Annotated in this window: 97 protein-coding genes, 1 tRNA gene and 14 pseudogenes (1 of these 112 running past the window's edge); 37 read left to right on the forward strand and 75 right to left on the reverse strand. The window is 51.7% G+C overall.

The genetic code is table 11. The features are described 5' to 3' along the window. On the reverse strand, positions 1-232 hold a 232-nt coding region (locus EAH77_RS20070; protein ID WP_140474588.1), incomplete at its 3' end, for a transposase. A gap of 26 nt (positions 233-258) precedes the next feature. Here EAH77_RS20070 and EAH77_RS20075 point away from each other — a divergent pair. The 3 genes from EAH77_RS20075 (at position 259) to EAH77_RS20085 (ending at position 4,052) form a co-directional block, all read left to right on the forward strand. Then, positions 259-1,065 (forward strand): ATP-dependent endonuclease, encoded by an 807-nt coding sequence (locus EAH77_RS20075; protein WP_206664897.1) that lies wholly within the window; start codon positions 259-261, stop codon positions 1,063-1,065. Further along, positions 1,062-2,726, forward strand: a complete 1,665-nt coding sequence (locus tag EAH77_RS20080; protein WP_050088130.1) for a UvrD-helicase domain-containing protein — start codon at positions 1,062-1,064, stop codon at positions 2,724-2,726. The genes EAH77_RS20075 and EAH77_RS20080 overlap by 4 nt, the downstream gene beginning before the upstream one ends. 588 nt (positions 2,727-3,314) lie before the next feature. Continuing rightward, positions 3,315-4,052, forward strand: coding sequence for a metallophosphoesterase (locus EAH77_RS20085; protein ID WP_140474589.1), 738 nt, complete (start codon positions 3,315-3,317; stop codon positions 4,050-4,052). 122 nt (positions 4,053-4,174) lie between these two features. Here EAH77_RS20085 and EAH77_RS20090 read toward each other — a convergent pair whose 3' ends face one another. Then, the gene (locus EAH77_RS20090; RefSeq protein ID WP_140474590.1) at positions 4,175-4,813 is read right to left on the reverse strand and encodes a glutathione S-transferase family protein; all 639 of its coding nucleotides are present in this window, start codon (positions 4,811-4,813) and stop codon (positions 4,175-4,177) included. 301 nt (positions 4,814-5,114) lie between these two features. Here EAH77_RS20090 and EAH77_RS20095 point away from each other — a divergent pair, with 301 nt between their 5' ends. Further along, on the forward strand, positions 5,115-6,677 hold the full coding sequence (locus EAH77_RS20095) for a sensor domain-containing diguanylate cyclase (protein ID WP_140474591.1): 1,563 nt from the start codon (positions 5,115-5,117) through the stop codon (positions 6,675-6,677). Positions 6,678-7,015: 338 nt separating this feature from the next. Here the strand turns inward: EAH77_RS20095 and EAH77_RS25595 are convergent, their stop codons facing one another. Continuing rightward, positions 7,016-7,360 (reverse strand): GNAT family N-acetyltransferase, encoded by a 345-nt coding sequence (locus tag EAH77_RS25595; protein WP_241673501.1) that lies wholly within the window; start codon positions 7,358-7,360, stop codon positions 7,016-7,018. Positions 7,361-7,950: 590 nt separating this feature from the next. On the opposite strand from EAH77_RS25595, the gene EAH77_RS20105 reads away from it, so the two are divergent. After that, the gene (locus EAH77_RS20105) at positions 7,951-9,624 is read left to right on the forward strand and encodes a sensor domain-containing protein (RefSeq protein ID WP_140474592.1); all 1,674 of its coding nucleotides are present in this window, start codon (positions 7,951-7,953) and stop codon (positions 9,622-9,624) included. 118 nt (positions 9,625-9,742) lie between these two features. Here EAH77_RS20105 and EAH77_RS20110 read toward each other — a convergent pair whose 3' ends face one another. The 21 genes from EAH77_RS20110 to EAH77_RS20210 all read right to left on the reverse strand — a co-directional run bounded on the left by EAH77_RS20110 (position 9,743) and on the right by EAH77_RS20210 (position 27,748). Then, positions 9,743-10,030: a hypothetical protein gene (locus tag EAH77_RS20110; RefSeq protein ID WP_140474593.1), complete on the reverse strand. Its 288-nt coding sequence runs from the start codon at positions 10,028-10,030 to the stop codon at positions 9,743-9,745. Positions 10,031-10,136: 106 nt separating this feature from the next. Further along, entirely contained in the window at positions 10,137-10,883 is a 747-nt protein-coding gene (gene mobC, locus EAH77_RS20115) for a MobC family replication-relaxation protein (RefSeq protein WP_140474696.1), read from the reverse strand. An 11-nt stretch (positions 10,884-10,894) separates the two neighbouring features. Beyond that, a complete protein-coding gene (locus EAH77_RS20120; protein ID WP_140474594.1) occupies positions 10,895-12,766 on the reverse strand; it encodes a type IV secretory system conjugative DNA transfer family protein in 1,872 nt (623 codons plus the stop codon). 747 nt (positions 12,767-13,513) lie between these two features. Then, entirely contained in the window at positions 13,514-13,819 is a 306-nt protein-coding gene (locus EAH77_RS20130; RefSeq protein ID WP_140474596.1) for a hypothetical protein, read from the reverse strand. An 18-nt stretch (positions 13,820-13,837) separates the two neighbouring features. Beyond that, positions 13,838-14,140 carry a TrbM/KikA/MpfK family conjugal transfer protein gene (locus EAH77_RS20135; RefSeq protein ID WP_140474597.1) on the reverse strand — a complete coding sequence of 101 codons (303 nt, stop codon included), beginning with the start codon at positions 14,138-14,140 and terminating at the stop codon, positions 13,838-13,840. A gap of 49 nt (positions 14,141-14,189) precedes the next feature. Beyond that, positions 14,190-15,218, reverse strand: a complete 1,029-nt coding sequence (gene virB11, locus EAH77_RS20140) for a P-type DNA transfer ATPase VirB11 (RefSeq protein ID WP_140474598.1) — start codon at positions 15,216-15,218, stop codon at positions 14,190-14,192. After that, on the reverse strand, positions 15,208-16,512 hold the full coding sequence (gene virB10, locus EAH77_RS20145; RefSeq protein WP_140474599.1) for a VirB10/TraB/TrbI family type IV secretion system protein: 1,305 nt from the start codon (positions 16,510-16,512) through the stop codon (positions 15,208-15,210). Before virB10 ends, virB11 begins: the two co-directional genes overlap by 11 nt. Further along, positions 16,509-17,396 (reverse strand): P-type conjugative transfer protein VirB9, encoded by an 888-nt coding sequence (gene virB9 / locus EAH77_RS20150; protein WP_140474697.1) that lies wholly within the window; start codon positions 17,394-17,396, stop codon positions 16,509-16,511. The genes virB10 and virB9 overlap by 4 nt, the downstream gene beginning before the upstream one ends. Continuing rightward, the gene (locus EAH77_RS20155) at positions 17,396-18,079 is read right to left on the reverse strand and encodes a virB8 family protein (RefSeq protein ID WP_140474600.1); all 684 of its coding nucleotides are present in this window, start codon (positions 18,077-18,079) and stop codon (positions 17,396-17,398) included. Before EAH77_RS20155 ends, virB9 begins: the two co-directional genes overlap by 1 nt. Continuing rightward, complete coding sequence (locus tag EAH77_RS25295; RefSeq protein WP_170215684.1) at positions 18,072-18,212, reverse strand: hypothetical protein; 141 nt, start codon at positions 18,210-18,212, stop codon at positions 18,072-18,074. The genes EAH77_RS20155 and EAH77_RS25295 overlap by 8 nt, the downstream gene beginning before the upstream one ends. A gap of 88 nt (positions 18,213-18,300) precedes the next feature. Beyond that, positions 18,301-19,332 carry a type IV secretion system protein gene (locus EAH77_RS20160; RefSeq protein ID WP_140474601.1) on the reverse strand — a complete coding sequence of 344 codons (1,032 nt, stop codon included), beginning with the start codon at positions 19,330-19,332 and terminating at the stop codon, positions 18,301-18,303. A 73-nt stretch (positions 19,333-19,405) separates the two neighbouring features. After that, positions 19,406-19,681, reverse strand: coding sequence for an EexN family lipoprotein (locus tag EAH77_RS20165; RefSeq protein ID WP_140474602.1), 276 nt, complete (start codon positions 19,679-19,681; stop codon positions 19,406-19,408). A 10-nt stretch (positions 19,682-19,691) separates the two neighbouring features. Beyond that, on the reverse strand, positions 19,692-20,411 hold the full coding sequence (locus EAH77_RS20170; RefSeq protein WP_140474603.1) for a type IV secretion system protein: 720 nt from the start codon (positions 20,409-20,411) through the stop codon (positions 19,692-19,694). Between the two features lie 23 nt (positions 20,412-20,434). Further along, entirely contained in the window at positions 20,435-23,182 is a 2,748-nt protein-coding gene (locus EAH77_RS20175; protein WP_140474604.1) for a VirB3 family type IV secretion system protein, read from the reverse strand. Positions 23,183-23,193: 11 nt separating this feature from the next. Beyond that, the gene (locus EAH77_RS20180) at positions 23,194-23,472 is read right to left on the reverse strand and encodes a TrbC/VirB2 family protein (RefSeq protein ID WP_140474698.1); all 279 of its coding nucleotides are present in this window, start codon (positions 23,470-23,472) and stop codon (positions 23,194-23,196) included. After that, positions 23,472-24,119 (reverse strand): lytic transglycosylase domain-containing protein, encoded by a 648-nt coding sequence (locus EAH77_RS20185; RefSeq protein WP_140474605.1) that lies wholly within the window; start codon positions 24,117-24,119, stop codon positions 23,472-23,474. The genes EAH77_RS20180 and EAH77_RS20185 overlap by 1 nt, the downstream gene beginning before the upstream one ends. 77 nt (positions 24,120-24,196) lie before the next feature. Next, positions 24,197-24,418: a hypothetical protein gene (locus EAH77_RS20190; RefSeq protein WP_140474606.1), complete on the reverse strand. Its 222-nt coding sequence runs from the start codon at positions 24,416-24,418 to the stop codon at positions 24,197-24,199. Positions 24,419-24,823: 405 nt separating this feature from the next. After that, entirely contained in the window at positions 24,824-25,033 is a 210-nt protein-coding gene (locus EAH77_RS20195; protein WP_140474607.1) for a TraR/DksA family transcriptional regulator, read from the reverse strand. Further along, positions 25,023-25,607: a DUF2857 domain-containing protein gene (locus tag EAH77_RS20200; RefSeq protein ID WP_140474608.1), complete on the reverse strand. Its 585-nt coding sequence runs from the start codon at positions 25,605-25,607 to the stop codon at positions 25,023-25,025. The genes EAH77_RS20195 and EAH77_RS20200 overlap by 11 nt, the downstream gene beginning before the upstream one ends. 63 nt (positions 25,608-25,670) lie before the next feature. After that, positions 25,671-25,865 (reverse strand): AlpA family transcriptional regulator, encoded by a 195-nt coding sequence (locus EAH77_RS20205; protein WP_050089999.1) that lies wholly within the window; start codon positions 25,863-25,865, stop codon positions 25,671-25,673. Positions 25,866-26,953: 1,088 nt separating this feature from the next. Further along, the gene (locus EAH77_RS20210) at positions 26,954-27,748 is read right to left on the reverse strand and encodes an AraC family transcriptional regulator (protein ID WP_140474609.1); all 795 of its coding nucleotides are present in this window, start codon (positions 27,746-27,748) and stop codon (positions 26,954-26,956) included. 77 nt (positions 27,749-27,825) lie between these two features. On the opposite strand from EAH77_RS20210, the gene EAH77_RS20215 reads away from it, so the two are divergent. The 4 genes and pseudogenes from EAH77_RS20215 to EAH77_RS20230 all read left to right on the forward strand — a co-directional run bounded on the left by EAH77_RS20215 (position 27,826) and on the right by EAH77_RS20230 (position 31,400). Then, complete coding sequence (locus EAH77_RS20215) at positions 27,826-29,865, forward strand: FUSC family protein (protein ID WP_140474610.1); 2,040 nt, start codon at positions 27,826-27,828, stop codon at positions 29,863-29,865. After that, positions 29,855-30,070 carry a DUF1656 domain-containing protein gene (locus EAH77_RS20220; RefSeq protein WP_140474611.1) on the forward strand — a complete coding sequence of 72 codons (216 nt, stop codon included), beginning with the start codon at positions 29,855-29,857 and terminating at the stop codon, positions 30,068-30,070. Before EAH77_RS20215 ends, EAH77_RS20220 begins: the two co-directional genes overlap by 11 nt. Next, positions 30,067-30,930, forward strand: coding sequence for a biotin/lipoyl-binding protein (locus EAH77_RS20225; RefSeq protein ID WP_140474612.1), 864 nt, complete (start codon positions 30,067-30,069; stop codon positions 30,928-30,930). Before EAH77_RS20220 ends, EAH77_RS20225 begins: the two co-directional genes overlap by 4 nt. A 114-nt stretch (positions 30,931-31,044) precedes the next feature. Next, positions 31,045-31,400: pseudogene (locus tag EAH77_RS20230) on the forward strand (helix-turn-helix domain-containing protein). Positions 31,401-31,994: 594 nt separating this feature from the next. Here the strand turns inward: EAH77_RS20230 and EAH77_RS20240 are convergent. Together EAH77_RS20240 and EAH77_RS20245 are read right to left on the reverse strand one after the other, a co-directional pair. Further along, positions 31,995-32,913: pseudogene (locus tag EAH77_RS20240) on the reverse strand (hypothetical protein). A gap of 296 nt (positions 32,914-33,209) precedes the next feature. After that, on the reverse strand, positions 33,210-34,046 hold the full coding sequence (locus EAH77_RS20245) for a MipA/OmpV family protein (RefSeq protein ID WP_140474614.1): 837 nt from the start codon (positions 34,044-34,046) through the stop codon (positions 33,210-33,212). 205 nt (positions 34,047-34,251) lie between these two features. Between EAH77_RS20245 and EAH77_RS20250 the strand changes: the two genes are divergently transcribed. Genes EAH77_RS20250 through EAH77_RS25755 form a run of 3 tightly spaced genes read left to right on the forward strand, consistent with a single transcriptional unit; the run spans position 34,252 to position 36,805 of the window. Next, complete coding sequence (locus EAH77_RS20250; protein ID WP_140474615.1) at positions 34,252-34,929, forward strand: response regulator; 678 nt, start codon at positions 34,252-34,254, stop codon at positions 34,927-34,929. Further along, positions 34,929-36,317: a sensor histidine kinase gene (locus EAH77_RS20255; protein WP_140474616.1), complete on the forward strand. Its 1,389-nt coding sequence runs from the start codon at positions 34,929-34,931 to the stop codon at positions 36,315-36,317. Before EAH77_RS20250 ends, EAH77_RS20255 begins: the two co-directional genes overlap by 1 nt. 50 nt (positions 36,318-36,367) lie before the next feature. Beyond that, on the forward strand, positions 36,368-36,805 hold the full coding sequence (locus EAH77_RS25755) for a hypothetical protein (RefSeq protein WP_140474617.1): 438 nt from the start codon (positions 36,368-36,370) through the stop codon (positions 36,803-36,805). Between the two features lie 293 nt (positions 36,806-37,098). On the opposite strand, the gene EAH77_RS25760 is transcribed toward EAH77_RS25755, so the two are convergent. Beyond that, positions 37,099-37,326, reverse strand: coding sequence for a hypothetical protein (locus EAH77_RS25760; protein ID WP_347237674.1), 228 nt, complete (start codon positions 37,324-37,326; stop codon positions 37,099-37,101). A 223-nt stretch (positions 37,327-37,549) separates the two neighbouring features. On the opposite strand from EAH77_RS25760, the gene EAH77_RS25605 reads away from it, so the two are divergent. The 3 genes and pseudogenes from EAH77_RS25605 to EAH77_RS20275 all read left to right on the forward strand — a co-directional run. Next, positions 37,550-37,879: a hypothetical protein gene (locus tag EAH77_RS25605; protein WP_162541442.1), complete on the forward strand. Its 330-nt coding sequence runs from the start codon at positions 37,550-37,552 to the stop codon at positions 37,877-37,879. Then, positions 37,807-38,650: pseudogene (locus EAH77_RS20270) on the forward strand (IS5 family transposase). The gene EAH77_RS25605 and the pseudogene EAH77_RS20270 overlap by 73 nt, the downstream one beginning before the upstream one ends. Positions 38,651-38,759: 109 nt before the next feature. Continuing rightward, a pseudogene (locus tag EAH77_RS20275) lies at positions 38,760-38,909 on the forward strand (replicative DNA helicase); the annotation flags it as partial. Here EAH77_RS20275 and EAH77_RS20280 read toward each other — a convergent pair. From EAH77_RS20280 to EAH77_RS20285, 3 genes and pseudogenes are all read right to left on the reverse strand, one after another. After that, positions 38,899-39,141, reverse strand: a pseudogene (locus tag EAH77_RS20280) (IS30 family transposase); the annotation flags it as partial. The pseudogenes EAH77_RS20275 and EAH77_RS20280 overlap by 11 nt on opposite strands. 16 nt (positions 39,142-39,157) lie before the next feature. Beyond that, positions 39,158-39,286 (reverse strand): annotated as a pseudogene (locus EAH77_RS25610) (transposase); the annotation flags it as partial. A 117-nt stretch (positions 39,287-39,403) separates the two neighbouring features. Beyond that, positions 39,404-39,760 (reverse strand): winged helix-turn-helix transcriptional regulator, encoded by a 357-nt coding sequence (locus EAH77_RS20285; RefSeq protein ID WP_140474619.1) that lies wholly within the window; start codon positions 39,758-39,760, stop codon positions 39,404-39,406. Between the two features lie 86 nt (positions 39,761-39,846). On the opposite strand from EAH77_RS20285, the gene EAH77_RS20290 reads away from it, so the two are divergent. Continuing rightward, positions 39,847-40,704: an NmrA family NAD(P)-binding protein gene (locus tag EAH77_RS20290; protein ID WP_140474620.1), complete on the forward strand. Its 858-nt coding sequence runs from the start codon at positions 39,847-39,849 to the stop codon at positions 40,702-40,704. 612 nt (positions 40,705-41,316) lie between these two features. Here the strand turns inward: EAH77_RS20290 and EAH77_RS20295 are convergent. After that, positions 41,317-42,285: a GlxA family transcriptional regulator gene (locus EAH77_RS20295; RefSeq protein WP_140474621.1), complete on the reverse strand. Its 969-nt coding sequence runs from the start codon at positions 42,283-42,285 to the stop codon at positions 41,317-41,319. A gap of 120 nt (positions 42,286-42,405) precedes the next feature. Here EAH77_RS20295 and EAH77_RS20300 point away from each other — a divergent pair, with 120 nt between their 5' ends. Further along, a complete protein-coding gene (locus tag EAH77_RS20300) occupies positions 42,406-43,296 on the forward strand; it encodes an MBL fold metallo-hydrolase (protein ID WP_140474622.1) in 891 nt (296 codons plus the stop codon). A 488-nt stretch (positions 43,297-43,784) separates the two neighbouring features. Here EAH77_RS20300 and lepA read toward each other — a convergent pair whose 3' ends face one another. Both lepA and EAH77_RS20310 read right to left on the reverse strand, forming a co-directional pair. Then, the gene (gene lepA, locus EAH77_RS20305; protein ID WP_140474623.1) at positions 43,785-45,584 is read right to left on the reverse strand and encodes a translation elongation factor 4; all 1,800 of its coding nucleotides are present in this window, start codon (positions 45,582-45,584) and stop codon (positions 43,785-43,787) included. Positions 45,585-45,947: 363 nt separating this feature from the next. Continuing rightward, positions 45,948-46,997: pseudogene (locus tag EAH77_RS20310) on the reverse strand (6-phospho-beta-glucosidase); the annotation flags it as partial. Positions 46,998-47,072: 75 nt separating this feature from the next. Here EAH77_RS20310 and EAH77_RS25615 point away from each other — a divergent pair. Continuing rightward, positions 47,073-47,887, forward strand: a pseudogene (locus tag EAH77_RS25615) (IS3 family transposase); the annotation flags it as partial. A 229-nt stretch (positions 47,888-48,116) separates the two neighbouring features. On the opposite strand, the gene EAH77_RS20325 reads toward EAH77_RS25615, so the two are convergent. Then, entirely contained in the window at positions 48,117-49,361 is a 1,245-nt protein-coding gene (locus EAH77_RS20325) for an IS110 family transposase (protein ID WP_140474624.1), read from the reverse strand. An 88-nt stretch (positions 49,362-49,449) separates the two neighbouring features. Here EAH77_RS20325 and EAH77_RS20330 point away from each other — a divergent pair. After that, positions 49,450-49,749: pseudogene (locus tag EAH77_RS20330) on the forward strand (integrase core domain-containing protein); the annotation flags it as partial. A 324-nt stretch (positions 49,750-50,073) separates the two neighbouring features. On the opposite strand, the gene EAH77_RS20335 reads toward EAH77_RS20330, so the two are convergent. From EAH77_RS20335 to EAH77_RS20370, 8 genes are all read right to left on the reverse strand, one after another. Continuing rightward, positions 50,074-50,529: an OsmC family protein gene (locus EAH77_RS20335; protein WP_140474625.1), complete on the reverse strand. Its 456-nt coding sequence runs from the start codon at positions 50,527-50,529 to the stop codon at positions 50,074-50,076. 341 nt (positions 50,530-50,870) lie between these two features. Then, entirely contained in the window at positions 50,871-51,845 is a 975-nt protein-coding gene (locus tag EAH77_RS20340; protein WP_140474626.1) for a GlxA family transcriptional regulator, read from the reverse strand. Between the two features lie 117 nt (positions 51,846-51,962). Beyond that, entirely contained in the window at positions 51,963-52,742 is a 780-nt protein-coding gene (locus tag EAH77_RS20345; protein ID WP_140474627.1) for an MBL fold metallo-hydrolase, read from the reverse strand. Positions 52,743-52,942: 200 nt separating this feature from the next. Continuing rightward, a complete protein-coding gene (locus tag EAH77_RS20350; RefSeq protein WP_161985834.1) occupies positions 52,943-53,644 on the reverse strand; it encodes a lysine exporter LysO family protein in 702 nt (233 codons plus the stop codon). 384 nt (positions 53,645-54,028) lie between these two features. Further along, positions 54,029-54,517, reverse strand: coding sequence for an isochorismatase family protein (locus EAH77_RS20355; protein ID WP_140474629.1), 489 nt, complete (start codon positions 54,515-54,517; stop codon positions 54,029-54,031). Positions 54,518-54,698: 181 nt separating this feature from the next. After that, on the reverse strand, positions 54,699-55,871 hold the full coding sequence (locus EAH77_RS20360) for an MFS transporter (RefSeq protein ID WP_140474630.1): 1,173 nt from the start codon (positions 55,869-55,871) through the stop codon (positions 54,699-54,701). 558 nt (positions 55,872-56,429) lie between these two features. Continuing rightward, positions 56,430-57,344, reverse strand: coding sequence for a GGDEF domain-containing protein (locus EAH77_RS20365; protein WP_140474631.1), 915 nt, complete (start codon positions 57,342-57,344; stop codon positions 56,430-56,432). Positions 57,345-57,779: 435 nt separating this feature from the next. Beyond that, a complete protein-coding gene (locus EAH77_RS20370; protein ID WP_140474632.1) occupies positions 57,780-58,685 on the reverse strand; it encodes a LysR family transcriptional regulator in 906 nt (301 codons plus the stop codon). A gap of 136 nt (positions 58,686-58,821) precedes the next feature. On the opposite strand from EAH77_RS20370, the gene EAH77_RS20375 reads away from it, so the two are divergent. The 5 genes and pseudogenes from EAH77_RS20375 to EAH77_RS20395 all read left to right on the forward strand — a co-directional run bounded on the left by EAH77_RS20375 (position 58,822) and on the right by EAH77_RS20395 (position 63,735). After that, the gene (locus EAH77_RS20375) at positions 58,822-59,385 is read left to right on the forward strand and encodes a flavodoxin family protein (protein WP_206664899.1); all 564 of its coding nucleotides are present in this window, start codon (positions 58,822-58,824) and stop codon (positions 59,383-59,385) included. A 74-nt stretch (positions 59,386-59,459) separates the two neighbouring features. After that, entirely contained in the window at positions 59,460-60,530 is a 1,071-nt protein-coding gene (locus EAH77_RS20380) for an aldo/keto reductase (RefSeq protein ID WP_140474634.1), read from the forward strand. Between the two features lie 84 nt (positions 60,531-60,614). Next, positions 60,615-60,905, forward strand: a complete 291-nt coding sequence (locus EAH77_RS20385) for a DUF1330 domain-containing protein (protein WP_140474635.1) — start codon at positions 60,615-60,617, stop codon at positions 60,903-60,905. Positions 60,906-61,498: 593 nt separating this feature from the next. After that, positions 61,499-62,444: pseudogene (locus EAH77_RS20390) on the forward strand (ArdC family protein). A gap of 448 nt (positions 62,445-62,892) precedes the next feature. Then, a complete protein-coding gene (locus EAH77_RS20395) occupies positions 62,893-63,735 on the forward strand; it encodes a hypothetical protein (protein WP_241673502.1) in 843 nt (280 codons plus the stop codon). Positions 63,736-63,971: 236 nt separating this feature from the next. Here the strand turns inward: EAH77_RS20395 and EAH77_RS20400 are convergent, their stop codons facing one another. The 11 genes and pseudogenes from EAH77_RS20400 to EAH77_RS20445 form a co-directional block, all read right to left on the reverse strand. Further along, positions 63,972-65,930 (reverse strand): tetratricopeptide repeat protein, encoded by a 1,959-nt coding sequence (locus EAH77_RS20400; RefSeq protein ID WP_140474637.1) that lies wholly within the window; start codon positions 65,928-65,930, stop codon positions 63,972-63,974. Positions 65,931-66,010: 80 nt separating this feature from the next. Continuing rightward, the gene (locus EAH77_RS25700; protein WP_277752573.1) at positions 66,011-66,136 is read right to left on the reverse strand and encodes a hypothetical protein; all 126 of its coding nucleotides are present in this window, start codon (positions 66,134-66,136) and stop codon (positions 66,011-66,013) included. A 92-nt stretch (positions 66,137-66,228) separates the two neighbouring features. Next, positions 66,229-66,985, reverse strand: a pseudogene (locus EAH77_RS20405) (IS3 family transposase); the annotation flags it as partial. Between the two features lies 1 nt (position 66,986). Further along, positions 66,987-67,132: pseudogene (locus EAH77_RS25620) on the reverse strand (helix-turn-helix domain-containing protein); the annotation flags it as partial. Positions 67,133-67,763: 631 nt separating this feature from the next. Further along, positions 67,764-69,032: a tyrosine-type recombinase/integrase gene (locus EAH77_RS20415; RefSeq protein WP_140474638.1), complete on the reverse strand. Its 1,269-nt coding sequence runs from the start codon at positions 69,030-69,032 to the stop codon at positions 67,764-67,766. 160 nt (positions 69,033-69,192) lie between these two features. Further along, positions 69,193-69,268 (reverse strand) — tRNA-Asn (locus EAH77_RS20420). A 133-nt stretch (positions 69,269-69,401) separates the two neighbouring features. Beyond that, positions 69,402-70,175 (reverse strand): FadR/GntR family transcriptional regulator, encoded by a 774-nt coding sequence (locus EAH77_RS20425; protein WP_140474639.1) that lies wholly within the window; start codon positions 70,173-70,175, stop codon positions 69,402-69,404. A 20-nt stretch (positions 70,176-70,195) separates the two neighbouring features. Then, positions 70,196-70,990, reverse strand: a complete 795-nt coding sequence (locus EAH77_RS20430; protein WP_140474640.1) for an ATP-binding cassette domain-containing protein — start codon at positions 70,988-70,990, stop codon at positions 70,196-70,198. Then, positions 70,987-72,783 carry a dipeptide/oligopeptide/nickel ABC transporter permease/ATP-binding protein gene (locus tag EAH77_RS20435; protein WP_140474641.1) on the reverse strand — a complete coding sequence of 599 codons (1,797 nt, stop codon included), beginning with the start codon at positions 72,781-72,783 and terminating at the stop codon, positions 70,987-70,989. The genes EAH77_RS20430 and EAH77_RS20435 overlap by 4 nt, the downstream gene beginning before the upstream one ends. Next, entirely contained in the window at positions 72,780-73,727 is a 948-nt protein-coding gene (locus EAH77_RS20440) for an ABC transporter permease (protein ID WP_140474642.1), read from the reverse strand. Before EAH77_RS20440 ends, EAH77_RS20435 begins: the two co-directional genes overlap by 4 nt. A gap of 14 nt (positions 73,728-73,741) precedes the next feature. Then, positions 73,742-75,316, reverse strand: a complete 1,575-nt coding sequence (locus tag EAH77_RS20445) for an ABC transporter substrate-binding protein (RefSeq protein ID WP_140474643.1) — start codon at positions 75,314-75,316, stop codon at positions 73,742-73,744. 143 nt (positions 75,317-75,459) lie between these two features. On the opposite strand from EAH77_RS20445, the gene EAH77_RS20450 reads away from it, so the two are divergent. Both EAH77_RS20450 and EAH77_RS20455 read left to right on the forward strand, forming a co-directional pair. After that, positions 75,460-76,110: a DUF1028 domain-containing protein gene (locus EAH77_RS20450; protein ID WP_140474644.1), complete on the forward strand. Its 651-nt coding sequence runs from the start codon at positions 75,460-75,462 to the stop codon at positions 76,108-76,110. A gap of 238 nt (positions 76,111-76,348) precedes the next feature. Beyond that, positions 76,349-76,825 (forward strand): annotated as a pseudogene (locus EAH77_RS20455) (LysR family transcriptional regulator); the annotation flags it as partial. 850 nt (positions 76,826-77,675) lie between these two features. Here the strand turns inward: EAH77_RS20455 and lsrK are convergent. Beyond that, entirely contained in the window at positions 77,676-79,262 is a 1,587-nt protein-coding gene (lsrK, locus tag EAH77_RS20460; RefSeq protein ID WP_140474646.1) for an autoinducer-2 kinase, read from the reverse strand. A 372-nt stretch (positions 79,263-79,634) separates the two neighbouring features. Between lsrK and lsrF the strand changes: the two genes are divergently transcribed. Continuing rightward, positions 79,635-80,510: a 3-hydroxy-5-phosphonooxypentane-2,4-dione thiolase gene (gene lsrF / locus EAH77_RS20465; RefSeq protein WP_140474647.1), complete on the forward strand. Its 876-nt coding sequence runs from the start codon at positions 79,635-79,637 to the stop codon at positions 80,508-80,510. Between the two features lie 3 nt (positions 80,511-80,513). Then, positions 80,514-80,807 carry a (4S)-4-hydroxy-5-phosphonooxypentane-2,3-dione isomerase gene (lsrG, locus tag EAH77_RS20470; protein WP_140474648.1) on the forward strand — a complete coding sequence of 98 codons (294 nt, stop codon included), beginning with the start codon at positions 80,514-80,516 and terminating at the stop codon, positions 80,805-80,807. Here the strand turns inward: lsrG and EAH77_RS20475 are convergent. From EAH77_RS20475 to puuD, 10 genes and pseudogenes are all read right to left on the reverse strand, one after another. After that, positions 80,804-81,721 carry a VOC family protein gene (locus EAH77_RS20475; protein WP_140474649.1) on the reverse strand — a complete coding sequence of 306 codons (918 nt, stop codon included), beginning with the start codon at positions 81,719-81,721 and terminating at the stop codon, positions 80,804-80,806. The genes lsrG and EAH77_RS20475 overlap by 4 nt on opposite strands. Beyond that, on the reverse strand, positions 81,714-82,829 hold the full coding sequence (locus EAH77_RS20480) for an alkylhydroperoxidase domain protein (RefSeq protein WP_140474650.1): 1,116 nt from the start codon (positions 82,827-82,829) through the stop codon (positions 81,714-81,716). The genes EAH77_RS20475 and EAH77_RS20480 overlap by 8 nt, the downstream gene beginning before the upstream one ends. Beyond that, on the reverse strand, positions 82,826-83,878 hold the full coding sequence (locus EAH77_RS20485; RefSeq protein ID WP_140474651.1) for a putative FMN-dependent luciferase-like monooxygenase: 1,053 nt from the start codon (positions 83,876-83,878) through the stop codon (positions 82,826-82,828). Before EAH77_RS20485 ends, EAH77_RS20480 begins: the two co-directional genes overlap by 4 nt. A 23-nt stretch (positions 83,879-83,901) precedes the next feature. After that, positions 83,902-85,554 (reverse strand): dipeptide ABC transporter ATP-binding protein, encoded by a 1,653-nt coding sequence (locus EAH77_RS20490; protein WP_194150524.1) that lies wholly within the window; start codon positions 85,552-85,554, stop codon positions 83,902-83,904. Then, positions 85,551-86,417, reverse strand: a complete 867-nt coding sequence (locus EAH77_RS20495; RefSeq protein ID WP_140474652.1) for an ABC transporter permease — start codon at positions 86,415-86,417, stop codon at positions 85,551-85,553. The genes EAH77_RS20490 and EAH77_RS20495 overlap by 4 nt, the downstream gene beginning before the upstream one ends. After that, complete coding sequence (locus EAH77_RS20500) at positions 86,414-87,358, reverse strand: ABC transporter permease (RefSeq protein ID WP_140474653.1); 945 nt, start codon at positions 87,356-87,358, stop codon at positions 86,414-86,416. The genes EAH77_RS20495 and EAH77_RS20500 overlap by 4 nt, the downstream gene beginning before the upstream one ends. 16 nt (positions 87,359-87,374) lie before the next feature. Then, a complete protein-coding gene (locus EAH77_RS20505; protein ID WP_140474654.1) occupies positions 87,375-89,015 on the reverse strand; it encodes a TIGR04028 family ABC transporter substrate-binding protein in 1,641 nt (546 codons plus the stop codon). Positions 89,016-89,790: 775 nt separating this feature from the next. Continuing rightward, positions 89,791-91,107, reverse strand: a complete 1,317-nt coding sequence (locus EAH77_RS20510) for an NAD(P)/FAD-dependent oxidoreductase (RefSeq protein WP_140474655.1) — start codon at positions 91,105-91,107, stop codon at positions 89,791-89,793. A gap of 258 nt (positions 91,108-91,365) precedes the next feature. Next, positions 91,366-91,911 (reverse strand): annotated as a pseudogene (puuR, locus tag EAH77_RS20515) (HTH-type transcriptional regulator PuuR); the annotation flags it as partial. Next, complete coding sequence (gene puuD, locus EAH77_RS20520; protein WP_140474657.1) at positions 91,908-92,720, reverse strand: gamma-glutamyl-gamma-aminobutyrate hydrolase; 813 nt, start codon at positions 92,718-92,720, stop codon at positions 91,908-91,910. The pseudogene puuR and the gene puuD, both read right to left, overlap by 4 nt. Positions 92,721-93,042: 322 nt before the next feature. On the opposite strand from puuD, the gene EAH77_RS20525 reads away from it, so the two are divergent. From EAH77_RS20525 to EAH77_RS20540, 3 genes are all read left to right on the forward strand, one after another. Continuing rightward, complete coding sequence (locus EAH77_RS20525; protein WP_241673503.1) at positions 93,043-94,476, forward strand: glutamine synthetase family protein; 1,434 nt, start codon at positions 93,043-93,045, stop codon at positions 94,474-94,476. A 20-nt stretch (positions 94,477-94,496) separates the two neighbouring features. Continuing rightward, the gene (gene gabT, locus EAH77_RS20530; protein ID WP_140474658.1) at positions 94,497-95,795 is read left to right on the forward strand and encodes a 4-aminobutyrate--2-oxoglutarate transaminase; all 1,299 of its coding nucleotides are present in this window, start codon (positions 94,497-94,499) and stop codon (positions 95,793-95,795) included. Positions 95,796-96,143: 348 nt separating this feature from the next. Beyond that, positions 96,144-97,523, forward strand: a complete 1,380-nt coding sequence (locus EAH77_RS20540; RefSeq protein ID WP_140474660.1) for an APC family permease — start codon at positions 96,144-96,146, stop codon at positions 97,521-97,523. Between the two features lie 667 nt (positions 97,524-98,190). On the opposite strand, the gene sbcB is transcribed toward EAH77_RS20540, so the two are convergent. Next, a complete protein-coding gene (gene sbcB, locus EAH77_RS20545) occupies positions 98,191-99,618 on the reverse strand; it encodes an exodeoxyribonuclease I (protein WP_140474661.1) in 1,428 nt (475 codons plus the stop codon). Between the two features lie 242 nt (positions 99,619-99,860). Here sbcB and EAH77_RS20550 point away from each other — a divergent pair, with 242 nt between their 5' ends. Together EAH77_RS20550 and tmaR are read left to right on the forward strand one after the other, a co-directional pair. Then, positions 99,861-100,958: an FUSC family protein gene (locus EAH77_RS20550; protein WP_140474662.1), complete on the forward strand. Its 1,098-nt coding sequence runs from the start codon at positions 99,861-99,863 to the stop codon at positions 100,956-100,958. 144 nt (positions 100,959-101,102) lie between these two features. Then, entirely contained in the window at positions 101,103-101,435 is a 333-nt protein-coding gene (tmaR, locus tag EAH77_RS20555; protein WP_140474663.1) for a PTS system regulator TmaR, read from the forward strand. Positions 101,436-101,524: 89 nt separating this feature from the next. On the opposite strand, the gene EAH77_RS20560 is transcribed toward tmaR, so the two are convergent. The 5 genes from EAH77_RS20560 to EAH77_RS20575 all read right to left on the reverse strand — a co-directional run bounded on the left by EAH77_RS20560 (position 101,525) and on the right by EAH77_RS20575 (position 106,831). Next, positions 101,525-102,784, reverse strand: coding sequence for an MFS transporter (locus EAH77_RS20560; protein WP_140474664.1), 1,260 nt, complete (start codon positions 102,782-102,784; stop codon positions 101,525-101,527). A 234-nt stretch (positions 102,785-103,018) separates the two neighbouring features. Beyond that, positions 103,019-103,984 carry a D-2-hydroxyacid dehydrogenase family protein gene (locus tag EAH77_RS20565; RefSeq protein ID WP_140474665.1) on the reverse strand — a complete coding sequence of 322 codons (966 nt, stop codon included), beginning with the start codon at positions 103,982-103,984 and terminating at the stop codon, positions 103,019-103,021. Positions 103,985-104,109: 125 nt separating this feature from the next. After that, a complete protein-coding gene (locus tag EAH77_RS25180) occupies positions 104,110-104,247 on the reverse strand; it encodes a hypothetical protein (RefSeq protein ID WP_161985835.1) in 138 nt (45 codons plus the stop codon). A gap of 224 nt (positions 104,248-104,471) precedes the next feature. Next, positions 104,472-105,635, reverse strand: coding sequence for an MFS transporter (locus EAH77_RS20570; protein WP_140474666.1), 1,164 nt, complete (start codon positions 105,633-105,635; stop codon positions 104,472-104,474). After that, complete coding sequence (locus EAH77_RS20575) at positions 105,632-106,831, reverse strand: serine hydrolase domain-containing protein (RefSeq protein WP_140474667.1); 1,200 nt, start codon at positions 106,829-106,831, stop codon at positions 105,632-105,634. The genes EAH77_RS20570 and EAH77_RS20575 overlap by 4 nt, the downstream gene beginning before the upstream one ends. A gap of 115 nt (positions 106,832-106,946) precedes the next feature. On the opposite strand from EAH77_RS20575, the gene EAH77_RS20580 reads away from it, so the two are divergent. Next, positions 106,947-107,849 carry a LysR family transcriptional regulator gene (locus tag EAH77_RS20580; RefSeq protein ID WP_140474668.1) on the forward strand — a complete coding sequence of 301 codons (903 nt, stop codon included), beginning with the start codon at positions 106,947-106,949 and terminating at the stop codon, positions 107,847-107,849. A 129-nt stretch (positions 107,850-107,978) separates the two neighbouring features. Further along, positions 107,979-108,719, forward strand: a complete 741-nt coding sequence (locus EAH77_RS20585) for an SDR family oxidoreductase (RefSeq protein ID WP_140474669.1) — start codon at positions 107,979-107,981, stop codon at positions 108,717-108,719. A gap of 223 nt (positions 108,720-108,942) precedes the next feature. On the opposite strand, the gene EAH77_RS20590 is transcribed toward EAH77_RS20585, so the two are convergent. Together EAH77_RS20590 and EAH77_RS20595 are read right to left on the reverse strand one after the other, a co-directional pair. After that, on the reverse strand, positions 108,943-109,437 hold the full coding sequence (locus EAH77_RS20590) for a surface-adhesin E family protein (protein ID WP_241673504.1): 495 nt from the start codon (positions 109,435-109,437) through the stop codon (positions 108,943-108,945). Then, positions 109,434-110,147 carry a hypothetical protein gene (locus tag EAH77_RS20595; RefSeq protein ID WP_241673505.1) on the reverse strand — a complete coding sequence of 238 codons (714 nt, stop codon included), beginning with the start codon at positions 110,145-110,147 and terminating at the stop codon, positions 109,434-109,436. The genes EAH77_RS20590 and EAH77_RS20595 overlap by 4 nt, the downstream gene beginning before the upstream one ends. A gap of 426 nt (positions 110,148-110,573) precedes the next feature. Between EAH77_RS20595 and EAH77_RS20600 the strand changes: the two genes are divergently transcribed. Then, the gene (locus EAH77_RS20600; protein WP_140474670.1) at positions 110,574-111,254 is read left to right on the forward strand and encodes a hypothetical protein; all 681 of its coding nucleotides are present in this window, start codon (positions 110,574-110,576) and stop codon (positions 111,252-111,254) included. A 432-nt stretch (positions 111,255-111,686) separates the two neighbouring features. On the opposite strand, the gene EAH77_RS20605 is transcribed toward EAH77_RS20600, so the two are convergent. Further along, positions 111,687-112,001 carry a PTS sugar transporter subunit IIB gene (locus EAH77_RS20605; RefSeq protein WP_140474671.1) on the reverse strand — a complete coding sequence of 105 codons (315 nt, stop codon included), beginning with the start codon at positions 111,999-112,001 and terminating at the stop codon, positions 111,687-111,689. A gap of 426 nt (positions 112,002-112,427) precedes the next feature. On the opposite strand from EAH77_RS20605, the gene EAH77_RS20610 reads away from it, so the two are divergent. Next, a complete protein-coding gene (locus tag EAH77_RS20610; RefSeq protein ID WP_140474672.1) occupies positions 112,428-112,967 on the forward strand; it encodes a DUF2058 domain-containing protein in 540 nt (179 codons plus the stop codon). Positions 112,968-112,992: 25 nt separating this feature from the next. Here EAH77_RS20610 and EAH77_RS20615 read toward each other — a convergent pair whose 3' ends face one another. Together EAH77_RS20615 and EAH77_RS20620 are read right to left on the reverse strand one after the other, a co-directional pair. Continuing rightward, a complete protein-coding gene (locus tag EAH77_RS20615; RefSeq protein WP_140474673.1) occupies positions 112,993-113,691 on the reverse strand; it encodes an RluA family pseudouridine synthase in 699 nt (232 codons plus the stop codon). A gap of 222 nt (positions 113,692-113,913) precedes the next feature. Beyond that, positions 113,914-115,343, reverse strand: partial view of a PLP-dependent aminotransferase family protein gene (locus EAH77_RS20620; RefSeq protein WP_161985836.1) — the 3' portion only. Its footprint extends 46 nt past the window's final position; 1,430 of the gene's 1,476 nt are visible here — the last part of the coding sequence; its start codon lies beyond the right edge, outside the window — the gene reads right to left on this strand; it ends in the stop codon at positions 113,914-113,916.

Here is a 115,343-nt window from a genome sequence, read left to right on the forward strand (position 1 = left end):
CCCGCTCTTCAGTTACTCGCTTAAGTTCTTGCCTGAGGCGCTTTACTTCATGCTGAAGTGCATCGTCCTGCTTACGCTGCGGCTCGGGCTTCTGGTAGCGCTTAACCCAGGCGTAAAGACTATTAGTGGATACACCAAGTCGAGAGGAGACCTCAGATACAGGGTACCCCTGCTCAGTGATCTGTTTTACGGCTTCAATTTTGAATTCTTCAGTGAACGTTTTGACTGACATAAACACTCCTTCATTAGGCCTCCATTATGAGGCAAAAAAGTGTCTACGAAACCCGGGTCTATTCAACTTGTATTAAATTGCCTGATGAAACTGATGAGGCACATAAGTTTGTGAGGGAAGCCGTTCAGGCGTTTCCGGAAGTCTATTTTTCAAGGCTGGTAGTGCTTGGCGAAGGTGATAGCGAAGAGATTGTGCTGCCACGCTTGCTTCAGGCCAAGGGTGCGCCCGTTGATGAATCAGCCATCACGATAGCGCCTTTGGGGGGGCGGCATGTAAACCATTTCTGGCGATTACTTACAGCGTTAAAGATTCCGTTTTTTACACTGCTCGATCTTGATGTAGCCCGCCATGGGGCAGGATGGGGGCGAATTAAGTACGTAAATGACCAGTTTTCCAAACGTCAAAGGCGTTACAAACTTCCTGAATCTCACGGAATTCCAAAATGGGATGATGAAAAACATAAAATTCGGGGCTTCGAACATTATCTCGACATGCTTGAAGAGCGCGGCGTGTTTTTCTCCTACCCGATGGATTTAGACTTTGCAATGTTACTTGCGTACCCAGAAGCCTATAACGTTGAGGAAGAGAAGCCCGACAATGCAACTATAAAAGCTGTTCTTGGAAAAAGTCATTACGATTCATCTCAGTACAGGGATGTTGAATTAGCGCTTTTTAATACCTATCACCAACGTTTCAAGCTCGGCAGTAAACCCGCAGCTCACATTGAGGCGTTAACTCAGCTAAATGATGCTGATCTACTTAAAAGCATGCCAGATTCACTGAACAGGCTGGCTGATGCGGTTATTGCCAAACTCTCGGAACTGCCAGAATGATTACTGTCGAAGAATGGCAGCCCGCAGATGGATTGACGCTGGAACCTAATGCGAAACGTGCAGCGAAAGCGAGTAAACGTTGCCTGGCACTGACTGCCGGACCGGGGGCGGGTAAGACGGAAATGCTTGCACAGCGTGCTGACTTCCTTTTGCGAACAGGAACATGTCGATACCCCAAAAGGATTCTGGCGATCTCATTTAAGGTTGATGCCAGCAGAAACCTTACAGAACGCGTTGAACGCAGGTGTGGACGGGATCTGGCTTCTCGCTTTGACAGTTTTACCTTCCACGCATTTGCCAAGCGCATCATAGATCGATTTAGGCCGGTACTCACGGGAGAATATGCCTTAGATGCTGGTTACACCATTGTAGACAAGAAAAGCGGGGCATCTCGTCACGAAATAGCATTCGGCGATCTGGTTCCCTGTGCAATTAAAATATTGCAAACGTCACAAATAGCCCGAAATGCAATCCGGCAAACTTATAGTGACATTTTCCTTGATGAATTTCAGGACTGCACAAATTTACAATATGACCTAGTAAAGCTCGCTTTTCAGGGAACCAAAATTCGACTGACTGCAGTCGGTGACACAAAACAGAAAATTATGGCTTGGGCAGGTGCTCTGGACGGCATTTTCCAGTCCTTCACAAAGGACTTTAATGCGGTGCCGCTCAACATGTATCGCAATTTCCGCTCAAAACCAACATTGCTACGTGTTCAGAACGAAATTATTCGTAAGTTAGATCCTGACTCTGTAATGCCTGATGATCAACTGAAAGGGGACGAAGGGGAGGTTTTTGCCTTGAAATTTGAAGACAGTCAAACTGAAGCTATCTATCTGGCTGACCTAATTGATGGATGGATAAATAAAGAGCAGCTACCCCCAGCTGAAATTGCAGTCCTGGTTTCAAGGCAACCAGATTTGTATGCTGATCACCTCTTCAGAGAGTTAGAGCAGCGCGGAATTCCCTACCGCAATGAGCAGCAAATGCAGGACATCACGGTCGAACCATTGGCTCGTTTAATCGTTGATTACCTGTCCTGTCTTTATGCGCAGCGGGAACCTAAAGCCTGGATTCGCCTGATGAACCAGCTGGTTCCCTTTGCTGATGAAGAGATTCAGACCAGCGTACGAAAAGGTCTTGATCAACTTATAAGAAAGCATCGTAAGGAAGTGTCTGATGCAAAAAAAACGGAAATGCCCTTTTCTGAATGGTGGAGATTTGGTCGCGCTCTTTTAAAGCATATAGGTTTACAGACGCTTGTTGCATTATCTCCTGATTATGAGTCCCCTGAGCGTCTGAAACAGGTTATTCGCGATGCCAGAGAACGTATCAAAGATTTATTGGAAATCGAATCTGATTTACCCCTCGCATTAAAACGATTTGCAGATGATCAAGCTGTGCGAATTTTGACCATTCACAAAAGCAAAGGATTAGAGTTTGATTCGGTTGTCATCATGGCTGTAGAAAATGAGACTTTCTTTGGTAAAGAAGAAGAAAATCGCTGCGCGTTTTTTGTCGGTGTTTCGCGAGCAAAGAGACGCCTTATTTTAACTCATACGAACAAGCGTGATGAACCGGCTAATGCTAAGCACTGGAAAGTTTTACGGACTGCTCGATTAGAGTATTTTGATTATGTTCTTCCGTTTGTGAGGTAACGGCCAGCCCAAAAATCACTTATAATTCCACAATTATTTTCACATCATTTACTGGGCTAAAAAGCATTAATTTTTACAATTGGCTATTCAAACATCGTTCAATAATCGATGCGGAGTGCCATTTGCAGCGTCCGCTTCTGGCACAGGTTGTGTGAAAACTTTTTTGGCCGCTGAAACTGCCAAAAACAGAGCTGAAAACCGCGCTCATACGTAAAATTCGGCTCTACTAACCAGTCGATCAATTCCAGATTTTGCGTAGACGTGCGCACTTCAGTTTTTGGTCAGGATTTTCACACAGCCTGGGCACACAGCAGAAAACACGTGACGCTCAAGGTCTGCTGAGAGCGAGGAGCGGACCTTACGCATCCCTGCTAACATTGGCTCTGAGCAGTGGGAATTGAACTTAGCGATTCATTGCGAATTCCCTACCGCCTTTGCAGGCAGCCTGATTCACCGTAACTTTTGGATTACTAATCCTAATTAATCTGTCCATTGTTGCCGTAGTGGTGAAAAACATGAAATTTGAAACCGGATTCATGGCCATGAATCACGATCTTGTTCCCCACACAATAATCGTATGAGGTCTTTATGCTGATAGCGCAGGTTTCAGACATTCACGCCTCACCCGAAAATGATCATCTGTTTCGGTTCGACCAGATACTAAATTGGCTTACGCATCTGCAACCGGACGTACTGGTACTTACAGGTGATCTAGCTGATGGGCACTGGCAGGAAGGTTATAAACAGATAGCTGACCGCCTGAATCAGCAAAATTACCCTTCGTTGATCCTGCCGGGTAACTCAGACGACCGCAGTCTGATGCGTTCGGTTTGGGGTGAGAACAGATGGGTGCACAATGCCCAAGGAGAGGCCCTGCACTTAATCCATAACACCAGTGGTCTTCGCCTAATTGGTTGGGATTCGACGATTGACTATAAGGATTACGGCAGTGTGACTGACCATCTGGAATGGTTGGATAATCAACTTAGCGACACAGGCGGCCCTCCGTCATTGCTGTTTATGCACCATCACGTATTTGCATCTGGCATACCGACGCTAGACGAAACGATGTGCAGAGGTCTAACAGAGATGGAAGATTTGATTAGACGCGCCCCGGCCAGACTACTAGCCATTTCTACAGGCCATGTCCACAGACCAATAGCGGGTATGTTTGCGGGCATACCCGCCTACATTTGTGGCTCCGTCTGCCCGGCTAATCCTGTCTGGTTTGGAAAAGTAAACGTTCCTCCTGCAAATGACCCGCCAGCATTGATGATTCACCGCTACGTCAGTAACTCTCTTACCAGCCATCACGTTTGCGTTTAACTGACATACAGAAAACTCATAGATTGCATAGAAAACGACCTGATGAACCCCAGTGATTAACACATCATGATGCAAGGAATCTCCGCTTTTGGCACACAATTGCCTGCATCAGAGCGGGACGGCTAAGCGCGCAGATCTTCATAGGATACGGTGACATGCTCTTGGAAAGCAGGTCTCATAGCTATATTTTCATAGTACGAACGTAGTCTGGGCAAAGGTTTTCGGACTACGTCTATGTCGAAATAGCGGTATAACACATGACCAAACTGGATGTCGGCCAGAGAGAAATTATCGCCAGCCATAAAGCTGTGCTTTTCGAGCTGCGCTTCTGCGATTAAAAGGTTTCTCTCTAAATTCACCATCGCTTCTCTGACTGCATTTTCGTCTCGATTTTCCTCCGGTGTCCGGACAACACGCCAGAACACTGGAGCGGTGAAAGCCGTCGCGACATTAATTTTTGACCATTCAGCCCATCTATCAACGTTAGCTTTTTTCGTGTCATCAGAAGGCCAGAAGCTTTCTGCTCCGTAGCGATTAGCCAAATAACGGAGAATTGCTCCCGTCTCCCACAGAGGCGGAGCAGAGCCATCCTGCAGAACCGGAACGGTCCTGTTTGGGTTAAGTGAGTAGAAAAAATCAGTATCCGTTCCTTTGTACTTATGCCCTACGTCGTGCCTGACATAAGGTAATCCCATTTCTCCAATGCACCACATCAAAGCCTGAACATTCGAAGACGTTTTTCGACCCCATACAGTTAGCATCTGGATTCCTTTTAGGTATGGCGTTGCATCGACCCGTTGAACTCACAGCACGAAGCAGCCCAAGGCAAAGGTCAAGAGCTGCTTTGAGCGAAAAATGGACCTATCGGCTAGCAATTCATCTTATACTGCGAAAACAAGAGCCTGGAACGGACATGGGAGCGCATCCGCTGATGAACCCTTTCACAAGCCCGACGAGGAAAAGCGAATGGTGGTGATACAGTCCACCTCAAACCTTGGATAAATGCCATACTAGATCACACCCCGCCGGTTTCATGCCCATTGAGTGAAGGAGCGAGCTGCATTGAATGCATCACCCCACGACTCGGAAAGTTATCTCATCAGCTTGAGCGGTAAGAAACGCCCTGTCACGGCTCTTGTCATACTTGCCACAGCAGTTGTCTGCCTATTGTTATTGGCATTCGGCTGCGCATTTATTGCAGCATCCCGCACAGCACAACTGAGCGATGCTGAAGTGGCCAACACCAATATTGCTCGCATGATCGCTGTTCAGGTGGAATCTACCCTCAAAACCGCGAGTGTCACCTTGTCTGACCTTTCGGAACGTCTTGAAGTCGACGGCATGGGCTCGCACGAGCTGCACCGGTTGCAGACTCACTTGATTGAAATAGACAAGGCCAGCCCCGAACTCCACGGACTATTCGTCTATGGAGCGGACGGGTCCTGGCTGGCGACGTCATTAAGTCATCCGGTTAAAGGGAATAACTCGGATCGGGAATACTTTTTGTACCACCGCGCTAATCGTAATCTCGCAGTTCATATAGGACCGCCAATTATAAGTAGATCCACCGGGGTTTGGATTATTCCTGTGTCGCGGCGGATTAACCTGCCTGACGGGAGCTTCGGCGGTATTGTTCTCGTCACTCTCAAAATTAATTTTTTTGAACGCATTTTTGACGAAATTGATATTGGTAAAACCGGCACAGTGTTGCTCGCACTTAGCAATGGAACGTTGGTGTACCGGCGGCCCTTTGAAGAACGGCTGGTCGGGACTGATATTTCGAAAGGCCCAGTCATGCAGGCCTTGTCCACGCGTTACGCCGGCTCCTCAATCCTGGTCTCACAGATCGACCGGATCGAACGACTGTACAGTTACCGGCACGTGGACGGCTACCCCTTTGTCGTTGCTGTCGGGCGCACGAAAACAGAATTATTAAGCCAATGGCAGCGTTCGAGCTTTCTTCTTGGGGGAGCCGTATTGGTGATCTGCTCTATGTTCGGATTACTCGCATCAAAGCTGGTCAGGCAAATAAGTATCCGCGACAAGCTTGATAAAAGACTGCGCGCCCGTTCAAATGATCTGAAACAGCACAACATCGGCCTGCAGATACTGGCGAACACAGACAAGCTCACTAACATCGCTAATAGGCTCATGTTCGATGAAATTCTTGATCAGGAATTCAAGCGCGCGCAACGCGGCGATGACAGCCTCTCGCTGATCTTGCTGGATGTAGACTTTTTCAAGAAGTTCAACGACCGCTATGGGCATGTGGCCGGCGACGCCGTTCTTCGCAGCATCGGGCGGATAATGACCGAACAGGTGACCCGCGCCGGCGACCTGGCCGCACGCTATGGTGGTGAAGAGTTCGTCGTTATCTTGCCGAGCACCGGCAGAAATGGTGCGATCGCGGTTGCTGAACGCATTCGCGAGGGGATCCTCGCGTTGACAATTGCCCATTTGGATACTCCATGGGGCAGGGTCAGCGCAAGTTTCGGCGTTACGACTGTTTACCCAGGCCAGCAGCGAGGTTTGCTGCCAGAGGATGTTGTCAATCGCGCCGATCAGCAGCTCTATGAGGCTAAACGTACCGGACGAAACAGAGTATGTGCCGAACGCGCAGTGTAATAAAACGGGCATGACAATGCCTTGTTCATGACCGATAGATGAGTAACCAGCGTTTCACGCGAGCTCTAAGCCAAATTTGTTGGGTTTTGTCTTAATTATCCGTTATAGCATATCCATTTCAGCGCTTACTGCAAATATGGTGTATCCCACAGTTCCACTTAGTCCGTGTTTCCAGCTGGTCTCATTCCTCTTTTGAAATGAAGCATACGGGCCGTATTGTTCTAAAATTTATGGCGGGCCCGCTTCTAATAATCAGTCGGATAAAAAATAAAGACTATTTGTGCGATAGGGGGGAGGCCCTCTAATCGCTCAATAAGGGTGGAGATGAGTAGGTATCCTTAGCTATCAACGCTGAACTGCGCTGGCATAAATTCGCCCAGACGCTGCTTTTGCCGACTACGTTCATCGACATTAGCGGGACTCAGCCATAAGTTCATAGCATTACGCAGTGCAGGCCATTCTTTATCAAGGATAGAATACCAACGGGTATCCCGGCTGTGCCCTTTTGAGACCTGTATTTGTCTCAGCGTGCCTTCATATTGAAACCCCAATCGTTCTGCTGCTTTAATTGCAGTCTCATGAAGACTATCGCATTTCCACGCACATCGTCGGTATTCTAACGTGTCGAAAATATACGATAGCAACAAGGCAAAAGCTTCAGTACTGGATGGTGTACGTTTCATTTGTGGCGTCTAGTTTATCCATCCAATTTCAACGGCACCATTCTCAGGATCTATGCGCTGCAATGCAACAAACCCCATAGCTTTTCAGTAAGTTGATTGATAACACAGAAAAATAATGGGTCTGAACTGTTTGCAAGTGATGTAATCAAATGATCACTTTGGCGAAGAGTAATGGGGCGGTTTATAGGAAAGTATGTCCAGTCTCGGTCATCGTGGATACTATGCCAAGCCTCAAACAATTGCTGACTGTGCCTTAAGGTAATGGGTTCAAGCCGACAATATTTCCCAGAAAGAACATTTTTTGTAGGGCGTTCTCTCATTTTCCACTCGGATAATGATGACCCTAGTGATTTAATTCAGACATTTTTTACCATCCGCATATTCATTTATATAAAAATTTAGTTTGTTTGGGCCGGCAGCCATACACTCGCATCAAGTCCACTGGGAAGTCGCTTCCAGTAATTTCTTACCTCCGCCGTCTGCTTGTGTTGTACTGTCACCTGCGGTGTGGATCCTCATTTGAACTCTGGCAATTAATACCATGAAAAAACCTGCTAATCTTCTTAAACCGCCTTAACTGGATACGGATAATGTTCAATAACCTTAAAGTTTGCCAGTCGGTGCTGAACGCTCTACCTGAGGCTGTGTTCCTCAAAGACAAATATTTTCGGTTGGTTTTTTTAAACCATAAAGCGTCTAAATTGTTCGGTGAGTCGCCCGAGTTATTGATCGGTAAAAAGGGGCTGGAACATCTGGGTTTGCCACTTGCATCTCGCATTCTGGTCCAGGAAAGGCATGTATTGGACACGGGAGAACCAGTTGAATTTGAGGAACAAGTACCCGGTCCTGATAACCAAACCAGAACTTTTGTAATAAGGGCATCCCGGATTATCCTAAATGCTGAATCCTATCTGCTTATCTCACTGAGTGACATTTCTGTACTGCGGCAGGCTGAAGCCCACATGCGTTATCTGGCTTACCACGATCCTTTGACGGGTTTATACAATCGCGCTGCATTCAATGAGAGATTGCAGAATGTACTGCTCCCCCCTACAAAATCTGAACAGCCCGGCGGTGTGCTGATGTTGTTCGATATGGATGGATTTAAAAATGTAAATGACACCTGGGGTCACCAGGCTGGCGATCTTATGTTGTGTGAGTTTGCACGGCAACTTTCCCATTCCACCCCGGAGGACAGTGTTATTGCCCGCCTTGGCGGCGATGAGTTTGCAGTATTATTGGGGTCTCCCTTTTCGCAAGAGGAGGCAGAGTCACTGTGTCAGAAAATAGTCCTGAACACGCGTGCCCCGTTTATCCTTAAGGGGGCACTACCGTACGTTACTGTTTCAGTGGGTATGACCATTATCATGCCATCAGATATCACGGCGGGGGAGTGCCTGAGAAAAGCCGACACAGCCCTCTATGAGGCAAAACGGATGGGTAAAAGCAGGTATTGTGTTTACTCTGAGCTTCTGGATGCAGGTTGGGCAAGAAAACGAAAAATGAAAAAAGCCCTGGCTATGGCTCTGCTCAGTGGACAAGGACTTGACTGCGCATATCAACCCCTTGTTCGCGCGAAAAATGGCGAAATTATAGGTGTTGAAGCTTTGGCTCGCTGGGACGATCCAGAGCTAGGTTCAGTTTCTCCAGTTCAGTTTATCCCTCTTGCAGAAGAATGTGGACTGATTGTGCCCCTGGGCAAGTTTATCCTGAAGAGAGCCTGTCAAGAAATGCTCCCTTGGCATGATTTGTCGGTTTCTGTGAATATTTCGCCTGTACAGCTTTGTGAAAATGACTTTGCCAGTATGATCCTGCAACTGCTGGCAAAGGAGGGTTTTCCACCTCACCGGTTGGAACTGGAGCTAACCGAGACTGCCATTATGAATTCTGATACTCATAGCAAAGAGCAACTGAGTATCCTGCGTCAGCATGGGATAAGAATAGCGCTGGATGACTTTGGTACCGGTTATTCTAGCCTGAGTCTGCTAAAGGATATCATGGTGGACAGCGTCAAGATTGATCGCTCGTTCGTGCAATTCGTAACGCAACTGGAGGGCACAGCAGCAATTGTTACTGCGGTTTCTCTTTTGGGAAACCAACTGGGGCTGCAGGTTATCGCGGAAGGTGTTGAGACCGATGAACAGCGAGATTTTTTGATCGATGCCGGTTGTTCACAGTTACAGGGATATCTTTTCGCCAGACCACTAACAAAAGAAAAACTGGCACAGTTAATCGCCACTACTGATAAGAATCCCACAGTCTAACTGACCTGCTCCCCGTTAATTAATAAGGAATGATGTTAGCAACGTCCGCTCTTGGCACAAAGCTGCCTGTCAGATTAGGTTTGGCCCTATGTCGTAGTTGTGCTAGGTCAAAGGTGAGCTAATATAAATTATCAGTATCTTTCTGAAGCGTCTGAAGGCGTTGTTCTAGGCTATTCAGTCTTTCTTCGAGGTCATGGCTCTGCTGCTCAATATCTTCCATCGTTTCTGACAGAACATCACGCAGCAGCACAAAATTTGCATGTAGGGCATACACAAAATCGTGGCCGCGAACCAGTAATGCTTCGCGCGGTATGTCCTGCAAAGCGGAATGCGTCATCCATGTCACCAGTGCTTTTGCGCTCATTTCGGTCAGTACGTCCGAAAGTAGATCAGTTTCTCTTTTCATTTGGTGTCCTGTCTGTTCTGATTTTGGGTGAGTATTTCGAGGGGTATTATTTCAGGTCGTTGCGCTGCTGGTTGGGTGGGTTGGGACTGTAAGTGATAGAGAAGAACTATATGCCGTGGTCTAAATCGATCCGTTGCAACTCGTCGAGCGTATAGATGCGGAAGACATTCCGGTGGCGGGTTTCCAGCGGAATGTGTTGATGGTTAACGATGACGTGCCGGATGCTGTCAAACAGCCGTTCAAGACCGCGTTTTTTCTGCGGGTCCGGCACGATATAAAAAACGTAAATCCAGTCTTTACGGGTTCGGGCCAGCAAATGGCTGGCGATAATAGACTGATAACGGGCTCTGGTTTTCAGGCGGCGCTCGGTCTCAATGGCGATCACCGTGCTGCCGGGGAGGGTAATCAGACCGTCCGGACGGTGACTGACCTGGTAACGACTGAGGAAGGTTGTGCGATCGCCATTTATCCACCCGGATGCGCCTTTTTGCTCAAGAATGATCCGGGCTGCCTGATTATCAAGGTGATGTTCCAACGTCCAGCCGGTGATTTTTGACGGCTCAAACCGCGCCGGGAAAAGCGCATCGCCGGGGGTTAACACGACGGCCAGTCCGTCACTGGTTATGCCCCACAAAGAAATTTTCATTGTGCGCGATACCAGGACGTGCTTTTGTATTAAGCCCATGCCCTCGACTTTTGAAAGCAGGGAATACAGCGATTTATGGTCTCTGAAGCCGAATAGCAGCATCAGCGTTTTAAAGTCACTGTACGTTTCTTCTTTCAGAAAACTCAGCAGTCGTTGTATTTTTTCACGGTGCCGAGTCTGGCGTTCGCGGTATGCGGTGATAAGCATCATTCCCCCCTTTAAAAATTCAGCAATGACGGGTTTTCCTCTTTATCGGCATTCGGTGTTGTTGTGTCTTTTTCGTCCGTATCAAAAAAAAGATCGGGCCGCGTTGTGGTGATATCCGGCGTTGATGCCGGTCCGGGGGAGGTTTCCTCCTCGCTAAAATCCAGGGTGATGTTTACCGTTGTGGCGGTGGCGGCAATCGCGGGCGACACGGCACAGATCTCCAGTTCGCGTTTTTTCACCCTGATGGGCGAAATCAGAGAAGCAGACGGGAGTGCTTTTGTCGTGAAGATGAAGCTGACAAAATCGGGTAAGTTCAGGATCATATTGCTGTCGGTAAAGAAACGCTCGGCCTGCCTGATGGTGCGTTCATCGTCGATAGTCTCTGTCAGCACGGCGTCGGTTTTCGCTTTGCGGACCTCATCATCGACTAATATCGTGCCGGACATCCTGGCCACCCATTCAGCGGTGTCCGGGTCCATGACCCGATAAACCAGTTTGAATTTGGCGTTTTCAACGACCGCGCCGACAACGGCGTCGCCTTTCAAATCTGCCGGGCAGTCTTTTAAATCGGCAATCGACTGATGGTCCATAATAATATGCACGCCTTTATCGCGTGCCGCGCCTAAGCCTTCCAGCGCCGGTCTGGATAAATGGTATTTCAGCTCGGAAAGATAAATAGCAATGGGGCGGGGGATGTCTTTCACTCGCTCGCGCCTTTCTGCCAGCTGGTACAGGCGAACCAGCAACATGCGCTGCGCGGTAATGATTTTGCTGTTGCGCATTGAGCCAATCACATAGCAGCAACCACCTTCATCAAATATCGTATTAAGCGAAAATCCAGTGGGGGCATTAATGGCATTGAGTAAAGCCAGCTCTTCAATTTTCCCGAAAAAGGCTTTTATCTTATCTGCAATACCCTGAACGTAGTCACCGTTATACACATCCCGAATGGTTGAGGCAGTATTATGGGTGACAAACTGCGCGGCTATTCGGGCCGCTTTCCGGTCATCAATGCGATAAAAGTCAGATTCCTGACCTTTCTCTGCTAGGCTGAACCCGGCAACAAACAATTCTTCCAGTTCATCGGCGGTGATCTCTTCAATCAGGTTAAACTGGTATTGGGGTTTACGCAGGTCAATCAGGGCAAAAGGTTTGCCTGCATCCTCGCAGGCTTTCCGGTAAAGGTGGGGGGCCCATTCATCATCCTTGGGGTCCATCACAAATACCCCTTCACCAGCCAGAATACTTTGGTAAAGCAATATCCCAGTGGCCACCCCTTTACCGGCGCCGGTGGTGCCAATAATATCCGCGTGTTGTTTTTGCCAGTCATTTAACGGCAGGTACATCGGCTGAATATCACGGTCCATGCCGATAAATAACCCGTTGTTAAGGTCGATATAGTCCAGCGGATCATAATGCAGTGTTTCCGGCAGCAGTGATTTCACCGTACGGACATCGGTGCGTAATTCCCGTTCAAGCGTGGTTTTTCTGACGAGGTGTTTCTTTATTTTGTCTAATTCAGGGGTTAATACCCTGCGCAGCAGAATATGCAAAATAAAACCCGTTACGGTAAAAGTAATCAGCACCGGCCATGCCAGAACTGGAATGCTGGCGACTACACGGCCTTTATAAAGCCACTGGAAAATCCAGATAACAACTGGGGCCATCGTACCGGAAAGAAAACACAGCATGGAAAAAGCAATAATCAGCTTTTGCCACACCGGGGCTTTTTGCCGTTCATCGCTTTTCATCGACGCGAAAAACGGCATCGTCAGGCCCGATAACAACGCCAGCATCAGCTGATGCTGTTGCATAAAAGCCATGAAGCTCAGCGCGCCATTCACTATCGGCGACAGTGAAACGGCCAGCTTATTTAAAATCACGATGCCTCCTTCGTCAGCAGTTCGCCCCATGACATCGCCCCATCAATTCGCCCCACGGTGTCGGGCGAAAAGGCGGGGCGAGCGTATGGGGTAAAGAAGGTGGCCGCTGTAGGGCCATGTACAGGGAAGCATGCTTTCCTGCACGACACGGCTTGCGCCAGTACATGCGGGCTGGACGCCCTTATGATATGTCGCATGGGGGTAATGTCGCGGCTGGACGCTGCGCCAAATCCCCCGACGTCAACGGCGGCACACCGTCGCCCGCTACGCGCGACCACCCCCTTTAAGACGGTCGCTTTCGCCTTTTTCTTCCCTTTGCTCGTTCCTCGCAGCGGGAATAAAAGGGAAGCTGACCTTTAAAGAGGGTGGTCGCGCCACGCTACCGGCTTTTGGCCGGAGACTTAGCCGCGACGGTGTGCGGGGCGATGCCCCCCAAATAAACCGCTGTCGTGGGCGACAGCTTTTCGCTCGCTGGGGCGGCGAAATTTATTCGGCTCCCCCCGGCTGGCAAAATCCGCGTGGGCGCGGCTGTTTGCCGGTGAGGCGCGGCGCCTGAACTATTTTCGCTCCTTAACCCGCGAAAATAATTCTGTCCGCTGCCTCATTTTTACGGCCCGCATTTTTCACTCCTTAATTCGCGAAAAATGTGCTGGGCCGTAAAAACCTGAAAACCGCCACACCTTAAGCCGGACTCGGCTAAAATATTTTGGCACTATAGGAGACCTGCGAATAAAACTAAGGCAGGGATTAATAGTGGCTCTCACGGATTTCCCTGATGATGTCGGAATAACACTGACGACTTTCTTTAATGCTGGTTTCATCAAGCGTAAATCCACGTAGGTTAGCTTCTTCTGTCAGCGTTACTCTGTCGGTAGCGTTCAGCGTTTGCAGTAATTGCAATAACCGGCATATAACCCGGTAGTGATAAATTTCATAATAAATGCCGCATCCACGCATCGCCTCATTTTCAATGTACTCAATAACGCAGGCTGCGCTCATGGAATCCCCACGCTGATGTGTCCAGGGATGCTGAATAAAACCCGGTTTGGCCATAAAGATAACCTCCGCTAATTAACCATGCACGCGGCCGAATTTATTGATAATCTGGCTGATAATTGCCGGGGCTGCCGAGTCACATTCAAGTAAAAATGATTTTCTGGCATCGGCGGTATGGTCCGGCAGAAAACCATGCTTGTTCTTTTTGACGATATTAAAGAATGTGCGTTCAGCAGAATGGCATTCGTTGCCGCCGCCGTTCCCGGTGGCTTTACCGTACATGCATAACACCACTTCACAGGCGTCAGCGGCCATGCCGGAGGTTGAATATGACGCCATAATGCAGAATAATAATGCGGAGGGTATTACTTTTTTCATTTCGGTCACCTTCATATTTAAACGACGGTTACGTATCTTGATGTGTTATTTATTGGAGTCCTTTGGTGAATAGACCTCTCATGCCATTGAGATGAAGGGGTTTAAAATAAACATCACTCATCCGGCGTATGTCACCGTGAATATCAATGCTGACTATCACATCAATGCTTTTTAGCACCTTGCGTAACAGAACGTCGAAAGGCATGTTCCGGCAGTCGGGATTTTCATAACAGCGGTCAATTAACCCTTCAATACATTCTTTCGGGCTGCCCGCATGCAGGGAGGTCATCAATCCCTCATGCCCTGAACCGACGATTTTCAGCGCATCCCAGGCTTCTTGTCCGCGAATTTCAGCCAGTAATATCCGGTCAGGGTTCATACGATAATTGGCACGTATCAGTCTGCCGGGCGTGACAATGGCATTATCCCCGGCGTCTGCCGGATAAAAGAGATGGACATAGTTGGTGTGGTGATAGAACCGGATTTCGGGATTATCCTCGATGGTGGTCAGCCTGAGGTGCCGGGGAATATAGTGCAGCAGCGTTTTCATATAGGTGGTTTTACCGGATCCGGTTTCACCGACGATAAAAATCGTCTTGCCGTATTCCACCGCTTTTTCCATAAAGCGGGGAATATCCTCACTCTGATAGTAGCGGGTCAGTTCAACATCTTTGCCTTCCGTCCGCTCCTTACCGGTCACCCGGTTATAAAATCCCGCATCAATCCATGACTGATGCGTTTTCTGCCCGAATGAGGGTTTGCGCAGCGTAATAGACACGGTATTTCGCTCACAGGCCGGGGGAATAATGGCCTGAATGCGCTCGCCTGATTCAAGCGTGGCGGAAAGGATCGGCGAGGTGTCGTCGATATTATCGTCCTGCCAGGACGCCAGCGCTCTGGCAAAGGCGTAACACTGGCGCAGCGTAATCGGGGCTTCATGTGTTCGCCATTTCCCCCGGATTTTGGTATGCAGTTCACCCGGCCGGTTAACGGCAATTTCCGTCAGGCCGTCCTGCGCAATAAAATCACCAAACAGCTGGTTTTTCATAAAATCCAGCGACAGGTTTTCAGCGTTCATACCACCTCTTTTTCAGTCGCAGCTGCCAGACGGATGAGAAATCAATATCGGTGCCGGTCATGATGCCGATGACATCACCCTGATTCAGGTACAGGGTGGGCGGGATATTGATGCTGTTGTCCAGCGTCGTTTTGGCCATTTCCGCCGTGGCGGCGCGGGTGTTTTCGGTGTAGTCGGTATTGCGGTCTTTCCCCGGGGCAGCATCTGACGCCGCCGCCGCCACGTCCTGCACGGTACTGAGCATCAGGGCATTGCCGAAGCGCTCCCAGAAGTGGTTGTCGATCCAGCCGGCGATCCCCGCCTCGCCGAGCGGGCCGCTGGCCTGCGTATCAGTTAGCGGGATTTGCAGGCTGCCGGGCTCAGGCGTACGCAGCTCCGTCCACAGCACAAACATCCGGCTGCGTCCGTGTTGCAGCGCCCCGGTGCGGTAGATGCCACGGGCGACCGTTCCCGCCGGGATCAGCGTCACATGGTTGCTGGCGCTGTAAACATCTTCACTGACCAGGCAGGAAATATGCCCCCCGACATCGGACACGAAGCGCCACATCATCGAACACGGGATATAGCGGTCCACCGGGATATAGAGATCAGGATCGAGACCCAACCGTCTGACGCCGGTGACACGGGCGACGCCCGCATTGTCGTTGTTACCCGTTTCCGGCGCGGCGGTACCCGGGGAGCGCAGGCTGCCATCCTTTCCCCTGGTCAGTACTGACGGACAGGATGTGTACGTCGTGGATGATGACCGACTGTCGGACGTTTCTGCGTTGCTGCGAAGTTGGCCCGGAGACGTGCGTGTATTATCGCCCGGCATTGTTCGGGCGTTGTTCAGCCCGTCAGCCAGCGCGGCTGCCTTGTTCAGGGCGGGGTGGGCCGGTGGCCGGGGTGGTGCGGGAGTGACGATCTGACGGGCAGGGGCTGTTCCGTCCTGTGTGTGCGGCCCGAACAGGCCAAACGGGTTACTGTCCATCCCCAGATTTTGACGCTCCTGCTGCGCAGCCCCGGCAGAGGGCGGCGGCGCGGTGTTGGCTTCTTTCTCATTACCCCCTTTCAATGCACTGAAAAGACGATCGCCGCCGGATGCCAGGGCGATCACCAGAGTCAGACTCAGCAGGCTGACGATCAGCGTGCGGCGGCCGGATGTCTTACGAAAGCGGGTCACTTCCGGCTGGCCGGGCGGTGTTTTCTGCTCCGGCTCCTGATACGCCATTGCCGCCCGGGCGCGTTCGCGGGCTTCCGCTTCCCGCTCTGCGGTGGTTTTTTCCGGTTCATCCGGGACAGGTTTATCGGTCATCTGGCCTCCAGCGTAACGGACGGTGAAACAGTGTCGCTGCGGGTTATCGGGATGCGCCCGAATCCGTTGTTTTCGATCCCCACCACCGAGGTGCCGTAACGCAGCACCAGTTGTGGCGCTGCCGGCACCACCATCACGATGTAGTTACCCTTTTTAACCGTCCGGGGCGTGAGCGCCTGCTCCCGTCGGTTAACTACCCGGAAAACGGAAGGCAGGGTTCTGGTGGGGGAAAAACCGATATATGCAAAACGACCATCGTCCCAGGCAAAATCCGGTGCGATGGAGGCCGAACCGGCGGCGACCCGTTTGGTGTAGCGCCAGTTGCGTGGCGTGCTGGCCTGTCCGAATGCTGCTGCTATCTGCTGCTTCTCCTGTCTTTCACGCTGCTGCGTCTGACGTGCGGCGCTGGCGGCGGCGGATTGCTGGCGAGCCTCGGTCGGATAGTGGTAGCGGATAACGAACGCCTGCGCGGGGGAATCGTGGTCCAGCACGTTCAGCTCCAGACTGTAATCACGCTTTGAGGTCACCACGAAGAGGTTGGTCTTCCAGTCCTTCGCCGTGGGCAAAAATACCTGGCTGACGTTGTTGCCGCTGGCGTCCGTCACCGGCTGGGTGATGGGGTTCGGGCTGACGCCCACCCGGTTATCACTTTTCGTTACCGTCCAGCCTTTGGGAAAGCCTGCTTGCGCATCAATCACAGCTTCATCGTCGTCAAACAGCAGCGTGGTGACGTAGCCAGGGCGGGTGTTCACCACGGTGGCGTTCTGGCTGTTATACGATACGTTCTGCATCCGGCTGTCATAGCCGCTGCCACGCGGGGTGGCGGCACTCCATGCCGCGCATGACACCATTAAGCCCGTCAGGAGCAGGATGTTTTTCAGCATCATTCGCTCCTCAGTTCTTTATCGCGCTGGTAGCTGGTGACGATAAAGCCCAGCGGGTTCACTTCACGCTGACTGTCCGTCAGTTGCTGATGCGGGACATAGCGGTAAGTGAGACGGATATTCCAGAAGTCCGTTTTCACTGAATTATCAGAAACACGGCGGAGGGTACGCTTAATACGCAGTGTTGCCAGGCTATCAGGCCCGGTGGCAGGCGCATGCACATTAGAAATAATGTCGATATAGACGACATATTCGGCTTTATTAAAAATAACGTCCGGAGCCTGGTCGCCATTAAACCCGTCCAGATAATCCCGGTTCACGCTGTCGCTGTTAAATAACTGTACGTCGTCGTAATCACGCTGGAGGGAGAAATAATTATACCCTTCGCGGAGTCTGACATAGTGTGCCGCCAGTGAATGGGCCAGCGCTTTTTCAGACGCAATATCCCGCTCTTTAATGCGGGTCATATACTCATAACGACCGGTTTGTTTATCCACCGACCACAATTCAATGTCAGTGGTTTTCAGCGGCAGCAGAATAATCATGGCCGTGATCGCCAGTGCAGCCAGAATCAGCCCGGCAGCGGCCACCCGCCAGGCGGTTTTGCGGGAACGCTCTTCCTTTTCCAGCAGGATGGATTCAAAAGAGCGCGAGACATTAATGATGTGCTGAATATCAGACATGGTGAGTCAGCTCCTGGATCATGGCGGGGGAATTAACCGGCTGGGGATCGCCGGACACCGGCGGGAGGTTGCCCTGATGCTGCGCGCAGCCCGTAAGCGCGCACAGCACCAGAAGCAAGATGCTGAATTTCATGGAAGCCTCTTATCGGATTAATGCAAGGAGCCGCACCGCTGGCAGAGGCCACGGCGTGACAGAGAAAAGAAATTAGCGGTCGGGAGGATTAACGGTGACGCTGCTGATTCTGGCGTTTCATGCTTTCAATGGCGGTGGCGCGTTTCTGCCAGGCGCTCACGGCTTTGCCCGCACCTGCGGCAATGAACCTGCCGGTTGTCGCTGCTGCGGCCATGCCACCTTTGGCGGTCAGTCGGCCCCCGGTCTTTATGCCGGGTCTGGCGACGTCGGCAGATTGGCTGGCCAGCCCGCTCAGTCCGCTCATGGCTGCCCCCTGTAACACGGCCTGTACGGCGGCACCGCTCAGCGCAGTGGCTATTTTCGCTGAAAAATACACCACGACGCCTGCGGCAATCCCGGCCAGCAAACATTGCGCCGCCAGGGTCACCATATTGCTTTCAGCAGACGTTGCTGTGGCGGCATCCAGTATTTTATTCAGGTAGTTGATGGCGATTCGGACAGACAGGGCAGAGAACATGATCGTTAAGATTGCGGTAAATATTGTTTTCAGCCAGTTATCAAACATGGGTTTAAGAAAACCGTACAGCAGGCAGAAAATAAAGAGTGGGGCGGTGGTGGTCATTAACAGAATGGTGATTTCGGCGAGCAGATTGACAAACGTTGCAGCCAGTAACATAACGATTGCACCGCCCCAGACCAGCACCTCGGCAAAACCGCCATTCACTTTAACGTAGGTGGAGGTATCGAGATTAAACAGCGTTTGCCCCAGCGCTTGTGCCTTTTCCCACACCGTGTCGAGCAGTGCCCAGACATTATCATCGCCACTTATGCCGTCCTTAAGCCCTTCAATGGCCGCAATGATGGCATTCATCCAGCCCTCGCGGTTTAAAACAAAGGTGGTTATCAGCAACATGCGCCCCACATCCCAGACAACATCTTCAACCGGTGTTTGGAGTTTGCCGCCAAGCGTCTGATACCCGCGATACGTAATAAATAGGGTGAAGGAACTGACGATAATCACACTGATTAGGGTGCCGTAGGTAGAAGACTGACCTTCTAACACGGCATTGAGTCCATCCATGATGTTTTTGTCCATACCAACAAAAATACCACCGGACATGGTGCCTCTCATTAGTCAGGAACAGACAGGGGATAAAAACAGGGAGGGATCCCTGTTTTTGTTGACGGGGATCTTACTGAGTGACGGATTTTCTTTTTTGGGCTTCCTGCTGAAACAGTGTCTCGAATTTTTCCCTGATGCCGGGTTTGCCTGTCTGGGCAAACATGAGTGCTGCCCGGTGCGCAAACTCGCAGTTGTCGCTTGCCTTGCCATCCCTGAGGCATTGCGTATAGACCTTATAGGTTTCATCGGGATGTTCTTTATACCAGGCTTCTGATTTCGTCTCTTTACAACCTGATAAGACGAGAATGCCTGACATGACGCATAAGGTTAATACGGGTTTTAACATGTTAACCTCCCTATAGAGAGTTCAGATTGGCAACGGGCGCAGTTAATTGCTGTTGCTCAAAGGCCTTCTGTTTTTGCTGTTCCAGCAGCGTTGCTCGCTGTTCAGCCTGTTTGACTGACATTTCCCACTGGCTGGTCAGCGCATTCAATTGTACGCTTTTGGCTGCGATGGCGTTAGCCAGGTCCTGCGACTCTTTCAAATCCTGCGCATTAGCAATACGGTCTGATAAATCTGATATATCGTTGAGCGTGCCCGTGATCTTGTTTTCAACCTCGGACGTATTTTCTATCGCTACGGCCTGATTCAGGATCATCTGTTTGCAACTGTCCAGATAGCGTTGTGAAAAGCTGGATGGGCTACAGGTGTCGAACGTTTTATATTTGTTATACAAGCTATTCAGTTCAGACGAATATGACCCGCTTTGGTTGCTCAGCAGGTCATCCAGTGAAATACCGTTCTGACGAAGATTATCAATATCGGTTTTCAGACTTTTGGCCTCGCGGAGAAATGCCTGAACGTCACGCACGCCCGTTGCCGTGGCTAATTGCTGCTTGTAGGCATCAAGTTCACTTCTGTAATGGGTGACGGTTTCCTGCCACTGCTGGAGTTTCTGGATCCACTGATTCATGGATTCGGTATTCTGTACGGCATCGAATACCGGTATTCCGGCGCTCATCGCCTGGGTGGAAATACACAACGATAATGCCAGTGTGATATCTCTGAACCGCATTTTCATTACCTCCGTTATGAATATTACAGGGCTTTTTTAAGGAAGGCGGCTTTCCAGTCATCAGGCTGCATACCTTCCTGATACAGGGTGTCGAACAGTTTCAGGTTGTCTTCGCTCCCGCTCAGCATCTTGGTAAGTTTCCCGAGGCCCGATAAATCCATTTTCGCCATCGCCACAAAAGGCCGGGTTTCACCCGCGCGTAACGGCGTTTTCAGAACCACCATAGAGCGCTCACCCGGATCGAGGTTTCTGACGATGTCGTACACGCTTTCAGGCACTTTCATCTTTTCCACGTAATCCGCCCGGCTGGCCTTCGGGTTGGCGAGAAAAATCTGCGTGCTGCACTGTTCGATAATCGCCGGAGCAATAGGGTGTTTGACGATTTCGTCAGGCGACTGGGTGGCGGGGACGAAGATGCCGTTCAGCTTGCGGATCACCTTCAGCATATTGAGCGAGAAGCGTGAGAATTCGACATCGGCCAGCCATTTCCAGAACTCGTCCATAAACATCACCAGCCGGCGACCATCCAGCAGGCTGGTGACGCGGTAAAGCAGATAAAACGTGATGGGGCCGCGAATATCGTCATCATCGAGAAATTCCGTACCGTCGATACCCACGTTATCAACGTGGCTGATGTTGAAGGTGTCCTCCTCATTGTCGAATACCCAGCCGAACTCGCCGCCCTGCGCCCACTGTTTAAGGCGGATGCGCAGCCCGTTGATGCGGGCATCGGTGGTTGGCGGCTCCGGCAGCGCTTCCAGCAGCCGGGTGATACCGAACTTGCGGTATTCCGGCGGGTAGTCGAGCATAATGGTATCTACGGCGGCACTGATCCGCTCCTCATCGCGCGGATCGAGCGGCTTGCCGTTGCGGCCGCACAGCATGCGCACCAGTCGTTTGATAAAGCTGATATTCCGCCGGGTTGGGGCAAGCGAAAACGGGTTAAACCCGGTGGGCGTGCCGGTACGGATACGGAAGTAGCGTCCGCCCATCTGGCGTGTTGCCATCTCCGCCGCCCGGTCCTTGTCGAAATACACCGTTGTGAACCGCTGGATTGTGGCTGAGGCGGAGAACGTCGCCGGATTGCGGTACTTCTGCATCAGTTGCTGCATGACGGTCATCAGCATCGTTTTCCCGGAGCCGGTTTTACCGATAATCGCTGTATTACCCGGCGTTTTTTCGTTGAAGTCATCCCGCCCGCTCTGGCTGTCGTGCAGGTTCAGGTAATACCCGCCACCACCCGGTGATTTGAGGATGGCGATGGCATCGCCCCAGGGATTGTCGCTCTGCTTGTGGGGATGAAAATTGTGCAGGCTCGCCAGGTCGGCAAAGTTCTGGCTGCTGACGGCCACCAGACGGGGGCGCAACGTATACACCCCCGGCAGTTGCGCCATGTACGCGGCGGGCAGCGACAGCGTGGACAGCGTCGTCATTATGCCGAGGTCGGCGAAGGGCTGCGCCAGCGCGTTGGTATCCTTGACCACCTGGTCGGCGCTGTCTGAGGATACCAGCAGGGAGAAGTGGTATTTTCCGCAGGACACATGCCCGGACTGGAGCAAGTCACGCAACACAATCAGCTCTTCGCGCTGCGAAATGGCGTCGTCATCCGCCGAATTCAGGCGCTTTTCCGCCAGACGGATATGCTTCTGCGCCTCATCGCGGGCCATGCAGGTGAAGGACTGCGTCAGCACATACTCGCTTTCGGCATACAGCAGCGCGTCCAGCAGGCCGGTCGCGGTTTCAGGCGAGTAGTCCTTGATTTCCAGACTGCGGAAGAAACGGGAGCCGCGGACGGTCTGGCACTCGGCGGTATTTGTGGTAAAAAACACATCTGCCGTGCTGAGCGTGTCGTAAAACGGCGAACGCGTGACCGCCACCTTCTGCCACTGGCCGGTGAGCAGGCGGTGATAAAAGGACAGCTGGGCGGAATACACCCGCCCGTTGTCTTCATACATCCCCAGTGGCGTGGCCGTATAGCGGGACAGCGCCGAAGCCAGTGCCTCCCGGTGTTCGAGCATCATTTTCAGAGCATCATCCAGCGCCGCTTTGCGTTTACCGGACGGCTGCGCCTTCATGGCCTTTTTCTCAAGCGGAGAGAAGGGCGCATAGCATACGGTGAAAAACAGCCGGTGCCGCCAGAACGGTTTTTCGCTGATCGGCTGGTAATACAGCCGGGTCACTTCATCAGAAAAGGGAATGCCTGAATTCGCGTCAAAGACATCGTGGTACTTTTCCCGGATACGGTGAAGATAGAAGGTAACCGGCAGGCCTTCATACGCACGAATCACGTTATTGAGATGCGTCGCCATTAACGTCAGGTGATGTTCATCCTCGCATTCAAAAACGGTGCCCTCCAGCTCCCAGCTGGCAACCAAATCCCCCTGGCGGTTTCTGATGACGTGCGGGTGAATATGGGAGGAATACGGAATGTATTTATCCAGCGTAACGTGCTCGTTTAACTTCATTTTTTCAATAAACTCCGAGACGGCGACGGCGTCATAGCGGTTTGCCAGCAGGGCATTGGCACCAAAATGTTTATTGGTGCCAAAACGGCCACGGGTTTTAAAGGCCAGCCAGAGCAGGCCGAAATAGTGAATATCGGTTCTGGCCTTTGCCTTCATCTCCAGCCAGGCGGGAATAAGCAGTAATATCAGGTAATAGCTGACATAGACCGCCAGCAGGACGATGGCCCCGCTGACAATCACGAACGGCACGAGGGGAATGCCGGCTATGGCGGCAGGTCGCGTCAGCGCTTTGTTCAGCGTAGCCATCGTTACCTCCCTTATGACGCCCAGTAGGCACCGAAACCTGACGCACCGACGATAAGGATGGCGCCAATGATGACGTTGCGCATGTCATGCAGGCTCTTGCCGTCAAATAAGACTTTGTATCCCACCCACATGGTGGCCAGCGTGATGGTGACGGCGGCCAGTCCGAGCAGGCCGGTAGAGGTGTTGCTCAGCGTCTCATTGGCTTTATTAAATCCGCTGTCTGCTGCCAGCACCGGGCTTGCCATTAACAAGGAAGAGAGGACGGGCCAGTCATACTGTTTTCGTTTCATCATTGTTCTTCCTGGGGGCCGAGAATGGGTAACGCGCCGCGGATCACGGCATTGGGGTAGCGCAGGGATGTCAGAACTGGCGTGGCGTTATCGGTAAGCTCGCCACGCATGACGGCGGTGGGGTAATGGATTTCCGGCACGAGCTTTTCGGCGGGAGGTCGCTGCCGGTCTTCCCGCGTTGACGGCACGGTGTAGCCGATGCGCTGGATGTAGCTGGTGTGGTTAAACGCAGATTCCGCTTGCTGACCGGTCGTGAAATTTCCTGAGTAGTAGCAGCTGAGCGCACGCTTGAGGGAACCACCGCGGCGGTAGCAGTCGGTGAGGATGTGCTCAAAGACGGACAGGTTGGTACAGGGGTCAAGAAGGTCGCGGGCGCTCACGCCGTAATGACGGAAATTGGTGCTGGTGATTTGCATCAACCCGACCGAATAGCGTCGGCCCTGTGCCGTCAGCTGTCTAGTGATGCTGACGGCCTCATCCTTGCTGGCGGGGAAATGTGAAGTCACGCCTTTGCCACCGGGCAGAATTTCAGCGATGGCATACGGATTCAAACCGGATTCGACCCGCGCCACATCAAGTGCCGTAGACGGGTGAATGCTGGGGGCGCACTGCATGGCCGCCGTCAGAAATACGGTGGTGGAAAGCATGGTGGCCTCGGAACGGTAAACTGGGCAACGCGTACCGCCATCAGACGGCACAGGGCCGGGAAAAGGGGGAAGGGCGGTTAAACGGGCTGAGTATCCTGTGTCGCGTCGCCGTCATCCCTGGGCTCAAGGAGCACTAACTTGCCGGAAACGGCAATGCCGGGTGTCAAAACCACGTTCAGGCCGGGTTTATCGTTATGGGCAAAAGCCACGCCGACTTTCGTCCACCAGGTGTTTTTTTCACCCTGTGGGTCGGGCTGACTTTCGTGGGTGACAAATACGTGATAAATGGGTTTTCGCATGAGGCCTCCTCTAATAAAAACAACGATGAGTTAAATAAATGTCACATCCCAATTCTGCATTCCGGTTTTAACGGGCCAGAGAGAACATTCAGCGGCACCCTGAATTGTGGTTTCGTGACAGCCCGAGCCTTATTTTTAAAGAGCAATATCCATTCCGGAAGAATTAACGCCCATCAGATCAGTCATTAAGTAACAGCGCATTCAGAGTGCAATATTAAAAAACCCTTCGATATAAAAAATCAAAAAAAGAAGAAAGAGAGTTAATAAAATTTAAAATGGATTTTCCTGGCGGATTATTCTTTCTGTTACTGGGGGTAATAAAATAAATTAACGGATGGTTGACAGATAGTGGAATATAAAAACGCACGGGGAAGAGGAATTCCCCGCGCATAACTGGCATGATGATTAGCGCCTACGACGTTCAAGGATGGACTGGCATACCGTGCATGTCGTCACCCCCGGAAGTGTCTGCCGCCGTTTTTCTGGAATAGGCTTCCCGCAGAATTGACAGTGAAATAATGAAGGCGTTACAGCGGGTTTGAAACGGCTCTGTTCAATCATATCTTCCAGCCGCTGTTCATTAAACTCCTGGTCGCGGTCGATCTCATCCGGCATGAGACGTCTCCCTGTCAGACGCTTCACGTTCGAAAAGCTTGATACGGTTCCAGACTACAGTGAGCGAGGGGTTATCGGGCTGGGCGGACAATTTCTCAGTGACCTGTATCATCGCCCCTAGTGCCTCGGCTGATTCTAGATTAGCCACCCGGCATTTTTGCCATTGTCGCCAGATTCGGGCATCGGTTTCCTCATCCGGGATGGGTGTCCTGCCATAAGGGATGGCGATATCCAGCAACCGGCGACGCAGGCTAACCTCATTGGATGTGAGACCAAAATAGTGATTTAGCAGTGCAATCGACCCACCCAGCCGGATGGCATGGTTGATACGCTGTTGCTGCATAATCTCCTTACGGGACTTTGCCAGAAGCAGGCGTAATGCGTCGTGATGAACCGTCACAGTCAAAAATGGCGCAGACTCACGACTAATGATAAACAGCTCGTCTAGTGATAATTGGTTGAGGGCATTCATTTCGTCGAAAGTGAATCCGAAGGATTCACAGTAACGAATATTGCCTTCTTTCAGTGCATGCAATGCATCGGTCAGGATGGCGTAATTAATTGATGGGATCATCCTGTTATCTCCTCACGCTGTATTTAGGGAAAAATTAAGTGGATAAAATCCAAACGAATATCATCAACTGACTTCGCGCCCGGCTAATTTCAGGTTGATCCACCCATCAATTTCTGATTCCAGCCACGCCACACTGGCAGGGCCGATTTTAATGGAACGAGGAAAATCGCCATTTTTCATATACAGGTAAATCTGAGAGCGTTTGAGCCCCGTTTTTTCTTCGACCTGTTTAAGTCGCAATAAGTGATGTGTTGTCATCGTTATCTCCTGTTGTGAATTAACCGGGGGCATGCCTGGAGAAGACAAAAAAACACAGTAGAAAACGCAGGGAAAGTCGATGAAGCAGTATTACGTATGGGAAGATCCTTAATACGGTTTTATAGTGAAACAAATAAATACGCTATTAGCTGGATAAGGATGCGGAAGAAGGAGATCTGCGCTTCAGTGCAGTTTTCAGTGTGTCGCTGCTCAAACGTTCAGTAATGCCATCATCAGGAGCTCATTGCTCAAAAATGGACAGGATCTCATAAGGCTGCCGGATTAAAGTTATGGTAAATACCATAATTGTTATCGGTACTGTACCGATTGGCTGACGATCACAGTCCAGAATGTTGCACAAAGGCAGCAATGGCTCAGTGTGGTAATGAGGAGAATAAAACTATGTCGTTAAATCCATCCGTTGCGCTTATTGGTCCGGGTGTTATTGGTACCACCATAGCAGCAGTGCTCCATAAAGCATGGTCGTAGAGCTGCTCTGTGCGCTTGAACCGCATATCCTCAACCACATCTTCGCCACAATGATGGACTGATTGTGGCCCCCGGCCTGATACAGACCGATCCGGCAGATATAACATTGTCCTTTGATCTGATTTTTGTTGTCGTCAAGGCGACTCAGACTGAGGCAATAGCGCCCTGGCTGGAGGTTTCATATGGTAAATATTCGGTGGTATGCGCCCTGTAATATGGTGTCGAACAGCAAAGTCATCTGACACATTACGTTGGAAGTGCTGAGGCGCTGCCTTCTGTAGTGTGGTTCCCCGAACAAAGGGAGATGGATGCGTCGGTGTGGCTGCGTGCGACCCCGTGACTCACTCTTTTGGATTCTCCTCAGGCGAATTTAGTGCTCAATGCGCTAAGTGGTACGCGTTGTAGCTTAGAACTGGTGGCTGATTTCATCTCCGTCCCCTGACGCAAGCTGCTCTAGTATGCGATTACGGGCCTGATGCTGCTGGCTAATAGACGTGCTGGAATGTACTCGCGCTCTGATAATACGGGCCTTGCCCACCTTTACTCCTGGCGCTCAACACTATGGTTTATCGAATAACCTGATGCTGCAACATATCAATTTAGTGTGAGCTTATTTTCCGTTCGGCAAAATAGTGCGCGGGCGTACTGCCCATTGTTTTTTTGAACATGGTGATAAACGCATTAACCGATTCATACCCAAGATTTGCCGCCACATTCTGTACCGACACGCCGCTAGCCAGTTCCCGAAGAGCGATTATCAATTGAAGTTGCTGACGCCAGCGTCCGAACGTCAACCCGGTTTCGCGCAGCATCATACGCGCGAGAGAACGCTCGCTGAGTGCCAGCCTTTTTGCCCACACTTTGAACGTGCTTCGATCGTCAGGGTGACTGACCAGCGCATCGACCATGGCGCGGATTTTAGGATGCGATGACACCGGGAGGCTCAGTTTCTGCTGAGGCATGGTGGCTAATTCATCAAGTGTCACTCTGGTCAGTCTGGCGAGATGGCTTTCCGGTGGGTATTCGACGCCCTCGCGGGTTAAACGAGCAACGAGTTCTTTGATCAGCCCGGAAATTGCCAGAGTGCAGCATCGTTCAGGCAGCGCGGCGGCTCCAGGCTCGATAAATAGATAGTTGAGATGCGCATTCCAGGTAGCTTTGGCGCTGTGCGGCACTCCCCCCGGGATCCAGACGGCGCAATCGGGCGGCACGATCCAGATGTCATTTTCGGCACGGCAAATTACCGCCCCATAGAGGGCAATAATCAATTGCCCTTTGCGGTGCGCATGCACTGGCACTTCTGCGGCGTAATCAACGAAATCCAGATGACGCGCGACTGCAGGGCAGGGTGTGGAGTCCGGATCAAACAGCGTATTGGCGAGTGGGGGTAGCATAGGATTGGCAACATTTAGGTATTTTTTGACAGAATAGAGTATTTAATAGGATATGCAACCCGGTAATAATTCCCGGCATGAGAAAAATCAATGCTATTCACTTTCATTTTTTACACACGATATGCCATCGTCTTCGCGGTACGGCTTCTCCTGCGCTGTTGAATGATGCCAGCGCTCTGCTCTACTCTACGAAGAGTTTTGCCGCAGCGATGCTCGCATACTACATTGCCTTGTCAATTGGCCTTGAACGGCCTTCCTGGGCAATTATCACCGTGTATATTGTTTCGCAAACCTCCGTCGGAGCGTCGCTGAGCAGAAGTTTGTATCGTCTGGCGGGAACGGTAGTTGGTGCGGGTATGACTGTAATAATTGTACCCGCGTTTGAGAATACGCCCGTATTTTGCAGCGTGATACTGACGGGCTGGATCACCTTCTGCCTTTATTTGTCCCTGCTGGAACGCACGCCCCGCGCCTATGGCTTTGTTCTAGCTGGTTATACCGCGAGCCTGATTGGCTTCCCTGCGGTATCCGATCCTGGCGCGATTTTTAACATCGCTATAGTTCGGGTACAGGAAATCATGATTGGTATTTTCTGTGCGGCGCTTATTCATCGCTATGCATTGCCCTCGCGCATCTCCGGCCAGTTCAACAGTAAATTATCGCAGACGCTGCACGCGGCGCGACAGCGGGTCGCAGACACTTTAGCAGGCAAGCCCGATGCTGTTTCCGGGCCACTGCATATGGCGCTGGCGTTGCAGTTCCTACAGGGCATCAGCCATCATATCCCATATGACTTTGCGCTCTCTGTACCGATCCAACAAGCCAGAAAAGGGATCCACGACCGGCTAGCGCGATTAGTCATCATCAACTGTGAATTACGCGATCGCCTGTCGTTGATGGCGGGGATGTCTGCCGATGTGCAAACCCTGCTGAGTGATATCCAGGCCTGGCTTGTGTGTAAAGATGAAGGAAAATGTAAAAGCGCGGCTGAAGCGCTCAAAAAACGCAGTGAACAACTGCTGCACTGGCATGCGGAGCAAGTGCTGACGTTTGAAGATGCTTTGCGCGTAAGTTTTGCGCGCTATCTGACAGAGGCTATTGTCCTTATCCAGCAGTGCGAGCGCCTTTCTGAGGCCATACATCACACGAAGATCGCGCCGATGCACGCGGAAAAGAATACGGTGAAAGGGTATGTATTCCACCAGGATTTCCTTACTGCAGCCCGCATGGCGTTAGGCGCTTTCGTCATCATCCTGAGCGGCTGCCTTGTCTGGATTTTCTCGGCCTGGCCTGATGGCGGCACGGCGGTTTCGATCCTGGGAGTCTGTTGTACATTGTTTGGCAGTTTCGACACACCCACCCCGCATATTGTGAAATACATTATCGGCTCCGTATGGGGGGTTGTTATTAGCTTGATTTACAGTTTCGCCTTGCTACCACAAGTAAGTGATTTCATCGTGCTGACTGCGGTTTTTGCTCCAGTATATCTGTTTGCCGGATCGCTCCAGGCTAGGCCGCCCACCACTTTTATGGCCATGGGGATCACCCTGACACTTCCTATTTTGTGCGAACTTGGTGCGCACTACAGCGGAGATTTTTCCGTGGCACTTAACACCGCCATTGCACTATTTTCCGCAACCGGCTTTGCGGTGATCGGTATGAGCCTTCTACAAACCGTTCAGGCAGATGCGGCGATAAAACGCCTGCTTAAACTTTGCCAGCGCGATATTAACCGCAGCGTGAAAGGCATGCTGAATATCGACGAAACCCGCTGGACCAACCTGATGATCGATCGGGCAGCGTTGTTACTGCCGCGTTTGCAGCGCAGCGGACAGTCACCGGAACGGGCACTGAATCATCTGTTGCACGCCCTACGTATAGGCTTGTGTGTAATGCATTTACGCCGATGTGATGCGCATGTTAACAATGAAATAACAGAAGTCCTGACGCTCCTTACCCGTTCGACAGATATTGACACCTTACCTCAGCGGATCGCCACCCTGACCGAGCGCAGCTTGCCCGCTGCAGACGAACTATCGCGACAGTATGTCGACCGACTGGTTGATCTGTACTGCGCATTACGTGATCAGAAAATGGACCCTGCCGATGATCAATGATTTCAATATTGGGGGCGTTTTTGTACCCGGCCTGCTGGTGATTGCCCTCGTCGCTCTGGCCTGCACGCTGTTACTCGTACCGCTTTTCTCGTTCAGCAGGGGTTACCGCCGCTTGCCGTTTCGCCCGCTGCTCGATTTCTCCATCTGTATTATTACTTTTTACCTGCTGCTGCAGGGCTTGACCAAACTGGGGTTATTTGCATGAAATCGTTACTTTCTCTACTGGGCCGCTACGCGCTGACGCTAAGCGCGGTGGCGGTGGCTACACTTTTGGCTTTTATTCTCTGGAAACATTATGCGCAGATGCCCTGGACCCGCGATGGCCGGGTTCGTGCGGAGGTGGTACAGATTGCGCCGGATGTCTCCGGGCCGGTGCTGGACGTGGCTGTCCGCGATAATCAGTGGGTTAATCGTGGCGATGTGCTCTATTCCATCGATCCGCACTGGCTGAAGCTGGCAGTGGTCAGCGCACAAGCAGATGTTGAGGCGAAACGTCATGAGATGCTGATGCGCCAGGATGCGGCCAGGCGACGCTCTCAGATCAAAGGGGTGATTTCCAGCGAGGATTTACAGCAAACAGCCAGCACAGCCAGCGTCGCTGCGGCCAATTATCATGGTGCACTGGCTGCACTGGACCTTGCAGAGCTTAATTTGTGTCATGCCACTGTTCGGTCTCCGGTTGCGGGCTATGTCACGCATTTGCGGCTTCGCCCTGGAGACCATGCCACGGCGGGAGAAACTAAAGTTGCCATCATTGATGCCCATAGTTTTTGGGTGGTTGGCTATTTTGAAGAGACCAAGTTGGTCCATATTCGCGCGGGAAATACTGCACACATTTCTCTGATGGGATTTGAGCCGATGATCACGGGGCATGTTGAGAGTATCGGACGTGGAATAGGTGACAACAATGACGAGACGGGTGAGCTTGGCCTGCCTAATGTCGAGCCGACATTTAGCTGGGTGCGGCTCGCGCAGCGTATCCCGGTTCGGATTCATATAGACACGTTGCCGGAGGGAGTTGAATTGGTGGCTGGGCTGTCTGCCAGTATATCCATCACACCATAATAAAAAGTATGGTCTCTATTGAGGATTTCTACAGAACCGGAGAGTTGTCAACTCTTGAATCTATAAGCCAGATGAGAATCTACTTTCTGGTAGAGTAACTCTGAGATTATGGTTATGAAAAACAGAAAAGAATTTATAATAGACTTAATTATTTGGATAAATAATAATATTGACATGCCACTAAAAATTGATGATGTGGCTATCAAATCTGGATATTCAAAATGGCATTTGCAGAGGTTGTTTTTTTAGAAACTGGTCAGAGCCTTGGGGAATTTATCAGAGAGAGAAAATTAAACCTTATCGCAGAAACAGTTATCACAACAAACGAATCATTGATTAACATAGCGATACGATTTGGCTTTGACTCTCAACAATCATTAACCAGAGCATTCCGCAAAAGACACAATCTCCCGCCACACAAGTATAGGAAAATTGCTATCAGTATTCAAAATAGCTCTCCTTGGGGATAAAATAACTACCAGCATCATTAGGTTCATTTTTTTGGAAATATTCAAGGGTCGTCTTAAATTACGTGCAGGTCCCTCCTGGTAATTCTAGTCGTCGTGCCTCTGGAGTAAACTTGCCGAAGAAAAAATTGAAGGCATTCATCTCATCGCAAGTGAATCCTAGGGGGTCGCAGTGATGAATATTATCATCTTTCAGGGCTCGTAAGGCGTCGGATAATACAGTGCAATCCATTAATACGATCATGATTCTGGCTCTTATCTGGATATATTTAGTGGTTGGCTAATTTGATTTTGATCCATTCGTTAATTTAAGAACCGAGCCAGGCTACATTGGCAGGTCAAATTTTTATTGAATAGGGGAAGACATCTTCTTCCATGTACATGGGTATTTTCGAGCGTTTCAGACCGGGTTATACTTCTACTTGTTTCAGACTTAATAATTGATGAGAAGCTATAGTTGTCTCCAGTACGGAAATAGCATATGCCCGGAGATGACAAAGAGACACAAAGGAGTGAGGGAAAGAAAGTAATCAAGCCCGTATTACTGTTTTTTGAGCCCATAATACGGACATTCTGATTCAGTGAATTTCACTCATATCAATCTGATTCTGATGTGGGAGAGCCGCGCTCAAGCGCAGTTTTTAGCGTATCACCACTGAGCCTGTCGGTAATACCTTCATCAGATGCCCATTTCTCGAAAATGGACAGTAACTTGTACGGTTTTTTTATTAACGGGCTGATAGCTTCATTATTTTTACAGGCTAGCCAGAAAAAACGAGATAGTGGTGTTGATATTCGTGTTGAAGATAATGGGTTCATTTTGTTCTTAATCTCGATGTTAATTAATTTATCAAGTTCAGCATGTCGAATGACAAAGCATGCATCCCGGGGTAGAACATGAGCGGGGAAATACTCTTTTTCCAAGTAACCATTTATCCTCTGAGAGAATATTTTCTCGTGTACATCTTGTGCGATATTTGTAGGTAGTTGCATAATCTTTTGTTTAATTCTTTGTTTCCATGTTACCCTATCAAATAGTTGATATGTTTCCTCATGGACACTGACTGTTATGCCATAATTAAACTCAATGGATCCTGTTACAGGTAAGGGGATTTTAAGAGAGTAGGAAAGTAACCTCTGTATTAAAACATGTTCATATCCAATTAATGAAGTTTCAAGGATTCTCTGCGTGGGTATGATATATGTACCGTTAGTACTAATAATAAAATCATGCCCGTTAAGAAAGGTTTTTTTATCAAGAAAACATAAACGATTAATTAATGACGGTTCTGATTTTCTAAGCTTTACTTTATAGTCTGATCTTTGAATTTTTCGTAATATTATTGGCGACTGAAAGTAAATGGAGAGACGAATACTACCATGTAACGCATGTTTGTAAATGTCACTTTTTTTTAATCCCCAGCCCTTTTTTATTTGTCATTTCAATTGCTTCACTTATAGTCAGCCAGTCAGGAGAACTATAGTTTGTACTTGATAATGGTTGTTTTTTTGACATGATAAATCTCCTCTTTTTTATTGGGTTTTTCAAAAATTTCATGAAATTGTTCAGTGAAATTTTTTCAGGGTGCGGTATCTATAACGTTGTGAGGTCTGGATTATATTGAAACGGGGCTGCTTAGCGCTTCAGGCCCCGTGTCCGGCCCATGTCTAGCTGTAGGTAAAAAGAACAAGAAAAAATACCAGACTAAATTAATCCAGTTCTCAAACATTATTTGAGTGGAATGGAAGAAATTACATAAGTCTGCCAGCTCCGCCAGATGTTTCAATTGTTTGTCCAGTAACAAACAAAGATCAGAAGCTATATGTCACTTTCAAGCTTCCAGTGGGCGATGTTTTTCGTTGAACGATTGAGCTATTGCGTGCGTCACCAGTCAACTGCGTAAAACCTGCTTCGGCATCTACGCTCCAGTCTTGGTTGATCTTGTGCGTCCAGTCCATATTCAGTGAATAGGCATAAATTCCAGACCCGGCATCATATCGAGTAAACCCCGATGCGGCCGACTGTGATGCACTTACCCCGTAGTAAGTCTGCATATATTCACTGGTCCCCCAACTGCTGGTCAGCGCCAGCTTCACAGCATTTTTCGATGACGTATAGAGCGGGCTGACAATGCCGAAATGCAGGGCCTCACCATTGCTTCGCTGAGAAATCGGTACCTCAGCCTGCAATTGCAAATTAAGCCAATCGGTCACCTCGTATCCCAGGCCAATCACACCGATAGCCGAGCCTTTGACGTCACCCATACCTCGCAAGTAGTCGCTACCGTAGTTGATCGAGTCGCTGTCCACGTCACGATCCTTACGGCCTGCGCGATAGCTCAGCGCCCCGCTGTAATCCAGCTTGCCGATGCTGTTACCGTAACCGATACCACGCGTGGTGCTGACGAAGAAACCATTTACCATAGAGTAATCAATCACCAGGGCAGTCGTGACGCGGCTTTCATTCGAGCCTGAATAACGTGGCCCAACATCCACGCCACCCCCCAGGGTCAACTCGTTGCCCTGTTTCTGTTCTGCTGCCAGTATTGGGGTGGCCAGTAACGCCAGGAAAGCTCCCGACAACAGTCTTTTCAGGGTACGCCCCGAGAGTGAATGGAGGAACTTATGACGTAGTTCGATGTTTCTCATTAAAGAAGTCCTTGTGGATTAAACTGTTTACGATACAAGCGGTTTTAAACGCCAGAACGTTCAGTTTGAATGCTCACCCTGAAGTTCTCATGAGCCAAAAATGAAGAAATACTGAAGTAAGTATCGGTGCTGCAAATCTGATAGATTTCCTTATACCGTCTTTTTCTTCAGACGTTCTTCATTCACTGTTGATAAAATAACTATTGTGAAAATTCTCCTAATCGAAGACGACATCGATCTCGGCAATGGCGTACGTATTGCCCTTGCAGATCAAGGATTAGATGTCATATGGGTTCGCCGTAAAGTGGATGCGCTGCATCAACTCGATGTCTGCGTGCCAGAACTTGTATTGCTCGACCTCGGCCTGCCCGACGGTGATGGCATGAGCCTGATGGCGCGCCTGCGTCAGCAGCTCAAGGGGATCCCCGTCATCATCCTGACAGCGCGAGGCACTTTGCAAGATCGCCTGACTGGGCTGGATGCTGGTGCAGACGACTATCTCGTCAAACCTTTTGTTCTTGCCGAGTTGTTGGCCAGGGTGAGAGCACTTGCGCGGCGCAGTTACGGTTTTCAGAATGAGGTGATAGAAATTCGGGGATTATCTCTACATGTGCCGACTCGACGCGTGACAGTGAGTGCAGGCAATGTTGATTTGACGGCAAGTGAATACGCGCTGCTTGAAACTTTAATGCTGCGCACTGACCGCGTGCTTACACGAAGGTTTCTGGAAGAAAGGATATTCGGTGCAAAAGAAAACATGAGCAATCCTCTCGATGTGCATATGGGTAATTTGCGTCGCAAAATCGGCGAGGGCTATGTGCGAACGGTGAGGGGCGTAGGGTATGTCATTGATACCGTACCGATACGGAAGGGGGCAGGTTGATGCGCATTTTTTGGCGCCATCTGAGAACCCCAACGCTCGTACGGCGAATTATGATCGCCCAGATGCTATTGCTTACACTGCTTTGGTGTCTTTTCCTGACCTATATTTTGTGGGAGAACTTGCGTAGCCCCCCTATGCTATCAGGCAGCAATACTTACGAAACCATTCTGACATTGGTTGATCGTGTTGGTGATCGTCCGCAGGATCTAACCGATGTGCTGGAAAAGTTCAGCACGGCGTTGCGGGAAGGTTATGGCGGAGGTGAAGACCCAGAACTGTCAATCAGCCTAATCGTTCGGAAGAATAAAGAGATAATTTATTCATCTGATGGCGCTCCGGTAGGGGTGACAAACACTAGGTATGGGGCAATTCAGAGTATTCAGAGTAACGGTCGCACTTGGACTAGCCGTACTCTGAAGTCTGGAACCTCCGACACAGAGGTAACACTAGTCACCCCTGCAGGAGGCTGGAACTTCTTTATATACCTGAACTCGCGCGGATACTACATATTGCCGCTGCTGGTATGCATTCCTTTTCTTTTGTTTCCTGCGTGGCTGTCAATCCGCATTGCAATGCGCCCTTGGAACAAAGTGGCAAATGAAGTTTCCTTACGAACACCAGAAGATCTTTCTCCCTTAAAAGCAGTGCCAAAGCACATGGAGCTTCGCCAAATGGTGGACGCGATTAATGTATTTCTTGCCAGGGTGAGAGAAAGTACTGAAAGGGAACGGACTTTCATTGAAGATGCCGCTCACGAGTTGCGTACCCCTTTGGCTGCGATGCGAGTTAATGTTGAGGCTTTGCAGTCCTATGTGAGCAGCGTTAGTCAACAGGAGTTGCTTGAAGGGATTATTCGCAGCAATAGCCGTGCTGCTCGTCTCGTCAATCAGTTGCTGCTGCTGATGCACAGCGAAGCGCGCATTGACACTGTTATAGAGTCTGTGCCGCTAACGACGCTCATACAAGAGCGAATGGCTGAGTTGGCACCGCTAGCTGCTGAGAGCAGGATTGAGCTTGAATTCTACTCTCATGATGAAATCTGGATTACAGGTGTCAGGGAACGGCTGATGTCGCTGATCGACAATTTAATTGAAAATGCCGTTAAGTACAGTCCTGAGAGCGGGCGGGTTGAGGTAGAGGTACGGTCATTAGATAAATCCACTCAACTGCGTATCTCAGATGCAGGGCCCGGCATCATGGTTGAATTGAGGGAGCGGGTGTTCGACAGATTTTTTCGTGATCCCAATCAGATGCAAAGCGGGAGTGGATTGGGGCTTGCAATAGTCAAAGCGGTTGCGCAGCAACACAACAGCAGTGTTTTCCTGGGTACGTCTGCAGAAGGTGGGCTCATGGTTATTGTTGACTTCCCAAAGCACAATTCCGTCTGAAAGAAAGCACAATTTTTGTCCCAACCCTGCGTAGGACATTTACCAGAATAATGGAGCATAAATTGAAATATTTGGCCCTGGCTACAATATTATTTTCTATATCACTCAGCGGATGCGCCATAACCGTAAGCGATTTAAAAAACAGCCAATCATCTTTAGACGGCAGTTTCATTAGCAAGACGGGGTCCTCCGATACTTATCGAACCCTAAGGCACATGGCAAGGCAGTGTCTGGAATATCAGTCATATTCAGGAAATCCGGTCATCGTATTAAGCGAGTTTGACAGTGAGCGCAAAGTAGGTGAGATCAATCAAAAGCTTCTTTCAGAGGGATTGTTTATCAACAACACGCTTATTGAGATAGAAAACCATGGTGGTGACAACGCTAAGATCAGTCTATACACAACTAAGAATATCTTGAGTACGGGCATCAGGTCGCCAACTATAAGTGATATCAAGCGATGGACTGATGGCGATAGAACTTGCTAGCACTATACTCTCGTATAACACAGCAATACCGCGAAGCATCCCGGCCTGAAAATTAGCAATTTCCCTGAAATTGAAGCCGAAAATAAGCAGGCCTTTAATCCATTCTCTGCATGGTCCTCATCGCAATATAATTATGCAAACATGATAAAGCATTCAATTAGGTTAATTATTCCGTAGATTTCCTAATTGTACTATTGTTCCAATAGCTGCAATCAGCTCTGCGGTAATAGCAAACATTCACATCGATACACTAAATGAAAGCATCATTCCACCTCCTGCCGCTCTGGTAGCAACTACGCTGCTTTCGATAACTGTTTATGGAAGCGTTTAAATGCTACATGGTTGCAGTCTCGCGAGAGACCGTGGAACGAATGAACAGCAGTTCCTCTGGCTAGGATCGCCTTTGCCAGTAACTGGCTAATAAATAGGCTAAACATAAATTCCCTTTCTGTCAAGACCACCAGAATGACCACCAATAGTTGTAGGTTACATATAGATAGTCTGAGCTGTCTTTGCTGAATGTTTTGATCGGGTGACGGCAATAATGAATATTCACATGTTTTAAATCGTAACATGCATCATACTTGGGCAGGTGTATCCTACGCGCACTCTATCAATCGGGGAGAACAGTGTGAAGGAAATGGGGCATCGACCATCATCTGTTGTGGCCTATAGTGCCTAATAAAAACAGAGGTTGAACGAGGAATCTCATATACAAATGACATCAATAAGAGAGTTTCGTCGATGATTGTGTTTTTACAAAGTATTAGAAGAAATCAATATGAAATAATTGCTGTGCTACTCATGGTTTGCATTGGATTGTTTAACTTCGGATGGTTGAGTTTAAAAACGATTCCTGAGACTCCACCAGGATATTATGAAAATATCGTCATTGAACATACACAATTGCATATTAATTTACGGGCTTTGTTGAATAAATCGAAATTTTGGCCGCAATCAGGATCAGATCACAACATTCCTACCCCCTCTGGCGGTATCACGTGGCAAAACAAAAGTTCAAAATTACCCACTGGAACGCCTACAACAAGGCTCTCGTCAATCGAGGTTCACTGACTTCTGGATTGATGAGTCGGCCATTCAGGCCTGGTATGACGAACCCAAAACGTCTTCACGGGGTGGTCCGCAACGCTATTCTGAACTCGCTATTTCCACCGTACTGATGCTCAAACGCGTCTTTCGCCTCACACTACGCGCCGCTCAGGGATTCATTGATTCCATTTTTACCTTAATGAAGCTCCCGCCCCGTTGCCCAGATTATTCCTGCGTCAACAGACGGGCTAAGTCCGTCCGTATCCCTTTCAAAAACACCACGTGCGGCGAGATTGCCCATCTCGTTATCGATGCCACCGGCTTAAAAGTCTTCGGTGAGGGTGAGTGGAAGGTGAAAAAGCACGGTCAGGAAGAACGTCGCGTCTGGCGGAAACTGCACCTTGCGGTGGACGCCGATACCCACGAGGTTATCTGCGCTGATTTATCCCTGAACAACGTGACCGATTCGGAAGCATTCCCGGGACTTATTCGTCAGACCCATCGGAAAGTTAAGGTGGCTTCCGCCGATGGCGCTTATGACACAAAACTATGCCATGACGAGCTGCGGCGTAAGAAAATCAAGGCGCTTATCCCGCCGCGCACCCGGGCGGGTTACTGGCCGGTGGAGTATGCGGACAGAAATCAGGCGGTGGCGAGGTAGAGGCTTACGGGGAGCAATGCTTACTGGAAATGGAACACGGCTTATAACCGGCGGTCGGTGAGGCCATGGTTATGATCCGTGCATTGAACAAAATGACGCGTGCAGGCATGCCTGAAAGTGTACGAATTTCCTGAGAAAATGACTGATAAGGGGTAGTTTTATCTAAACCCGATTTATTCAACAAAGCCAACATCACGCTGTTTTAATCAATGGGGAGCAGGTCAATTGATGATACCAGCTATTTTGACACCGTCGATGTTGCGCATTCGGGGCCGTCGCAATGCGCGCAAGTTCTGTAGGTCTTCGCTGATCATGATGCAACTCATGCGGTGTCCTTACCAGGAGAACCGGACGCAGGAAATCGCTGAAATCTCCCGTTCACTTAAGGCGCTGCTTGAGTCGAAGCCTTCTGCACTGACTCATAGTATAGCGTTTTTCTTGGTCTCTCATTGAGTTGCCTGACTACACTATTTAATCTTTGCTGGCTGTGAACTGATAAGTCAGTTTCTTTTGGGAAATACTGCCTGAGTAATCTGTTCGTGTTTTCATTTGATCCAGGTTGCTAGGGTGATTGAAGATCACAAAAATAGACCTGAATGTCTCTGGCTACAGTAAACAGGGTGTGATTGGTCATTTTAGCGACCCAGCTTGCGGCAGACATCTGGCATGGACATTCCAAGCTCAGCCAGCTTCAGGGCAAAAACAATCTGCTCTTCGGTAAATCGTGACTTTTTATCGGTACAGCCCTCGTTCAGGGGAGTATTTATCATGCCGCAATTCTGTTACTGAATGGAGCAGGATTTTGGGTCAGGTCACAGGAGAAACCAATTACACTCCTATGCTGAAAACGTTTGCTGTGTTTAATATTGACCAAATTACCGGGGTGCTTACACTTGGGCCGCCACGTCGGATGTTGGCGCGTCCAGTGCGTCATCCGGAATCGCGTCGCCCCAATCCTTCATGGCATAAAGAACATCTTTCAAGGACAGCCCCAACGGGGTCAGTTCATAGACGACCCGAGGCGGTGTCTCGGCGAAGGTCGTGCGCGTTACCAACCCATGTTCCTCGAAACGGCGCAGACGATGAGTCAGAGTATGCGCACTGATGCCATTCAAGGCCCCTCGGAGCTCTGTAAATCGCCGAGGGCCGTGCAGCAGTTCCCTCACGATCAGCGTCGCCCATGGTCCGTCGAGAAGGAGCAGGAAGCGCTCCACGCCACATCGGGGCAGTTTTTTTCGAGACATATTTGTTTTTCTTCCATTAGTGCATTTGACGTAACTGGTGCAAGTATTGCTTAAATGTAGTTTCTATAGCAATGAAGAGGTTATGTATGTCCTATATTATCCACGGCGCGACCGGCGCCCAAGGCGGTCCACTCTATATCCGTCTACTCGCTTCGGGCAAGAACGTGCTCGCCGCTGTTCGCGATCCTGCCAAGGTCGCAGGCAAGCCTGCCGTTGCGGTCGATAACGATTCCGTTGATTCGCTAGTTGCCGCCTACCGCGATGCTGACGGCGTTTTCATCCACCTACCGAATATGTCTGAGCCCGCCCGCGTCCAGCAGGCCAAGAATATTGTCCAGGCTATCAAGGCCGCAAAACCCAAACGTGTCGTGGTCTCGACCAGTGGCACAATCATAGACCAACCTGGAACTGTGCTGCAGGCACCCGAAGACAGCGCCGTTGCAATCCTTGTGCGTGGCGTGGAGGAAAGCGGCGTCTCGCATGCCATCGTCGCTCCACGTCTCTATCTGGAGAACCTGCTCCTGCCGATGGTTTTCGAGCCAGCGGAGAACAAGGGCGTTCTGCGGTATCCGGTGGGTGCCGACTTCCCGGTTTCATGGAGCTCGCACCTCGATGTCGCCAAGGTGGCTGAGAGGCTACTGTCCGACCATTCCGTGACCGGTGTTGTCGGCGTTGGCCACCAGCCTGGATTGAGGGGCGCAGATCTCGCTGTGGGGTTTTCAGAGCAGTTTGGTCGAACCGTCACATTCGAAGCATTGACGCCTGACTCGTTCGGCAAACTGATTGAGCCGATGCTTGGCCCGGCCACTGTCGGCGTCGTGGGCCTCTATCAAACTCTTTCGCAAGCCGCAGACAACGTGATTGATGGCGAGACTAGCGCGCAGCACCGGCTTGGGCTTGAGCCGCGTAGCGTACGGCAGTGGTTGGCTGAAATGCTTGGCTGAAGGGCCACTCAAATAAGCTGGGTGGCGGTCTAGCGGTGAATTCGATGAACGGCCGACATTATCAGAAGATTACTACAAAGCTCAGTAAGTCGGCTTTTCGCTCTTAACCGTTCCCCAGAAACCATCGAATAGCAAAGAAGCCCGCTTAGTTTCCTGAGCGGGCTTCTTTAATTTGGCTTCTCTGACTGGGATTGCTTTTGCCAGTAACTTGCTAATAATAAGCTAAATGAGAAACTCTATTCTGTAAAAATCACCAGAATGGCCATCTTTATCAGAGAATCACAATGGTAAAGATACCACTGTTGTTACCTATTGCGGAATCAGTTCTTAGGATTCCGAGTAAGTTTGTTACGAGTATCGAAATTTCCTATATTTGTGAGGCCAGTCCTGTTTTCGCTGATTGATCAGATAATGACAACGAAGGTCACACTCATATGTTTTTGTCTAGGGTGTACAGCTAAAGGGAGGGTGGACATTGCATGAATCTACTTATAAAACATGAGGAGTTGCCGTAACGTCACGCCTAAAGGATGACGGGGTTACCTTGAACCCGTTGCTATGAGGCACAATGATGGCCTGTGGCTGACGCACAGTTAGCCGAGTGTATTCATTTCAGTCACCGACTGCTTTCTGTCCAAAGGACCTGCGCCAATCTCTTGGGCTGACTTGGAAACGCTTTTTGAAGTGCTGACGCAATGACTGTTGCGTTTGAAAGCCAGTCAGTTCTGAAATTCTTTCAATCGACAACGAGGTCGTTTCCAGAAGATCGCGTGTTTGCCGTAGGCGCTCATTGATTAGCCAATCGATGACTGTCATACCTGTCGCATTTTGAAAGTGACGAGTGAGTGTTCGACGGCTCATCGCCACCCTAGTCGCCAGTTCATCAATGCTGTGCCGCTTGCCGAGATTTTCACGTAAGTAGTCGAGCAGCCGGTTTACCTGTGAATCTTGCGTTGATATGGCCATGGGTTGTTCAATGAACTGCGCTTGACCGCCCTCGCGATGAGGTGGAATGACCATTGTCCGCGCAACTTTATTGGCGATCTTCGGCCCATAATAAGCACGCACAATATACAGACAGCAGTCGAGCCCAGCACCAGTACCTGCCGAAGTAATTAACCGGTCTTCCTCAATATACAACGCATTCATATCAAGTCTAACACGCGGAAAACGTTTGGAAAAATCCTTTTCCGCCATCCAATGTGTCGAGGCGCGTTTGCCGTCAAGTAGTCCCGCATAAGCGAGTACGTATGCGCCGTAGCAAAGTCCCACGACATGGGCTCCCCTTGCATGCACATGCGCAAGCACCTCTACCAATTCTGGGTCTGGATGTGTGTCTAGGTCGTGCCACCCTGGTACGATCACGATGTCCGCTTTTTCTGCCAAGTCCAGCCCACCGTCCGGCTGTATGGTCATCGCACGTTCTGCAGTCAGGGGCTGTGCACCCAATGAAACAATCTTCAGGTCAAACAAACGACCCTCTGGCAACTCTGCGCCGAAAACCATGTACGGTACGGAGAAGTGGAATGGGCTGAAGTTGGGGTAAACGATTAAGGCGACAACAGGTAATTTTTCGGTCATAGCTGGAAAACCTCTCTGCGTGGCCTAAAAGTATTGATAATTGACTTTTGAGCCAATATTACAGTTAGCGTAGTGCGTTTACAATGCGGTTACCAACTACAACATCTATGGAGCAACAAAATGCAACGATTGAAAGCCTTGGCTCTCGTTCTGTCTTTATCTCTTGGGGCAGCAAATGTAATGGCTAATGATGTCGCCAATATCGATTCAACGACGACCAAGTCGATACTGCAAGTTCAACAGGTTCGCAACGCCACGTTGAAGATCAACTATAAAGGAAAGATCTTCCTGGTCGATCCCTTCCTTGCAGAAAAAGGCAAGTACCCTGGTTTCCCTGGGACATTCAACAGCCAACTACGCAACCCGCTCGTTGAGTTGCCAATGCCGGCGAAGGATATTTTGGAGGGAGTAGATGCGGTGATCGTGAGTCATACCCACCTAGACCATTGGGACGGCGGTGACCAGCAGTTCATTTCTAAGGATATTCCTCTGTTCGTGCAGGATGAGGTCGACGCTAAACTGATCCGCGGGCAGGGTTATACCAACGTTCGGATCTTGGGTGAAGACACTATTTTCGAAGGCGTGCACTTGACCAAAATTGGCGGGCAGCACGGTACGGATGAGATGTACTCAAAAAAACCGGTAGCCGAGATGCTGGGTGAAGCAATGGGCATTATGTTCCAGGCACCGGGGATGAAAACGGTTTACATTGCCGGAGATACTGTTTGGGGTAGCGATGTAGACCAAACCCTGGCGAAGTTCAGACCCGATGTGATCATCCTGAATACGGGGGACGCCCGCATGGTTGGTTACACAGGTTCCATCATCATGGGTAAGGACGACGTCCTTCACGCGTATCAAGCGATGCCGAAGGCAACGATAATCGCAACGCATATGGATGCAATCAACCATATGACACTAAGTCGCAAGGAACTAAAGGAACATGTGAAGCAACATGGTATCCAGGGCCGCGTACTTATTCCAGCCGATGGCGAAATTCTGAAGTTTTAAATTCCGTCCATTAACGCAGTGTAGAATAATCAATGGCCCTGGTCCTTTTGGACAAGGGCCATTTTGCTATTTAGGAATTGGCCGCTCTTGACCAAAAGCGGTCTGGCAGCCGTTTTGCATGAACTGGGTCGCATCAAGTCGCAATATTCGTGTGCTACTTGCTCTTTCGTCCTCTTCTTCCGATAGGGTAATGTAACACAGCCCCAGCGCGTGCCTTCCAGATTATCCTGGTGAAAGACGAACTTGCCACCGGCGAGTCGAAGACAGTGCTGAATTGTTTTTGGTCCCATTCACTGGCCGAGCACTCGCCAAACGAGGTTGTACACCAAATATTTTGAGTTGCAGAAAGGTGGCAACCGCGTGAATCCACAGAAGCTTACACCAGTAAGTGATTTGGGAAGCCAGCGTACATAGAGCTTGAAGCAAATGCGCCTATATACAGACCGCATTTGTGTGTTTCTTTATCCGTGTCTGGTTGTAATTAACAATCAGCCGTCAATCGCCAAAATCGCCATAAATGCCTCACGAGGAATTTCCCGTTTTGAAAACCCAATATTGTGTTTCTTATTCTCGCGTTGCTTACGAATGAGTCGTTTTTTTTGCGACAAGCTGCCCTGGAACCCTTGTGCCAGAGCGCTTTTACGCAATGGCGGGATATCTTCCCTCGCGATAAAGCGGTTTTCTACTTTTGCCTGTACCGGGACCGGATACAGTTTGCGCGGGATGACGTACTTCAGCGTTTTAACGATTTCGGACGCGCGTGCCCAGGCTTTTTGTCTGGCAATAATAAAAGAAAAGGCATCCACCAGTTGGTTATCGAGATAAATATCGCAGCGTACCAGATCGGATTGTCGATACCCTGAAAATTCGTAATCAAGCGTGGCATAGCCCTGGGTGAGGGATTTCAGTGTGTCAAAAAAACCGAATACCATCTCATTAAGCGGCATCTCCCAGGTCAGACGTACGGTGGCACTGCCCAGATAATGCATATCCACAAACTCGCCACGCCGGGAGGCGCAAAGCTCCATCATGGCACCCACATAAGTATCCGGCGTATGAATGGTACTGACGACGAAAGGTTCTTCGACGTAACTCAGCGTGTCTTCACCAGGAAAATGAGCCGGGTTATCGACGCTCAGGCATTGGCCATTATGCAACCAGACGTGATATTCAACGCTCGGCGCGGTGGCAATCACAGAGATGCCGTATTCCCGCTTCAGGCGCTCGCAGACAATGTCCATGTGTAGCATACCCAGAAAACCACAACGGAAGCCTGCGCCCAGTGATGCGGAGACTTCCTGTTCAATGTGCAGTGCCGCATCGTTAAGCGACAGTTTATCCATGGCGTTACGTAACCCTTTCAGATTTTCATCGGCATCAGGGTAGAGTCCGGAAAACACCATCGGTTTCATTTCCTGATAGCGCGAAACCGCTTTGATTGCCGGATTTACTGCCTGCGTCAGGGTATCGCCAATCTGAATCACCCCCACATCTTTAATCCCGGCGGCGATATAGCCCACTTCTCCCGTATCCAGTTTTTTACAGGGTTGTCGCCCAGGATGGAAAGCCCCTGTTTCGGCGACCTCAAAGCGAAAACCAGATGACATGAAACAGAGGGGATCGCCGATATTGATGCTGCCGTCCACAACCCGGACATGCATGATGGCGCCGTGATAAGGATCGTAATGAGAGTCAAATACCAGTGCCCTTAGCGGGGAATTTGACTCGCCACAAGGGGAGGGGAAATATCGGGCGACAAAGGTGAGTACGTCAGCCACGCCTTCCCCGGTTTTTGCCGATATCTGTAATACTGTACTGAGATCCAGTGCGGGGATCCCGGCCAGTTGCCGCATTACGCTATCGATATCAGCTTGCGGACTGTCGATTTTATTCAGGACTGGCAGTATGGTCAGTCCGTGCTGTTTAGCCAGATTGAGATTGGCAATAGTTTGGGCCTGGACGCCTTGCGTGGCGTCAATCAACAGTATTGCACCTTCACAAGCGGCGATGCTGCGTGAAACTTCCGCAGAAAAATCAACGTGTCCTGGCGTGTCCACCAGATTGAACTGATACTGGTGACCCTTATCGCTCTGATAGCACATGCGTACCGTTTGTAGTTTGATGGTAATTCCGCGTTCGCGCTCAATATCCATTGAGTCGAGCAGGAGTTCCCGCATATCCCGTCGGGACACGGTAGATGTTAACTCAATAAAACGATCTGCAAGCGTAGATTTGCCGTGGTCGATGTGGGCAATAATGCAGAAATTTCGAATGGAAGAAAATGACATGGAAGTGGCCTTTTACATAACTGTTCCGCTCACCACGAAGAAAAAAGCGGGCGAGAGAAATTACACTGAATATTCAGTGCATGAAAAATCATAAAAGATGTAAAAGTAAGTAGCCGGGGCGGATGATAACACATCCTATTTTTGACACGCAATCGCGTGGCAAGGTAATAATAATGATAGTGTCGTTACCTGGCAGCGTTTGCTCGCTAACGCTTTCCGTCTCAAAATTCAGCAATAAACGTGGGCGGAGATCGCCACAGGCACTGTGACGATCCCAGAAATTGTAATGTCAGCGCAAAGCTGAAGTGGCACCATTGCTACAATTCAGGATCAATCTTTTTAATACTTCGTCAGTTCGAATAGTCAGCACTGATGAAATGCAGGCATTAATGCTTTGTTATGTTCAAGCACTTCATTTAATGCATCCTCAAGTACTTTACCGCTCTTGATTAATGGATTGATAACCAGAGCACGCCATGCGGTATGCCGGTCTCCGCTCATTGCCGATTCGATAGTCAGTTCTTCAAAGGTCTTCATTAACTGAATTAAACGAAGGATATCCTCAGGGAAGGGTTCCACGTTAAGCGGGATCGGCCCGGAACGGGTGATCATAGCACTGACTTCAACGGCACAATTGTCAGGGAGGGCAGCGATAGCACCGTTGTTACGTGTGTTGACGTGCATGATGATACGTTTGTCGTTATAAATCGCGCTCATCAACTCGCAGCCCGCATCAGAGTAGTATTGGCCCCCACGACCTTCCAGCGCTTTAGGTTTTTCTGCCAGGTCCGGATTGCGATAGATTTCAAATAGTTCTCTTTCGAGTTCTTTAACCACTTCACCGCGAGTCCCTTCACCCTGAGCTTCACCCAACTCCTGGCGGTACATATCATCACTCATGTAGTAATAACGCAGATAAAGGCAGGGTATCATTCCCATTCTTTCGAACAGATGAGTAGGCCATTTAAAAGGAGGAATATTTTTGGGTATTAGTGGGTCGTTACCTGCTGAGATCTGTTGAATAGCGACATTCAGCTTGTCTTTACCTTCATGCCAGATATGGCGGGCTAAGATGAAATGGTTCAGGCCAGTAACCTGCATAATGAAATCATTTATGTCATCAGTACCGAGCATCTTAGCGATTCCTTTTTGCATAATGACCGGCACATTGCACAAGCCTACGGTGCGGATTTTACTGTTTTTGAGAATGGCTTCAGTGACCATTCCCGATGGGTTAGTGAAGTTCAGGAGCCATGCATCAGGGCACAACTGTTCCATTTCATGGGCAATGTCTAGAGCAATGGGAATGGTACGACAGGCATTGGCAAAACCACCGAGGCCATTCGTTTCCTGTCCGATCATGTTGTATTTTAGAGAAATGCGTTCATCGCTGATGCGGGCATCTAGATGACCCTACCCCAAAATCCTGTTCCATTCAGAAACAGAATTCCGGCATGATAAACACTCCCCTGAACGGAGGTGGTGCCGATGAAAAAGTCACGATTCACCGAAGAGCAGATTGTCTTTGCCCTGAAGCAGGCTGAGCTGGGTACGTCCGTACCGGATGTCTGCCGCAAGCTGGGTATCTCCGATGCCACTTTTTACACGTGGCGTAAGAAATACGGTGGAATTTCCCCATCTGAACTCAAACATATGCGCCAACTGGAAGAGGAAAACCTGCGGCTGAAGAGGCTGGTTGCCGATCTCAGCCTCGACAAGGCAATGCTGCAGGACGTGCTGGCAAAAAAGAGCTGACGCTGGCACGCCTGCGCGAATGGGTCAGGGATTTACAGGCCCGGTACGGTGCCAGCGAAAGACAGATATGTTTTGCGTTACGGCTCAGCCGCAGCTCGCTCAGGTATCGTTCAGTTGCTGCCGATGACAGCGCACTGCGCCTGCGTATCCGTGAGATCACCGAAACGCGAATTCACTACGGATATCGCCGGGTATACGTGATGCTCCGGCGTGAGGGCTGGCGCGATAATCACAAACGGATATACCGTCTCTACTGTGAACAGGGTCTGTCGCTGCGCCTCAAACGGCCACGCCGCAATAAATCCGCTCAGCGCAGGCAACCGCAGCCCCAGGGCCTGTATCCGAATCACGTCTGGGGCATGGATTTTGTTTCTGATGCGCTGTTTGACGGGCGCAGATTGCGCCTGCTGACGGTTATCGACCTGTACACCCGCGAGTGCCTGGGGATCTGCGTGGGGCAGAATCTGCGTTCAACAGAAGTGGCAGAAATGCTGAACAGCATAGCGCTCAGGCGCCCTTTACCGCCGTTGCTGAAAACTGATAACGGACTACCGTCTGAGTCAACTATTTTACACGCAGGGATACAGCCATCTAATACAAAGACGATAGTTCATTTTAATATCCGATACTGCCCACATTTCCTTTCGGCTTATAAATATGCTTACCATGACATACAAGGGTCCGAAATGGCCCGACAGGACTTAACAAAGCATTTTTGGGAAACCATGGACGTTGAGCATTATCTAATGGTCGCGATGCGCCTTACGGCCCGTTGAATCACGTCCCATGGCTTATTTCATAATACCCTTTGTAATCAATATTCTGCTTTACAATTGCATGCGCCACTCTGGCGACTTTTGTTGCCACAGCCGTCATGGCTTTTCTTTTCTGATCAGGCTTGTCTCCATTTTCCCGAAGATAGCGTTCATATTTGTACCGGAAACTGTTTTCCCTCGTTCTTACTGCTACTGTGGCGGCAAGCCAGAAGGCATATCTTAACCGCGCATTTCCACGTTTTGATAATCTGTAACCACTGTGCTTTTGCCCGCTCTGAATGGCGGAGAGATTAAAACCACAAAAGTTGAGGTACTGTCGATAATGAGCGAAACGTGTCAAATCACCACTTTCAGCAATAACCATAAGGGCAATCACAGGTCCAATCCCCGGGATCGTACGTAAATGCTGGTAGTCACTTCGTTTCTGCAAATATTTTTCTGCTTGTTTCTCAAGTTGTAATCGTTGGGCCGAAAGTTCGATATATCGATGAAGCTGTAATCTGAACGTGGCCACTGCCAGAGAATCATCTGGTAACGGTAATGCAATGGAATTCGCTGCAACATCATAGAGATGTTCTAGAAACTGCTGTTTATACTGTTTCCGCCCAACAACATCCCATGACTGTTTTACAAACACATCCCGGTTAAGTGACGTGATACAAGACGGTGTAGGGAATTGAAGTAAAAACTGGCAGAACCACTCTGCCCGGGACATATGCAGAAACTGCTCAGCTTCGGGAAAATAAAGGGTTAGATAGTGGTTAACCAGGCTGTTCAGACATCGTGTTCGTGCCAGAGTAACCTGATGGTATGTGTTTGATATCTCCTGTATATCGATAATGCCATTCGCCAGAGGATCATAAAATGGTGAAGATAATCCTTGTTCGAGCAAATACATAATGACACTGGCATCTTTGCGATCATTTTTATCCCAGGTCTTAAACAGCATCTCACGAGCTCGCGCACATCTGACAGATGAAACAAGATGGCACTGAACTCCCTGCTTATGTAACCACCATGCGATGTTACGGTGATAATCAGCTGTAGGTTCAAATGCAGCGATAATATCTTCATGGGGTGAAGCGGTGAGCGCAAGCAGTCGGTTGAACCCTTCCAGGGTATTTTCAATACGCAGGTAGGATGTTCGTCCATCCGGGTGCCGAATTTTTGCATCGTGATGTTTTTTAGCGATATCTAGGGCAATCAGAGTCCCCGACACACCGATGTTACTAACTAAAGTGTTCATTGATTTTCTCCACTTGTGACAGACACAGACATTACAAGTTGTAGAAAATAGCTGACTTAAACGCTAGCTGGATGCACTCAATAGGTATCATGGTTCTGAATTTGCAGGTAAAATGCTGGACAGGTGGGTATATGAAAGGGGTATCCGCATTGACTTCTCACGGCCGGGCACACCGACGGATAATGCGACGGTAGAGTCCTTCAACGGCAGACTGCGGCAGGAATGTCTGAACGAGAACGGGTTCATGTCTCTGGAGGATGCACGGTGCAAAATCGAGGCCTGGCGCATACACTATAACCAGAGTCGTCCCCATTCTGCACTGGGCTGGATGACACCCTCCGAATTCGCCGAAAAATCTGCCGGTTGCCAGAATATGCAGCCAGACTGAAGCCGGTTATTCCTGATTATGAATGGATCACATATGGGGCGCGGGTCACAGATCCGACATTACTAACTGAGCGTTGTATCTAATCATGGGGGCAGGTCAACAGAGCTTAAGTGTTCAAACCCTTCCGCCATACACCTTTCGTCGCGGACCGGAAGCAACCATTTTTAAGTTGAACATCCCCCCTGGCTTCGTCAGGTGTGTTGCGATCTTTTGGAGGATAACCGGTTCATATTCAGCTCCGCCAGCAGCCGTTTAAGGCGGGCATTTTCGGCGGCTAGTTCACCGGAGGTTGCTGCCGGGCGAAAAGGCCAGCCAGCATTCCACTTAATTAGCCATGTCTTCAACTATTGTGGCCACTTGACCTTGAGCTTCGATACGATAGCCTGCGGTTCTCAACAAATTGCCGATGGCACAGACCGTATCTGCAGCCTGAATAAGCGGTCTGGTTGCATCAAGCTGAGCCTGAGTCGCATCGGAAGACAGCAACAAGCGTACATCGTAGTCGATGCTTACGCCTGCATCCTTGGATTCGGATGCGTTACAATGCATCGCCAGTCCAGCGACAGGCAACTTTTTCGCTTCTAGCATGGCAATCAGCGTCATGGCATAGCAAGAGGCCGCAGCCGACACTAACAACGATTTGGGATCGGTGCCTGCGCCGCTGCCACCGAAACTGGCGGGAATGGCGATAGCGACACCAAGCTCAGTGCCTTCGATCCGGCCAGCACCTTGCATCGCACCATTCCAATGGATTTTGATACTTGTATTCATTTGGGCCATTTTTCGTACTCCTTTTCAAATTTCAAATGCGTAGGGCTCACTCACTCTCTGTCGGAACCAGTATCTGGGGCGGGCCCATGAAGTTTCTTTGATATAGTCGCGCAGATATCTGGATTGCCACTACAACTGTAAGTGTTGCCACTCCTCACATCACGGAATATCGATTTAATGGGGTCTGGTCTAATACCGCCGAGATGCTTGCCAGAAAGAGATATCGGCAGGAATGATGTTTGACCAAATCTGACAGTATCAGGACGGTATGATGCGGATCGCGCAAAGGCAGACGGCTTCGCTGTAAAAGGAGAAGGCTCTTTTTAACGCCCATTCCTCCTGCCTTTCGCTCAGGCCTTTTTCTGATCAACAGGCGCAGGACCACGAAATGCCCGACGCCATTCGCTTGGGCTAACGCTGAATCTCGTCTTAAAACTCTGGCGGAAAGAAATCGGTGACTGAAACCCAGCCATGTCTGACACGCTTTCAATACTACTGTCCGTGGTTTCCAGCAGCTCCTGGCTTCTTTGGAGACGCTCCGCGTTTAGCCATTCTCCCAGCGTCGTTCCGGTAGCCTTGAAAAAATGACGCGTCAGCGTCCGCCGGCTCATGCTGACAAACCCGGCCAGTGAGTCGAGATCGTGCGGCTTGTCCAGATTGCGACGCAGGTAGTCCATCAGTTCGTTCATTTTTCGGTCCCGCGAAGATACCGGGACCGGACGTTCAATAAACTGTGCCTGACCGCCTTCCCGATAAGGAGGAACAACCATTCTTCGTGCCACCCGGTTAGCAACTGTAGTACCGTAATGGTCACGGATAATATTGAGACAGCAGTCAATGCTGGCGGCGGAGCCGGCAGAGGTAATAAGATGTTCATCACTGGTATACAGCGAGTTGCTGTCCAGATGAACGGCGGGGAATCGTTCAATGAAGTCCTGTTCATACTCCCAGTGCGTTGCAGCCCGGTGTTTATCCAGCAAGCCGGAATAAGCCAGCACGTAGGCGCCGAGACAAAGCCCTACCACCTCTGCGCCGCGCTGCCATGCGCCTATAAGCGTGTCCAGGAGCGCCTGAGAAGGTCTCTCTTCTGGATGGTTCCAGTAGGGCACGATAACAATGTCTGCGACATCAAGCAGCTCAAGACCATGCTCCACATTAATGGACAGGCCAATATCAGACAGTATAACGCCCGGTTTTTCAGCACATATCTCCACGCGGAATAAGTCCGACTGCGGCATAGATTGTCCGAAAATAATACAGGGCACAGAAAAGTGAAACGGGCTGAATCCGTCCGTGGCAATCACGGCGACCGTCAGTGCAGACATAACGTTAACCCTACCGTAAATGATAACCACCGGTTCGCCGACGGTTAATTTATTAATTTTTAATCACTAAGTGATAGTCGGAATGGCATTCTTCCCCTCAATCAGGCGAAGTGTGTATCAGAAAGCCATGGTCTCACCGTCTGCAGGTATAAGAACGTTATCTTCAATGCCGTGCTCAAAGCAGAATTCCCTCAGCTCCGCGCGGGTGAGAAGGCAGTGATTAATCGACTCCATGTGAGAAGCCACGATGGTCGCCGTCGGCAACATTTTAAGTGTGCGCAGCGTGTCCTCTTTGCCCATGATAATCGGACCGTAAAGGTCGTTGACAGCATAACCTGTGTTAAGCACAACAATCTCCGGCTTGAAGCGCTGCAGGTTTCTTGCATAAGGCTTAACCCAGACGGTATCACCCGCTATATAGAGCGTTTTTTCATCATGATGTGTGAAGACCAGACCACATGCATCACCCAGTAAATCACCCCATTCAGCATCTGCGTACAATTCATTACTGCCGTGCTGGCCGTCAGTTTTATAAATCGTCAGGCCATCAACGAAATGATTTTCCTCTTTCAGAACGCGAATGTTGAAAAAGCCCTGAGAACGGATCAGCGCTGCGTCTTTTTCATCCTGCGTGTAGATCAGCATATTTTTAGGAACAGCCTGCTGGGCCGCCTCATCCCAGTGATCGGTATGGGTGTGGGTCAGGATAACGGCATCAACGGCCAGTAAATCCTCTACGGCCACAGGTAACGCAACCATGGGATTACGCAGGTGCGGGCGTGCATTCCCGGCAAAACCATCCCAGGCTTCTTTTTCTGCCAGCATCGGGTCGATAAGGAATTTTTTACCGGCATATTCCAGCACGAGCGTGGCATTGCGAATTTGCGTTAATCTCATTGATTGCTCCAGTAATTCATCAGGTTTTGAGGCTCATCCACCGTGTTTTCTGTTGTCTGACAGGGTGGCTGCTAGTGGGTTTACTATAAGAGGTGAAAGGGACAGGCCGTGATACGTTCTCAGGTCAGTGTTCGATGAAATCAGGCCAATAGTAGTGGCTCAGGTTTATACTGGCATGTCGCTGCTGCTAAACGGCATGTTCAAAGGTAATAGAAGAAAGGGATCATAAAGGGAACGGCCAGCGTCGTTACCCCTCCCATCAGCAGAGCAAAAGGGATATAAGCCGCACCGCAGTACTTCTCAATAACCGGCAGCGTTACATCAAGAGCCGTCGAGCCCGATATGCCGATGGCAGCATTAATGTAACCGAACCTCGAAATCAGCGGGATGAGCAGCAGGGCCGATATCCCACGAAACAGATCGCTTAAGAAGGCCACGGTTCCTAACAGCGGATTGCCCATTTTGGTGAGCAGCGTTCCCGAAAGGGTATACCAGCCAAACCCGGAACCCACCGCCAGAACCTCACGGAGCTGCATTTTGATAAACAATGATGCCAGCGCGGCCCCCGCAAAGGATGACAATATGGTAACCAACGTCAGCAGGAGGTTGGCTTTATTCAACAGCACGCGTTTGATGCTGATATTTGAATACGATAATTTTACCGCGACGGCAAAAATCAACAGATACAAAAGCAAAGAGATAATCAAGTTTGCGTTCAGGTCGGGCATTAACCCGTTGAACCCCAGTATAAAACCGGTCATCACCGTGATTATCTGAGTGAGCGTGGGGATTAAAATTGACAGCAGATCTGAATGACTATTCCGCAGGTCAGGAGCGGGATGGAGAGGTGGTTTTTTTGCACTCATTTTATCCACAGCGACCAGGGCAATAAAGGTGATCACTGACGTGCCTGACGCAATAACCAGCGCATTAAAGCCTGCGACGACGAGTTTCTCCTTAATATCAGGGATCCCGCCAACCGTTGCCCCCATAAATAACAGAAGCAAATACAGTGACAGGCCTGAGATTTTATCAAAGGTGGAAGGGTGACTATTTTTAACGACTTTTTTCAGATTAAGTCCGCCCGCAAAAGCCAGGAAAATAGGCAGTAGGCTGTACAAAGCGATGAGCATTCTTCCCTTAAGAAATTAGGCTGATTATGTGATGAAGAGGTCGTACACAGTGATTCGCAGCGATAAAGTTGGGAGATTTATCAAAGCGCAGGCTACGCTATCGGATAGCAACATAGCCCGCATAAAGGCCTGCGATTTTTACAAACCCAAGGGTTATTTTACGCTGCAGCGCGCACTCAGTCCGAACAGGGCAAGGTCACTCAGCGCTTTAGTTGGCGCAGCGCATCCTTCAGCAATAATGTGCATCTTCATGCCCTGTCCCTGCGGGGAAAGCGCTGTATGCGTAACACAATGCTGCGTCATCATGCCGGTAAGGTAGATATCAGTGATGCCGTTGTCGCGCAGCAGTTGCTCAAGGTTGGTTTCAAAGAAGCTGTCGGCCTCTTTCTTAATAATAACCGGCGCATCGCCCAGTGCCGCGGCAACATCTGGATGGATGTTCGCCCCTTCACTGTCAGGTTTGAAGAATGGTGCATCGGTTGTTGCGATATGCTGAATACCGACGATAAGCCAGGCTTCCTCACGCGCTTTTTCAATCGTGTTAATTGCGGCTTTACAGGCTATTTCAGGCGCTTCAAGCGGAAAGGATCCGCCCGGGAAATAGTCATTCTGAATATCGATTACGATCAGGGCATTTTTCATGTTCAGTCCTTGGGTTTTATTTATTGGAAGGTTCACAGAGTTACCTTAAAAGCTAACAGCTAAATAGCCCCTCCGTGAGGGGCCATAAAGTCAAATTTCGATGGGATCGGGTCAATATTAAAATCATCCGAGCCGGTATTTCGTTCTACGGCAATGGCAAAGTGACTTCTTCCTCTGATATTTATTGACGTTTTTTCCGCAAAGCCAGCCACAGCATTGGCACCGCAAGGCACAGAACCCAGGGCAGTAAGATGAGATGCATAGTTTTCCAGCCATAAGCATTGAGCAGCGGACCGGCACCCAGTGAACAAAGAAGACTGAAGATAAAGACGCTCATATCATTTACCGCTTGTGCTATCCCTCTTTCACCCGTGGTGTAGGTGGTTGCCAGCAGGCTGGTTCCGCCGATGTAGAGAAAATTCCAGCCTATTCCCATCAGGACTAATGCAATGGCAAATATCTCCCACGTGACACCCGAAACAGCCAGAGCAATGTAGGCAAACATGAGAAGAACGCCTGTCAGCTTAATTTTAATGACGCCAAACCGATCGATCAGTTTTCCCGTGAAAAATGACGGTACGAATCGGCCCAGTATGTGGAGTTGGATCACGGCAGCGATGTGTGACAGGTCAAAACCGTAATGCTTCATTGCGATAGGTGTCGCCGTCAGGCCCAGTACCATAATTCCAAACCCTGATGCGCCGGAAAAAAGGGCGACAAGGTATGCAGGCTGTGAAACCACTTTTTTCCATGGCCGCGCCACCACTAGCCCTGAAGAATCACCTGGCTGCGCCGGCATCTGCAAGCGTGACAATAACAACAGACCCAGCGAGGCCATTATTCCCATAAAGAGGAATGAACCCACATAGGGCACACTGAACAAATCACTTCCGCAGTTGGCGAGAAACGGGCCTAAAAGAGCTGCAACGACGCCGCCGGCCAGGACCAGTGAAATAGCTTTAGTACGAAATGCCGGAAGTGCCACTTCGCCCGCAGCAAAACGATAAAACTGCGCAAATGCCTGGAAAATACCTAAAAAGAACATCCCAAGGCACAGCAGCATGAATGAATGATGGATCATTGCTACCATGGAAATGACTGCCGAAACCATTCCGCTCAGCGCGCCAGTTATAAAGCCTGTTTTTCTGCCTATACGACTCATCCATAAAGACGCGGGAAACATCACTAACACCGTTCCGAGGCTCGCCATTGAGAGCGGAACGGTGATCAGCGAGGGATTGGGCGTCAACAGCGCGCCGGCCAGCCCACCGATGGTCATTATCAGGACCGATATTGATTGAAAGATGGCCTGAGAGCCTGCAAGTATCAGGACCTGCCGATGCATATTTCTCATTTTGGTGAAGCTCCTGAAGATACGAAAATCAGCATAAGGCTAGTGCCAGACTCCGCATCTCTTACTGCCTGAGAAAGCGTCGCAACGCGCAGAAAACAGGCTGAGTGATGATGGCTGATGGGGAAAATCGGTCGATCTTGTTTATTAGAAGAGCCAGCAGCCTGTGAAGGTGTCAGTATAAGGAGCGCTGTCATGATTGCGTGAGTAGGCTGTCAGCCAATTACCAATGGAAATTGGTCAATGTATAATGTAGGAAATATGTTGGATAGGTAAGGCCACTGGGGATATGCACATTTTGGCGCGTTATTCCTGTCCATGCCTGCTACTAACGGACGTCAACGGCCGCTTAGATAAACTGCCACTCTGTCATCACGGGTGGTTACCGGTCGTAGGTTTTATATTTTTATTTCGCCTGACTCAGCTTTTTTTTACACAGCTTCGGATGCATCGCTATTTACGCATTCAGAATTTATCAGCGCATTTTTGGTTGATTTTGGCCTCAGGTCACAAGGAAATACAGCCTGTGAAAAATAGGGATATACTCGATCGTCTCCTATCTTACTCCTCTGCCCATTCGACACGATTTCTTCCCGAGCGCTTCGCCTGGTACAACGCGATATCTATACGTCTGAACAAGCCTTCCTGGCTTTCATTTTCTTTTTTTATTCCGGCACCGATGCTGACGGTGAAGCGAATTTCATCATTAATCACTAGTTCTCTGACACAATCTAATATTTTTTCGGCCATTAATCGTGCTTCTTCAAATACTGACGTTTGCACGATCACGGCAAATTCTTCTCCGCCGACTCGGGCGGCGATGACGTTCTTTTTAAAGAGTTCACCGAGCATCAGGCTAAAGGCTCTTAGGACGTCATCGCCAATGTAGTGGCCGTATTTGTCATTTATATTTTTGAAGAAGTCGATATCGATTAAAAAAACGTAAACACTTACATTGTCTAAGTCCATAAGGGCATTTCTAAAATAACGACGATTTGGCAAACGCGTAAGCTCATCACGAAACGAATTAATGCTCATATCCGAATATTTATCATTCACATAGCGCACTATGAAATAGATGCCTACCGAGACGCAGACCATACCTGCCAGCTTACTGATGTCCTCGATATAATACCCGACCCACATCGGCTGACGAATAATTTCATCCATCAGATCAAATGCTGCAGACACAATCCAGAAGATCAGCCCCGCGTTTATCCATCGACGAAGATTCGTTTTCAATAATAACCGATTAAAGTTCCATAAGATAAAGTTAAGTATCAGCAATTGGATGCCATCAAATATCCAGCCAGAATTTTGTATCCAGGAGCCCTCATTTTGTTTTGTAGTAAATCCTACAATATTAAACACCGTAACAGAAATACACAACATCACCGATAATGTCATTGACATATACAGGATTTTACGTGATTCGTTTTTAGTAAAAATGCCGCTCTCATATTTCAAAAATGGCATAGTTAGCCCCGACACATATAGATACGAAAATCAGCTTACGGGGAGTGCCAGACTCCGACTTTCCTATTGTCTGAGGAAGCGTCGTAACACGCACAAAGTAGGCTGAGTAATGATAGCTGAGGGAAGTCTTATCTATCAGATGAACCAGCACCTGTCAAGATGACAGTATAAGGAACGACATAGTGGGTATGTGAGTAGGCATTAAGCCAATTATCAATGAAAACGGGCCAACATATAATTCAGACGCAAGGTGAGTAAGCCTGAGAATTTTGCCGTGAATATGCTATACCTCATGTCACGTTTTATATATTGGAGGAATGTCAGCTTCACGCTCAAGATCCTTTCACGTACTGGATTGTATTTCTTCATCAGCAAAAGGAATCAGTTCATTCATCAGACGGATCCAATCCTTAGGTTTCCTAATTCACTCAGACATTAGTCAAAATAAGGTTTCAACACTTCTTCAGTCCAATTCATAAAAGCCCTCACTCGTTGCGACAGATTGCGCCGGTGCGCGACGACGAAAGATGCATTTAGCGGCTTGGGCCGCAGATTCGGAAGGACTTCAACCAATGTTCCACTTTTGATATGGGGTAAGAGTGCGGAATAACCTCCCTGAATTAACCCCAAACCCGCCAGTCCTGCTTCGTGGTAGGCCGGTACGCTGTTGACCGTCATCGTGCCGGGTAACATCAGCGAATTGTAGCCATCACCTGACGGATATTCCCATCCGTCAGGTTTCGCGCCAAAATTCCGCATGTAATGAACCATCCTGTGTCCCTGATTAAGAAGATCATCAACCGTCTGTGGCACACCGAAGCGTTTCAGATAGCCTGGACTCGCCGCATTGATCATCCGTAATTTTCTCAGCGGCCGGGCAATCAGGGTCTCATCAACAATGGGTCCCAGACGAATTACGCAATCAAATCCTTCCAGAACCAGATCAACACGGCGGTCAGTACTTGAAAGCTCAAGTTCGAATTCCGGGTGAGCATCCAGTAGTTGTGGTAATGCGGGAATAACAACGCTTTGTGCCAGAATAGTCGGCATATCAACACGTAAACGCCCTCGCAGTGACATTCCGCCAGATGAGAACATTGACTGTAGTTCGTCTGCTTCCGCCAGCAGATCTCGTGCACGCGAATAAAAAATGCGGCCATCTTCGGTCAACTGCACACTCCGCGTGGTGCGGTGCAAAAGCGTAGCGCCTACGTCATGCTCGAGCTTGCGCACCACCATTGAAGCACGCCCTTTCTGAATACCAAGGCTTTCAGCTGCCTGGGTAAAGCTCTTCATTTCTGCCACGCGCGCGAAAATGATCAGTGCCTCAAGATTTTTCATTGTTCCTCTTTAAGATAACAGTGTGTTAATTTTTAGGTTGTTTATGCCTACTGTAATACTTAATAGACTGTCTTCACACCGCGTTATCCAGCGCAGACACTTGCTGAAGGCAATTATCATGACTCAAACCCTTTCAATGATTAAATCTGTAGTCGTCTATCACTTTGGCTATGGGCATACAGAACGGATGGCGGCCATTGTCGCTGAAGGTGCCAGCGCCACGCTCGTGGCTATCGACTCCGAAGGAAACATTGCTGCTGACGAATGGGCAAAGCTCAACGCGGCAGACGTGATTCTGTTCGGTTCGCCAACCTACATGGGTGGGCCGAGCTGGCAGTTCAAAAAATTTGCCGACGCTTCGTCAAAACCCTGGTTTGAGGGCAAATGGGTTAACAAGATTTTCGGTGGCTTTACTAACAGCGCGAGCATTAATGGTGACAAGCTGAATACGCTGGCCTATTTCTTTTTGCTGGCCGGTCAGCACGGCGGTATCTGGGTCAACATGGATATTAAGTCCTCGAATACAAAGGCCTCATTGCGTGATGATCTGAATCGGATGGGCTCAAATATTGGTCCAATGGCACAAACTCCCGCCGATGCTTCGCCTGAAGAAATGTCATCAGGCGATCTTGAAACAGCACGCCTTTATAGCGCACGTGTTGCAAATATTGCCGCACAGTTTCACCCAATGAATCCATAGCGTCATTGAACTACCTCATGTGCAGATCCTGAATCAGCACACGGCGTCACGGGTGAGGAGGAAAGGGAAATCAAATGAAATATAAGCAACTTGGGCGTACAGGCTTGTTTGTTTCAGAATTGTGTCTCGGCACAATGACGTTGGGCGGCAACACGGATGCTGGCATGTGGTCCTCCATAGGCGCAGTAGAACAGGACGAAGCAAATCAGCTTTTCGCGCGAGCGTTCGCCGGCGGGGTTAACTTTATCGATACCGCCGATATTTATTCCTTCGGCCAGTCTGAGCGTATTACAGGGATCGCGCTAAAAGAGCTCGGTGTTGCACGCAGCGACATTATTCTTGCCACGAAAACAGGCGGGGTTATGGGCTCCGGGCCCAACGCGCAGGGAGCATCACGTGGGCATATTATGGATTCGGTGCAGAGGAGCCTAGAAAGACTTCAAGTCGATCATATTGATTTGTACCAGATTCATGCAAGCGATCCTGTCACGCCCGTTGAGGAAACGCTGCGCGCGCTTGACGATCTCACACGGCAAGGGCTGGTTCGTTATGTTGGTGTGTCGAACTGGGCCGCAGGTAAGCTCGGTAAAGCGCTTGGCCTGAGTAAGGCACTTAATACATCACGTGTTGAGACCCTTCAGGCTTATTACTCTATTGCCGGACGTGACGTGGAGCGGGAATTGGTACCCTTAGTCCGGGAGGAAAAGATGGGCCTCCTTGTCTGGTCACCACTTGCCGGAGGCTTACTTTCAGGAAAATACGGACCCGGTTCATCAGCGGATGGCGATAGCCGCCGTAGCAAATTCGATTTCCCACCCGTCGACCTCGATCGGGCCTGGCAATGCGTTGCCGAAATGCGTGTCATTGCAGAAAGACACGGCGTATCTGTCGGCCGCATAGCGCTTGCCTGGTTACTGGCCAGGCCATATGTCACAAGCGTCATTATCGGTGTCAAGCGTATCGATCAGCTCGACGACAACCTCGGCGCAGCAGATATCATTCTGACAGCAGAGGAATTGGTGCGACTGGATGCGGTAAGCGCTCTGCCTCCTTATTATCCGGGATGGATGATTGAGCATCAGGACGCCGCTCGCCGCCAGGCATCCTCCAGCCCTCAGAAACTGAATGTGATTAAAACGTTGTAAAAACCCATATCCCGCTGCTTGCATGTTTGCCAGTAGAACTGCATTGCGCTGAAATAAACCACGTCTAACAAAAGAGATAAAGAAATGAATAAAGGTTATTTGATCGCGCATGTCACCGTATCGGACGCTGTTGCCTACGCCGAATATGCGAAGGCTGCCGGAGAAGCAATGCAGGCGTTCAGTCCTAAGGTTATTGCCTGGTCTGGGCAGTATGAAAACCTTGAGGGAGAATCACATGAACGGCACGTCGTTTTTGAGTTTGCATCTTTTGCCGAGGCCAAGCGTTTTTACGAGAGTCCTGGATATCAGGCAGCCAGAGCAATACGTGCAGGTGCTGCGACCGGAACTTTTGTGCTAGTTGAAGGAGGAGCTTAATTTTCGGCGTAATGCTTGATAAAAAAAGCTAACACTGCTTTGGCACTAAGGCCTGTCTGATGTCAGACCTTAGTACTAAATATGATGTTCATTGGGGCATCATAGGAATGTTATGAAAGGAAATAGACCTCAGTGTTTGCTGCCTACTATTGAGGAAGCCTCAATTAAGCGACGAACTTCTTTTGGGTAGACAAAAATTTTAGGAATGATTTTGAATCACACAGCCTTTTATACATTGATCCAGAACGTCCGTTTTTCGCTCAAAGCAGAATATCAGATTTGGGTGTGTTCTACCTCAGAACACTGCTATCTCAGGTCTAAACTCATACAGCTATTCAACTTCTAAACCCCAACCTTCAACCCATTTCACCGCTGCGAACCAAGGGGCGCTACGCCCGGCTATGCAGGGGCAGTTTTTTCTCCCGTGTGTTTTCCGTTCCCGTATTAGCTTCCGGTTAATCGTTTCCCATCACAACCCGTCCCGCAAGGGTAAATGGCACGCATGCTGCGCCCTTGCGGGCCGGAACGATGCCGTGAAAGCGAACCGTCAGGCGATACGAAGACGAAAATCATACCACTGACGGAGAAAAACCATGACGATTTCACTGCATACCCAGACTAGCGCCCCCTAACACCGCAGCGGCGACCAGCGTATCCCCGCTGGACCCGTCAGGTTCCTCAAAAACGAAATTTTCCAAAACCAAAACTGATATTTATCAGACCGTCACTGACAGCATCATTGCGGCACTGGAAGCCGGTGTTAAACCCTGGGCGTGTCCGTGGCAGCGTGCCCTCGGTATGTCTGGTTTACCATCCAATTACGCAACTGGCATGGCTTATAGTGGAATGAATATTATGTTGCTGTGGTGCAGTGCCTCAAAACAAGGATTCAGTGATTCGCGCTGGATGACCTACAAACAGGCAAAAGCGGAAGGCGGGCAGGTACGCAAGGAAGAACACGGCACTACCGCCATTTTCTATACCACGCTGGAAAAGGAAAATGACGACGGAGAAACTGACTATCTCCCGATGCTGAAGACGTTCGCCGTGTTTAATGTTGAGCAAATTGATGGTTTGCCTCTGAGTGACGAAGCAATTTTACCGACAGAGACCTTTGAGTTGTTACCGCGTACGCAAGCGCTTTTCCGTAACAGTGGTGCAACCATCATTGAGAAGGGACAAAACGCCTTTTTCGCACCGTCAAGCGATGAAATCCGCTTACCGGACCGGTATCTTTTTGCCGATGCGGCCAATTTCTACGCCACCGGATTGCATGAGCTGGTTCACTGGAGCGGGGCAAAAAGCCGCCTGAACCGTGAAATGAAAGGGAAGTTTGGCAGTGAGGATTATGCTTTTGAGGAGTTGATCGCCGAGCTGGGAAGCGCGTTCCTGATGGCGGATCTGGGTATCGCTGGAGAGGTTCAGCATGAAAGTTATATTGCTTCCTGGCTGAAAGCACTGAAGAACGACAAACGCTATATTTTCAAGGCCGCCAGTGCCGCATCCAAAGCGCATCGCTATTTGGTGGATGAAATCTGAGCAAGAAAGAGTCGCATAGGAATGTTTTTTTTCATCAGGTCCAGGTTTAGACAGAAACGCTGTAGGTACATGATTGAGGCGGAACGCAGCCAGAGCGGTTCAATCAGTGTGTTGCATCCATCGGTTGAACTCACAGCGAAAAGGTGACGTTGGTATTGTCCAATTAAACTAAAAGTTGCCGATAGAAAGATGATAACTGAAATGAAACTATGCATATCGATAATAATGACGTTAAAGCCATAATGTGTTAGGCTGATCTACGTACAACCAATTAGAGGCAGCGCTGAAGCTAAATGCTCTCATGTATAGCGTTTCCAAATGAGAACGTATACTGGCCATATTAATGAAAGACTCAAATAGATTTAAAATAACTTACTTAGAGCTTACATTCCCCCCAATCTCAAATCAAGAAGCTGTTACTTTCAAGAAGGGACCTCATGAGAGATTCATGAAAGAAAGTGACTTTTATATGATTGCAGGTAAAGCAGAAACTTCTTTTTGCAATCCTGAACTCATTTCCACTCATGAAATATATGTGGAAATATGTTCCGATGATAAAATAGTAACGGCAGGCACAATAGATTTCAATGCATTAAAGTGCCCGGAAGAGTTAGAGAATATGTCCAAGCGAGTGATGATTGGGCCTAAGGAAATAGCCACAACATCATATCCTGATGAAAATGAAGCCTATTTTTACATCAATAGACTAACGCCGGAAAGTATTCTTTGGTTTCGTTCAAGACAAACAGAAGGTATTCGCGGCTTTGATAATTATCGCGATTTGATGGTATATGATCTGTTATATACAGGAATAGCAAAAGTAGGTGATACCTATGATAGATTAATAAAAAATGGGCATCATGCTAGGACAGATATTCTTTCCAATGAGAAACAGCGTTCCACTGGTGCCAGAGTAAGTGAAGAGATTTTTATTTTTATGTTCAGGCTAGAACCATTGTTTATATCTAGCTTTGGTGATAATAGTGATGTCGATTTAAATTTTGGCTACGGTCATAAAAAAATTGTTGCAGATGCGGAAAAAGCTTTTGTCAGCCTTTTACAGCCAGAATACAATAAAGAAAGATTTAAAAGATATCCTGTTGGAAAAGATGGTCTCTATGATTCAAAATTAGATTCATATGCTTACCTTATTGCAGAAATATTAACCTTTAATACCCCATCAGGTTCATTTTCCGGAGGTCAAAATAACGGCTATTGGAATCTTTATAATGACGCAGATGTAATTTTTACTGACAAGAAAACGACTACTATTCTAACATCTGATTCGTAGATGTTTTGCACCTAGTCAACTATATCCCTTCACAAAAAATAGGCCGCTCAGCGTTAAAGACCTAATTTATTCGCAATAAAATAATCCTATAGTAAATTTTCGTAGTTCCGCTTCTGGCACGAAGCAGCCCAAGGCAAAGGTCAAGAGCTGCTTTGAGCGAATAGCGGAAGTGACTATCTCGTTGCGCATAACCATATTAATATTCTTTTAGCCATGGCGATTCGCGTTGACTTTTATTATGATGGTTCATCGGTAAGTATGAAGGGGATATCAGCTTTGATTTTTGCAGTTAATTGATGGTCCGGGAATCTACTTATTGCTTCTTTCCAGACTCGCCGAGCTTCCGTGTAATTACCCATATTGAAGAAAGCGCCACCTAGGTTAAACCATGCATGATCGTTATCGACATTAAGCGACAAGCTTTGGCTATAAGGCTCAATGCATTCTTCCAGTTGCCCCATCAAATCATAGGCGCTCGCCAATCGGTACCATCCCTGATCATCATTCGGGAAAGCTAACGTATAGGCTTTCATCAATGTTTTACTTTCTTCAAAACGGTGTTGGTTATTCAGTGCGATTGAAAGGCATAACCCGTAATCGCCTTTCTGAAGAAAATAGGCTTTTTCAAAACAAAATATAGCTTCATCTCCCAGTTCTTCATCCTCTGCCCAATGGCCCAGAAGATCCCAAAGTAGACTTGCTGCATCTGCCCCTATTTTATTTGCGCAGGCCTCAAGATCATCTTTAAACTGGAGATAAGTTTTATGAACATTTATGTTGCGATTTCGCAGGTAGATTATAGCCAACAGTAATTCACGTTGAGCTACAGAGCTTTCAGGACAATGGCGCAAAGCTGATTCCCAGAAGGTAAGGCCAAGCTTCGCATTCTCGATTGATTCACGGCCAAACTGAGCGACGATTTTTAAACACCATGGCCATATCCACTGCGCCTTATCTGCCTGGCTCAGTAGGGCGTTAATCTCTCTAAACGCAGACCTGCTTTCACCAACATTGAAGAGAGCCGATATACGCCAGCCCTGAAGATCAATTAGTTTTCCTTGCGTGTCACTAGAAAATACAGTTTTATCCAGTTGTTCCAAAGCCTTTTCGAACTGGCCCGTATTGTGATAATAAAGACCAAGAGAATAATGGGCTTCAGCCAGATGAGGATTATGTTTCAATGCCTGCAGGTAACACTCGACAGCCTGTTTTTCATTTTCGAGAGCTGCATAGCTGCCTCCCATATTTTTGAAAATCATTGCCATCAGCTCATCATCGGCGTGCTTCTTGTTAAGCTCACATGCTATTTTATATTCTTCCAGCGCTCCGTTGAAATCATTGAGCGCAGCAAATCCATTGCCAATGGAGTAATGCAGTCCTGCACGATCCGCATCATCTGCAATCGAATAAGCCTGCATTTTCAGAATACCTAACTCAACGCGCTGGCGGTCAAAAGCCTCATTAGCACTTGCAAGATCAATCTCGGCCATATAGCAAAACATCATTGCCGGATGTTCTTCGCCTAATACTATTTTGAATCGCTCATATGCGGCACTGATAACTTCATTCTGGTTACTATGGTAAAGATTCATAAGTTGATGAACTGCAGAGGAAGTATTATCTGCGACTTCATAAACGGTTAGCAAATTCCTAACATGGACCACCATCTCATTGTCACTCATTTTTCTATGAGCTACACGTCGGTTGCGCGCGTCAAGTGCGCTAAGGCGGACCAGTGAGGTAGCCTTGATAAGGCGATGCTCTGTCAAATCTTCAGCAAAATTGACGGTGACGGATTTCTGAGACTGCCAGCTTTCGTCCATATTTTGGTATTGTGCAAGAACACTCTGAGCAGAGGTAACTTTCAGCGTATTTGTCGGAATATGAAGACAAACATAAAGGGAGCCCGGGCTCATAAGGAGATAATTTAGGTTTGAACGTTTAACTGAAATACTCACAGATCTATCGGCATTCAAATCTGCAGCAGTACCTTTTAACTGCACTTGGATTCGGACATTGGTAGCCATTCCATCATGCATTACTTCGAGCTGATAGTCACTGCCGTAATCACTAGCATCTGAACTCTGTTTAAGAACCACGCCCGACGAAGCGATAAAAGCCTCAAACGCAGTCTTAGCCATTGTATCGTGTACATGATTTTGATCGCGCTTAGGCAAATCATCGAGGTAATCCATAATCGGTTTTCTGCCTATTTAAATGAAGATCTACGTTATTTCGTTACTGATTGAAAGTGATGTTACACGTACATACTTAGCTAAAACAATGGCGGTGTGCTGATAGCCAGCGCAGAATGAATCGCCACGGGTTTAACAGACACTTCAGAGTTGTGGGTATTGATATCGTCCAATCCCACTTTCAGGGATGCGTCTGGATGACCCATGGTTCCGCCGCCTGCAACAAAAAGGTTCTCGTTCTGAATTGATGAGTACAATCCGATCATTTGAACTTGGAATGCTTGTAAGCACACACGTTTTAGTTCCACACACTTTTTGAGATTTCCGGTTTTTCAGCCATCAGCCGGTACTCTTCCGACATCAGGTTATTCAGGGGTTCATTAGGCCGCTTTCGGTTGTATTCCGTCAGCCAGCGCTCTGTGATTTCCCTTACTTCGTTCAGCGTTCTGAACAGGTAAAAGTCCAGTATTTCTGTTCGGTACGTCCGGTTAAAACGCTCGATAAAGGCATTCTGTGTTGGCTTGCCCGGTTTAATAAATTCCAGCATCACCCCATGCTCTTCAGCCCACTGTGCCAGAGCCAGTGATACAAGCTCCGGGCCATTATCCATCCGTATCTTCAGTGGATATCCACGGTTTGCTACGATCCTGTCCAAGACCCGGACAACATGTTGTGCCGGGATATTCAGGTCAATTTCTATCGCCAGCGCTTCGCGGTTAAAGTTATCCACCACGTTGAAGGTCCGGAACTGTCGACCACAAACCAGTGCATCGTGCATAAAATCGATGGACCAGCTCTGGTTGAGTGCCTCTGGCGTTACCAGGGGGGGTACGCACCGGTATGCGTTATTTTCCCCTGCGACGAAAATTCAGTTTTAACAGGCAGTAAATCCGGTGTATGCGCTTGTGGTTCCAGACGTACCCCTGCCTGCGAAGCAGCTGAAAAAGCTTTTTAAAATCGTAGCGAGGATAGCGTTCGTCCGCTTCAGTGAGTGCCTGAATCACCGGTTCATCACGTTGCGTATCTGGTTTATAACGAAACACCGTCCTGCTCAGCGATCAGCCTGAGGTTAACGGAGGCTTCAAGCGAAGCTATTCGCCGGGCAACCGTGGCATGATCCACGCCCAGTTTTTTGCCGCTGAGGCAAGCGACCCGGTTCTGGCAACCATTGAAAAATAACGTAAATCTTCCCAGTCAAACATAGAACCTCAAATGTACTGTGCAAACGTCATCCACTAAGTCAGCTTATGCCAGCTACCTGATGATCCTGGCACTATAAATACTGATGGCTCAAGCGGATTTCTCAGGGTAATGGCCTTATTAAGAACGCCATTGCAGCAACGGCCCCATGAGGGGATACAGTTTCGTATACTCAAAGCCCGGACAGAAATCAGCAACAACAAATCTACTTTGATTATCGGAGGCTGATTTCGTCCGGGGCATTTACCGTAACATCTGGGGAGATAATGATGCCAGAAGCGCGGCCCTGTTTGCCTTTTCTGGTAGGCTGGTGTGGCAGTACGTGTTACATGTTGGCCGATATTCTGATGACTACCTCCGCCATTTTTCCCTGGCATTGACTGTGCGGATTTTTAACACATCAGGTAAAGGCACCCGAAACACGGTTGTTGCAGGAGTGAAGCAAGGCGAGCACCGAGCCATACTGCGTCTAACGTAAAACAACAACGGGCGGAATGACATAACGGAACTTTAAAATACCTGCCTGTTGCCCGGAGTCACTTGCAATAATCCTTTGTGTTGCCGGTTATGATGAAAAGCCGTACCAGGGCAGACTGATACGGCGTTGAGGTTTCTGACTTGGTCATTTACAGATCAGATGGACTTACCCTTTTTTCCTCTGCCCAGAATATAGGGAGGTACAAAACATTCGCGGCTCGTATCCAGATAATCCGACCACCACTGCATCATTGCCTTACGGGCTTCGAGATGCTCCGCTTTATGGATATAGGCCAGACGCACGGTGTTCCGCTCTTGGTGGCTCATCTGTCGCTCCACGGCATCCTGCGGCCATAAGCCAGATTCCATTAGGGCACTACATGCCATTGTCCGGAAGCCGTGCCCGCAGATATCCAGTTTCGTGTCGTATCCCATTAGGCGCAGTGCCTTATTTACCGTGTTTTCGCACATCGGTTTATACGGGTTATGGTCGCCGGGGAACACCAGTTCATTATTACCGGCGATATTCTTAATCTGTTTCAGAATGGCGATGGACTGTCCTGAGAGGGGCACGATATGCGGCGTGCGCATTTTGGCACCGCGACCGGAATAACGCACGCCTGCAATGGCTTCACGGGTAGCAGGGATCGTCCAGATTCTGTTTCTGAGATCAATCTCTGACCAGCATGCAAAACGCAGCTCACTGGAACGGATAAACACATGCAGCATCAGGAGAACTGCAAGCCGGGTAAGTTCACGTCCCCGGTGATAACCGCCAATCCGTTCAAGCAGTTCAGGAAGACGCTCCAGTGGCAGGGCGGGATAGTGGCGTCTGATAGACGGTGTTGTCACCCCGTCAAGGTTGGCTGCCGGGTTGCTGTCGATTAATCCCTGATGGACGGCGTGGCGCATAATGTTACTGAGATGCTGTCGCGTACGGGACGCGACTTCCAGCATGCCTTTTTCCTCAATCCCTTTCAGCAGGCCAATGAAATGACGCGGTTTAAGCTCTGTAACTGACAGATGCCCGATGACCGGAAAGATATGGTTACTCATGCTAGCAAGCAGACGGTCAGCGGTGTTCTGCGACCATTTTTTATTACTCTTATGCCATGCTAGTGCCACGGCCTTAAACATTATCTCCGGCGTGTATGAAATGCGTTCAGCAGCACGTTGCTGCGCCGGATTAATGTTCAGTGCCAGCATCTTGCGGATACCTTCGCGCTGTTGACGGGCATCAGAGAGGGAGACAGCAGGATAGGCTCCCAGCGCAATGCGGGATTCTTTACCATTGATACGATATTTGAGATACCAGAGACGTGAACCGCCTGGATTTACTAAGAGGTACAGGCCGTGTGAGTCGGAAACTTTGAAGGGTTTATCAGAAGGTTTGAGACTGCGGATTTTAGTGTCGTTGAGAGACATATGGGGTCACTCCATAATCGAACCAACTTGACCCCAAATCTGACCACCAAATTCTCCCGATGCGTAGGGAAAAGTGAAAATGCATCGGGAACACTTTTCACGCTAACTTATTGAATCTCAATCACATAAGGATTCAATAAGCGGCATGAAAATAAGAATTTGGCTCCTCTGACTGGACTCGAACCAGTGACATACGGATTAACAGTCCGCCGTTCTACCGACTGAACTACAGAGGAATCGTTTGAACGGGTCGAATAATAGCGACTGCTCGCAGGCATGTCAAAGGGGCAAATGCATATTTATGATTGTTTGCTCGCACTTTAGCCAAGTTGTTGAGAAATGAGCCGAAACAGGGTATCTCAAGACTCGTCACTCTGGCCGGTCACTCAAAAAACGCTCTTCGAGCGTGGCTTCTAGCCCGAGCATCGCGTCCTCGGCGTGCTGCATGTGTTCTATCATGATCAACTCTACGGCGTCGGCGTCCTGACGGCGCATGGCGTCGATCAGGCGGTACTGATAATCAATGCCGACGCTGCGCGCCACCGGTTCGGGACGCTGGTAAATATCTTTGCACACCGCCAGATCTTTGAGCAGGCGTTGCAGGAAGTGGCAGATAAACGCCAATAGCACGTTGTCAGAATAACTGGCGACCACGCCGTGGAAATCCAGCTCGGCCATGCGCTGTTCCCAGCGTTCGGTTTCGTCGGCGGGTTCATGGTCGTAGACGGCAATCAGCTGATGCAACTGCTCGAAACCTTTGGCGTCGATATTACCAATGGCGCTCACCGCCACCAGCGGCTCCAGCGCTTTACGCAGGGCGTAGATATTGCTGATGGAAAGCTGGCGGGTGAACAGGTAGTTGGAGAGCAAACTCATGGCACGCGTTTCGGTCATCGAATCGATAAACGCGCCGCCGCCGGGGCCGGTTTTGGTGCGGATCAGCCCCTGCACCTCGAGGGATTTCAGCGCTTCGCGCACCGTGCCTTTGCCTGCGGCATAACGGGTAGTCAGCTCTTTCTCCTGCGGCAGGCGGTCGCCCGGCAACAAATTTTCACTGATGATGCTCTCTTTGATGGCATCGACAATTTCATCGGTGCGTTTACGGCGTACCGGTTCTGGCGGGTGTGACGTTTCAGTGCTCATAAATCCCTTCATCGGTTCCTTCATCGGCTCAAAACCTGTGGCGCGCTGGCCAGCAGACGTTGCGTGTAGTCGTGCTGCGGCGCGTTGAACAGCATGTCATTATCCGCGCATTCTACCAAATCGCCTTGATACATCACCGCCACCCGATCGGCAATTGACTCCACCACGGCCAGATCATGGCTGATGAACAGGTAGGAGAGGCCGAAGTCACGTTTTAGCTGATCAAGCAGCAGCAAAACCTGTGCCTGCACCGAAACGTCCAGCGCGCTGACCGGCTCGTCGAGCACCAGAATGCGCGCTTCAGCCGCCAGTGCGCGGGCAATCGCCAGCCGCTGCGCCTGTCCGCCGGAAAATTCATGCGGATAACCGCTGAGCGCGTCGGCGGGCATCTGCACTGCCTCCATCAGTTCCAGCATCCGCGCTTTACGCCGCGCCGCAGGGTAGCCGCACAGATAACGCAGCGGCACGTCCAGCGTGTCGGCGATGGTTTTTCGTGGATTAAGCGACGCCACCGGATCCTGAAACACGTACTGGATCATCTGGCCGAAGGCTTTGTCGCCGCGCTTACTGTGGGCCGACATCGCTTCGCCCATCAGTTTTACCGTGCCGGAGGTGGGGCGCTCGAGTCCGACTAACATGCGCGCCAGCGTACTTTTGCCAGAGCCGCTTTCGCCGACCACCGCCAGCGTCTCGCCTTCTGCAAGCGTCAAGGACACGCCTTTGACCGCTTCCACCTGCTGTTGTTTGCCGGAGAACCAGCCGGACGTGCTGCGGAAGGTTTTCACCAGCTCACTGACTTCAATCACATTGCTCATCGTGCCTCCGGCTGTGTTTTGGCTGCGGCATACAGTTCGCCGACCTGTTTGAGGAAGCCGCGCCCCTGACCGAGTTTCGGCACACTGGCGATCAGCCTGCGGGTGTAGTCGTGTTGAGGATGGCGCAGCACCGACTGCGTTTCGCCGGTCTCCACGATTTCGCCATGGCGCATCACCGCCACGCGGTCACAAATCTGGGCGATCACGCCAAAATCATGGGTGATGAACAGCAGCGTCAGGCCGCGCTCACGGCGCAGCTGTTGCAGCAGTTCGAGAATGCGCGCCTGCACGGTGACGTCCAGCGCAGTGGTCGGTTCATCAGCGATGATGATTTCCGGGTCATTGGCCAGCGCCATGGCAATGCCGACGCGCTGCCGCTGCCCGCCGGAAAGCTGATGCGGAAACGCATTAAAACGCGAGGCAGCATCTTCTATCCCGACACTCGCCAGCAGCGCCAGTGCTTTGTCTTTTGCTGCGCGGTTAGAGAGCGCCTGATGCGCCTGAATGGCCTCGATAATCTGCGCGCCGATGCTGAACTGCGGGTGCAGGGTAGTCAGTGGATCCTGGAAAATATAGGCTACCCGTGCACCACGCCGCTGTTGCAGCTGGCTTTGCGACAGCGACAGCATCTCTTCGCCGCCGACGTAAATCGCGCCTGCGGTGATTTCCCCCGGCGGTGACGAAACCAGCCCCATCACCGACAGCGCCGTCACGCTTTTCCCCGAGCCGCTCTCACCAATCAGCCCCAGACATTCACCTTTGGCCACGTGAAAACTGATGCCTTTGACTGCGGCGACCGACTGATTCCCCGAGCGAAAATTCACCTGCAAACCGACCACTTCCAGCAGTGCGTCTTTGCCCTGCACAGCAGATGGAACGCTGGCGCGGTTCACCGCCGTGACTGCACGGGCACGCAGCAGAATGCCGGATTTTAGGCGCGGGTCCAGCAGGTCACGGATGCCGTCGCCGAGCAGGTTGAAACTCATCACCAGCAGGAAAATCATCAGCCCCGGCACCACCGAGACATGCGGCGCACTGAACATCTGGGCGCGTCCCTGGCCGAGCATCGAACCGAGATCGGCATTCGGTGGCTGGGTGCCCAGCCCGAGGAACGACAGCCCGGCCGTTTCTAAAATCATCCAGCCGACGGTGGTGGACATGGTGACCACCACTACCGGCATCACGTTGGGCAGCACTTCGGTCAGCAGGATTTGCAGATGATTTTTCCCCGACAGCCGCGCTGCCTGAATAAAATCACGCTGACGCAGCCCGACGGTGAGGCCACGAATATTACGGGCGAAGAACGGAATATTAACCACCGCGATGGCGTACAGCGCGTTGAGCAGGCCGGGGCCAAGCACCGCGACGATCACCAGCGCCAGCAGAATATAAGGGAAGGCCATCAGCATATCGATCAGCCGCATCAGCAGGCTGTCGGTTTTGCCCCCGGCGTATCCGGCGACCAGACCAATCAGCGTGCCGAACAGGGCCGCCAGCAGCGTGGCGCAAATCCCCACCGCCAGCGACACGCGGGTGCCCCATAGCAGGCGGGCGAGCATATCGCGGCCGAGCGGATCGGTACCCAGCCAGTGGCCGGGTGAAAACGGCGGCAGCAGGCGGTTGAGCAGATCGGTGGCGTCGGGGTCTGGTATCGGCAGCAGCGGGGCGGCGAGGGCGGCGGCTACCGCCAGTACCAGCAGCGTCAGGCCGAGCGTCGCCAGCCGGTTAGCCAGCAGCAGCGCCCATAATGACTCGCGGTGGCGCGGCGTCGGGTTGGAAATAATCTGGCTCATGATTTTAACCTCGGATCGAGAAGCGCCTGCAGAATGTCCGCGCACAGATTGATCAGCACATAGGCCGCCGCAGCAACCAGCACGCCGCCCTGCACCAGCAGCAGATCACGGGTGGCGACGGCTTTCACCATCATCGCGCCAAGTCCCGGCCACTGGAAAACCGTCTCGATATACACCGCACCGCCGAGCACAAAACCGGCCTGAATGCCGATCACCGGAATAACCGACACCAGCGCCATGCGAAAGGCGTGCTTATAGATCACTTTTCTTTCCGAAAGCCCCTTGGCGCGGGCGGTGCGGATAAAGTCCTGACGCAGCACTTCGAGCATCGCGGTGCGGGTCAGGCGGGCGATCACGCCGGTGGCAACAATCGCCAGCGTGATGGCGGGCAGGGTCAGATGGTGCAGCAGATCCAGCCAGTCGCCGCCGCCCCACACCGCGTACATGCCGGACGCCGGGAACCATTGCAGCTGAACCGCAAACAGCATGATCATCAGCAGGCCAATCCAGAACGACGGCATGGAGATCCCCAGCAGCACCAGCAGCGTGATGATGCGATCCCCCCAGCCAAACTGGCGCACCGCCGAGAAAATCCCCGCCAGCAGCCCGAGCACGGTGCTGAGCAACAGCGCGCAGCCGCCGAGCAGCAGCGTGGCGCCAAAGCGCTCCAGCACTTCGTCAATCACCGGGCGGTTGAGCACATACGAGCGGCCAAAATCACCGTGCAGAATATTGCCCGCCCAGATCAGATATTGCTGGTGCAACGGCTTATTCAGCCCCAGCTCCTGATTAATACGCGCGACGTTTTCCGGTGTCGCCCAGGCACCGAGCAGCGCCTGGGCCGGGTTGCCCGGGATCATCGCCATAATCAGAAAGACGATCAACGACAGTCCGATAAACACCGGAATGGTTGAGAGCAGCCTTTTCAGCACGTAACTCCCCATAGAAATCTCCCCGATTACTGTTTGGTCACCCGGTTGAGCAACAGGTTGAAATTCGGTTGCAGCGCGAAGTGCTGAATGCGTGTAGAGGTCACGGCGTTCTGCTTCCAGTTGGCGACGAAAATCCACGGCGCATCGTCATGGACTAACTGCTGCACCTGCCGGTAAAGCGCGGCGCGGGCGGCGGTGTCGGTGGTCATGCGCGCTTGTTGCAGCAGGGTATCGACCTGCGGATTGCTGTAATAGCCAGAGTTAAAACCGCCTTTTTTCGGCCACGCGTCGGTGCGCAGCGTCAGAAACGGCAGGGTGTCCGGGTCATTGGTCATCCAGGCCATTTCGGCCATGTGAGTGTGATTATCCAGACCGGCGTTGACCTTCGACAGATAGGTATTCCATTCGTAAGTTTGGATCGACACATTCAGCCCGACGGCTTTCAGGTCCGCCTGAATGGCGGTCGCCATCGGGATCGGGTCCAGCATCCCGGATCCGCCTTCGGTAACATAAAACGTCAGCGTCGCCCCCTCGGCACCGGCGGCTTTCAGCAGTGCGCGGGCTTTGGCCGGATCATACGGATAAGGCGCGACGTCTTTGTTCGCCGCCCAGTTAAAAGCGCGGGGGATGGGGCCGTCAGCCACGTCGGCGGAGCCCTGCAAAATATTGTCGGCCAGCGACTGTTTGTTCACCGCGTAATTCACCGCCTGACGCACCCGCACATCGTTGAACGGTGGCACCTGGGTATTGAGCATCACGTACCAGACGTGTGGGCCGGTGGTCTGGTAGAGACGAAAGCGATTGCTTTTCTCCGCAAACAATTTGACCGTATCGGGCGGCACTTCCACCATGGCGTCAATGCCGCCGGAGAGCATTTCCGCCACCCGCGTATTGCCGTCGGTGATCGGCCTGAACACCACATTTTTCACCGCCGGTTTACCGTCCCAGTAATCGTCATTGGCGGTCACCACCACGCGCTGATTGGCTTTCCACTCGGTAAATTTAAACGCGCCGGTGCCGACCGGGTGGCGGCCAAACTCTTTGCCATATTTTTTCACCGCCGCAGGCGAAACGATTAGGCCGGTCGGCGTGGCGAGGTTAGAGAGAAACGGCGAGAAAGGCTCTTTCAGGGTGAAGACCAGCGTATTTTCATCTGGCGTTTCGATGGTTTTTATCGATGAGAAGAAGAATGACAGCGGGAACGGACCGGTGTTATGCCACGGGTTTTTATCATCCAGCATACGGTTGAAGGTGAACTTCACCGCCTCCGCGTTAAACGGCGTGCCGTCCTGAAACTTCACCCCTTCGCGCAGATGAAAGCGGTAGGTGAGGCCATCGGGGCTGATCTCCCAGCGGGTGGCGAGCGCCGGTTCGATATCGAGTTTGCCCTCACCGTTACGCACCAGCCCGTCGTACACATTCACCAGAATACGCGAGTCGTTGGCGGCCGTAGCGACCTGCGGATCCAAAGACTGCGGCTCCGCCACCTGCCCAATCAACAGTGCATCTGCCGGGGTTTTAGCCTGCGCCGGGGCCTGCCACCACAGCGCGCCAAGACAAAGACAGAGCGGGATAAATGATTTTCGCAAAGCTGGCAGCATATCGACCTCGTTGCTAAGTAAACCGGTGATGGACGCCTCAGAAAAAGAATCAGGCGTTGTCCTGTTTATTATTTATGCGTATAAATAAACGTAATTGCAATAATTTATGCGCATAAATTTAACCAGACTGTCACGGAGTGTTTATGACCTTTTCGATCGTAGCGCGAGATCCGCACTCAGGCGCGCTGGGTGTCGCCAGCGCTACCGCAGGCCCTGCCGTGGGTGCGCTGGTGGTGCACGGGCAGGCGCAAACCGGCGCGATTGCCACGCAAGCGATGACCAATCCGTTGTACGGCGAGCAGGGATTAGCGCTGTTGCGGGAGGGATTTGACGCCGCCGCCACGCTGAAAAAATTGCTGGCAAAAGATGCCGAAGCGGTCAGCCGCCAGGTGCTGATCGTCGATAACCGGGGAAATACCGCGCAGTGGAGCGGCGTGGCTTGTGGTGCCTGGGCCGGAAGCATCGCCGGGCAGCAGTGTGTGGTGGGCGGGAATTTGCTGACTGGCGCGCAAACGCTGTATGCCATGCTGGAAAGTTATCGTCAGCATAGTGAACTGCCGCTGGCTGACCGTCTGCTGGCGGCCATGAACGCCGGGGCTGAGGCCGGAGGGGACCGGCGCGGGCTGAAATCAGCCGCGCTGAAAATCTGGTGCGACCGCCAGTATGCCAGTGTTGATCTGCGTGCCGACTGGTCGGATGCGCCGCTGGAGACGTTAGCGGAAATTCTGCAACAGACCCGCGCGGCGTCACACGCTAATTTTTTTGCCGCGTTACCGAAAGGGCATCTGCGCTAATCAGCCATAAGATTGCATTATGATGGTGCACCGAAACGGGGCGCAGCGGCGGTCTCGCCTGGGCCCTGTTACCCCATTCCGCTTATTTTCTCTTTTATTATCATTCGGTAACGTTTTAAAAAGTCTTGAATTATCCTGAATTCCCCCTGTTGGCCCATTTCTTGCTGTCATCACATAGCCAATTTGATTGGCACTACTCTTAGGGGCAACCCCTTTTCAGGGCATGATGGAGACAGTGATGAATCTCAGACGCTTGAAATACTTCGTGAAAATCGTGGATATCGGTAGCCTGACGCAGGCTGCGGAGGTATTGCATATCGCGCAGCCTGCGTTGAGTCAGCAACTGGCGACGCTGGAAGGGGAGCTGAAACAGCAGTTATTAATCCGCACCAAGCGCGGTGTCACCCCCACCGAAGCGGGCAACATTCTCTACATGCACGCCACCACCATTTTACGCCAGTGCGAACAGGCCCACAGCGCAGTGAACTGCGCCGGACAGTCCCTGACGGGGCAGGTATCCGTGGGTCTGGCACTCGGCAGCGTATCGACCAAACTGGCGATGCCACTGCTCCAGGCCGTGCGTGAACAGCATCCGGGTATTCTGTTGTACCTCAATGAGAATTTCACCTCGACCCTGAGCGACCTGGTGATCGAAGGCCGCATGGACATGGCGGTGCTTTACGATCACCCGCCGGTCAAAGGTCTCTCATTTGTGAACGCTTCGTCCATTGATCAGCCGTTGTCATTAAGCGTATCCGACCGTCAGACGTTGTCGCAACCCGCCCAGGCAGTACAGAGGATTTTGCTGACGCTGGTAGAGAGGGAGAGCAACCGGGTTGCTGAGCCACTCTTAGCGGTCGGTTGAGTTCAGCTTTGGAAAGCTGAGGGAAACTTTTAACTTCAAATTTAACTTCAAATTTAAATTCAAATTCAAATTCAACTTCAACTTCAACTTCAACTTCAACTTCAAGGTCGTGGGCGTCGGCCCACACCGACGAGGGGGCGGCCAGTCGCCGCCGCCCCCTCGACCCCCGGGCTTTTTCATGAGACACCGGCAGCTGCGCTGGTCACAATGGCCGTGTTTCAGGGGCAGAAGTTATAGCCGTAAAATGTCAGCCCTTCGGGCTTCCCGGCTGCGGGTTCGAGCCAACGGTAATGATGTTGTCTCTCCACCGACTTGCCGGTGACATTTTGAACACGGCCGACGCTTTTTCAAATTCAAATTCAAATTCAAATTCAGAACCTCATCTGTTTTTGTCTTTTAAAAAGTCCGGGCCGCATTCAAAAATGCCGCCGGAGGAGCGGTGAGAAACGACGAACGGGTTTATCGTGAGTTGGTCCGAACCCGAACGGAGGGGACCGCAACGCGGCGGGATTTTGCGGCGATAACCGCGGTGACTGGAACACGGCCATCCCGATTCAGCGATAGCGCGCAGTTAAAAAAACGCAGGATTGTTAAGGGCCGCGTTTACGGCCCTTAACCCGGTGTGGGCCGGCGCCCACGACCTTGAATTTGAAGTTGAAGTTGAAGTTGAAGTTAAAAGCGGCTTTGAGGGCCGCCTCCCTCATAACCCGGGTGCTTTCCACATCGACGTCGTCAACTGCCTGTCCACTAGCCCCAGCTGGTCGGCGTAAACCGCCTGCCAGTTACTCTTCTGCAAAAGATAAATCTCATGATTCGCCGCATCCGGCTGGTACTCCCGCTCCCAGCGCACCAGCGCTTCGCCGGTTTCGGCGAGGGTGGAATATAAGCCAGCTGCGACACCGGCGGCGATGGCGCAACCCAGCGCGGTGGCTTCTTTCACTACCGGAACCTTCACCGGCACACCGGTCACATCACTGAGGATCTGACACCATAACTTCCCTTTCGAACCACCACCGGCGAACACCAGCGACCTGGCGCGCACGCCGGAGAATTCGGCGATCAAATCCAGATTACAGGCCGAGACGATTGCCGCATTCTCTTCCAGTGCACGGAACAGCGTTTGTTTATTACAACGCTCAGGGTCTATCGACAAATTGATGAATGACGGTGCCGCGTGATACCAGGTTTTAAAATGCATGGCGTCGGAGAAAATCGGTGTTACGCCCCATGAACCCACCGGCACGCGGGCGGCCATGTCTTCGAGCAGGGAGTAGGTATCAACGCCGAGGCGCTGGGACAGCAGCTTCTCTTCCGAGCAGAAGGCATCGCGGAACCAGCGCATGGTCAGGCCGGTGAAAAAACTGATGGATTCCGCCTGTGCCATACCGGGGATCACGTGCGGGTTAATGCGGATATTCATTTCAGGGTCGGTGACCGGTTTTGGCAGGTTCACCACCTGTTGCCAGAAGGTGCCGCCGAGCACGGCCGTCTGCCCGGCGCGCACCACGCCAAGACCGAGCGAACCGAGCTGAACGTCGCCGCCGCCCATACCCACCACGGTGCCTGGTTGCAAACCGCAGGCGTCTGCCGCCGCCGCTGTGACGTAGCCTAAACGGGTACCGGTTTCGACCACTGGTGAGAGCATATCGGCGCGCAGCCCTGCCATGTCGAGCAGTTCAGGCCGCCAGTTACGGGTCGCCAGATCCAGCATACCGGTGGTCCCGGCGTTGGACGGATCCACCGCCAGTTCGCCGCTCAGCATATACGCCAGCCAGTCGCTGATCATGGTGACGGTTGCCGCCTCGCGGTAAATGTCCGGGCGATGATGCGCTAACCACAGCAGGCGCGGCATGGCGCTCAGCGCCAGCGTCTGGCCGGAACACGTATACACCTCGCGTTCGAATTCAAAATCATGGATCTCTTTCAGCTCGGACACTTCGCGGCTGGCGCGGGCATCGACATTGGCGCAGGCCCAGATCGGCTCACCGGCTTTGTTATAGAGCACGATCCCTTCGCGCATCGAGCAGGCGGCCACGGCGCGAATAGCGGAAGCGGGAAGCCCCGCATTATGCAGCGCCTGACGAATGCACTGGCAGGCCAGCGGCCAGTTTTTTGTCAGATCAAACTCCATGGAACCGGGGACGTCCGGCACCGCCAGATGCAGCCATTCTGCCTGGCCGACGGCGATCTGCTCGCCTTCGAGATTGAAAATCACCGCGCGGATGCTGCCGGTACCGGCGTCCAGCGCCATCAGATAAGAGTGGGAGGAGGTAGGCGAAACAGTCATAGCAGTCTCTCTTTCAGGCTGTTTTCAGGACGCGCACCACACCCTGTGCGGGGCAGTCATGCTCAAACGGCGACGGAGAATGCCTTCGGGCACGTGCGTAACGGTAGATCATTGTTCGTTAACAAAATGTTGTTAACTGTGATGGATATGGCAAATTCTGAATGAATTCCGCTCAAACCATCAAGCTGGCTGTATGAATTAAAAAACTGTGACCGGCGCTCAGGTTTTATCCGCCAGCGCAGACTAGGCTTTTGAACAATATTGAATTTCAACACTATTTATTCTTTCAATGACACGCACTGATACCACGCATGACTTCAACTGATCACTTCAATGCCCCTCACTCCCACGCTGACTTCAGGAGAGACAGACATGGCGGATTTAGACGACATCAAAGACGGCAAAAATTTCGGCATCGGCACGCCGCAAACTCACAGCGCGTTCTTTCTCAAAGGTAGCGGGGCACTTGACTGGGGGATGCAGTCGCGGCTGGCGCGAATTTTTAATCCCTCCTCCGGGCGCACGGTGATGCTGGCTTTCGACCACGGCTATTTTCAGGGACCGACCACCGGCCTGGAACGTATTGATATCAATATCGCGCCGCTGTTTTCCCACGCCGACGTGCTGATGTGTACGCGTGGTATTCTGCGCAGCGTCGTCCCGCCTGCGGTGAATAAACCCGTTGTACTGCGGGCCTCCGGGGGCAATTCGATTCTGGCTGAGCTGTCGAATGAAACGGTGGCGGTGGCCATCGAAGACGCGTTGCGCCTCAATGTCTGCGCGATGGCCGCGCAGGTGTATGTCGGCAGTGAGTATGAACATCAGTCCATCAAAAATATTATTCAGTTGGTCGATCAGGGGATGCGTTACGGTATGCCAACCATGGCCGTGACCGGCGTCGGCAAAGATATGGTGCGCGATCAGCGTTATTTCTCGCTGGCGACGCGGATCGCCGCCGAAATGGGGGCGCAAATCATCAAAACCTATTATGTAGACAGCGGTTTTGAGCGCGTGGCGGCAGGATGCCCGGTACCGATTGTTATCGCCGGAGGTAAAAAATTACCCGAACGCGAGGCATTGGAGATGTGCTTCCAGGCCCTTGACCAGGGTGCGTCTGGCGTAGATATGGGCCGCAACATTTTTCAGTCCGATTCCCCCGTGGCCATGCTCAAAGCCGTGCAGGCGGTGGTGCATAGCCACGCCCGCGCTGACCATGCCTATGAACTGTTTCTTAACGAAAAGGGGTGATTCATGCAAGTGACACTGGTAGAAATTAATGTCAAAGCTGACAAGGTAGACGAGTTCCTTACCGTGTTCCGCGCCAATCATTTGGGGGCGATTGAAGAGCCGGGAAACCTCAGATTTGACGTGTTGCAGGACGAGCAGGAACCGACCAGATTCTATATCTACGAAGCCTATGTGGATAACGCCGCGGTCGCGGCGCATAAGAAAACCCCTCATTATCTTCAATGCGTTGAGGCACTGGAGGGGCTGATGACAGGGCCGAGGAAGAAGACCAGTTTTAAAGGGATATATCCAATTTAAACAGCGTATTCGGTCCGCAGTCCGAACGTCAGTGCGACGCCGAGCGCCTCCTCGGCCCGCACGACGATTCGTCCATCCGCGTCGGTAAAGGAAATCTCCCCCACTTTCAAACTATTACGTACCTGCTCCAGTGACCCGGTCGCGAACTCGAGGGCCACCATGCGGGCGTGGCCGTTTTCGTCTTCCGGCACTTTGCCAAATTCGGCGCTGGCGCGGTCAGGCGTGATGAAACGCACGGTGGCGCGCCCGGCATGAATTTTCCAGCCACCCTGACCGTCGCTGACGACGGCCGGTTTGCCGAACAGCTCGCCGTACACCTGCGCGGCCTGTTGCGGATCACTGGCGGTGATCACAAAGCCGCTGATGTCGGTGACGCCGTTAGGGTGGCGCTGCCATTCGGTGCGCCAGACCAGTTCCGGCGTGACGTGCTGGCAGAAGAAACTGCGGCCATTGGGGACGCGGTCAGCGGCCAGCGGCACGGTGCGGAAACGGGCGTTCGGCTCGGAGCCGTCGTTAAGCTGTACCGGGCGGAAAAACTCCGCCGGGGGTGAACCGGCAATATTCTGCTGCTGCAAATGACTGAACACCGCGTCAGCGTTTTGCGTTTTCCACACCAGCCCGGTTAAACCCAGCGGGGCCTGCCACAGGTCTTTGCGGGTATGTTCGTTGGCGGCTTCATAACCCAGTAGCTCGAGATAGTTCTCGCCAAAGATCGCCAGGTGATTGCTTGAGCCGAGCGAATGGTGTCCGCGCGGCGTGAGCTGAAAACCGAGGCGGCGGAACTGCTGCTCGGCGTGGTTGAGCCGGCCGGCAACGTTGACCACCGCGTGATCCAGATGTGGCGTAATGCGTGTTTCTACGGCCGCCGTGGCGTGTTCAGGCGTTGCCAGTTCATTGATAAAAAATTCAGTCATCAAACGGTTCTCCCAGCGTTAACATCAGGCGATTAGCCCAGGCGAAGAAGGCAGCGGACTGCGCCAGATCGACGATCTCCAGCGTACTTAAACCCTGTTCACGCAGGCGGGAAATATGCGTGGGACTGGCGGTCGGCGGTGTGGCAGAGAGCGCGGCGGCGAAGTCGATTTCGGCCTGCCAGCGCGGTGACTGCCCCTGGCTTAAAATGCCACCCGGTGCGGTGTCGATAAGCTTCTGCACATCATCTGTTTGCTTTGACAACTGGCTGGCTTTGCGCGCATGCACTGACGCGCAATAGATGCAGCCGTTGATTTTGCTGGCGACGGTGGCGGCCAGTTCACGCTCTTTGCGCGGCAGGCCGCCGCTGGTGTAGAAAATGCCTTTGTCGGTCAGCGTGCGTTGTTCAAGTACCGGCAGGTTGCGGCCAAGCAGGCGGAAATAGTCGGAATCCGTATGACCAAACCGCGCCAGAGTCGCCTGCTGCCCGGTATCAAACTCGGCCAGTTTTTTCGCGGCGATCCACGGCTCCCAGCCCAACTCTGCCTGCGTAAAGACTTTTGGCGCAGAGCGGCCGCTGTGCGTTTTCCCCTCGGTACGCCAGAAGGCTGCACCGATTGATTTGTCGCTGGAATTTTCCACCGGCTGGCCACCAATCAGGCGATAACTGCGCAGCACGCGGGTCTGGTAGCTGACAAACGCGATCAGCTGCGACAGCGTGACGATGGCGTCAAAGTTCCAGCCTGCCAGTTGCAAGTTTCGCAGATGCGCCGCCGTGGCGCTGGCGGGTTTAAAACTCAGACGTTCGCCGTGATCGAGTGCGGCCTGCAATCTGTCGCTGTTGCCATCGCCGTTAACGCCTTGTAAACGCTCGGCATAATGCGATGCCAGGGCGTTATCCCCGTGCCAGCGCGCGACGTTTTCGGCGAGCAGGAGGCGTTCGGCGAGCGTAAAATCCACGGCGTCATCCCCGCTGAAAATTGTCTCGTAGCTGCCCTGGGTATGACGGGTGGCGGCGTCGCGGGTTTCGCGCGCCTGCGCCAGTTCGGAACCGGCTTCGATAGCGGCCAGCTGGTCCAGCAGATCGGTGGAATGCGTGGTAGAAGTCATAAGGTTTCCTTAGCAAGTTCTGGCAGAGGGGAAGTCACGGTTTTCGGAGTACGGCGTACCCAGCCCAACGCAGGGGCTACCTGGCGGGCGATCAGTTCAATGGAGCGTAAAATGTACGGGTGCGGCGGATCGATGGAGTGCACCTGGAAAGCCAGATCGGTGACCCGCGCCAGCGCGCTGTCTTGCTTAAGTGAAGCGATGACCTGCTCCGGCGAACCCAGATGCACGTCGAACGCACGAATGTGATCGTCGAGGGTATCGCCCTGTACGGTCTGACCGCTGGCACGGTGATTTTCTGCCTGACGGCGCAGCCCTTTTTCCGCCAAACGGCGCGCTTCGTTGCCGTCTTCGGTCACAAAAGCGGTACGCGAACCCATAATGCGCGGTTCGACACAGGCGGGCAGGGCGGCGAGATAGGCATCAATAATCGGGTTCTGAATTTCGGCCAGTGTCAGGTTTGGTGCATTGGCCGGGCGCGGCTGGGTGCGTGACAGCATCAGGCCATCGCCCGCCAGCCCCGCCCGTTCGCCGCCTTCAACAGAGAAGGTTGCCTGCCAGATGCGGCCCGCCAGCTGTGGCGCTGCCGGATACAAACGGTTATCGGTACCGGCCAGCGCTTCACCGCGCCAGGCCTGAAGTAGCACACGTAAATTCTCACCAAATACCGCGCCGCGCTGGCTGCTCTCCAGTCCGAACGGGGGGAATGAGGTCGGTGTGCCGCCGGAGCCTAAACCGATTTCCAGACGACCACCTGACAGTAAATCCAGCACGGCGGTGTCTTCGGCCACGCGCAGGGCGTTTTCCATCGCCAGCGTGATAACGCCGGTGCCTAAACGAATGAAACGCGTGTGCGCCGCTACCTGAGCCAGAAACACCAGCGGCGCGGGCAGGCCGCCTTCCGCTGCGTGAAAATGGTGCTGCGCAACCCAGGCCGAGTCAAAACCCTGCTGTTCTGCGTGAATAATCTGTTCCGTTGCCAGCCGGTAGCGTTCCTGCGGGCTGGTGTCATCCAGTAAACGGGTAAAGAATCCAAGTCGTTTAGTGCTCATGGTTATTCCTTCAATCTTTTCAGTTATGCAGCGCGATGACGGCCGGAGCCTGGGATCGCATTAATCAGTTCTTTGGTGTAATCGCTGCCGGGACGGGCAAACACCGATTCGACATCGCCGGAATCCACCTGCTGTCCGCGGTTGAGCACCGAGACGCTGTGTGAAATCTGCCGTACGGTGGCAAGATCGTGGGAAATAAACAGATAAGTCAGGCCGAGGGAGTCCTGCAATTCCTGCAACAGGCTGAGGATTTGCGCCTGCACCGTGACGTCGAGCGCCGAGGTGGCTTCATCCAGCACCAGCACCTGCGGCTCGAGGATCAGGGCGCGGGCCAGCGCCACGCGCTGACGCTGACCGCCGGACAGTTCCCGTGGTTTGCGGCTAAGCAGTTCCAGCGGCAGGGCTACCCGTTCCGCAATCTTATGGACCCGCTGGCGACGCTCCCCGGTGCTGAGCGGCTCGAAATTCAGCAGCGGTTCTTCAATCACTTTGAACAGCGTTTGTGACGGGTCCAGCGAGGCAAACGGGTTCTGATAGACCAGCTGGATCTTGCGGCGCAGCTGGCGCAGGGCTTCACCTTTAAGCTGCGTGATGTCCTGACCGTCGATAAACACATGGCCGGAATCCGGCTGCTGGAAGCCGAGCAGAATGCGTGCCAGCGTGGTTTTGCCGGAACCGGATTCACCGACTAATGAGTGCGTGGTGCCGCGTGCAATGCTGAAGGAGACGTTATCCACCGCGCGAAACGCCGGTTTACCTTTGCCGCCGAGGGCAAAATCTTTGATGACGTTTTCAACGCGCAGCACGCTTTCGGTCGACGCCGTACGCACGCTGGCGCGGTGTTTGCCCGAAAGGGCGGGAACATCGGCAAACAGCTGGCGGGTATAGTCGCTTTTCGGCGCATTCAGCACCTCGGCGGTGATGCCCTGTTCCTGCACTTTGCCATGACGAAACACCAGCAGGCGGTCGGCACGTTCGGCGGCCACGGCCAGATCATGGGTGACGAACAGTACGGCGGTGCCGAATTCACGGCGCAGTTCGTCGATCAAATCCAGAATGCGTTTTTGCACCGTGACGTCCAGCGCGCTGGTGGGTTCGTCGGCGATGATCAGCGCCGGTTGCAGCGCGATGGCGATGGCGATCAATACCCGCTGTTTCATGCCGCCGGAAAGTTCATGCGGATACTGCTTCGCCCGCAGTTCAGGGTGTGAAAGCCCCACGCGGGCCAGCAGCTCCACCACGCGTTCGTCGCGCTGTTTACGCGGCAGGCGGCGGTGGATGTTCAGAATTTCCGCCACCTGCGCGCCGATAGTTTTCACCGGATTGAGCGAACTGGTTGGGTCCTGCGGGATCAGGCTGATGCGCGCACCGCGCAGGGCATCCAGACGGCGCTGCGACCACTGGCTGATATCAATGCCGTTGAGGCGGATGGCGCCCTGTTGCAGGTGGCCGTTTTCCGCCAGCAGACCAATAATGGCCTGCGCGGTGGTGGTTTTGCCCGAGCCGGACTCACCGACCAGCGCCACCACTTCACCCGGATAAATCGAGAACGACACGTTGTGCACCACGGTCTGGCTCTGCGTACCGCTGCTGTAGGCAATAGACACATCTTCCAGCGCCAGTACCGGCGTGGCTTCGCCAGTGGCGGTGCGGTTAAGACTCATATTCAGGCTCATCGGCGGCTCCGGCGAAATGACTGGCTGATGCGGTTAGCGGACAACACCACCAATACCACGACGATGCCGGGGAAGGTGGTCAGCCACCAGGCGGTGGAGATGTAGTTACGGCCTTCGGCGATCAGTAAGCCCCATTCCGGCGTTGGCGGTGGGGTGCCGTAGCCGAGAAAGCTCAGGGTGGAAATTGCCAAAATAGCGCTGCCAAATTGCAGAGCGGAAAAGGCGATCACCGAGGTCAGTGAGTTCGGCAAAATATGTCGCCACAGCACGGCAGCAAAGGTGCCGCCGCTGCCGTAAGCCGCTTCGACATAATCGCTGTGCCGCACCAGCACCACTTCGGAACGGGCGAGGCGGGCGAAGTTGGCAATCGACGTCACCCCGACGGCAATCGCTGCATGGACTGTGCCGAAGCCGAGCAAAATAATCACCGACAGCGACAGCAGCAGGCCGGGAATGGACAGCAGCACGTCGACGATGCGCATGACGATGGTATCGGCAAAACCGCCGACCGCGCCGGCGAACAGCCCGAGCGCCGTGCCGAGCACCAGCCCGAGGGCGACGGCCACCAGTGCGCCGGAGAGTGAATGCGACGCGCCGTAAACAATGCGCGCGTAAACATCGCGGCCCAGCTGGTCAGTCCCCAGCCAGTGGCCAGCCTGCGGCGCCAGACGCTGTGCGCCCGCCACCCCTTCGGTTCCGCTATAAGCGGTGAACAGTCCCGGTGCGATGGCCCATAAAATCACCACGATCATCACGGCCCAGGCCAGAATCAACCCCGGCTGAAGGCGGGTGAACAGCCTGCTTCGCGTGGCTGGTTTGGCGGCGGGCGCCGCCTGAAGTTGATCAATTGGTAAGCTGCTCATGCATGGGCTCCCGCAGAGGTTTTAAGGCGCGGATCCAGCAACGGAAACACCAGATCAACCAGCAGGTTGATGGCCACAAAGGCGGCGGCGGAGATCACCACAATCGCCTGCAACACCGCGACGTCCTGATTATTCACCGCCTGCTGAGTCAGCTGGCCAAGACCGTTGAGGCCAAACACCGTTTCGGTGATCAGCGCCCCGGCAATCAGTTCACCAAACAGCAGACCGGCAATGGTCAGAGCAGGCAGCAGGGCGTTACGCGCCACATGCCGCCACAGCACACCGCTGCGCGATGCACCTTTGGCACGGGCCACGGCCACGAACGGCTGGGTCTGCACCTGATCAATACTGCGGATCAGGATCTGCGCCAGCGGGGCAGAAATAGGCACCGCCAGCGTGACGATCGGCAGAATCAGCCCGACCCATTCCCCCGGGTTAATCACCGGGATCCAGCGCAGATGGAAGGAAAAAAACTGGATCAGCGCAATGCCGAGCCAGAAGGTCGGGATGGAGATAAACAGCGACGGCAACGACTGAAACAGCGACTTCAGCCAGCCGAAATGCAGCAGGCTGGAGAGGAAAGCGATGGCGACGGCCACCACCGTCGCCAGCACAAAGCCGAGCACCGCCAGACGCAGCGTCGGTGGGAAGTTGCTGCTTAGCAACTCGGTCACCGGCACCCCTGCCTGAATCGAATAGCCCAAATCCCCGCGCAGGAAATTGCCCAGCGTGTGGAAATACTGCTGCCACACCGGGATGTCTGCGCCATAGGCGGCGCGCATATCCGCGATTTGTGCCGGGCTCAGACCCATATCGGGGTTCTGAAATTTGATCAGGATGGCGTCGCCGGGCAACACCTGCAACAGGATGAAGGAGACGGTAAAGGCCGCCCACAGCACCAACATTGCCTGCCCGATGCGTCCGCTAAAGTATCGGCTCATGATTTACTCCTGCTGATTAATGCTTTTCCAGCCACGCGCCGTAGAAGCTCGGGCGGCCAACCGCTTCAAAGTTGATGCCTTTGAGGTAAGGCGCACCGGCGAACACCTGCGGCTCTTCGAAGATCGGAATCACGTAAGCCTGATCCAGCAGGTAGTTCTGCACGTCAGCGGCCAGTGCCAGACGCTTTTTCGGATCCACTTCGGCGGAGACGGCAATCAGCAAATCATTGAGTTTGTCGTCGCGGAAGTTTTTCACTTTGCTGCTGGAGCCGCCTTTTTGCAGCAGAACGTCGCGGTTGGTCGGGTAGAAGGCGCTTTTGATCACGTCAGGATCGGCGCGGCCCACTTCAACCACGTAAGCGGCGGTTTTTTCCGGGTCAAGGTTATCGGCCACGCGGCTGCCTGCATCACCGGCCAGAATATTGAGTTTGACGCCCACCTGGCTCCACTGTTGTGACACCAGTTGCAGCACTTCTTTGTTCTGCGGCTGTGGCAGGGACTCATATACCGTCAGCGACAACGTTTTGCCGTCTTTCTGGCGAATGCCGTTGGTACCGGCTTTCCAGCCCGCCTCGTCCAGCAGCTTTTTGGCCTGCGCCGGGTCGTAGGTCAGCTTGTTGGCCAAATCGACATAACCGGCGGCGGTTTTCGCCACCACGGAGGTCGCCTGCGGATAGTTTGGTGAGAAGAGGGTATCGACCACCTGTTTGGAGTTGGTGGCATGCAGCAGCGCCTGACGGACTTTCAGATCCGACACCAGCGCGTTATCCGGGCGGAAAGCGATACCGTCGTTAACGCCTTTGGTTGGCGCGGCATAAATCGGGAAGTTCTGGTCTTTGGCCTGCTTCTCGTCATAGGCCTGAACCTGACGGATGAAATCGGCCTGACCGGCCAGCAGCGCACCGATACGTACGCTGTCTTCGTTGGTGACGATCACTTTGATGCCATCAAGATTGGCGCGGCCTTGTTGTTTAAGCTTCGCCGGGCCCCAGTTGTAATCTTTACGTGCGGTCAGATCGACTTCGCGCCCCAACGTCTCTTTGCTGACCACAAACGGGCCGGAGCCGATGATGTGAGTGGCGTCGCCCAGGGAGTCAAAATTGCGGTTCAGGGTACTGAGTGAAACCAGACCGGAACCAATGGTCGCGGTGCCTTGCAGGAAGCCAGGCGAGGATTTCTTGAAGAAGAACTTCACGGTCAGTGGATCAACCACTTCGCTGTGGTCATAGTTGTTGATCACTTCTGACACTGGCAGGTTGTGTTCTTTATTGCCGAGCCCGTAGGTATCAAAGTTTTTCGCCACGGCAGCGGCATCCAGCGGCGTACCGTCAGAGAAGGTTACACCGGGGCGGATTTTAAACGTGTACTCGGTTTTGTCGGCGTTGAAGCTCCATGACTCGGCGATCCAGGGTTCAATCGCCAGTGTCTGCGGGTTCTGATAGGTCAGCTTGTCGGTGATCTGGTTCAGGATGCCGCCGTTCGGATAAAACCCGCCCGCCGGTGGATATAAGTTGGTATGTGCCTGTTGTTCTAAATAGACCAGGGTTCCGCCCTGGACCGGGGTTCCGTCGGCCGCCATGGCAGCGCTGGTGGTAGAAATTAAAAGCCCTAAAGCCAGAGCGCGGGAAACCGCGTTCAAACGGCGAATGTTATGCATTAACGTATCCTTTTTCTTATCGGCAAGTGAACGTCACTGAAGTCTGCCGTAATGGCTTTAGAACTAAAGTGGTGGTTCTATATCAAACCTTTTTAAAAAGGATATAAACGAAGGATTATTGCTATGGATAGCGAGAAAGTGGCAATAGGAATGTATTGAACATTGAGCCATGTTCAGGGGGCTTTGAGCGGCCGCTCAAACTGGCTTTAAAATCTTCAAATTCAACTTCAAGGTCAAGACCGTGGGCTCGCCGCCCACACGGGCCCAAAGGAGGTTTAAACGAACCTCCTTTGGAATCCTGCGTTTTTTTAACTGCGCGCTATCGCTGAATCGGAATGGCCGTGTTTCAGGTATCTCAGTGACAGCCGCAAAATGTCGCCGCTTAGGCGGTGCCTTCGCTGCGGGTTTCGAGCCTAAGGTCTCGAACCGCTTGCTCAGCGCCATTTTTGAATGCGGCCTCGGCATTTTTAAAGATAAACACTGTGTCGGTTTTGACTTTAGAAAAGCTCAGGCCGCGTTCAAAACGACGTCGAGGGAGAGGCGCAAAACCGCGTGGTTTTTTACGCGGGTTGAAGCCCGAACAGAGAGGACCGCGCAGCGGCGGAGTTTGCGGCTATAACGGAAGTACATGAAACACGGCCATTGTGACAAGCGTAGCTGCGGAGTTATTAGCGCAGGGTTCCAAGGGAGGCGCGCGCGTCTCCCTTGGTCGGTGTGGGCCGACGCCCACGACCTTGAATTTGAAGTTGAAATTGAAAGGGGGGTCATTAGGGGTTCAAACCCCTAACCGATCCCTGAGGGAATAATAGGCTGCCCCCAGCATGGTGAAAGGAACCTGCAGGTTCCTCCCGCCGAAGAACGGCATGTGGGGGAGTTTGGCGAAGGCGTCGAAACGTTCGGCGTCGCCGCGCAGCATTTCGGTGATGAGCTTGCCAGCCAGATGGGTGAGGGTGACGCCGTGTCCGCTGTCACCCTGCATGTAATAAATATTGTTTTCGAGCCTGCCGAACTGCGGCATACGCGAGAGCGTCAGCAGGAAATTACCACTCCAGCGGTAGTCAATCTGTACGCCTTTGAGCTGCGGGAAGGTGCGGTAGAGCTTCGGCAGGATAATGGCGTCGATGCTCGGCGGTTTTTTGCCACCATAGGTGACGCCGCCGCCGTACAGCAGCCGGTTGTCGGCAGTGATGCGGAAATAATCCAGCAGGTAATTGCAGTCCTCGACGCAGTAATTATTAGGCAGCAGTGACAGCGCCATGTCCTCTGACAGCGGTTCGGTGGTGACGATCTGCGAGCCGCACGGCATGCTCAGGCGGCTCAGACGCGGAGCCAGGGCATGGCTGAGATAAGCATTGCCCGCGAGTATGACGTATTTGGCTTTTACGCTGCCGGTGGCGGTATGCACCCGTGCCGGGTCGCCGTAGTCGATGTGGGTGACAGCGGAGCGCTCAAAGATGCGTCCGCCGTGACGGCGTATCGCTTCGGCCTCACCGAGTGCCAGATTGAGCGGGTGAATGTGCCCGCCGTTTTTATCCAGCAGCCCGCCAACATAGCGTTCGGTGGCAATTTCGCGGCGGATACCGCTTTCGTCGAGTAGGGTTAATTCGGTATGGCCGTAGCGGTTCCACAGTGTTTGCTGCTGACGCAATTGATTGAACTGTTTACGGCTGAGGGCGGCGAAAATACAGCCAGGACGGTAATCGCAGTCGATGGCGTACTGGTCGATGCGCTGGCGGATGATATTGGCCCCTTCGAACATCATGCTGCCAAGCATATCGGCGGTCTGGCGTCCGTAGCGGTCTTCGATGACGTCAATATCCCGGCTGTAGGAGTTAACCACCTGGCCGCCGTTGCGGCCACTGGCGCCCCAGCCGACGCGGGCGGATTCAAGCACCACCACATCGTAACCGGCTTCAGTAAGGAACAGAGCAGAAGAGAGACCGGTAAAACCTGCGCCGACAATGCAGACATCGCACTGAATATTGTCGGTCAGTTCCGGCCAGGGTTGGTGGTCATTGGCATTGCTGGCGTAATAGCTGTCGACGTGCGCGGAACCGTCAACCGCGGGCAGACTTCGGATCGATCCACTCATGTTTTTATCCTTCTTTCGGTTCCCGTTGTCCGGCCCAGACCGGCGACAACTAGAAGGTATTTTATCCGTCATACTTCAAGCTGCATCTTTGTCGGCGGTGCTCACTCACCCGGATCACTTAATTTACTCAGCTCATCGGGATTATGAGCCTCATTTCTGAGGCTCACCCTTCGGGCCGGCGCTAGCGCCGTTCAAACCGGCTATGGCCAATTTGTCTTTCTCTTGCCGCCTCGATGCCCCTCGAACTATTTTGGGTACAGGGGTATGTGCGCTGACTATTCGGCAAATACGCGTCGAAATATTGCTAAAACTGTGCGTAATAGCCGTATTAATGGTGTAACTCTGTCCCGCCCGCAGCGGGTAACTCTGACCTCCAACCGTGAGCACAATCTCACCTTCGAGCAGAGTGCCAACCTCCTCACCCTGATGCTTAAATTTATCGCCTGTCGTGCTGCCGGGCTGGTAGGTTTCGAGCAGCATGACGACCGCGTGTGAAGGCGTGCCGTTATGCACCATTTTCATGGAGACACCGCGGCTGCCAATCTCGATTAAATCTGCCGAATTGATCACCACGCGCGGCGTATCACTGTTGTTCTCTTCGGCGAAAAATTCCGACAGCGACAGCCCGTACACCCGCAATAATTTTTGTAGCGTACTGACCGCCGGGCTGACCTTATCTTGTTCGATAGTGCTGATGGCGCTGTGCGTCAGGCCAGACAGCTCAGCGACTTTGCGCTGGGACAGACCGAGATGCTGGCGGATGGCGGAAAGCCGGCGACCGGGCGCCAGACTGACTTCGCTCATACAGCGAGTTCTCCGCGCCCACGGATGCCGTGATGATTTTTACGACAGGCATCCACAAAGGATTCAAACAGCTGGCGTGAAACTGCATCGGTCAGGCTGTGCCACTCCGGGTGCCACTGCACGCCGAGGGCAAAGGGATGATTACGCACGCTGACGGCTTCCACCAGATTATCCGGCGCGCGGGCTTCGATGGTCAGCTCTGCGCCCAGACGTTTGGCCCCCTGACCATGCAGCGAATTGACCTGAAACTGTTGATAGTCGGGCAGCAATTCCGCCAGCAGACCGCCTGGTTCGATCTGCACCGGATGCACTAAATTATACTGTTCGTCATGCGGCAGGGAGGTATCTTCCCGGTGATCCATATAGCCCGGCTGCTCTTGTACTTTGCGGTACAAACTGCCGCCGGTGGCGACGATCAGCTCCTGCATCCCCCGGCAGGCGGCGAAAAGCGGGATCCGCTGATCCAGCGTGGCACGGATTAATGCCATGCTGAGTTTGTCGCGACCCGGATCGGCAAGGGGTTCAATGCCGTCTTCGCCATATAAATGGGGTTCGATATTGCTCGGGCTGCCCGTCAGGAAGATGCCGTCGAGGCGTGACAGAACCTCGTCGATCGCCCCTTCACGAGAAGCCAGTTCGTGGGGAAGACAGACGGGTAAAGCATTGGCGTTGAAGATGGCGTCGAGATACTTCTCATGCACCGTGAGTGCCGGATTCTCGTCGATAGAGTTCTCACACATCACTACCCCAATGATCGGTCTGAAGCTCGTTTCTTTTCTGGCTTGCGCCGTGGAAAATATATTGCCCATGTTACCGCCTCGTTGAGTTGTTTGAAGGGTTGAAATGCCGCGCCTTGTCGCTTTCGCCGTTCAATTTAGTTGACGTTACTCTTCTAAAACTAGCAGCGGAAGGGGGCTTTTTCAAACCGGTTTGTAACGAAACTGTTGCGGTTGCAAAACAATTCCGATGAGTCTAGGGTTATTGATGAGACTAATGTTTGAACATCATGTGAGGTGTTCCATCAATAGATGAAGTGTTGAAAGAAAGTGCGTTGATAGAAACAGAACGTTCTAAACGGCGGGGCATCATGGTGGTGCCAGAGTCGCCAAAAAGGCAAACGGTGGAAATCCTATGCAATCGATCATGCTTGAATCAAACAGTTCCGAAGTTGAAGACTTCGCTGCACACGGCGAAGAGAAGCGAAGCAGCGCGTTCCAGGATGAAGTTACTCAATACCTGGAGCGTCAACCCCTCACACTTCATATCGATGTCCTCCTCACAGATTTAAACGGCAGTTTCCGCGGCAAACGCATCCCCGTTACAGCGCTTAGAAAAATTGAAAAAGGCTGCTACTTCCCTGCCTCTGTGTTCGCCATGGATATTCTTGGCAACGTGGTGGAAGAGGCCGGTTTAGGCCAGGAATTAGGCGAGCCCGACCGCATCTGTTTACCCGTCCCCGGCACGCTTGCGCCATCTGCATCTGACCCCGAACACATCGGCCAGTTGCTGTTGACCATGCTTGACGAAGATGGCACTCCCTTTGACGTTGAACCCCGCAATGTGCTGAATCATTTGTGGCAAACATTGCGCCAGCGGGGATTATTCCCGGTGGTAGCGGTAGAGTTGGAGTTCTATCTGCTCGACAGGCAGCGAGATGCCGAAGGTTATATTCAGCCGCCATGCACCCCAGGGACCAACGAGCGTAATATCCAGACTCAATGCTATTCGGTGGATAATCTCGACCATTTCGCCGACGTTCTCAGCGATATTGACCGCCTGGCCCATATTCAGGGTTTACCGGCTGACGGCGCAGTCGCCGAGTCTTCGCCCGGCCAGTTCGAAATCAACTTGCACCACAGCGACAATGTTTTGCGCGCCTGTGATCACGCGCTGGCCCTGAAAAGGCTGGTGCGTCTGGTGGCGGAAAATCATGATATGGACGCCACCTTCATGGCTAAGCCGTATGACGAACACGCGGGCAGCGGTATGCACATCCATCTGAGCGTACTTGATGACAATGGAAAGAATCTGCTGGCCGACGGCGAAGGAGAAGATTCCGCGCTGATGAAACGTGCGCTGGCCGGGATGCTCGCCCTGATGCCCGCCTCAATGGCGGTGCTGGCACCGAACGTCAATGCCTTCCGCCGCTTCCAGCCGGGGATGTATGTGGCGACGCAAGCCTCTTGGGGGCACAACAACCGCACTGTGGCGCTGCGTGTACCGTGCAGTGGAACCGCCGATCACCGCGTGGAATACCGCCTGGCGGGCGCTGATGCTAACCCATATCTGGTGGTCGCCAGCGTACTGGCCGGGATGCTGTATGGCCTCGACAACGATCTGCCGCTGCCTGAACCGGTTACCGGTAATGGGCTGGAGCAGGAAGGGATCCCGCTGCCGATCCGCCAGAGCGATGCACTGATGGAGTTCGACCAGCAACCGGCGTTGAAAAAATACCTTGGCGATCGTTTCTCACGGGTTTACCACGCCTGTAAATCGGGCGAGCTGTTGCAGTTCGAGCGGCGCGTTACCGAAACTGAAATCGACTGGATGCTGCGTAACGCCTGATCGGGCGGGGAGAGGCGCCGATGAGTCAAACTAATCTGCACTGGCAACAACGTCGTGAACATGCCGTCACAGGAGGTGTCGGCAATTCATTACAGGTGTATATCCACAAAGCACTGAATGCCGAACTGTGGGATGTCGAAGGCAAGCGCTATATCGACTTCGCCTCCGGCATTGCGGTGCTTAACACCGGCCATAATCATCCGAAAGTCATTGCCGCCGTCTTGGAGCAATTGACCCGCTTTACCCATCCCTGTTTTCAGGTCACGCCCTACCCGGAATATGTCGAACTGGCCGAAAGGCTCAATGCGTTGGTGCCGATCAGTGCACCGACGCAAACCCTGCTGATGACCACCGGCGCGGAAGCGGTGGAAAACGCCATTAAAGTGGCGCGTATTGCCACCGGGCGCAGCGGGGTGATCGCCTTTCGCGGCGGATTCCACGGGCGCACGTTATTAGGCATGGCGCTGACCGGCAAAATGGTGCCGTACAAGCAGGGTTATGGCCCATTCCCCGGCGGTATTTTTCACGCGCCTTACCCCAACGCCTATCACGGCGTGAGCGATGAGCAATCTCTGCAAGCCATCGAGGATATTTTTGCTGCCGATATCTCTCCGGATGACGTGGCGGCGATCATCATCGAACCGGTGCAGGGTGAGGGCGGTTTCTATGCCGCATCCGCCGGTTTCCTGCAAAAATTGCGGGAGATTTGCGACCAGCACGGCATTGTGTTTATCGCCGATGAAATTCAAAGCGGGTTCTGCCGCACCGGTAAAACCTTTGCCATTGAGCACAGCGGCGTGGAGCCGGATTTGGTGACGATGGCGAAAAGTCTGGCGGGGGGCTTTCCGCTCTCGGCGGTAGTCGGGCGTAAACGTTTGATGGAGAAAGCCCGACCGGGCGGGCTGGGTGGTACTTACGCCGGATCCCCGGTGGCCATTGCCGCCGCACTGGCGGTGACCCGGCTCATTGACGACGAACAGCTCAACGAAAAGGCCCAGCGTTTGGGGCAGCAGCTGTTCAGAGCATTGCACGCAATGGCAGAGCATCACGCCTGTATCGGTGACATTCGCGGTGTGGGAGCGATGGTGGCCATGGAGTTGGTTAAACACGGTGATGCCAACCAGCCGGACAAGGCCCTGACCCAGGCATTAGTGCAGCAGGCGGGGAAAATGGGGTTGGTATTATTATCCTGTGGCGTGCGTGCAAATGTGGTGCGTTTATTGATCCCGCTCACCGCAGAGAAAGAAATTGTCACTGAAGGCCTCAAAATCTTGTCATCAGCCCTCGAGTTAGTGCAAAATGCGCCTCATGCAGAATAACCGACGCTTTAAGGCGCCGGTTATTTTTTTTGCATTGTACGGTATGCAAACTAATTCAACAGAGGCCGGACCCAGATCCGGATAGATAACCAGGTTCGTGTGCGACCCCCAATCAATAAACGGTCGCCACTATGAGGAAATGTATCATGGGGCAATATTTTAAACCTGTACCGGTGCCCGCCGGTATCTTTATCAGCTGCGGCAAACTGCGCTCAGCCTTTATGTCCGTGTTCAGCGATGTAAAGATCAATCCCCCGTTTCCTGGTTATCCAACACGAAGTCAGCCCTGTACTTTGCGCACGGAGGTGTTTACGCACCCGGTGCTTGCAAATCAGGGAGGACTGAGCCATGTCTGTTAATGTCTCAACTGCCGCTGCGGCCACCAATCGCGTACAGCTGCGTAAAACCCTGACTCTGGTTCAGGTTGTGATGATGGGCCTGGCCTATCTGCAACCGATGACCATTTTCGATACCTTCGGTATTGTGTCTGGTCTCACCGACGGTCACGTTGCCACCGCGTATATCTTCGCGCTGGTGGCCGTACTGTTTACCGCCGTGAGCTATGGCAAACTGGTGAAACGCTTCCCGTCTGCCGGTTCTGCTTACACCTATGCGCAGAAAGCCATCAGCCCGCACGTGGGCTTTATGGTCGGCTGGTCATCCCTGCTGGACTACCTGTTCATGCCGATGATCAACATCCTGTTGGCAAAAATCTACCTGGAAGCTATCTTCCCGGGCGTGCCGTCGTGGATATTTGTCACCGCGCTGGTGGCGCTGATGACCGCGTTTAACCTGCGTGGCATCAAGGTGGTCGCTAACCTCAACAGCATCATCGTGGTGGTTCAGGTGGCCATTATGGTGGTGTTCATGGGGCTGCTGATCCATGGTGTGTATATGGGTGAAGGCGCAGGTACGCTGACCAGCACCAAACCGTTCTTCAGTGAAAATGCGCACGTCGTGCCGATGATCACCGGGGCGACCATCCTGTGCTTCTCATTCCTGGGCTTCGACGGTATCAGCTCACTGTCTGAAGAGACGCCGAACGCCGGTAAAGTGATTCCGAAAGCGATTTTCCTGACCGCGCTGATTGGCGGTGTGATTTTCGTGGTGGTGTCGTACTTCCTGCAGCTCTATTTCCCGGACATCTCGCGTTTCCATAACCCGGACGCGTCACAGCCAGAAATCATGCTTTACGTGGCCGGTAAATTCTTCCAGTCCGTGATCCTGTGCTTTAGCTGCGTGACCGTTCTGGCATCTGGCATGGCGGCACACGCGGGCGTTTCCCGCCTGCTGTATGTGATGGGCCGTGACGGCGTATTCCCGGAGAAAATTTTCGGTTATGTGCACCCAAAATGGCGTACCCCGACCTTCAACGTGGTGTTAGTGGGTGTGGTTGCGATGTCCGCCGTGACCTTTGATTTGGTGACCGCAACGGCGCTGATTAACTTCGGTGCGCTGGTGGCCTTTACCTTCGTTAACCTGTCGGTTATTTCGCAGTTCTATATCCGCGAGAAGCGCAATAAGACCGTCAAGGATCACATCAACTATCTGGTTCTGCCGGTGATTGGTGCACTGACCGTTGGCGCACTGTGGCTGAATCTTGAAGTCAGCTCAATGACGCTCGGCCTGGTCTGGGGCTCGATTGGCCTGTGCTATCTGGCCTTCATCACCAATCTGTTCCGGCAGAAGCCGCCGCAGATGAGTGGCGAGATCATGCCAGAGGCATAAAAATGTGAGGGACCCGCAAGGGTCCTTTTTTTTTGCTCTTTGGAAAGAGCAGGAAACGGTTTTGGTTTCAAACTATCACTTTAAATTCAAATTCAAATTCAAATTCAAATTCAAGGTCGTGGGCGCCGGCCCACACCGGCTCAGGGGGCCGCGCGCGTCCCCCCGAGACCCCAGCGCTATAAACAACAGCAGCTGCGCAGGTCACAATGGCCGTGTTTCAGGTGCCACAGCGATAGCCGTAAAATGTCAGCCCTGCCGGGCTTCCCGGCTGCGGGTTCGAGCCAACGGTAAAGATGTTGTCTCTCCACCGACTTGCCGGTGACATTTTGAACACGGCCGAAGCTTTTTTAAATTCAAAATCAAAACCTACGTGGTATTGACCTTTAAAATGTCGAGGCCGCATTCAAAAATGCCGCCGGAGGAGAGGTGGAAAACCGCGCGTCTTTTTGCGCGGGTTGTAACCCGAACGGAGGGGACCGCAACGCGGCGGGATTTTGCGGTTATAACCGCGGTGACTGAAATGCGGCCATTGTGACCAGCGCAGCTGCTGTTTTTAAAAAAGCCCGGGATTCCAAAGGGCGGCGGCGATTGGCCGCCCTTTGGTCGGTGTGGGCCGACGCCCACGATCTTGAATTTGAATTTAAAGATTTAAAAGCGAAAGCCATGCTTACGCCACCAGCCTCTTCCCGTAGTCGAATAGCGCCTTAAGAAGCGCCGTCTTCTCGGCATCCTCCTCGTACAGGTTGTACAGCGATTCGAGCTGCAAAATGTAGTCCTGTACCCGTTCGGCGTTGAGTTTTTCCTGGCGGTGTTCACGCCAGCGGCGCTGTTCGGCGTCGGTCAGGGTGGCGGGGAAATTGCGGGCGCGGTAGCGGAACAGCAGCGTTTCGATGCGGGAATCGTTGAAGGTCAGATCCAGCGCGGGCAGATTCTCGGGTTTGGTTTCCAGAATGATACGCATCGCGGCGCGATCGGCGTCGCTGAAAAATCCGTCGTACAGGCGGGCATCGACGTCGTCGGAGCCTTTGAACGGCTCGGCGTCGGCATACAGCGCCACCACTTTTTCCCGCACCTGAGAATTCTGGCGCAGCAGCTGCAAGTTTTGCAGGCAGCGCTCACGATCGATACCCAGACGTTCGGCGTTTTCCGGCAGCAGCGTTTTCGCCGGGGCCAGCACCGGGCACTTATTAATGTGCAGCAGTTTAATGGGCAGCGGCGACTGACCCGGCTCGAGCGCATCGCGGCGGGTGTACAGCCGTTCGCGCATCTGTTCGGCATCAAGTTCAAGCAGGGGCGTCATGTCACCGCCCAAATCACAAACAATCACCGCATTTTTGTTCTCAGGGTGCCACGCCAGCGGCGCTACCCAGGCGGTGTTGCCGCGTGCTGCGCCAAACATGCCGGACACATGCACCAGCGGCGTCATGGCAGGAATGTCGATCAGTGCGTTGATTTTATGCTTATTACGGTGCTCAAGCAGGAAGTCGAACAGACGCGGCTGCGCCTGTTTCACCAGCCTGGCCATGGCGATGGTGGCGTAAACGTCGGCCATCGCGTCATGGGCATTTTCGTGTTCGATGCCGTTGGCTTTGGTCAGATGTTCAAGGCGAAAGCTCGGGAAGCCGTCATCGTTTTCCGGCCAGTTGATGCCGTCCGGGCGCAGGGCGTAACAGGCACGCATCACATCCAGCAGATCCCAGCGGGAATTGCCGTATTGCCAGCTGTAGGCGTAAGGATCGTAGAAGTTACGGTAAAAAATATTGCGGCTGACTTCATCATCAAAACGAATATTGTTGTAGCCGACAATACAGGTTCCCGGCACGCTGAACGCTTTGTGGATTTGCGCGCTGAACTCCGCTTCGCTCAGCCCTTTCTCCAGCGCCAGCTGTGGTGTGATCCCGGTGATCATCACCGCTTCGGGTTCAGGCAGATAGTCGTCAGACGGGCGGCAATAGATCACCAACGGCTCTTCGATGATGTTGAAATCCTGGTCGGTGCGTACACCGGCGAACTGCGCAGGGCGGTCCAGCGCCGGGTTCTTGCCGAAAGTCTCGTAGTCATGGAAGTAGAAAGTTTTTTGCGGCTTGTCTGACATTGCGGAATTGACCCTTAATCGCGGCTGGTTGTAATGATATGGCATAGCGAACAGCCGGTAAGGATAACATTCAGCGGTAAGATGTCATGAGGAAATCTGTCGACCTGCGGCCTGTCCTGGAAAACCACACATTATTCACCTAAAGTTTGACTAAACCCCACTAAAACCACGGTGATCCTCTCTGACAACTCGGCTAAACTAGCTGCCTTTGATTCTTCTGCCACTTCATGGGTATCGCATGCATGCGTCTTGACAAGAAAATCTCGCCGCTCGACAACGTGATTTACAGCCATTACCGCATCACCCATGCGCTGCGTATTGCGCTGGCATTCATCCTCACTTTTTTGATCGTACGCCTGACAGCAATCCCCGAAGGCACCTGGCCTCTCATCACTTTGGTGGTGGTGATGGGGCCGATTTCATTTTGGGGCAATGTTTTACAGCGCGTCTCTGAGCGTATCGCCGGAACGGTGTTTGGTTCGGTATCTGGGTTGATTGCGCTGTGGCTGGAGCTCTATTCTTTTCCGCTGATGCTGGCGTGGTGCGGCATTGTGATGTTCGCCAGCGGCTATCTGACACTCGGAAAGCGGCCCTATATGGCACTGCTGATCGGCGTGACGCTGGCGGTGGTGTGCGGAGCCGGGCCGGGCGATATGACGACGGCGCTGTGGCGTTCGGGCGATGTGGTGTTTGGCTCGCTGCTGGCACTGTTCTTTGCCAGTATTTATCCGCAGCGCGCCTTTATTCACTGGCGGATGCAGATGGCCGACTACCTGATGTCGCTCAATAAGCTCTACAGCGCCTGGCTGTCGCCGAACATGCTCGAACGCCCGCATTTGCAGGGCAAGCTGAAAACCGCCATGACCCAAATGGTGAAGATGCGCGCGCTGTTCGCGCCGGCCAGCAAAGAGTCCCATATTCCCCGCGAAGTGTTCGACGCGATCCAAACCCTCAGCCGCAACCTGTTGTGTACGCTGGAGTTATTGGCTGATGCTTATTGGAGTTCACGCGAAAGCCACTATCTCCTGCTCAATGCCCGCACGCTGCGCAGTGCCCAGTTGCTGATGCTCAATTCCCTCGAGCAATTAAGCGATATGCTGCTAAACGGTACCAGAGAGGATGAGTCGGCGCTGAATCATCAGCTCAATGAATCCGCCGAGGAGCTGAAACAGCTGATGCAAGAGATGAACACCAGCCAGCATCTGGAAGCGCCTATTTATGGTTATGTCTGGCTGAGCATGCAGGTGGCCGAGCAACTCAAGTCATTGGGTGACCTGATCACCATGACCATGCGCAAAGAAGAGGCGCTAAATGGGGTCAGTGCGGTGCCGAAAGCGTGAAGGAATTTTTGTCTGCCCGCTAAAACGGGTAAGATAAGCGAATTGGACTTTCGTTCTGAACGCGCAGGAATTTCCTGCTACGCTGTAACCAACGTTCCGGGCTGTCAGTCACTGAATCTGTGTAACTTAATCGAAGGTGTTAAAATGGACAATATCAACAAGCCGAGCTTCCATGACGTTCTGGAGTTTGTACGAGTTTTCCGCCGCAAAAACAAACTGCAACGCGAAATTGCCGACAACGAAAAGAAAATCCGCGACAACCAGAAACGCGTTCTGCTGCTCGACAACCTGGGTGATTACATCAAACAAGGTATGAGTGTTGACGAAATTCAGGCCATCATTGCCAGCATGCGTGGCGACTATGAAGACCGCGTTGATGATTACATCATCCGCAATGCTGACTTGTCTAAAGAACGCCGTGAAATGTCGAAAAAGCTGAAAGCGATGGGCGAAATCAAAGCCAACGAAAGCAAATAAGCGTCGTTTTTCAGACAGTGATTCGTATTAAAAAGGCCCCGTCACGGATGTGATGGGGCCTTTTGCTTTTGTGAGGGATCATCTGAAGGCTAGACTGTCTGCACTTTCCCTTCCTGAATTGAAGGTTCATTTTCCAGCCGCTGGCGGCGACGCAAATTCGGGAACCATGCCATCCACAGGCCCACCACGATCAACGTCCCGATCCCGCCTATCGCCGCAGCAGGCACCGCTCCCATCCACGCCGCAAGTAAACCTGATTCAAATTCACCCAGCTGATTCGACGTGTTGATAAAGATTGAGTTGACCGCACTGACGCGCCCACGCATCTCATCGGGGGTATCGAGCTGAACCAGCGCACCGCGGATCACCATGCTCACCATGTCGAAACCGCCGAGGAAAAAGAGCGCAATCATCGACAACCACAACGTGGTGGAGAGCGCAAAAACCAGCGTTGCTGCACCAAAACCGGCCACGGCCGCGAACATGATCATCCCCACATTGCGGGTCAATGCGCGTCGACTAAGCCAGAACCCGACCAGCAATCCGCCGACGGCAGGTGCGCCGCGCAGCAGGCCCAATCCCCACGGACCCGTGTGCAAAATGTCCTTGGCGAAAATGGGCAGCAGGGCGGTAGCTCCCCCCAACAGCACGGCAAACAGGTCCAGCGAGATCACGCCCAGCACGTCTGGCCGGTTACGGATAAAACGAATTCCGGCGAACAACGTCGAGAAAGTGGCCGGCACGCGCTGCGGCGGCGCCTGTTCGTACTGCAAGCGGCTGACCATTACAATCGACAGAAAATAGAGCAGTCCGCAGGCAAGATAAACCACGCCTGAGCCTGCAATATATAACAATCCACCGATGGCCGGGCCGACCATCGCCGCCGCCTGACCCGATACCGCGTTGGCTGCCATAGCGCGGGCCAGCAGGTGCGGTGGCACCAGTGCGGGCAGCATCGACTGCATCGACGGCGCTTCCATTGCTTTGGCAATGGCGATCACAAACACCAGCCCGAGAATAGTCAGCTCATTCACGTGGTGAGTGAATGTCAGCACGCCTAAAGCGACAATCGCCAGCCATTCGGCAATTTGACCCCACAGCACCATGCGTCGACGGTCAAACTGATCCGCCATATGCCCTGCGAACAGCGCCAGCGTTACCGAAGGCAGAAACTGCGCCAGACCGATCAACCCGAGATCTAACGCGCGGCCGGTGATCGAATAAATCTGCCAACTCACTACGATGGACAGCATCTGAAAACCAAAGCTTGACCCGGCTCTGGCTACCCAAAAAGCGACAAAAGAGCGGTGTTGCAATAATGAATCTGAGGTAACGCCGGTAGGGGGCATAACACATTCCTGATGATCACTATTCTTGTTCTGGCCGTGTGGATAAGGGGAAATTCCATGGTTAGCCGGAAGCTTATTAGGGTTATTAATAGTGGGTTAATTATACAAGGAGAAACTTTTAGCATGAAAAAACGAGGGCGGATACCCTCTCAGTCATGCAAATTACGCGGGGATGTTTCACCTTGTGGCCATCAGGCAAAATGATAGGAAGGATTCGGTATTACAGCATTTGAGTTAACTCAGCACCCGCACCGGTTCTCCGGCCAAAAATGCCTCAATATCGTCCACGGCCTCGGTGAAATAGGTCTGATAATTACCGTCGGCAACGTATCCCAGATGCGGTGTCGCCAGTACATTAGGCAGGGTGCGCAGCGGGTGGTTGGCGGGCAGGGGTTCAACGTCAAATACATCCAGACCTGCACCGCCTATTTTGCAGGCCTTGAGAGCGGCAATCAGCGCGGGTTGATCGACAATCGCTGCGCGCGAGGTGTTAATCAACAGTCCTGAGGGTTTCATGAGTGCTAAGTCGGCTGCATCCAGCAGCCCTCGGGTGCGCTCACTGAGCACCAGATGAATTGACACAACATCGCTGGTGGCTAACAGCGCCTCTTTGCTGGCAGCAAAATCAACACCGCATTCAGCCGCACGTTCGGCGGTCAGGTTCTGGCTCCAGGCCACGACATGCATACCGAAGGCCTGGGCGATCACCGCCATCTTCTGCCCAATTTTCCCAAGCCCGATCAACCCCAGACGTTTACCGCTCAGACCAAAACCGACCGTATTTTGCCACGGGCCGTTATGGCGCAGCGCGTTGTTTTCTTCCACCAGATGCCGTGCCAGCCCGAGGATCAGCGCCCAGGTCATTTCCACCGGCGCACTGCCGCCGCTGCCGGTTCCGCACACCGTGACACCGCGAGATTTGGCCGCAGCCATATCAATGGAAGCATTGCGCATGCCGGAGGTGATCAGCAGTTTGAGGTTCGGCAGGCGGGCGAGCAGGGAGGCGGAGAACGGGGTGCGTTCGCGCATGATAATCACGATCTCTGCATCAATAATCGCCGCTGCCAGTTCTGTTTCATCCGCAATATGCTCGCTGAGAACCTGCATTTCCACTCGCTCTTTGAGCGGCGACCAGTCGGCAAAAGACAATGCCACATGTTGGTAATCATCGAGAATGGCACAGTGAATTTTGGCTGACATGGGCGGTTCCTTATTGGAAAGAGATGATTGGGCTGAGAGTGAGTTATAGCACCCGTATTTCCAAAAGCAAAAAGCCGCTCTGAATCACCAGAGCGGCTTTATAACAACACCCGATATAACCGCATCTATTGCCCGCCGGTGTGTGAACCGAAAGAGCATGAGACGTCAGGGAGCTGATCGTCATCATGCTGACACGCGGCAAACACCCGAAAGGTGGTACACATCATCATCACCAACGAGACTAATGACAGAATCTTGTTCACCTTAAACTCCCTTTAAGTAAGTTGAGTGACGTTGCCATTAGGTTATGAAAACTAATGGTTGAGTCTGAATTTTATCAGTCTGCGGGCAGGGATAGGGTGCGGTATATCTCTTTTTAGAAAGTAAAATTAACTACTTAAGTAAACAAGTCAGCGGGTTTTGTAAAGAGGCCGCGTGACATGAACCGGGGATCCGGTAATGATTCAGGTGCTACGGGCTGCCGCCGTCACCCCCGGGTCCCCGATGTAAAACCATGCGTTCTGGCTCCCCACACGGTGAACAAGCCCGTGATCAGCAGAGCAAGTACTGTCCATGGAAATGCGCCGATGCCGACATTCTGCAACAGCAGACCGCCGGTAATACCGCCGCCCGCGATAGCCAGATTCCACGCCACCACAATCATCGACTGGGCGACATCGGCATCCACGCCCGCCGCATCTGCCGAGGCGGTTTGCAACAATGCGGGTGCGCCACCAAAGGTCAGCCCCCATAGCGTCATGCTGGCATAAACCACCAGCGGAGAGCTGCCCGACACGCCCCATGCCAGGACAGCCAGCGCAAAACCGGCCAGACTTAATAACACGGCGCGCCGCAGCCAGCGGTCAACCACGACGCCGACGAGCCAGATGCCGCCGAGAGCACTGAGTCCAAAGACCAGCAGAACGCTATCGACCTGAGCTGTCAGACCCGCAGGCGCAAGCAAGGGGGTGATATACGTGTAAAGAATATTGTGCGCCAGCACCCAGACCACAATGACAAACAGGATTGGGCGCAGGCCGGGGGTGGTCAAGACTTTGCTCACGGGTTGGCCCTCCTGCGACAACTGCCCAGGGAAATCTGGCACTTTCAGCATCACCCAGCCCACCAGTAAAACGGTCAGCAGCGACATCAGCCCAAAGACCATCTGCCAGTTGAGCTGGCCGCCGAGCCATGTTCCGAGCGGCAGACCAATAGCCAGTGCGACCGGCGCGCCGATCATGGCCACCGCCATGGCTCGGCCCTGTAACTGCGGCGGGACCATGCGCCGGGCATAACCTGCTAATAATCCCCATGCCAGACCGGCAGCCGCACCGGCCATGAAACGGGCTGTCATGATCACTATCAGGTCTGAGGAGAGTGCGGTGAGCGTATTGAAGGCCAGAAACCCAAGGATGGCGGCCAACAGGGCTGAACGGCGTCGCCAGCGGCGAGTCAGGGCGGTTAACGGGATGGCCGCCAGCAGTGATCCCAGCGCGTATGATGTCACCAGTTGCCCGGCAAACGACGGTGAAATATTCAGACCGTGGCTAATCTGCGGCAACAATCCGGCGGGCAAGGTTTCGGTCATGATGGCAATAAAACCGGTCATGGCGAGCGCCAATAATCCTGAAATCGGCAGGGGAGATTTCATTTTGCAACGCCCGATGTGACGCCGTAGACCGCGTCGCGTAAGTCAGTGACAAACTGGCCGGACATCCCTTCATACAGCGTATTGGTCAACGCCACCACGCTCAGTTGTTGTGTCGGATCGACGAACCATGAGTGGCCATAAGCCCCTCCCCAGCGCCAGGTGCCGGGGGATTCCGGTGAGGCGATGGCCTGCGGGTCACGCAAAATGGAGAAGCCTAATCCGAAGCCGCAGGCGGGGAGCTGCGCAATGTCCCGGCCATTGGTTTGGTCGCGGCCCATTTGTGCGACGAGATCTGCCGGCAGCAGCGGGGCACCGCCCTGACGCAGGACTTCCAGTAGCCGCATCAGATCACCCGCACTGCCCACCATTCCCGCGCCACCCGACGCAAAAGCCTGAGGATCTAAGGCTCTGGCGGGGGAATAAGGAATGCCAACCGTTCCCTCAAATGGCGCAACGATTTCCCCTTCCTGCAAAATATGCGGGGCTGGCGTATCACTCACATAAGCCTGGCTTAGACGGGCCACATCGACGGCGGTAAATGCGGTATCCGCCATTGCCAATGGCCCGGTCACCCGTTGCGCGACGACGTCGGCTAAAGGCTGCTGGCAGACGGCTTCGATCACCGCCCCGACCACATCCGTCGCCAGAGAATAATTCCACGATGTTCCCGGCGCATAAAGCAACTCGACTCCTGCCAACCTGCGCAGGTTCTCCTGCAAAGAGTGGGTGCTGCTGTCCATGCCGTCTGATATTCCGGCCAGGGCATAAGGGCTTTGATGATCGGGTTCTAAAAAACGATAACTCAGCCCGGCGGTATGACTGAGCAGATGACGCAGGGTGATAAGGGGCATTTCACCCTGTGGCAGGCGGGGGGCAAAATCCGGTAGCCAGCGGCGGATATCATCCTCAAGGCCCAGTTTTCCCTGCGCGACCAGCACCATCGCTGCCGTCGAGACAATGGGTTTACTGACCGATGCCAGCCGAAACAGCGTATCAGTCGCCATCGGCAGGGCGGACTCCCGATCGGCCAAGCCGGCTGCCCGACAATATCGGAGCGTACCCTGATGGGAAACCATGACGACGGTCCCCACCAGGCGGTGGTCGTAAAGGGCCTGATCGATCACTGCATCAATGCGAGACGGAAGATGAGTCAAATATTCGTAGCGTACTGCAACTGGCGATAACTCGGTGGACATGGCGATTCCTGTTGTTTGGTGAGGGATGTCGCCACCATAGAGAACTACACACTGCGGAAAAAGTAGGGTAAATTTCTCTTGTATGCGGACAATGATGTCCGCAATAGGAGCGTTAATGGAGAACCTCAGCACTCTTACCGTGTTTGTGCAGGTAGCAGAAAGCCGCAGTTTTGTTCTGGCAGGCCGCCTGCTCGGGATATCCGCCTCGGCAGTCGGTAAGAATATTGCGCGGCTGGAAGCCAGGCTAGGGGTCAGACTGTTTCACCGCAGTACCCGCAGTATCACCCTGACCGCCGAGGGCATGATGTTCCTTGAGCGCAGCCGTCGCATCCTTAACGAACTTGAGGCTGCCGAGGTGGAGTTTTCACAGATTAAAGAGATCCCACGTGGCCGGTTGCGGGTTAGCCTGCCGCTGGTCAGTTCGCTGGTGTTGCCCGTGTTGGGGGACTTCATGCATCAGTATCCTGACATCGAGCTGGATCTGGATTTCACCGACCGGATGGTTGATGTGGTGGAAGAGGGGTTTGACGCGGTAGTCCGTACCGGCGAACTGACCGATTCCCGGCTTTCGGCTAAAAAATTGGGTGATTTTAAGATGCTACTGGTGGGTTCTTGTGATTATTTCCGGCGCTATGGGGAGCCGCAGCATCCCGGCGATTTAGCTGCACACCGGTGCATGCATTATCGATTTCCCACCAGTGGGAAGTTGGAAAGCTGGCCGCTGAGTGAATGTGCTGACAGCGATATTCCCGTTTCCATGGTGTGTAACAACATCGAAACCCGCGTTTGCTTTGCTCTGAAGGGGCTCGGGATCGCCTGTCTGCCGGATTTTTCCATCCGTGAACTTCTCCAGGCGGGTAGTCTGCAAACTGTGCTGGACGACTATGTCCATCGTAAAGTTAGCCTGCACGTGGTCTGGCCTTCTGACCGTTATATGACGCCAAAACTGCGGGTGTTTATCGATTTCCTGAGCGCGAATATGTTTCCTGTCCCGCAAGAACGTAATGATAAATGCTAAACAGCAACAAGCCTGCTTAATATGAACTGCCCAACTTTAGCGGGGCCGTTCAGCGTGATGAAACAGATGACGACGGTGTATATCTTTCGTAAGGTAAATGGCGATTTTAAGGGCAAAGAGGGAGTGATTATGGGCAGATTTCATGGCAAGCGTGTACTTATAACGGGTGGCACCAGCGGGATGGGGCTGGCAGGTGCGCTGCGCATTGTACAAGAGGGGGGACAAGTTGCCATCACGGGGCTCAGTGAAGAACGTCTGGCACAAGCCCGCAAGCTGTTGCCGGGCACCGCATTGATCCTGAAAAGTGACGCAGCAAGTGAAGCTGATATTAATGCGCTCGCAACGGCTGTCAGCCGCTGGGGGCCCCTCGACGGATTGTGGCTGAATGCCGGTTATGCGGAAGTAGGCGCACCTGAATCCGTTACTGCCGACGCCTTTAACCGCATGATGAACACCAATGTCCGCGGGCCGATGCTCCAGCTTGCCTCACTCTCCACCACTTTAAACCCCGGCGCATCGGTGCTGGTCACCGCATCGTCTTCGGTCTATGAAGGCGCGGCAATGACCAGCCTGTATGCTGCAACCAAAGGCGCCCTTGTCGCCATGGTAAAAAGCTGGGCCGCCTCGCTGGCTACGCGCAACATTCGCGCCAACACGCTGGTGCCAGGACCCATCGAGACTAATTTCAGACACTTCATGCCCGATGAGTCGCGGCAACAGTTTGAAGATTTTGTGGTAAGCCAAGTGCCACTCAGGCGAGCCGGTACAGCGGATGAAGCTGCTGCCGTCGCACTTTTCCTGCTCTCAGATGATGCGTCTTACGTGACTGGAAGTCAGTATGCGGTAGACGGCGGGCTGGTTCACTATTGATGTAAAATCCGAGTGGAAACATCATCTTACTTTACCAGCCCGTAATCGATCCGTTTGCCTGCTCCTGATGGGCTTGCAACGTTACCCGTTCTGAGTGGATGCAGATTTAAGTGAAAGCGGGCACGCCAGAGAAGCGCCCTGTTCTTTTACTTATTGCAGATGGCCCGTTATCAATACAGGCCATCTGCTTCTGCGTGGACCCTCAGGTTCCGATTAATGCTAATTAATCCAGTAGCGGCTTGCGGTTTTCTTTCGCCGGCTCTGGCTTGAGTTTTTCAACGGGAATACTGCACATGCTTTCAGCTATCATCCCAAAAAGAGAGTCTTTCGGGAAGGTTTCCCATTGCCCCACATCCAGCGTCGCATGTATAAGATCGCCCTCCGCGAACGGTTTGGAAAAAAGCGTATGTCCCATAACGGCACGCTGGTTTTTGTCGCAATTAATCACATCGGTTGCCCGGGAACTGGAAACGTAGACGGGTGGATTTTTTATAATCAGTGTCTGCTCCGCGTAGTTATTGATGAAATAAAACCGGCGCAAGTGGCTGTTATCCTGGTAAGTTGAAATCACCCTGAAATCGACATACGAAGTCCCGTTTTCATTTTCAAGAATTTTTATTAAACCAGCCGGTGCTTTGGCAGGCGTTTGCGGCAGTGGTTTACTGGTCCCAGTACAGCCCGTCAGCATAAGTAATACCAGCCATGTCAGCTTTTTCATTTTGCTGCCCCACCGGTTAAATCAGGTCGTAATGTCGCGAGCATGTCAGGCGTTACATTTCCCTGAACTGAACAGAGCAATAATGTCCCTTCTTTACCTTTGCTGAGCATTAACAACTTTTCGGTACTTTCTTTTGCCGGAGCAATACCCGACACCGCCTGCGCATTTTTTTTCCAGGCACTGTTTGGGTCGGCTTTAATCATCGCCTGAGAGAGGTAATCATCTCCGGCCTTACTCCAGGTTAAATGATCAAGCCTGGACATGACCTCTTCAGGTGATTCTTTGAAAATCAGCCCCCAGTAATAGTACTTACCGTAATTGATTTCATTGAGGTTGCTGGTTTGCAGAAAATATCCCGATAGCGTCAGATTTAATTCATGTAGAGGTTGGGCAAACCATACGGTGCCATTACCGTCAACCGGCGCTTTGAACCAGGCGCGAAATTGCTGGTCAACCGTTAAAGGTGCTACGCGGCTGAGTGTGGTTCGCTGATGATAAATTTCACTGAAAAATGTTGTGTCGCAACGCGTCAGGCTTTGCGTCAACGTATTGGCGTAAACAGGTAACGTTACCCCTGTCATTCCCAGCATGAGCCCAATGGAGCAGATAATTTTACGCATGTAATATCCATATAATAAAAAAGACGCTATTTTTATCGGCGCGCTGCGATGAGACTTTACGCTTTTTTCTTTTACTCCATTATCAGGCATGTTAAAAAACCTGCCCTTGCAGTTATGACCTCCAGCAATCCCTGTCGTGTAGCCCCCAGAGCACTGCACATTCCATGCGCTTTTAATATCTTTGCAGTTGGTTAGCCATAGCTCTGTTATGGTAAATACGACCGAATAGCGTAGTGGTTATATCCTATAGCCGTAAAATTAACTTCAGCTTTTCGCTCACAGTTACCCCTGGTCGTAGGCAGCTTTGTGCCAAGAGCGGACATGCCACATATCAATCTATCTTAATCAAAGTTGAGCTGCTCAGATAACACTCAAGCGTTAAAATAGACAATGCCATTTTTCTTAACGCTGACGTTAACGGTCCAAGGCAAGATGCCTGTTGAGTTTGATAAGATTGCCGCGGTATATTCGAACAATATCTGTCGGAGTTTAGACAATTACCTGAGGTAAAATCAAATGTCATTAACCGCTCCTGTATTGTCAGCAATTATTGCCAGCACTGTTGCCGGTATTGGCGTCGTAGCTCAATTATTAATCGCTTATCTGGCTCGAAAACAGATTACAAAACAACTTGATCTGCAGCACCTAGTCTCACATCGTTCAACAGCGTCATTTATTGCAGACAAACGACAGAAGTGGATTGATGAACTGCGTACTGACATGGCCTTTCACCTGGCTTTATCGCAAGAGATTATCTGGAAGTGGGATGCTATGCGTGATCGTGCAAAGCTACGCGTTATGCAAGATGCAACTGATGCAAATGGAGAAGTAGACCAAATTAAGGCTGAAGAGATTTATCAAGAAGCGGCTGATGCATTCTCACCTGAGAACGGAGCGCGAGACCGCGAACATCAGGAACGACATACCCGCATTATGTTCAGGCTAAACCCGCAAGAGAAACTACACATCATGCTTAGGGATTGCCTAGTAGATATTCGGTCTACTATAGGCAATTACCAGGGAATAAGAACGCCAACTGAAACCCAATTTCAACTCAAAGAAATGATTAGGCTGATTGGTGAAGCACAAACATATACTGAAGCCATTTTAGGTGCTGAATGGAGGCGAGTAAAACAGGAAGTCGCCTACCCTGAAGTTTTGATGTCTACAATCCCAAAACCAAGTTCAGACAATTAAAAATTATATATTTCTGACACACTTTCCATGCGTTAAAACGATAAGGCATTTTTAAAGTTTGAAAGTGTAATAATCATTCGAACTTCTGTTTTTCGCTCATAGCTGCCCTTGATCTTTGCATTGGGCTGCTTCGTGCCAGGAGCGGACATAGTTATCGTCATTCCTGAAGGTCACAGTTGCTTGTGTAAAGAGGAGGTGAAAAATTTGATTTGTTTACAGTGGTGGCTATTGGTCGCCCGAGAATGAAAAACCATCTGCAATAATTGACTAACTTTTGTTCTTAGCAGCCAATAATCGCTGCTGTAAGCGGCTTCGTGCCAGAAGCGGAAATTACGCACATCACAGTTTTTAATTATTGGACGTCGTTTACAGCGCTATGCACAAACTTCATGCATAAGAGTGGAGGCCGCACAAGAAATGCGGCCTTTGGTATCAGAATGTCAGTTCAGGCATCTGTTCCATTACAAACGCTAAAACTTTCTCCGCGTCGAGTGACGCATAGGGCAGACTTTCAATAATTGCAATTGAACGAGTGTCTCCGACAATTTTTTCTATCTCGGAGGCTTTGTACTGAATATGCGGCGCAATAAGAAAACCGTCGAAAGCGGGAGCGACACTGGCAAAATTATCCAGACCCACAGCGCTAATAATGAGATGGTGCCCCTCTTTTTCTGCGAGCAACTGCATCCTTTTGGCGAGAGAATTTGCTGTATTACCAAACAAACAACATATCAGAAGCTTTTTCATATTTTGTACCCCCTGAAAATTGTTCACAGAATAATACTCGACATGCTCATAAAATGAGCGCCTGATCTTATTTACATGACAAATTACGAGTAGAGTTGATGTACCCCAGAAAAGACGAACCTGCCGTATTGTTTGACTGCCGGGATGCATCTGGATCTTTTGAGCAGCCGCTTATCTAAGACGTTTCGTCATTGGGCCTTTTGTCTGCTTCTCGCTCAAAGCCATCCTGATCCAACGCGGACAACTAAGTGCCAGAAACGGACGTTATTAACAGAGCGTTGTGTCTAATCCTGCGAGCAGGTCACGCCAGCCTCTGATAGATCCCTCCAAACTCAAGCCACGCAGTGATCAGCGCTTGCAACCTGGTACAGCCTCAAAAATTACAGGTATAATCCCACAAATTATTCAACGGGCTTAGAAACGAAGATGACAAAACTCACCTTACAAGAACAACTGCTAAAAGCTGGATTAGTGACCAGCAAAAAAATGGCCAAAGTTCAAAGAACGACTAAAAAGTCGCGAGTTCAGGCTCGTGAGGCAAGAGGGGCTGTGGAAGAAAATAAAAAAGCCCAACTTGAGCGTGATAAACAGCTCAGCGAACAACAAAAACAAGCGGCTTTATCTAAAGAGCATAAGGCTCAGGTGAAGCAACTCATTGAAATGAATAGAATCGAGATTGCAAAAGGCGATATTGGTTTTAACTTCACAGATAATAACGTCATTAAAAAAGTCGTTGTGGATAAGCTTACTCAAGCTCAACTGATCAGTGGTCGCCTCGCCATTGCTCGTTTGGTTGTTGATAACAATAGCGAGAGTCAATACGCGATTATCCCCGCGATCGTAGCCGATAAAATTGCGCAGCGAGATGCAAACAGTATTGTATTAAACAGTGCACTTAGTCAGGAAGATCAAGATGAAGAAGATCCGTATGCCGATTTTAAAGTGCCTGATGATTTGATGTGGTAATTAACGTTTTCAGAGGTTTTCGCTTTCAGAACGGGCTGGTATTACGGGCTTTGATCCACTCACCGCCAATGGGATGAACAAAATGCAGCTCACTGGCGTGCAGCATCAACCGCGGTGTCCGTTCGGTACCTGGCAGCAGGCGACCGCCATACAGGTCACAGCCCAAAATAGGGTGACCCAACTGCTGACAGTGGATGCGGAGTTGATGAGTGCGCCCGGTTTCCGGGGTTAGCTGTACCCGCGTCAATGGCAGTAACGTCCGGTCTTCCAACTCGTGGTAGAAACGCTCAACGACCCGATAGCCGGAGCGAGCGGGCTTGCCGTGGATTGCGCAAATCGACATCAGCGGGAACAGCGCCGGGTCTTTGGCAATCGCGGCGTCTATCACCCCTTCGTTGTCGTCCAGGTGTCCGCAGAGCAGTGCGCTGTACACTTTGGTCACTGTGCGCTGGCTGAACTGTTGGCAGAGGGCGGCATTTATCGCCTTATTGCGGGCAATCACCATCAGCCCGGACGTACCGAAATCAAGGCGGTGGACCAGGGTGCAGCCGGGGAATATCTGTACCAGCCGATGATGCACCGAATCGAGATTTTGCGGGTTTTTCCCTGAGAGGCTCAGCAGCCCGGCGGGTTTATTGATAAGCACCAGATGCTCATCCTGATAGAGAGTCTCTATCTTGTCGTGGCACGGTGGGGCAATAAAGGTATCGATAATCGTAGACATCAGGCTGCCCGGATGAAGAGTGGGAGCGGATGATACCTCTAATAACGACTTTTGGACTCAGTATTTGTCAGGTGTGCTGAATACTTCGCGTAACGCGCCCGTTATTCTTGCATGACAGGACGCTGTTGGGCGGTATCCACAATACGGTTTTCCGACAGCAGGAACACCGGGGGAAAGAAAAACGGATCTCTTTACCATTAAGGTCGAATAGAAACATTTGTACTATTGAGTCAATACTTGAGCCAGTTTCTTTATACCTTCAACGATTTCTAATGGTGAATGTGCTGCAAAACCTAACAGGATGGCCTGGTTTGTTGGTTTTGTTTGGCAGTATCGTGAAAGGGGTTGTGCGCCTAAACCTGCTTTACGGCATTGATCAATCATGTCAGATTCCTGAATTTCTTCCGATAACCAACAGACAATGTGAATACCTGAATCCGAAGGTTCTGCGAAAATAATTTCTGGTAGATATAATTGTATGGCTTCAATCATAACCCGTTGGCGTTCATGGCATGCTTTTCTAACCCGCCTGACGTGACGCGCATAATGACCCTCAGAAATAAATGTGGCAAGTATCGTTTGTTCTAAATAAGGTGTCCGCGTATCTGCGTAATATTTAGCAATTTTAAAGGACTCCACTAAACTTTCTGGTATAACCAGAAAACCCAGATGAAATCCCGGAAACATCATTTTAGAAAATGAACCAGCATAGATAACCCGCTGGTGTTGATCTAATCCTTGAAGTGCTTGTATCGGCTGGGCTGTATATCTGAATTCACTGTTATAATCATCTTCAAATATCCAGGTTTTATTTTCAGATGCCCAGTCAAGTAGAGCAATCCTCCTGGATAAACTTAATGTCCCGCCAAGAGGGAATTGATGAGAAGGTGAGGTGAAAATCATTTTTGCATGCGGCCAGTGCTTTATACCATAGGATACATCCATACCATTTTTATCACTGATGACAGGGCGGATTTTAGCACCCATGGAAGTAAATGCCCCTAAAGCGCCATCATATCCCGGTTCATCTAACCAAACTTCATCTCCTTTTTGCAAAAGAACTTGCGCTGCAAGATTCATTGCTTGTTGGGTTCCATTGACAATAAGTATCTGTTCATCAGTGCAATTCAAGCCACGCGTTGTGCGAACATATTTACTAATGGCCAACCTTAATGGTTTAAACCCCAAAGGTTCATTGAGTTTCCAATCCTGGTGGCGAAACTGACGCCAGGTTCGTCCTAACAATCGGCCCCAAAGTTCATATGGGAATAGATCTATGCAACCTATTCCAATATTAAATTTCAGATTATATCCGGCGTATGGCGAGGTCATGCCCCATATTTTTTCCATTACCTTCATATGAGGGTTAATGTAGGGATCGTCATTTCTATTACTCATGTTCTTGTGAAGTGATATGGGTTTTATATGAATCATTTCATCAGGAATGATCGCTGTGACATAAGTTCCTGAACCTTTTTTAGTAATGAGGTAACCTTCATCAATGAGGCGTTCTAAACCAGATAAAATAGAATTTCTTGAAATTGACATCATTTCAGAAAAGGTTCTGCTGGAGGGGATTTTTCTTCCCGCTTTAAGCTGACCATTCAGTATTAGTTCTTTTATAACCAAATAAAACTGCTCTTTAATTTTCC

The sequence above is a fragment of the Ewingella americana genome (assembly GCF_006438725.1).
In the GTDB taxonomy this organism is placed as follows: Bacteria; Pseudomonadota; Gammaproteobacteria; order Enterobacterales; family Enterobacteriaceae; genus Ewingella; species Ewingella americana_A.

Bases quoted from the DNA above. Each gene is read 5' to 3' on its own strand.
- EAH77_RS20340 (WP_140474626.1), bottom strand. From the start codon at position 51,845: ATGTCTGCACTGACGGTCGCCGTGATTGCCACGGACGGATTCAGCCCG.
- EAH77_RS20110 (WP_140474593.1), bottom strand. From the start codon at position 10,030: ATGAAAAGAGAAACTGATCTACTTTCGGACGTACTGACCGAAATGAGC.
- EAH77_RS20385 (WP_140474635.1), top strand. From the start codon at position 60,615: ATGAATAAAGGTTATTTGATCGCGCATGTCACCGTATCGGACGCTGTT.
- virB10 (WP_140474599.1), bottom strand. From the start codon at position 16,512: ATGACCGATAAACCTGTCCCGGATGAACCGGAAAAAACCACCGCAGAG.
- EAH77_RS20200 (WP_140474608.1), bottom strand. From the start codon at position 25,607: ATGATCCCATCAATTAATTACGCCATCCTGACCGATGCATTGCATGCA.
- virB9 (WP_140474697.1), bottom strand. From the start codon at position 17,396: ATGCTGAAAAACATCCTGCTCCTGACGGGCTTAATGGTGTCATGCGCG.
- EAH77_RS20550 (WP_140474662.1), top strand. From the start codon at position 99,861: ATGCGTCTTGACAAGAAAATCTCGCCGCTCGACAACGTGATTTACAGC.
- EAH77_RS20450 (WP_140474644.1), top strand. From the start codon at position 75,460: ATGACCTTTTCGATCGTAGCGCGAGATCCGCACTCAGGCGCGCTGGGT.
- EAH77_RS20400 (WP_140474637.1), bottom strand. From the start codon at position 65,930: ATGGATTACCTCGATGATTTGCCTAAGCGCGATCAAAATCATGTACAC.
- EAH77_RS20495 (WP_140474652.1), bottom strand. From the start codon at position 86,417: ATGAGCAGCTTACCAATTGATCAACTTCAGGCGGCGCCCGCCGCCAAA.
- EAH77_RS20560 (WP_140474664.1), bottom strand. From the start codon at position 102,784: ATGCCCCCTACCGGCGTTACCTCAGATTCATTATTGCAACACCGCTCT.
- EAH77_RS25755 (WP_140474617.1), top strand. From the start codon at position 36,368: ATGGAGCATAAATTGAAATATTTGGCCCTGGCTACAATATTATTTTCT.
- EAH77_RS20105 (WP_140474592.1), top strand. From the start codon at position 7,951: ATGTTCAATAACCTTAAAGTTTGCCAGTCGGTGCTGAACGCTCTACCT.
- EAH77_RS20570 (WP_140474666.1), bottom strand. From the start codon at position 105,635: ATGAAATCTCCCCTGCCGATTTCAGGATTATTGGCGCTCGCCATGACC.
- EAH77_RS20205 (WP_050089999.1), bottom strand. From the start codon at position 25,865: ATGACAACACATCACTTATTGCGACTTAAACAGGTCGAAGAAAAAACG.
- EAH77_RS20345 (WP_140474627.1), bottom strand. From the start codon at position 52,742: ATGAGATTAACGCAAATTCGCAATGCCACGCTCGTGCTGGAATATGCC.
- EAH77_RS20075 (WP_206664897.1), top strand. From the start codon at position 259: ATGAGGCAAAAAAGTGTCTACGAAACCCGGGTCTATTCAACTTGTATT.
- EAH77_RS20160 (WP_140474601.1), bottom strand. From the start codon at position 19,332: ATGTCCGGTGGTATTTTTGTTGGTATGGACAAAAACATCATGGATGGA.
- lsrK (WP_140474646.1), bottom strand. From the start codon at position 79,262: ATGACTGTTTCGCCTACCTCCTCCCACTCTTATCTGATGGCGCTGGAC.
- EAH77_RS20490 (WP_194150524.1), bottom strand. From the start codon at position 85,554: ATGAGCCTGAATATGAGTCTTAACCGCACCGCCACTGGCGAAGCCACG.
- EAH77_RS20540 (WP_140474660.1), top strand. From the start codon at position 96,144: ATGTCTGTTAATGTCTCAACTGCCGCTGCGGCCACCAATCGCGTACAG.
- EAH77_RS20610 (WP_140474672.1), top strand. From the start codon at position 112,428: ATGACAAAACTCACCTTACAAGAACAACTGCTAAAAGCTGGATTAGTG.
- puuD (WP_140474657.1), bottom strand. From the start codon at position 92,720: ATGGGCAATATATTTTCCACGGCGCAAGCCAGAAAAGAAACGAGCTTC.
- EAH77_RS20485 (WP_140474651.1), bottom strand. From the start codon at position 83,878: ATGAGCACTAAACGACTTGGATTCTTTACCCGTTTACTGGATGACACC.
- EAH77_RS20155 (WP_140474600.1), bottom strand. From the start codon at position 18,079: ATGTCTGATATTCAGCACATCATTAATGTCTCGCGCTCTTTTGAATCC.
- EAH77_RS20220 (WP_140474611.1), top strand. From the start codon at position 29,855: ATGATCAATGATTTCAATATTGGGGGCGTTTTTGTACCCGGCCTGCTG.
- EAH77_RS20590 (WP_241673504.1), bottom strand. From the start codon at position 109,437: ATGAAAAAGCTGACATGGCTGGTATTACTTATGCTGACGGGCTGTACT.
- EAH77_RS20180 (WP_140474698.1), bottom strand. From the start codon at position 23,472: ATGAAACGAAAACAGTATGACTGGCCCGTCCTCTCTTCCTTGTTAATG.
- EAH77_RS20580 (WP_140474668.1), top strand. From the start codon at position 106,947: ATGGAGAACCTCAGCACTCTTACCGTGTTTGTGCAGGTAGCAGAAAGC.
- EAH77_RS25595 (WP_241673501.1), bottom strand. From the start codon at position 7,360: ATGAAACGTACACCATCCAGTACTGAAGCTTTTGCCTTGTTGCTATCG.
- EAH77_RS20355 (WP_140474629.1), bottom strand. From the start codon at position 54,517: ATGAAAAATGCCCTGATCGTAATCGATATTCAGAATGACTATTTCCCG.
- lepA (WP_140474623.1), bottom strand. From the start codon at position 45,584: ATGTCATTTTCTTCCATTCGAAATTTCTGCATTATTGCCCACATCGAC.
- EAH77_RS25605 (WP_162541442.1), top strand. From the start codon at position 37,550: ATGATTGTGTTTTTACAAAGTATTAGAAGAAATCAATATGAAATAATT.
- EAH77_RS20525 (WP_241673503.1), top strand. From the start codon at position 93,043: ATGCAATCGATCATGCTTGAATCAAACAGTTCCGAAGTTGAAGACTTC.
- EAH77_RS20375 (WP_206664899.1), top strand. From the start codon at position 58,822: ATGATTAAATCTGTAGTCGTCTATCACTTTGGCTATGGGCATACAGAA.
- EAH77_RS20325 (WP_140474624.1), bottom strand. From the start codon at position 49,361: ATGAACACTTTAGTTAGTAACATCGGTGTGTCGGGGACTCTGATTGCC.
- EAH77_RS20185 (WP_140474605.1), bottom strand. From the start codon at position 24,119: ATGCTTTCCACCACCGTATTTCTGACGGCGGCCATGCAGTGCGCCCCC.
- EAH77_RS20475 (WP_140474649.1), bottom strand. From the start codon at position 81,721: ATGACTGAATTTTTTATCAATGAACTGGCAACGCCTGAACACGCCACG.
- EAH77_RS20080 (WP_050088130.1), top strand. From the start codon at position 1,062: ATGATTACTGTCGAAGAATGGCAGCCCGCAGATGGATTGACGCTGGAA.
- EAH77_RS20380 (WP_140474634.1), top strand. From the start codon at position 59,460: ATGAAATATAAGCAACTTGGGCGTACAGGCTTGTTTGTTTCAGAATTG.
- EAH77_RS20510 (WP_140474655.1), bottom strand. From the start codon at position 91,107: ATGAGTGGATCGATCCGAAGTCTGCCCGCGGTTGACGGTTCCGCGCAC.
- EAH77_RS20090 (WP_140474590.1), bottom strand. From the start codon at position 4,813: ATGCTAACTGTATGGGGTCGAAAAACGTCTTCGAATGTTCAGGCTTTG.
- EAH77_RS20440 (WP_140474642.1), bottom strand. From the start codon at position 73,727: ATGGGGAGTTACGTGCTGAAAAGGCTGCTCTCAACCATTCCGGTGTTT.
- tmaR (WP_140474663.1), top strand. From the start codon at position 101,103: ATGGACAATATCAACAAGCCGAGCTTCCATGACGTTCTGGAGTTTGTA.
- EAH77_RS20215 (WP_140474610.1), top strand. From the start codon at position 27,826: ATGAGAAAAATCAATGCTATTCACTTTCATTTTTTACACACGATATGC.
- EAH77_RS20505 (WP_140474654.1), bottom strand. From the start codon at position 89,015: ATGCATAACATTCGCCGTTTGAACGCGGTTTCCCGCGCTCTGGCTTTA.
- lsrF (WP_140474647.1), top strand. From the start codon at position 79,635: ATGGCGGATTTAGACGACATCAAAGACGGCAAAAATTTCGGCATCGGC.
- EAH77_RS20335 (WP_140474625.1), bottom strand. From the start codon at position 50,529: ATGGCCCAAATGAATACAAGTATCAAAATCCATTGGAATGGTGCGATG.
- EAH77_RS20600 (WP_140474670.1), top strand. From the start codon at position 110,574: ATGTCATTAACCGCTCCTGTATTGTCAGCAATTATTGCCAGCACTGTT.
- virB11 (WP_140474598.1), bottom strand. From the start codon at position 15,218: ATGAACGCTGAAAACCTGTCGCTGGATTTTATGAAAAACCAGCTGTTT.
- EAH77_RS20500 (WP_140474653.1), bottom strand. From the start codon at position 87,358: ATGAGCCGATACTTTAGCGGACGCATCGGGCAGGCAATGTTGGTGCTG.
- mobC (WP_140474696.1), bottom strand. From the start codon at position 10,883: ATGCTTATCACCGCATACCGCGAACGCCAGACTCGGCACCGTGAAAAA.
- EAH77_RS20615 (WP_140474673.1), bottom strand. From the start codon at position 113,691: ATGTCTACGATTATCGATACCTTTATTGCCCCACCGTGCCACGACAAG.
- EAH77_RS20290 (WP_140474620.1), top strand. From the start codon at position 39,847: ATGTCCTATATTATCCACGGCGCGACCGGCGCCCAAGGCGGTCCACTC.
- EAH77_RS20210 (WP_140474609.1), bottom strand. From the start codon at position 27,748: ATGCTACCCCCACTCGCCAATACGCTGTTTGATCCGGACTCCACACCC.
- EAH77_RS20165 (WP_140474602.1), bottom strand. From the start codon at position 19,681: ATGTTAAAACCCGTATTAACCTTATGCGTCATGTCAGGCATTCTCGTC.
- EAH77_RS20395 (WP_241673502.1), top strand. From the start codon at position 62,893: ATGAAAGAAAGTGACTTTTATATGATTGCAGGTAAAGCAGAAACTTCT.
- EAH77_RS20565 (WP_140474665.1), bottom strand. From the start codon at position 103,984: ATGTCAGCCAAAATTCACTGTGCCATTCTCGATGATTACCAACATGTG.
- EAH77_RS20300 (WP_140474622.1), top strand. From the start codon at position 42,406: ATGCAACGATTGAAAGCCTTGGCTCTCGTTCTGTCTTTATCTCTTGGG.
- EAH77_RS20225 (WP_140474612.1), top strand. From the start codon at position 30,067: ATGAAATCGTTACTTTCTCTACTGGGCCGCTACGCGCTGACGCTAAGC.
- EAH77_RS20190 (WP_140474606.1), bottom strand. From the start codon at position 24,418: ATGCGAAAACCCATTTATCACGTATTTGTCACCCACGAAAGTCAGCCC.
- EAH77_RS20605 (WP_140474671.1), bottom strand. From the start codon at position 112,001: ATGAAAAAGCTTCTGATATGTTGTTTGTTTGGTAATACAGCAAATTCT.
- EAH77_RS20430 (WP_140474640.1), bottom strand. From the start codon at position 70,990: ATGAGCAATGTGATTGAAGTCAGTGAGCTGGTGAAAACCTTCCGCAGC.
- gabT (WP_140474658.1), top strand. From the start codon at position 94,497: ATGAGTCAAACTAATCTGCACTGGCAACAACGTCGTGAACATGCCGTC.
- EAH77_RS20435 (WP_140474641.1), bottom strand. From the start codon at position 72,783: ATGAGCCAGATTATTTCCAACCCGACGCCGCGCCACCGCGAGTCATTA.
- EAH77_RS20585 (WP_140474669.1), top strand. From the start codon at position 107,979: ATGGGCAGATTTCATGGCAAGCGTGTACTTATAACGGGTGGCACCAGC.
- EAH77_RS20255 (WP_140474616.1), top strand. From the start codon at position 34,929: ATGCGCATTTTTTGGCGCCATCTGAGAACCCCAACGCTCGTACGGCGA.
- EAH77_RS25295 (WP_170215684.1), bottom strand. From the start codon at position 18,212: ATGAAATTCAGCATCTTGCTTCTGGTGCTGTGCGCGCTTACGGGCTGC.
- EAH77_RS20295 (WP_140474621.1), bottom strand. From the start codon at position 42,285: ATGACCGAAAAATTACCTGTTGTCGCCTTAATCGTTTACCCCAACTTC.
- EAH77_RS20130 (WP_140474596.1), bottom strand. From the start codon at position 13,819: ATGGCCAAACCGGGTTTTATTCAGCATCCCTGGACACATCAGCGTGGG.
- EAH77_RS20195 (WP_140474607.1), bottom strand. From the start codon at position 25,033: ATGCCGGATGAGATCGACCGCGACCAGGAGTTTAATGAACAGCGGCTG.
- EAH77_RS20285 (WP_140474619.1), bottom strand. From the start codon at position 39,760: ATGTCTCGAAAAAAACTGCCCCGATGTGGCGTGGAGCGCTTCCTGCTC.
- EAH77_RS20415 (WP_140474638.1), bottom strand. From the start codon at position 69,032: ATGTCTCTCAACGACACTAAAATCCGCAGTCTCAAACCTTCTGATAAA.
- EAH77_RS20425 (WP_140474639.1), bottom strand. From the start codon at position 70,175: ATGAGCACTGAAACGTCACACCCGCCAGAACCGGTACGCCGTAAACGC.
- EAH77_RS20360 (WP_140474630.1), bottom strand. From the start codon at position 55,871: ATGAGAAATATGCATCGGCAGGTCCTGATACTTGCAGGCTCTCAGGCC.
- EAH77_RS20445 (WP_140474643.1), bottom strand. From the start codon at position 75,316: ATGCTGCCAGCTTTGCGAAAATCATTTATCCCGCTCTGTCTTTGTCTT.
- EAH77_RS20175 (WP_140474604.1), bottom strand. From the start codon at position 23,182: ATGGCTACGCTGAACAAAGCGCTGACGCGACCTGCCGCCATAGCCGGC.
- lsrG (WP_140474648.1), top strand. From the start codon at position 80,514: ATGCAAGTGACACTGGTAGAAATTAATGTCAAAGCTGACAAGGTAGAC.
- EAH77_RS20595 (WP_241673505.1), bottom strand. From the start codon at position 110,147: ATGCCTGATAATGGAGTAAAAGAAAAAAGCGTAAAGTCTCATCGCAGC.
- EAH77_RS20085 (WP_140474589.1), top strand. From the start codon at position 3,315: ATGCTGATAGCGCAGGTTTCAGACATTCACGCCTCACCCGAAAATGAT.
- EAH77_RS25700 (WP_277752573.1), bottom strand. From the start codon at position 66,136: ATGGGTCATCCAGACGCATCCCTGAAAGTGGGATTGGACGATATCAAT.
- EAH77_RS20480 (WP_140474650.1), bottom strand. From the start codon at position 82,829: ATGACTTCTACCACGCATTCCACCGATCTGCTGGACCAGCTGGCCGCT.
- sbcB (WP_140474661.1), bottom strand. From the start codon at position 99,618: ATGTCAGACAAGCCGCAAAAAACTTTCTACTTCCATGACTACGAGACT.
- EAH77_RS20575 (WP_140474667.1), bottom strand. From the start codon at position 106,831: ATGTCCACCGAGTTATCGCCAGTTGCAGTACGCTACGAATATTTGACT.
- EAH77_RS20370 (WP_140474632.1), bottom strand. From the start codon at position 58,685: ATGAAAAATCTTGAGGCACTGATCATTTTCGCGCGCGTGGCAGAAATG.
- EAH77_RS20170 (WP_140474603.1), bottom strand. From the start codon at position 20,411: ATGCGGTTCAGAGATATCACACTGGCATTATCGTTGTGTATTTCCACC.
- EAH77_RS20245 (WP_140474614.1), bottom strand. From the start codon at position 34,046: ATGAGAAACATCGAACTACGTCATAAGTTCCTCCATTCACTCTCGGGG.
- EAH77_RS20365 (WP_140474631.1), bottom strand. From the start codon at position 57,344: ATGCCATTTTTGAAATATGAGAGCGGCATTTTTACTAAAAACGAATCA.
- EAH77_RS20135 (WP_140474597.1), bottom strand. From the start codon at position 14,140: ATGAAAAAAGTAATACCCTCCGCATTATTATTCTGCATTATGGCGTCA.